Source organism: Qipengyuania citrea (assembly GCF_009828015.1).
GTDB classification, from domain to species: domain Bacteria; phylum Pseudomonadota; class Alphaproteobacteria; order Sphingomonadales; family Sphingomonadaceae; genus Qipengyuania; species Qipengyuania citrea.
In genome coordinates, this window is sequence record NZ_WTYG01000002.1 from 1 (window position 1) to 111707 (window position 111707).

Here is a 111707-nt window from a genome sequence, read left to right on the forward strand (position 1 = left end):
GGCGAAGGACCAGTCGGATTTGCTTTCCCAGTATGCTTGGGGGAACTGGTGCTGGATGTAGAACAGCCACACTCCCATGCTTGCTGCGAAGAGCAGGGTCGGCAGGAACACCGCCAGCGTCACTCCGAAGCCGACCAACCATACTGGCACAGCGAGGATTGCGAGAGTGGCAAGGTTCGTTCCCAGGGCGCTGATCCAGAACTTCCAGCCCTCCTTCATCAATCCCACGGGCAGGCGGTGGCGCAGGAGAAAGAGATAGGCGGGGCCAAAACCAAGTAACGTCAAAGGGTGGCGGTAAAGGCGATAGCCGAGCCGCTGGGTCCTCGATCTTTCGCAATACTCGCGCACCGTCAGCGTATCGACATCGCCAAAGCCGCGTTTGTCGAGGTTGCCAGTCATGGCGTGATGACGCGCGTGGCTGAGGCTCCAGCAATCATAGGGCGTGAGCGTGAAGACCCCCAGCATCCGCCCGAACCAGTCATTACTCGCGCGATTCCGCAGGAAGGATCCATGGCCGCAATCGTGCTGGATAATGAATAGCCTCAGCAGGAACAGTCCAGCGAGCGGAGTAAGCGCTAGGGCGAACAGGTAACCCGCGTCCGCTGCTACGATGATCGTTGCGAACAGCCCAAGAAAGGGGATCAGCGTAATACCAAGCTCCCACAGGCTGCGCCCGGGCTGGGGATCGCGGAACCCCTGAAGGTTGCGCATTAACTGACGAGGGTCGGGCATGGCGGGGCGCACGGCTGCCGAGGCCGCTTCAGAACAGGAAACACTCACTCGCGAACCGCTAATGTTGGTTCGCGCGATTGTCACGCGAGTTTGACTGCGATGAGAAGGGACGTTGATCCGTTGACTGGCGGCTTTCCATGTCTCGCAGCCGAAAGCGGACTGTCGACTAACGGCCCAGTTTCAGCAAGCTGCAAAGCGCCCAAATCTAGCTATTCAGCACCCCAGTTGCCGCTCTCGATAGCTGTCGATCTATCAGATCCGACGCCACCATTTTGATCAACCCAATTTAGCACAAACCCAATGTGCGGCCTATAACATATCTGGGTGGCATCAGCCCGCTTCGCGTTCGAAGCCAAGGTGCCATAGTTAAATAGGTGACCGGCAAAAAACCGTTACGAGCCCAAAACCGATTGGGGGTATCATAGGGGGTATTACCCGCTTAGTTATCCAGAATTATGCTATCATTCCAGTAATTTATAATCTGAAAGTGCCTCCCACCCTCTCCGCCACGGGATTTCTCGACAATCCAGATCTTGCGGCGCGCATCCGCTGGCGAATGCGTGCCTGATGTCCGTGTGTCAGCCGCGTCCGCGATAGGATGAAACGCCCTGGTCGGGCAGCCACAGGGCCGCCGGCGGTGCGCCGCTTTGCCAGAAGACGTCGATCGGGATGCCGCCGCGCGGATACCAGTATCCGCCGATGCGCAGCCATTGCGGCTGCATTTCGTCGAACAGCCGCTGGCCGATCCCCACGGTCACGTCCTCATGGAAACCGCAATGGTTGCGGAACGAGCCGAGGAACAGCTTGAGGCTCTTCGATTCGACGATGGTTTCCCCCGGCGCGTAATCGATCACCAGATGCGCGAAGTCGGGCTGGCCGGTCACCGGGCACAGCGAGGTGAATTCGGGCGCGGCGAAGCGGACCATATACAACTGGCCGGTGCGCGGATTGGGGACGTAGTCGAGTTCGGCCTCTTCGGGCGAGGCGGGCAGCGCGGTGTTCGCGCCAAGGAACTTGGGGGCAGGTGTGTCGCTCATGCCGCGCTCCTGCCGCGAAGCGCGGCGCAGCGCAAGGCGGGGCTTGGAAGCCCGCGCTTCAGTACCTATTCACCGCCGCCCCGCACACTCGCGGTCCCTTTCTCACGAAACGACCCGCAATGGCATTTGTCACCCGTATCCCGTTAATTGCACTCGCCGCAGCGCTGCCGGCCGTGGCGCAGGCGCAATCGGTCAATGATTTCACACTCGAACCCGCGCCGACGCCCAGCGCCACCCCGCAGGTGCAAGGGCCCGCGGATACGCGCAGCGGGGTCGAGATTCGCCCGCGCGTCCTCGCAACCCCGACTCAAGCGCCGACAGCGAGCCCCACCGCCGCGCCGAGCCCGGCTCCGATGCTGTCACCGGCACCCGGGCCATCCGGGGACAGAGCGCCGCGCGCCCCGGTCACCCAGCCATCCCCGCGCGCTACGCCGCTGCCTGCGGTGACGCCGCCTGCGCTGGATCCAGGTGAAGCGGCGGCCATGAGCTCCGCGCCCGAGGAGCCGCCATCGGTCCAGGACCCCGCGAGCGATACGCGCGCCGCTTCGTCCGTCGCAGAACCCGCAGTGCCCGCAGCGCCGCTTCCAGCGCCCGCTGCGAACGAGGAGGCCGGGTGGACCCCGTGGCTGTCGCTTGCGGGCGGTGCAGTGTTGCTGGCGCTGCTCGGCGCAGGCTTCGCCGCCTGGCGTCGCCGCCGGCGCCGGCACGTCCCTGAAATCCAGCGCCCGGTTGTCCGCAGCGCTCCGCCCGCCGGTCCGGCGGCGCTGGGGGACGCCCTCCGACTGCACGTCGAACCCGACAAGATCATCCGCAGCGCCGCTTTCGTAACACTCAAATACCGGCTGACCCTGACCAACCGCAGTGAAACCCCGCTCGGCGCGATCGGCGTCGGGCTCGATCTGGTGTCGGCTCATGCCCAGGCACCAATGGATCAGCAGGTCGCGACGGCCGAAACCGCGCTTGAAGAGCGCCATGCAGTCCCGCGGCTGGCGCCCGGACAGAGCATCACGCTCGACGGACAGGTGCAGCTTGCGCTCGCACAGGCGCAGGTGATCCGGCAGGGACGGCATCCGTTGCTGGTCCCCTTGCTGCGCATGCGTATCTCGGCGCGCGGCGGGGACGCGTTGTTGCGGACCTTCGTCGTCGGACAGACCGCGCCCGGCAGCAGCCGCGTGCAGCCCATCCGGCTCGACGAAGGGCCGCGCAGCTATAGCCCGGTCGCGCAGCGCGAGCTCGCCTAACTCGACTTCGCCGGGCCGCCGCGCTACCCGGTTGGCGATGGACAGTCTCGTTTCGACCCAATGGCTTGCCGACCAGCTCGGCGCTGCGGACCTCGTGGTTCTCGATGCGTCGATGCATCTGCCCGACAGTCCGCGCCAGGCGGCGCAGGATTTCGCGGCGGCGCATGTACCCGGCGCGCGGTTTCTCGACCTTGTCAGCTTCGTCGATCCCGGTTCGCCGGTACCCAAGGCCCTGCCAAGCCCCGAACAATTCGCGGCGCGGCTGGGGCAGCTCGGGGTGGCACCGTCGTGCCGGGTCGTGCTGTATGACGACAGCCAGATCCGCAGCGCGGCCCGCGCGTGGTACATCTTCCGGCTGTACGGCTTCGCGCAAGTGGCGATCCTCGATGGCGGGTTGGCCAAGTGGACCGCCGAGGGGCGCGCGCTCGAAAGCGGCGGGGTTTCCGGCAGCCCGGTCGATTTCCCGGTGCCCAAGCGTGCTGCCGGCGTGCGCAGCAAAGAGGATATCCTCGCCAACTGCGCCAGCGCGGCCGAACAGGTGGTCGATGCGCGCGACGCGGCGCGCTTTGCCGGCGAAGAAGGAAGCGGATCGCGGGGCCATATCCCGGGCGCCGCGAACGTGCATTTCACGCAGTTACTGACCGAAGCGGGCACCTATCGTACGCCAGCGGAAATCGCCGGTCTGTTCCAAAGCGCCGGCATCGATCTCGACCGTCCGGTCGTCACGAGCTGCAACAGCGGCATGACCGCGGCGGTGCTGTCCTTCGGGCTTCACCTCGCGGGCAAGGACGATACCGCGCTGTACGATGGCAGCTGGCTGGAATGGGGGGAGGATCCGCAAACGCCCAAGCAGGCGGGGAGCGGGCGATAGACATGGCAGGGAGAGATGACAGCACCCATCGCGCGGCGACACGGCTGGTGACCAGCGGGCGATCGGGCGATTTCGCCAGCGATGTGGTCAACCCGCCCGTGTGGCGCGCGAGCACGCATCTCTACCCCGACTGCGCCGCATTGCGCGCGCGCAAGAGCGACAACCGCGATGGGCAGTTCTTTTACGGCCGCCGCGGATCGCCCACGCAATGGGCGCTCTCCGAAGCGCTTACCGCGCTCGAGCCGGGGGCCGCCGGCACCGTCCTCTATCCCAGCGGTCTCGCCGCGCTGGTCGGCGCGTTGCTCACGGTCCTGCGCAGCGGCGATGTGCTGCTGGTGGCGGATAATGCCTATGATCCCACGCGCAGCGCGGCCACGGGCCTGCTGAAGGATCTCGGCATCGAGCACCGCTTCTTCGATCCGCTCGACCATGAAGCCTTTGCCGGGGCATTCTGCGACCGCACGCGCGCGGTCATGCTGGAAGTGCCGGGCAGCCTCACGATGGAGGTCTGCGATATTCCCGCGCTGGCGGCAATCGCGCGCGAAAGGGGAGCCGTCAGCCTGATCGACAACACCTGGGCCACCGCGCTCGGCTTTCCCGCTCTCGAGCATGGCTGCGATATCGCCATCACCGCGCTGACCAAGCATGTCGGCGGCCATTCGGACGTCATGATGGGTGCCGCCAGCGCGGGTGAACGCTGGTATCGTCGCCTGCGGCTTGGTGCGCAGCGGCTGGGCCATGTCGTGTCGCCTGACGATGCCGCGCTGGTGCTGCGCGGGCTGAGGACGATGGGCGTGCGTCTCGAGCGCCAGACCGCGACCGCGCTGGCGATCGCCGAATGGCTCGATGCGCGCAGCGAAGTGGCGCATGTGCTGTCCCCTCTGCTTCCCGGTGCGCCCGGCCATGACATCTGGCAACGCGATTTTACCGGCGGCTGCGGTCTGTTCAGTTTCGTGCTCAGGGGCGGGGACGATGCCGCGAGGTGCCGGCTGGTCGACCGACTGGAACTGTTCGGCATCGGTTACAGCTGGGGCGGGTTCGAAAGCCTCGCCCTGCCGTTCGACGTCGAACCGGTGCGTTCTGCGATGCCCTGGCCCAAGCCGGGCTGGAGCGAAGCGGACCGCCATGGCATACGGCTGTCGATCGGGCTGGAAGACCCCGCCGATCTGATCGCCGATCTCGACCGCGGTTTCGCGGCGCTTAACGAAGGATAGACGTGCAAGGCGAAACCCCTCCCACCGCCGAACCGACCGCTGCGACACCTGCGGTCGAACAGGCATGGAACCTGGCCGAGCCGGTGGTCGAGGAAAGCTCGGTCGCCGCGGCCGAAGGCGCCAAGGAAGCGCTGAGTTCGCAGAGCGAGACTGTCGGCTCGGTCATCGACACGGTCGATACCGTGGCGCTGTCGTTCGGCGATTTCCGCATCTCGCTGTTCGACGTGCTGGTCGTTGCCGCGGTGATCGTAGGCATCCTGTTCCTTGCATGGTTTGCCAGCCGGATGAGCCGGCGCCTGGTCCGCCGCATGACCCGGCTCGACGAGGCGCAGCAATTGCTGGTCGAGAAGGTGATCACGATCATCGTCTGGGCCGCCGCCTTCTTCCTCGGCATCGACCTGCTCGGGATCGATCTGACCGCACTGGCGGTGTTTTCGGGCGCCTTCGGTCTGGCGATCGGTTTCGGCCTGCAGAAGACCTTCGGCAATCTGATCGCAGGGATCATCCTGCTGATGGACCGGTCGATCAAGCCGGGCGATGTGATTGCGGTGGCCGATCTGGCGGGCAACGAGAGCTTCGGCCAGATCCGCAAGATCGGCATCCGCGCGGTCTCGGTGACCACGCGCGACCAGCGCGAATATCTGATCCCGAACGAAAACCTGATGATCAACCAGGTCGAGAACTGGTCCTATTCGTCCAAGAACGTGCGGATGCAGGTGCCGGTCGGGGTGAGTTACGAAGCCGACATGAAGCTGGCCGAGGAACTGATGCTCGAGGCGGCGAAGTCCTGCGACCGGGTGCTGAGTGCGCCGCCGCCAACGGTCTGGATGAGCGAATATGGCGACAGCTCGGTCAATTTCGTGATCCATTGCTGGATTACCGACCCCGAGGACGGGGTCGGCAACGTGCGCAGCGCGGTGCTCAAGAAGCTGTGGTGGCTGTTCAAGGACAACGGCATCGAGATCCCGTTCCCGCAACGCGACCTGCATATCCGCGGCAGCGACCAGCTCGAGCGGCTGGCCGAGCTCATGGTGCAGGGGCGCAAGCCTGCTGGCAGCGCGAAAGAATAGGTTGCCGCGCGCACAGCGCCGGTTTCAAATCTCGCCTTCCTAGCCGGACACGCATTCTGATTGGCGCAACGGCCGTGCCCCTCACATCTTGCAAACATGGCACAGACCGGAACCATCTATCTCGTCGGCGCGGGACCGGGCGATCCCGATCTCCTGACGCTGCGCGCTGCGCGGCTGATCGAGAGCGCGCGGGTGATCGTCCATGACGGACTGGTCGACCCTGCGATCCTCGCACTTGCGCGCGGCGATGCGCAGCTGATCAGCGTGGCCAAGCGCCGTTCGCATCACACCTTGCCGCAGGAAGAGATCAGCGAACTGCTGGTCCGCGTGGCCCGTTCGGGCCAGGACGTCGTGCGGCTCAAGGGCGGGGACCCGTTCGTGTTCGGCCGCGGCGGCGAGGAGGCCGAAGTCGCCCGCGCTGCCGGCGTTGCGGTGGAGGTGGTGCCCGGGATCAGCGCGGCCAACGGGGCCGCGGCGGCGGCACAGATCGCGCTGACGCATCGCGACGCGTCGAGCGTTGTCAGCTTCGTGGCCGGCCAGTGCAAGGGTCTGAAGGACCAGGACTGGGCGGGGCTTGCCGGCAAGGGCCGGACGCTGGTGATCTACATGGGCGTGAAGACCGCGCCGCAGATCGCCGAGAAACTGATGGAAGACGGGCTGTCGCCCGACATGCCGGTGGCGGTGATCGAGAACGGCACGCGTCCCGACATGCGCGTGCTGCGCGGCCTGCTCGCCGGGCTGCCCGATCTGGTGGAACATGAAAAGGTGGTCAGCCCTGCGCTGATCGTGATTGGTGAAGTGACCGCGCGCGACGATGTCGCCCTGGCGGTCGCCGCGCAGGAGGCGGCACGATGAGATTGCTTACCGGAAATGATTTGAAGACCGGCGCGGTGACCTGGTGGACCGGCAGCGACTGGTCGATCCACGTCGAGGATGCGGCCGATGTGGCAGGTAGCGAAGACGAGATCGCGCGCCGCGAAGAGGCCGCCCGGCGTGTCAATTCGCCTTATGCAGTGGACGCCGAACTGCAGGATGGCAGCCCCCGGCCGTCGCATATCAAGGAGCGCGTTCGTGCGCTTGGCCCGACCGTCCGTCCCGACCTGACCCTCAAGCCTGCCGATCCCGAAATCGGTAACTGGGTGATCTGATGTACAAATACGACCAATACGACCAAGCGATGGTCGATGCCCGCGTGGAGGAATTCCGCGACCAGGCGCGCCGCCGTCTCGAAGGCAAGCTGACCGAAGACCAGTTCAAGCCGCTCCGGCTGATGAACGGGCTCTATCTGCAGCTCCACGCCTACATGCTGCGGGTGGCGATCCCCTATGGCACTCTGAACAGCCAGCAGATGCACGCGCTGGCCGATATCGCGGACAAGTATGATCGCGGTTACGGCCATTTCACCACGCGGCAGAACATCCAGTACAACTGGATCAAGCTGGAGGATGCCGGCGATATCCTGGCCGATCTGGCCAAGGTCGAAATGCACGCCATCCAGACCAGCGGCAATTGCATCCGCAATATCAGCTCGGATCACTTTGCGGGCGCTACTGCGGACGAGGTGGTCGATCCGCGGCCCTATGCCGAGCTGCTGCGCCAGTGGTCGAGCTTCCATCCCGAATTCAGCTATCTGCCGCGCAAGTTCAAGATCGCGGTGATCGCCAGCGACACCGATCGCGCCGCGATGCGCTTGCACGATATCGGTATCCAGATCGTCGAGAACGATGCGGGTGAACTGGGCGCTGCCTTCTACGTCGGCGGCGGCATGGGACGCACGCCGATGATCGCGCCGTGCATCAACCCCTTCGTCCCGCTCGACCGGCTGGTCACCTATGCCGAGGCGTGCCTGCGGGTCTACAACCGCTATGGCCGCCGCGACAACAAGTACAAGGCGCGGATCAAGATCCTCGTCCACGAGATGGGCGCGGAAGAATACACGCGCCAAGTCGAGGCGGAATACGCCCACCTGCTGGAAGAAGGCGTCGAACCGCCCTTCGCCGAGCTCGAACGGATCCGGACCTATTTCGAGGACCCGCTGTTCGAAGCCGGCGCAGGCGACGAGATCGACCGCAGCGACCCCGATTTCGCCGTCTGGGTCGATCGCAACACGGTCGCGCACAAGGAAACGGGCTATGTCTCGGCGGTGATCAGCCTCAAGCCGGTGGGCGGCATCCCCGGCGATGCGACTGCCGAACAGATGCGCCTGATGGCCGATCTGGCGAAGGATTACAGCTTCGACGAACTGCGCGTGATGCACACGCAGAACATCGTGCTGCCGCATGTCCGCAAGGCCGATCTGCACGCGCTGTGGACAGCGCTCGACGAAGCGGGGCTGGGCAGCCCGAACCTCGATACGGTCGAGGACATCATCGCCTGCCCGGGGCTCGATTACTGCAGCCTCGCCAATGCCCGGTCGATCCCGATCGCGCAGCGCATTTCCGAACGCTTCGCCGCCAATGGCAAGACCGGGACGCTGGGCGAACTCAAGCTCAAGATTTCGGGCTGCATCAATGCCTGCGGGCATCACCATGCGGGCCACATCGGCATCCTCGGTGTCGACCGCAAGGGGGTGGAGAACTACCAGCTCCTGCTCGGCGGCAGCGAGGCGCAGGATGCCAGCCTGGCCAAGATCACCGGCCCCGGTTTCAGCGAAGACGGCATCGTCGACGCGGTCGAAACCGTGACCACCGTCTTCGAACGCGAACGCCAGGACGGCGAACGCTTTCTCGATACGTACCGCCGCATCGGCATGAACCCTTTCAAGGAGGCGCTCTATGGCTGAGACGCTACGCTATCGCGACGACCAACCGGTCGACCATCCCGCCGTGACGGTAGACGCTTTCGTCGACCAGTCGAATGCGCAGGCCGTCCGGATCGAACCGGGCGACGACACGCGTGAATTGCTGCCGCATCTTCAGCGGCTGGCGCTGGTCGAGGTCAACTTCCCCGCATTTGGCGACGGCCGCGGCTACTCCTCGGCGCGGATGCTGCGCGAGGCGGGCTACGAAGGCGAATTGCGCGCGGTGGGCGACGTGCTCGTCGACCAGTTGGCCTATATGCGCCGCTGCGGCTTCGATGCGTTCGAGCCCGATCAGCAATTCGACATGGACGATGTGAAGGCCGCTTTCGAGCGGTGGCCCGAAGTGTACCAAAACGCGGCGGACGACCGCACCCCGATCTGGACCAAGCGGCACCCATGAACCGTCTGCGCGCCATCGACCGGATCGACGTGGGTCCCCGTTTTACCGAGCAGGATGCGATTCGTCTCAACCGCATGTTCCGCGGGACCGAGACCGAGGAATGGTTGCGTGCGGTGATCGAGGGGAACCTGGTCGGCGATACCGCCGTGGTGTCGAGCTTCGGGGCCGAGAGCGCGGTGCTGCTCCATCTGATCGCGCAGGTCGATTCGACCGTGCCCGTGCTGTTCCTCGATACCGGCAAGCATTTCCCCGAAACGCTCGCCTACCGTGACGAGCTGACCGAGCGGCTCGGGCTCAACCGCGTCGATCTCTATCCCGAGATCGCGGATCTGCAGACGCGCGACGATACCGGGCTGCGCTGGTCGTACGATCCCGATGGCTGCTGCGAACTGCGCAAGGTCAAGCCGCTGGAAAAGGCGCTCGCCAATTTCGATGCCAGCTTCACCGGACGCAAGGCGTTCCAGTCGGCGACGCGCGCCAATCTGCCGCGCTTCGAAGTGGATTCGGCCGATGTGCAGGGCCGGCTCAAGATCAACCCGCTGATCGACTGGTCGGCAGAGGACATCGCGGCCTATTTCGAGACGCATGACCTGCCGCGCCATCCGCTGGTCGATCGCGGCTTTCCCAGCATCGGCTGCTCGCCGTGCACGCGCCAGGTCGGCGAGGGCGAAGACCCGCGCGCAGGTCGCTGGTCGGGCTGGGACAAGGTCGAATGCGGGATCCACAAGCCGGGCGAGGAACCCTTCCTCTGATCCGGTGGGCGGTGCTGGTGCCGGCTGGAGGATTCGAACCCCCGGCCTGATGATTACAAATCAACTGCTCTACCAACTGAGCTAAGCCGGCGCCCGCAAAGCGCGCCCTTTCGAGCAATCGCGCGCAAATGTCCAGAGCTTCAGAGCCAGCCGTTGTCGCGATACCACCGCGCTGTCGCGGCGAGGCCTTCTTCACCGCTTACGCTGGGTGACCAGACGGCTTCGGGCACTTTCATCGCCGACCGCGCGACCCAGTTGGGATGCGTCATATATCCCACCCTGTCTGCGGTAAGCCGGGCCTTGTCGCCGCGCACCATCCGGTCGACTTTCGCTGCCGCATCCAGCACGCTGCGGGGCAGGTGCGGCGCGAAGACCGGCCGCCCCACCGCCTTGCCGATCGCGCGCGCCAATTCCTTGTGCGACCAGCCGCCTTCGCGCGCATCGTCGGGTTCGAAAACGCGGCGGCGCACCAGCGCGGGCGGGGCATCGACCAGCGCCAGCAGCAACCGCGCCAGATCGGTGACATGGATGATCGAACTCGCGCCGCCGGGCGGCAGCGGGACAAAGCCGAACCGTGCGCTGCGGAACATCTCGAAATAATCGACGTCGCGCGGACCGTAGACGCCCGGCGGGCGCACGTTCGTCCAGTCAAGCCCGCTGGCCTCGACCAGCTTTTCCGCTCGCGCTTTCGAGGCGCCATAGGCCGACAGTCCGGGCTCGCGCGCCGAGAGCGAGGAAACGAAGACGAACCGCTTGGCGCGGCTGTGCCTGGCAGCGGCGATCAGTCTTGCGGTGCCGTCGACATTGGCCTCCTCGAACGCCGCGGGATCGGGCGCATTGGTCAGCCCCGCCACGTGGACGATCGCATCGCAAGGCTCGCACAATGCAGCCAGTGCGGCGGTATCGGACAAATCGCCAGCAACCCATTCGACATTGGCGCGCGGGGCCTGGGCGCGGCGGGTCAACGCGCGCACGGTCTCGTCAGACTGCGCCGCCTGGTCGAGCACGGCCTGGCCGACGAAGCCGGTGGCACCGGTCAGCGCGATCGTCACAGGCGCACCATGTGATCGCGGTGGACGACGGCGGCGCGCGGGGCATAGCCGAGCGTGCGTGCCTGCTGGTCTTCCCGCAGCCCCATGATCGCGCGGCATTCGGCAGCGGCATATTCGACCAGTCCCTGGCCAAGCCGTTCGCCTCCGGGGCCGTACACTGCGACGAGATCGCCGCGGACGAAATCTCCCTGCACCGCGGTAACGCCAGCGGCCAGGACGCTTGCTCCGTTATCGAGCGCGGCCATGCACCCCTGATCGACCGTCACGCTGCCTGCCGGGGCCAGCCGTCCGCCGAGCCAGGCCTTGCGCGCGGACGCGCCCGACTGCGGCACGAACACGGTGCCGCTGTCCTGCGCCAACGCGGCCGCGAAGGGTGCGGGCCGGGTGCCGTTGATGATCGCCAGCGCGATGCCCGCGCGTTCCGCGATGCGTGCGGCCTGCAATTTGGCGCGCATGCCACCCGAACCTAGGCCCGAGCCGGAATCGGCAGTGGCCATTGCCATGATCTCGGGCGAAACCCCGTCCACGCGCGCGATCCGCCGCGCGCCGGGCTCACGCGGATCACGGTCGAACAACCCGTCGACGTCGGACAGCAGCAGCACCGCGTCCGCGCCCGCCGCTTGCGCGATGCGCGCGGCCAGCCGGTCATTGTCGCCGAAGCGGATTTCCTCGGTCGCCACGCTGTCGTTCTCGTTCACCACCGGTACCGCGCCCGCGGCCAGCAGGCGTCCGAGCGTGGCGGAAACATTGAGATAGCGGCGCCGGTCCTCGAGATCGCCGAGCGTGACGAGCATTTGCGCGGCAGTGATATCCTGTGCGCCGAGCGCATCGGACCACAGGCGGGCGAGTTCCACCTGCCCGACCGATGCCGCGGCCTGCGCGTCGGCGAGGCTGCCGCGGCCGCCGTGAGGCAGGCCGAGCCGGGCGGCGCCCAGCGCGATCGCCCCCGATGAAACGAGCAGGACTTCGCAAGTCTGCCGCAACTCGGCGATTTCCGCCGCAAGCGAGGCAAGCCATGCGGTCCGCGCGCGTCCCTTGTCGACCAGCAGGGCAGAGCCGACCTTGATGACAAGGCGGCGCGCCTGGCGCAGGTCGGAAAGGGCGGCGATGTCCATCAGCAGGGGACTAGCGGCTGCGGGCGGCGCGCGGAAGCCGTCTTGCCTTGCCGCGCTGTTACCGTGCCTTCACGGTCAGATCGGCGACCATTCCGGATTGCTGTCGTCGGACGAATCCTCGACTTCGACAGTCTTCGTCTCGGTCGAGGTGTGATCGGGCAGATAGCCGAGCAGGGCATCGAGCAGTTCGCCGGTCCCGGCGCCGGTCGCACCCGAGATGGGAAAGACCTTGTCCGCCCCCGCGGCCAGCAGTTCCTCGGCGAAGGCTTCGCCCAGTTCCTGGTCGGCGAGATCGAGCTTGTTCAGCGCCACCACCTGCGGCTTGTCCGCCAGTTCGCTGCCGTAGGCTTCGAGTTCGGCATTGACCGTGCGATAGGCTTCGGCCGGATCATCGCCCGAAATGTCGATCAGGTGGATCAGCACGCGGCAGCGTTCGATATGGCCGAGGAAGCGGTCGCCGATCCCGGCGCCTTCGGCGGCGCCTTCGATTAGGCCCGGGATATCCGCAAGCACGAATTCGCGGCCCTTGTGCGTCACCACGCCCAGCTTGGGGACCAGCGTGGTAAAGGCGTAATGGCCGACCTTGGCCTTGGCATTGGATACCTGGTTGATGAAGGTGCTCTTGCCCGCATTGGGCAGACCGAGCAGGCCGACGTCGGCCAGCAGCTTGAGCCGCAGCCAGACCCACATTTCCTCGCCCGGTTCGCCGGGCTGGTGCTGGCGCGGTGCGCGATTGGTGCTGGATTTGTAGCTCGCGTTGCCGCGGCCGCCCATGCCGCCTTCGAGGAACACGAGCCGCTGGCCGACCTCGGTGAAATCGGCGAGCACCTCTTCCTTGTCCTCGCTGAGCACCTGGGTGCCGAGCGGAACCTTGACGACGAGGTCGGGTGCGCCGGCCCCGGTCCGGTCCTTGCCCTGGCCGTGATTGCCGCGCTTGGCCTTGAAATGCTGCGCGTAGCGGAAGTCGATGAGCGTGTTGAGGCCCTGGACGGCTTCGAACACGATGTCGCCGCCCTTGCCGCCATTGCCGCCGTCGGGGCCGCCATACTCGATATATTTTTCGCGGCGGAAGCTGACCGCGCCGGGGCCACCTGCGCCGGATTTCAGAAAGATCTTGGCTTGGTCGAGAAAGTGCATGGCGCGCCCTCTAGCCGCTTTCGCGGACATAGGCGAGGGCGCGCATGCTTATGGCGTATCAGTCGACGAAATCGTCCACCCGCTCGACGATGATCGCGGGGGCCATCCCGCCCGCAGCGCACATGGTGACAAGGCCGTAACGCTTGTTCTGGCGTTCGAGTTCGTCGACCATCGTACCGATGAGGATCGACCCGGTGGCACCGATCGGGTGGCCCAGCGCGATCGAGCCGCCGTTGACGTTGACCTTGTCCCAGTCGAGCCCGAGATCCTTGACGAATTTCGCGGCGACGACGGCGAAAGCCTCGTTGATTTCGAACAGGTCGATATCGTCGGTGGTAAGTCCGGCCTTGGCGAGCACCTTTTTCGCCGCGGGTACGGGGGCATTCAGCATCAGCGTCGGATCATCGCCCATATTGGCCGTCGCAACGATGCGCGCCCGGGGCTTGAGCCCGTGATTCTGCGCATAGTCCTTGCTGGCGACCAGCACCGCGGCGGCGCCATCGACCACGCCCGAGCTGTTGCCAGCGTGGTGGAAGTGCTTGATTTCGACATCGGGGTACTTTGCATTCACCAGCCCGGCGAAGGTGGTGCCGCTCTTGTCGAGCGGGACATTGGCAATCTTGGCAAAGGCGGGTTCGAGTTCGGCCAGGCCTTCGCGCGTGGTCTGCGGGCGCGGATATTCCTCCTTGTCGAGCACGACATTGCCCTCGTCGTCCTTCACCGGGACGACCGACTTGTCGAAACGGCCTTCCGCGATCGCCTTGGCGGCGCGCTGCTGGCTGCGATAGCCGACTTCGTCGAGCTCCTCGCGGGTGAAGCCTTCGATCGTGGCAATCGCGTCGCCGCAGACGCCCTGGTGGCTCTGCGGGTGCGAGCGCATCAGGCGCTCGTTATGGCTGCCCATCATCGGCGGCTTGAGCCCGGCGGCCATCTTGTCCTTGGTCATCTGAGCGGTGAGGCTCATCATTTCGGTGCCGCCGGCGACGACGCAGTCTTCCATCCCGCTCATCACCTGGGCCGCCGCCAGCGCCACGCTGGTGATGCCGCCGCCGCAGAACCGGTCGAGCGTGGTGCCGCTGGACGTCACGTCATAGCCTGCATCGAGCGCGGCCATGCGGCCCAGGTCGCCCGCCTGCATGCCGTCCTGCGTGCTGACCGACCAGATCACGTCGTCGACCGTCGAGGTATCGAGATCGTTGCGATCCTTGATCGCGGTGAGACAGGTTGCCGCGAGGTGCTGCGGGTGCATGTGCGCGAGCGCGCCCTTGCCCTGCTTGCCGATCCCGCGCGGGGTGCGGACAGCGTCGATGATATAGGCTTCGGCCATGGCTTCTGAACTCCTCTCGTTTTGTCTTTTTATGCGGCGAATGCCGGTTGACGTTTGCGTAAACGTCGCGCAGCAAGGGCGCAAGACAAGTTTCGATTTGAAATGGGAGAGAGCGGCTATGTCCGAGGAAGTTCTGACGAGCGAAGAAGACGGCATCCTCGTCGTCACCATCAACCGGCCCGATGCCAAAAACGCGATGACCAAGGCCGCGGCCGAGGGGATCGCCGCGGCGATGGACCGCCTCGACAGCGATGACAATCTGCGCGTCGGCATCCTGACCGGCGCGGGCGGGACCTTCTGTTCGGGCATGGATCTCAAGGGCTTCCTGCGCGGCGAATCGCCCAGCGTCGAAGGGCGCGGCTTCGGCGGCGTGGTGCAGCAGCCGCCCGAAAAACCGCTGATTGCCGCAGTCGAAGGCTATGCGCTGGCGGGCGGGCTCGAACTGATGATCGCCTGTGATCTGGTGGTCGCCAGCGCCGCGGCCAAGTTCGGCATCCCCGAAGTGAAGCGCGGTCTTGTCGCCGCAGCCGGCGGCGTGATGATGCTGCCCGACCAGATCCCCGAACGGATCGCGATGGAACTGGCGCTGACCGGCGATTTCATCGATGCGCCGCGCGCCTATGAGCTGGGCCTCATCAACCGCGTGACCGATGGCGATGCGCTGGCCGGGGCCAAGGAACTCGCCGCGCGGATCGTCGCCAATGGCCCGCTGGCGGTGAAGGTGTCGAAGCAGGTTATCAAGCAATCGCGCGGCTGGCCGATGGACGAACGCTACAAGCGCCAGACCCAGCTTATCGCTCCCGTCTTCGTGTCCGAAGACGCCCGTGAAGGCGCCGCCGCCTTCGCCGAGAAACGCGCGCCGAACTGGAAGGGCAAGTAAGACCCTTCGGCGCGTCACAAGAACATTCGAGAGGATCCGAGAGATGCCAGCAATCAACGTACCCCAGCCCGAGTTCATGGAAGACGAGGAGATCTCGATCTTCGCCGATGCCGTGGGCAAGTTCTACCAGCAGCACGCGCCCGAAAAGCGCGTGCTCAAATGGCGCGAGGACGGCCAGGTCGAACGCGAGTTCTGGAACGAGGCGGGCGAAGCCGGCCTGCTGGGCGTCTCCGTGCCCGAGGAATACGGCGGCCACGGCGGCGATTTCCGGCATGACATGGTGGTGATCGACCAGCAGGCGAAGCACGGCGTCGAGGGCTTCGCCGCCAGCCTGCACAACACGGTCATCCTGCCCTATCTGGTGCGTCACGGGACCGAGGAGCAGAAGAAGAAGTACCTGCCCAAGCTCGTCACGGGCGAACTGGTCAGCGCCATTGCCATGACCGAACCGGGGGTCGGATCGGACTTGCAGAGCATCACCACCACTGCGCTCAAGGACGGCAACGGTTACCGCATCAACGGGGCCAAGACCTATATCTCGAACGGCCAAACGGCGGACTTCATCATCGTCGTCGCCAAGACCGATCCGAACGAGCGCGCCAAGGGCATCTCGCTGATGCTGCTCGAGACCGAGGGCGCCGAAGGCTTCCAGCGCGGCAAGAAGCTCGACAAGGTCGGGATGGACGCGGCGGATACCTCCGAACTCTTCTTCGACGATGTCTTCGTGCCGGCAGAGAACGTGCTCGGCGGCGAGGAAGGCAAGGGCTTCTACCAGCTGATGGGGGAGCTACCGCAGGAACGGCTGATCATCGCCATGGGCGCGATGACCGGGATCGAGAAGGCGCTCGAAGTCACCATGGACTTCGTCAAGAACCGCAAGGCGTTCGGCCAGACGATCTGGGACTTCCAGAACACGCAGTTCGTGCTCGCCGACCTCAACGCGCGCGGCACTGCGGCGCGGGTGTTCGTCAACGATTGCATCGCCAAGCACCTCAAGGGCGAACTCGACGTGCCGACCGCGTGCATGGCCAAGTACATGGTCACCGAACTGCAGGGCGAAGTGGTCGACAAGTGCCTGCAGTTCCACGGCGGCGCGGGCTTCATCAACGATTACCCGATCGCGCGCATGTTCCGCGACAGCCGCATCACGCGGATCTTCGGCGGATCGAACGAAGTCATGAAGATGGTCATCGCCCGTTCGATGTGACCGCATCCTCCGGCGCGGCGGAGACCGGCTGCTTCAGTCGATCCCGCCGCGGCGGAGCATCGCGTCGATGCTGGCGACCTTGCGTTCATAGCGCGGATCGTCGGTCGCGCCGTAGCGCGCTGCGAATTCGGCATCGGTCAGCCCGTCGCTGAGCGCCAGCGCCGCTGCGGGCAGCAGGTCTTCGTCCTGCGCGCCCAGCAAGGCCGCGCGCGCGTCCGCCATCCGCTCCGGATCGGTCAGGCGCCGCGCGATCTTGATCCCCGATCGGTCGCTGGCGAGATCGACGAAGGAGAAGCCGCTCGGGTCCTTGGGAGCCAGCAGCGGATCGCTTTCCAGGCTGTCGGCCAGTTCCTTCCATTCACCGATCGCCGCGCTGATGCTGCTGCCGGTGGTGGTCTCGAGCGCTGCCGACAGCGCCCAGTGTTTCGCCCAGTCCGCGCGGCCCTGCAGCGTCAGCGTGACCGGCCGGGCCGCGCAGGTGCCGATCGTGCCGTCGACACCGCCGAACAGTTCGGCCGCCTCGGGCCCGAGCGAGAACAGCGCAAGCGCAACGAGCGCGGCGGAATGCCCTTCGGGGCTGGGCTGCGAAGCCGCGAGCGCGCGGCGCAGTTGCTGCGCCAGCAGCGGGGCAGGCTCGCCGCGCTGCCGTTCGGCGAGCGTGCAGTAGATGGTGCCCACCATGTCTTCATCGACTGCGGGAACGCCGGTTGTCCGGGCATGCGCGAGCAGGCTGCCCTGCGGCATGAGGACCCGCGCGGTGACGCTGTCGGGCCCGATCCGCATGCTGTGCACGATCGTGTCGATCGGCGGGAGGGTGCCGCCCTGCGCGGCCATCCGGCGCTGGATCAGCGCCAGTCCCCATTGCGAGAACCAGTCGGGCAGGGGCAGCGCGCCGATCTTCACGGTGAAGGTCGGCAGCCCCTCGCTGGCTCCCGACGCCTGCGCGCGGATGTTGATCCAGCGGAAGAGCATGGGCCGGCTGCCGGTCAGCGTAAGCACGCCATCCTCGACGCGGGCGTCGAAGCGGTTGGGCGCAAAGCCCTGCGTCACCATCGCCGAGGTCGCGGCCAGTTCGGCTTCGGCGAGCGTGAGTTCGACCGGCTCCCCCGTCGCCCGGCTTTGCCGCGCCTGATTGACGAGCGCGCGCGCAGCCGCGACCTGCTCTGCCGTGGCATGCCGGCTATCCGGTACGGCCGGTTCGGAACTGGTCAGGAGCAGCGCCAGCGCCAGCACGCCGCCCACGATCAGGGCGAGCGCGAGGCGCCAACGATGCCCGCGGGTCGGGGGGGCGGACATGATGCGGTTTTCGGTCAGCTGGGGCCCGTCAGGCCTCCACCACCGTCTGTTCGATCGCCCCGAAGATCGAGTGGCCGTCGGCGTCCTTCATCTCGACGCGGACGCTGTCGCCGGGGACCATGAAGCGCGTGCTCGCTTCGCCATTGGCGATGGTTTCGATCATGCGGATTTCGGCAATGCAGCTGTAACCGAGACCGCCTTCGGCCACCGGCTTGCCCGGATCGCCGTCGGGGCCCTGGTTGGAGACGGTGCCCGAGCCGATGATCGTACCCGCGCCCAGGTCGCGCGTCTTCGCGGCATGCGCGACCAGTTCGGCGAGGCTGAAGGTGGCATCGACGCCGGCATTGGCGCGGCCGAAGGGCTGGCCGTTGTAATCGACCATCAGCGGCAGGTGGATGACGCTGCCCTGCCAGGCATCGCCCAGTTCGTCGGGTGTCACCGCTACGGGGCTGAACGCGCTGGCGGGCTTGGACTGGAAGAAGCCGAAGCCCTTGGCCAGTTCGCCCGGGATCAGGCCGCGCAAGCTGACGTCGTTGACCAGCATCACCAGCTTGATGTGATCCGCTGCGTCATCCTTCGACACGCCCATCGGCACGTCGTCGGTGATCACCGCGATCTCGCCTTCCATGTCGCAGCCCCACTTGGTGTCGCCCAGCGGGATATCGTCGCGGGGCGCGAGGAAGTTGTCGCTGCCGCCCTGGTACATCAGCGGATCGTGGTAGAAGCTCTCGGGCACTTCGGCGCCGCGCGCCTTGCGGACCAGTTCGACGTGGTTGATATAGGCCGAGCCGTCGGCCCACTGATAGGCGCGCGGCAGCGGCGAATGCGCTTCGCGTTCGTGGAACCGCTCGCACGGCACCGCCTCATGTTCGACATCGGTGTACAGCGCTTCGAGCTTTGGCGCGACTTCGGCCCAATCGTCGAGCGCGGCCTGCAGCGTCGACGCGATGTTGTCCGCCGCGCAGTAACGGGTGAGGTCCTTGGAGACGACCACGAGCTTGCCGTCGCGCGTGCCGTCCTTGAGTGTTGCGAGCTTCATGTCGGTTGTATCCTCTCGGGATTGTCGGGTTGGTTGTCCGGATGCGCGCGCTGGAACGCGGGTAGCGCGAGACAGGCGGTTTCGATCCGGGTGATGTGGGGCTTGTCAGCAAAGTCGAAGCCGAAACGCTGGGCGTTGTACACCTGCGGCAACAGGCAGACCTCGAACAGGCCGGGCCGCTCGAACAGGAAGTCGCCGCTGCCGAGCTGCGCCAGCCGTGCTTCGAGCGGGTCGAGCGTGCGCGCGAGCCAATGGCGGTACCAGATGCCGATCTCGTCCTGCGACTTGCCGTATTCCTTGGCGAGATACTTGAGCACCGGCAGGTTGAGCGGGGCGTGCAGTTCGGTCGCGATGGCATAGGCCAGTTCGCGCGCGAGATAGCGGTCACCGGCATCGCCGGGCAGCAACGGCGCATCGGGATAGGCTTCGTCGAGCCATTCGAGCTGCGCCATCGACTGGACATAGTCCTTGCCGTCGACCTCGAGCAGCGGGACCGAACCGAAGGGGTTGCGACTGGTGAAGGCGGCGCCTTTCTGTTCGCTTTCGAGCAGGTTCACCGGCACGTATTCGTAGTCCAGCCCTTTCAGCTCCAGCGCGATGCGCAGGCGGTAGCTGGTCGAACTGCGATAGTAGCCGTGAAGGCGGATCATGATGCGGCTCCCGATGTCGCGCGGATGTTGGAACGGCCGAAGGCGCGTCCACGACATGGACCGCATGTTACACGGTCCAGGCGGAAAAAACCTGCCCCCTGGACACGCGGACGGAGCCGGGTGCAAACGGGGCGGGTCGGAGTGCGGGGCATGGGGCCCCTGTGGCACAGGGCCGGGCTGTAGGACAGGATCGCTCGCGCGCGAGGGGTCAAAACGCCGCGATCCCCGTGATTGCGCGGCCGAGGATCAGCGCATGGACATCATGCGTGCCTTCGTAGGTGTTGACCGTCTCGAGATTCACCATGTGGCGGATCACCTGGTATTCTTCCGAAATGCCGTTGCCGCCATGCATGTCGCGCGACTTGCGCGCGATATCGAGCGCCTTGCCGACATTGTTGCGCTTGACGATGCTGATCATCTCGGGCGCGAACTTGCCTTCGTCCATCAGCCGTCCGACGCGCAGGCTCGATTGCAGGCCGAGCGAGATCTCGGTGATCATGTCGGCGAGCTTGAGCTGGTAGAGCTGCTTGCTCGCCAGCGGCACGCCGAACTGGTGCCGGTCGAGCCCGTATTGGCGCGCGGCGTGGAGGCAGAACTCGGCCGCACCCATCGCGCCCCAGCTGATGCCGTAGCGCGCGCGGTTGAGACAGCCGAACGGACCCTTGAGGCCCTGCACTTCGGGCAGCAGCGCGTCTTCACCCACTTCGACTTCGTCCATCACGATCATGCCGGTGGTCGAGGCGCGCAGGCTCAGCTTGCCTTCGATCTTGGGGGCGGACAGCCCCTTCATGCCCTTTTCGAGCACGAAGCCGCGGATGCCGCCGCCATGCGCCTCACTCTTCGCCCAGACCACGAAGACATCGGCGAAGGGGGCGTTGGAAATCCAGGTCTTGGAGCCGGAAATGACATAGCCGCCATCGACCTTCTTGGCGGTGGTTTTCATCCCGCCGGGATCGCTGCCGGCATCGGGCTCGGTCAGGCCGAAACAGCCGATCAGCTTACCGCTGGCAAGGCCGGGCAGGTATTTCTTGCGCTGATCTTCCGAACCATAGGCGAGGATCGGATACATAACGAGACTCGACTGGACCGAGGCCATCGAACGATAGCCGCTGTCGACGCGCTCGATCTCGCGCGCGATCAGGCCATAGGCGACATAGCTGGCAGCCGCGCCGCCATATTCCTCGGGCACGGTGGCGCCCAGCAGGCCCGCCTCGCCCATCATCGGGAAAAGTTCGGGGTCGTCGACTTCCTCGCTGAAGTTCTCGATCACCCGCGGTTGCAATTCGCCCTGCGCGAAGGCGTGGGCAGCGTCGCGGATCATCCGCTCGTCCTCGGTCAACTGATCGTCGAGGTTGAAGGGATCGTCCCAGGCGAAAGGCACCATAGCGGCCATGTGGTCTCCTCTGTTCCACCCCAGCCACTGGCAGGGTTGCCCGCGCGGGGCAAGACCCGCGCGGGCAGCGAAGGTCACTTCACCAGCGGCAGCGCCTTGCGGCAATCTTCCGCGCATTCGCGGCACATCTTGGCACACAGCGAGCAGTGCGGATTGTCATGGCTTTCGCATTCGGCGGCGCAGGTTTCGCAGGCGGTGATGCAGGCTTCGAGCTGGGCCCGCAGCACGTCGATATTCTGCGCGGTGCGGCGGACGGCGAGCCGCGCGGTCGCGGCGCAGACATCGGCGCAGTCGAGGCAGTTGCGGATGCACTGCGCCATGTCCATGTCCTCGGCCACGCAGGCATCGGCGCAGCTGGTGCAGAATAGCGAACACAGCATGGCATGGCGTGCAGCAGTGACCAGTTCTTCGGTCTCGTCCTCGACCTGCGGGTGTGCGGCGATCATTGTGGGGAGCGACATCGGCATTTCCTTCCTTGAGAATATTGCGTTCGTTCAAGGAATGGTTCGTCGCCGCGCAATGTTCCGGCAATGGCGGGCGAAACCCGCGCGCTGCGGTCAGGCGTGCGCGGCGGCGCGCTGAATCGAGTCGATCACGGCAGCCGGCGGGCAGGGCTTGGCCAGCGCTTGCGCCCGCGGGAAGCGAAGCGCCACCTCGGCGGGGGACAGCTGACCCGAATGGAAGATGACCGGCACGTTTTCCGCCATCATCTGTTCGGCCAGCGGATAGACGATGCCATCGCCTAGCTGGACGTCGAGAATGGCGATATCGGGTTTCGACTTCTGGTAGGCCAGCATGGCCGACGACAGATCGTCATACGGCCCTTCGACCATGTAGCCCGCTTCTGCCACCGTATCGCACAGATCGTAACCGACGATCAGTTCGTCTTCGGCGACGAGTACTCGTAGTTGACGACTCATCTGACCTCTCCTCGACTGCGGACCCACGTAACCAAATACCGCAGCCGGAAATCGGTTCCCGGTCGCGTCAGCTGAGTTTCCCGAAGCGGTCGGCGAAACCGGCTTCGTCGCCAGCGGCGAGCATGGCCGCCTGGCCGACCCAGTCGTCGCGCCGGATGCGGCCCTGGAAGCGGCCCATCTGCGCATCCACGCGGTCGATTTCGGCGTCGTCCCAGGCGGCGATCTGCGCGAATGTGGTCACGCCCATGCCGTGCAGCGTGGCCGACAGCTTCGGACCCAGCCCCTTGATACGGGTCAGATCGTCGCCGCCAGCCGGAGCCGATGCGCTTGCGGGCGTTGCGGATGCGGATGCGGATGCGGGTGCCGGAGTCGGGGTCGGAGCTGGGGTTGCGGCGGGGGTAGTGGCGGCCGGCTCCGTCGTGGCACCGCCGGCCGGCACGCCGGCCGCGGGCTGCATCGGGGTCGCCGCCGGGGCGCTGTCGATCAGCGCCTTGTTGCGCTGCGCCGGGGCGGCGCCGTCATCGAGCACGTCACGGCTGGTGCTGGTGACGCGGGTCTTGCGCGAGCTGTTGAACAGGTACCATGCGATCACCAGGCCGAGCAGCAGCGCGGCGACGATCAGCGGCCAATAGGTCTGGAGCAGTTCGCTCATGGTCTAGTCCTCTTGTTGGTCGTGGCGGCCCCACAGCGCCCAGCCGATGCCGATCCCCGCACCGTAGGCGGCGACCATCAGCGCGGCCAGTTCGAACCATAGCGGCATGTCAGCGGGCTCCCGGCGTGTCGACGGGGGTGGGACGGAGCGGTTCGGTGCGGATCACCGAGAATTCGATGCGGCGGTTGGCCGGGTCGCTGGGGGCCAGACCCTCGACCGGCTGGCTGGAGCCGACCCCGCTGGCGCGCAGCCCGTCGCGCGGGATGCCGCGCTCGATCAGCGCCTGCCGCACCACGCGCGCGCGTTCCATGCTCAGCGCCAGATTGCCGGGCTCGGTGCCCGCCTTGTCGGTGTGGCCGGTGATCGCGATGATCGAGCCGAGGCACGGCCGGAGGGCGTCGGCAACTTCGTTGAGCAGCTTGCGGCTCGACGGCAGCAAGGCGCTGCTGCCTTCCTCGAACCGGATCGAACGGGTGCGCAGCAGCCCTTCGACGTCTTCCTGGCAATGCAGCGGCTGGTAGGTCGGCTCGTCGCTTTCGGCGCGCACCGTCCCGTCGCTCCAGGTTACGCCGCCGACGCCGGGAATGTCGTAGACCTCGCGCGCCACGCGCGTGCGGACGCTCTCGTCCAAATCCTCGCCGCCGCTCAGCAGCGGGTGGCGCGAAAGCGATCCGGTGGCGCTGGCGAAGCGTGCGGTGACCCCCGTGCCGCCCGCTTCGGCTATCGCTGCGGCGGACTGCGTTTCGAGCCGGTCGATGAAGTCGGCCGCCATCGGCTCGGCCAGTGCATAGCCGGCAAGGCCGGTCGCCATGGCACCGGCAAGCATGACAAGGGGAGCACGGATCGACATGGGCTGGCTCTTAGCCGCCAGCCGCCCCCCCTGCCAAGCGCCCTGCGCGCGGTTATTCCAAACCCTCGGCGGTCATCACCAGCTGGAGGAATTCCTGCCGCCAGAAATCGCGCTGCGGCCCGGCCAGCGCGGCGATCTGCGGATAGGCATAATCCGCCAGCAGCGGGTCGCCGCGCAGTTTCTGGCCGAAGGCGGCGACCGCGCTGGCGAAGGCGAAATCGCCTCGGGGCACCGCGCTCGTCGCCAGCGCGGATGCGGGCAGGGCGTAGGTCAGCAGCTGCGAGGTATCGCCATCGGGCCGCTTGTAGCGCAGCTTCACATAGGCCGCCTCGCTCGCCAGTTCGCGGGCGCGGTCATCGACCGTGTCCTCGTAACGCCGCGCGGGCACCCACCCTTCGCCGCCGGCGGGGATCACTTCATACAGCGCGGTGACCTGGTGGCCCGCGCCGATATCGCCCGCATCGACCGCATCATTGTCGAAGTCCTCTTCGCGCAGCACGCGGTTTTCATAGCCGACGAGGCGGTACTGGCTGACCACTGCCGGATTGAATTCGACCTGGATCTTTACGTCCTTGGCGATGGTGAACAGCGTCGCGCCCATTTCGTCGCCGAGCACCTTGCGGGCCTCCAGCGCGCTGTCGATGTAGGAATAATTGCCGTTCCCGTTGTTGGCGACCTGTTCCATCATCGCATCGTTGAGATTGCCGCGGCCGAAGCCGAGCACCGACAGCGTGACGCCGCTTTCGCGCTTCTTCTCGATCAATTCGACCAGCGCCTCGCGATCCGAAGTGCCGACGTTGAAATCGCCATCGGTCGCCAGGATCACGCGGTTGACGCCGCCCTCGATGCGGTTGGCCTCGGCCACGCGGTAGGCGAGTTCGATCCCCGCACCGCCCGCGGTCGACCCGCCGGCATTGAGCTGGTCCAGCGCGTCCTTGATCTTGCGTTCGTCATTGGTCGGTTCGAGCACGAGGCCCGCGGCCCCGGCATAGACGACGATCGAGACGCGGTCGCGTTCGGTCAGCTGTCCGGCAAGCTGGCGCATCGCGGTCTTGACCAGCGGCAGCTTGTCGGCGCTGCCCATCGAGCCCGAGACATCCAGCAGGAAGACGAGATTGGCGGCGGGGCGTTCCTGTTCGGGCATTTCATACCCGGTGAGACCGATGCGCACCAGCCGCGCGTCGGCATTCCACGGGCTCACCGCGACATCGGTGTTGACCGTGAACGGCTGCTCAAGGCTGTCCGGCCGGTCGTAGTCATAGCGGAAGTAATTGATGAATTCCTCGGTCCGCACCGCGCCCTTGGGCGGCAGCTGGCCATCGGAAATGAACCGGCGCGCATTGGTATAGGCGCCGGTGTCGACATCGACCGAGAAGGTCGAGACGGGTTCGCTGGCGACCAGCTTGACCGGCGACACGTCCTCGCCGTCATACTGCTCGCGGCTGGGTGGTGCGGGCACGAAGACCGGCGGGAAATAGCGATAGCCCGGTTCGATGACCGATGTTTCGGTGGATGGGGTCGCCGCGTCGGCACGAACTCGGGACCCCATGACGATAGGTGATGGGCTGGCCATATGCGCTGGCGGAGGCGGCGGCGGGGGAGGAGGTGGTGGCGGCGGCGGCGTGCGGCCCGCTTCGGTCCGATCGGCCTTGCCGCTGGCGATGATGATGGTATCGCCATCGGGCTGCGTGGCGCAGCCGGCGATCAGCGCAGCTGCTGCACAAGTGACGGTAAATCTTGCGAAACGCATGGGCAGTCCTCCCCTTCCTTGCGAGTGCTCAACGCTACCCGACCCCGGGGTGAATACCGACTGAACGTGTCTTATCCGCGACGAACGGTCAGATGCGCTCGGGCTCTTCCTTGTCGAGATTGCGGCGGAACAGCACCCGGTCCTCCGGGCCGAAACCGCGCTTCCAGATGATGATGCCATAAACGCCGAGGATCGCCGGTATGCCCACGATCAGCTCGGCCCATTCGGGCAGCTGCGTCGCGCCCCAGCCGACCAGCACGGCAGGCGCCACGGCCCACACCAGCGGCCAGCGGAAGGTGTTGATCGACTGGCCAAGAATGCGCGAGAGCAGCATCGCCTTGACCAGGCTGGCAGTGCCCAGCGCCAGCATCAGCGCGATTGCCGCGGCGGCGGCCTTGTACGGCTCGCCATAGCCGCCCGCGACCATCGCTTCGATCAGCACCACGGTAAGCACGGCCTGCAGCGCGATCGTGCCGATCGAGATCCACAAGTTCCGGACCCGCGCGACATAGACGAGCACCGCTTCGGACACGACCGCGGTCGCGGCGACCACTTCGGCCACCAGCAGGAAGGCAAGCGCCCCGGTGCCGCCGACGAATTCGGGCCCGACAAGGCCCATCACCGCTTCGCCGGGGACGCCCAGTGCCAGCGCGATGCCGGCCTGCATGGCGACGATCCAGAAGCCCACCTGGCAGATCTGGCTGGCAATCGCCTGGTAGTTCTTGGTCTTGAGGTTCTTGGTGATGACGGGGCCGAGGATCGGCTCGAAGCTGGTCTTGAGCTTCTGCGGCAAGCTCGCGACCTGCTGCGCGATGTAATAGACGCCCACCGCGGCGGGCGCGGCAAACAGGCCGAGGATGAAGATGTCGACGCGCCTCGTACCCCATTCGATCGCGTCGGCCGTCGCCAGCGGCAGCGCGCGCATCGTCAGCCGGCCCATATAGACCGGATGCGGCCGCCAGCCGCGCGGGCGGCCATAGCTGCGGAAGAAGGCCCACAGCCCGGTGGCGAGACCAGCGTAGATCGACGCGAGATAGGCCAGCGCGAGCCCCGAGTCGCTGACCACCGGGAGGAAATAGAACACCCCGGCCATGATCGAGATCGTCCACGGTTCGATCACCGCCCGCGCGCGCACGGTGGTGGCGATATCGTATTTGTACGCCTGCGCGGCGAGGACGATTTCGGTCAGCGCATAGGCGGGGATCGCCAGCACGATGAACCGGTCGAGCTCGGTGTATTCACCGCTGGGAAACAGCGGGGCGGGGACGAACCAGAAGAACGCTGCCGCGAGGCCCGAGAACAGCAGCGCCAGCAGCATGCCGTCATAGACCAGATTGGCGGGATGGCTGTCGTCGCCGTCGGCGAGCCGCTGCGCCAGTCCTCGCTTTTCGCCCATCGCGCACAGCAGCGCGACCAGTTCGACCACCACCAGCGCCGAGGCGAAGCGGCCCAGCGCATCGGGGCCGTAAAGGCGCCCGGCGATGAACAGGAAGGGCAGCCGCGCGACCAGCCGCAGGATGAAGCCAAAGAAGTTCTGCCTTCCGCCCTTGGCCAGCGCGGAAAGATCTTCGTCCGGTTTTGCGTCGGTCACCCGGGGTGGCCCTGTTCGGCGCGCAAGGGCCGGGCGAGCAGGTCGGATACGACGGCGCGCGGATCGTCGCCTTTCAGCAGACCGTAGACGGCGGTGACGATCGGCATGGCGATGCCGTGCCGCGCGGCCAGTTCGACCAGCACGGGCGCTGTATGCGCGCCTTCGGCCACGGTCCGGCGATCGGCCATCAGCTCGCTCGCTTTGCCGCCCTCGCCCAGCGCGACGCCGAGCGAGAAATTGCGGCTCGAGGTCGACGAACAGGTCAGCACCAGATCGCCCAACCCGCACAGCCCGGCCAGGGTTTCGGCGCGTGCCCCCAGCGTTTCGCCGAAGCGCAGCATCTCGGCATAGCCGCGCGCAATCAGCGCCGCGCGCGCATTCTGCCCCAGGCCCAGCCCGTCGACCACGCCGCAGGCGATTGCGAGCACATTCTTGACCGAACCGCCGATTTCGGCGCCGATCACGTCGTCCGAATAATAGGGCCGGAATGCCGGCCGCGCGATGACCGGGGCAATGCGGTCCCACTGCGCTTCGCCCCCGGCGCAGGCCAGCGTAACCGCAGTGGGCAGCCCGGCAGCCACTTCATGCGCGAAGGTCGGGCCCGACAGCACTGCGATCGCGCTGCCGGGCGCGGCATCCTGTGCGACGTGGTTCATCAACTGGCCGCTGCCGGCCTCTATCCCCTTCGAACACAGCACCAGATCGCGCGGATGCGCGGGCATCGAAGCCAGCACGCTGCCCGTATGCTGCGCGGGGGTCACCACCAGCAAGGTATCGAGCGCGCCGAGTTCGGCCAGATCGCCGGTGGCACGGATCGTTTCGGCCAGCGTGGCAGTGGGAAGGTAGATCGAATTGGTACGCGCGGAATTGATCTCGGCGACCAGTTCGGGTTCGCGCGCCCAGATCAGCACCTCGCGCCCGTCGCTCGCCAGCATCTGCGCCAGCGCGGTGCCCCATGCGCCAGCGCCGAGGACGCCGACGCCGCTCATGCCTTCACCCCCGCGCCGCGCACCGGTTCGGCCGCAGGGTCGAGCGGCCAGCGCGGCCGCGCGGAAATGTCGAGCGGGTCGTCCTGCCCCAGCCGTTCGATGCCCGCCCAGGCGATCATCGCGGCATTGTCGGTGCACAGCTTGGGCGGCGGCGCGGCAAAGCGCATACCATGCGCGGCGGCAAGCTGTTCGAGCGCAGCGCGCACCGTGGCATTGGCCGCCACCCCGCCGGCCACGACCAGCGTATCGACATCGTCCATGCCCGCCAGCGCGATACGCAACCGGTCGGTTACGCAATCCACCGCTGCCTGCTGGAAGCTGGCGGCAATATCGGCGATCTCGTACTTGCCGCTTTCGTAGGCGCGCAGGACTGCGCTCTTGAGGCCGGCGAACGAGAAATGCGGTTCGCCGCTGCCGACCATCGGCCGGGGCAGCGGGACAGCGGCGGCATCGCCGTCCTTCGCGGTGCGCTCCACCGCGGGACCGCCGGGAAAGCCGAGGCCGAGGATCTTGGCGGTCTTGTCGAAGGCTTCGCCCAGCGCATCGTCGATCGTGGTCGCTAGCCGGCGATATTGCCCCACGCCGTCGACGCGCAGGATCTGGCAATGCCCGCCCGAAACCAGCAGCAGTGCATAGGGAAAGGCGATGCTCGCGTCTGCGAGGCGGGGGCTCAGTGCATGGCCTTCGAGATGGTTGATCGCGATCAGCGGCGTGTCGCTCGCCATTGCCAGCGCCTTGGCACTCACCAGGCCGACCATCACCCCGCCGATCAGCCCGGGGCCGGCAGTCGCGGCGATCGCGTCGCACTCGTCCAAGCCGATGCCCGCATCCTGCAACACGCCCTCGATCATCGGGGCGAGCCGTTCGGCATGCGCGCGCGCCGCGATCTCGGGCACCACGCCGCCGAAGGGGGCGTGCTCGGCATCCTGCGAGGCGATCCGCTGCGCCACGATCCGGCGATCGCTGTCGACCAGCGCGACCGCGGTTTCGTCGCAGGAGCTTTCTATGCCGAGAACCAGTGCCATCCTGCTTTCCCTTAGCGCCATGGCTCGCTAGGGCAAGCCGACCCTATGCCAGCCCAACCTCTCATCCGTCTCGGAACCCGCCGTTCTCCGCTTGCCATGGCACAGGCGCACGAGGCGCGCGCGCGCCTGTGCGCCGCGCACGGCTGGGACGAGTCGGCGGTCGAACTGGTCCCGGTGGTCGCCAGCGGCGACCGCATCCAAGACCGCCCGCTCGCCGAAATCGGCGGCAAGGCGCTGTGGACGCGCGAACTCGACCAGTGGCTGGTCGAGGGACGAATCGACGGCGCGGTCCATTCGATGAAGGATGTCGAGACGCTGCGGCCCGAAGCGATCGCCATCGCCGCGATCCTGCCGCGCGCCGACAAGGCCGACCGCCTGCTCGGCGCGCAGGCGATTTCCGACATCCCTGCCGGCGCGCGGATCGGCACCAGCGCCCCGCGCCGTGCCGCGCAATTGCTGCATCTGCGGCCCGACCTTGCCGTGGTGGGCATTCGCGGCAATGTCGCCACGCGGATGGCCAAGCTCGAGGCGGGCGAAGCCGATGCGACCTTCCTCGCCGCCGCCGGGCTCGACCGACTGGGCGAAGACAGTGTCGGCGTGCGGCTGGACCCGGCAGAATGGCTTCCCGCCCCCGCGCAGGCCGCGATCGGGATCGAGTGCCGCAGCGGCGATGCGCAGACGCGCGCGATGCTGGCGGCGATCGACGACGCGCCCAGCCATGCCGAAGTGGCTGCCGAACGGCGGTTGCTCGAAGGGCTGGGCGGGTCGTGCAGCAGCCCGATTGCGGCGCTGTCGCGCAGCGGCGATGGCCTGATCGCGCTGACGGCGGCGATCTTCAGCCCCGATGGCACCGTCCGCATCGACGGCGAGGCCGAATTCGCCGCGGGCGATGACGCTGCGCCGCTGGCGTTGGCGCGCGGCCTGCTGGCGCGCGCACCTGCGGCCGTGACCGAACATTTCGGACCGATATCGTGAAGCCGCTGTTCCTGATCCGCCCCGAACCCGGCTGGTCGGTCAGCGCCGAAACCGCGCGCGCGATGGGGCTCGACGTGCATGGCGCGCCGCTGTTCACGATCGAGCCTGTGGCCTGGGATGCGCCCGACTCCGCCGATTTCGACGGTCTGCTGGTCGGCAGCGCCAACACCTTTCGCCACGGCGGCAAGCAGCTCGCGAAACTCACCAAGCTGCCGGTCCACGCGGTGGGCGAGGCGACCGCCGATGCGGCGCGGGCGGCGGGGTTCCTGATCGGCCGCACCGGGCGCGGCGGACTGCAGAACCTGCTCGACGAACTGAGCAAGCGCGAATTGCGACTGCTGCGCCTTGCCGGCGCGGACCGCGTGACGCTGCGCCTGCCCGACGGAATCAGGGTCGAGACGCGCACCGTCTACCGCGCGGTACCCGAGGGGCTGGCCGAGGAAGACCGCGAATTGCTGCGCGGCGGCGGCGTGGTGGCACTGCATTCGGGTGCCGCGGCCGAGCGGCTCGGCGTCGAATTCGACCGCCACAAGCTCGACCGCGCCCGCGTCGACCTCGCGGTAATCGGTCCGCGCGTCGCGGAACTGGCCGGCGAGGGCTGGCGCTCGGTCTCGGTAGCCGATGCCCCGGGCGACAGCGAGCTACTGGCCTTGGCGGAAGCTTTGTGTCAGACCGATGCATAACGATAATACGGCGCCCCGGCAGGGCGACCGGGTTCGCGGAACGGAACAGATGGACACTTACACCAGCTCCCGGCGCAAGGGGCCTTCGGCAAGGCCGGTGATGATCGCCGTGATCGCCAGCTTCGTGCTGGGCGGGGCAGTGGCGGGCTATGCGGTCTATTCGCTGAGCGACCGCGCGGAACCACAAGCGGGCGCCGCTGCGGATGACCAGCCCCAGGTGCTGGCCAGCCCGGCGGTAGATCCTTCGCCCACGCCCAGTGCCACCGCCAGCCAGGCCGCGCAGGAAGCGGTCGAGCGCGTGGCCGAACAGCAGGGCGGGCTCGACACCCGGCTGGCGGCGGCCGAGCAGCGGTTGGCGCGGCTGGACCTGCAGGCCGAGGCCGCAGCCGGCAACACCGCCCGCGCCGAAGGGCTGCTGATCGCTTTCGCCACCCGCCGCGCGCTCGAGAAAGGCGCCGAGCTCGGCTATCTGGCCGACCAGCTGCGGCTGCGCTTCGGCGATGCCATGCCCAATGCAGTCGACACCATCATCCGCACCAGCCGCGATCCGATCACGCTCGACCAGCTGATCGCGCGGCTGGAAGGCCTCTCGCCGCAGCTCGCCGCACCGAGCGAACGGGACGGGTTCGCGCGCTTCAGCGAAGAATTGTCGCAACTGTTCGTGATTCGACGCGAAAGCGCGCCATCGCCGCAGCCCCAGCGCCGGCTCGACCGCGCGCGGCTGTTCCTCGAAAGCGGGCGGACCGATTCCGCGATCGCCGAAGTGCGCAACCTGCCAGGGGCTGAAAGCGCCGAGGGCTGGCTGCGCGATGCCGAACGCTATGCCGCAGCGCAGCGGGCGCTCGACCTGATCGAAACCGCTGCCGTGCTCGAACCGCGCCGGTTGCGCGACGGGGCGGGCAACCGCGTCGAACAGCCGAGCCCCGCCGAAGAGGGCTAAGGCCTCAGGCCTTGAGCAGTTCGGGCAGCTCGCCCGAGACGCCGCGCGCCTCGTTCATGAAGAAGCCCTTGAGCCAGCTGGTGCGCTGGATTCCGGCCATGCCGAAGCGGCGCAGCGCGCTGGCGGTTTTCCCGCGAATGCCGAAAATGCGCGTGAGGCTGTCGGTCGCGCCCATCACCATCAGCGAATCGAGTGCGCGCCATTCCTCGTATTTCTTGAGCACCTGCGCATCGCCCAGATCGAGGCCGAGCCGCAGCGCTTCATCGAGAACTTCGACCAGCGCGCCGACATCGCGCAGACCAAGGTTGAGACCCTGGCCCGCGATCGGATGCATGCCGTGCGCGCTGTCGCCGACCAGCGCGAGCCGGTGGTCGACGATTTTGGCGGTATGCTGGAAGCTGAGCGGCCAGGACGAGCGCGCGCTGTTGAGCGTCAGCTCGCCCAGCAGGTCCCCCATCCGCTTGTGCACTTCGGCGAGAAAGGCGCGATCGGACAGCTTGAGCACGCCCGCCGCGTCCTTCTCGTCGACCGTCCATACCAGCGCGCTGCGATGCTGGCCATCGGGCCCGTCGAGCATCGGCAGCAGCGCGAAGGGGCCTTCGGGATAGAAGATTTCCCACGCCACATTGTCATGCGGCTTACTGTGGTCGATCCCGGCGATCAGCGCGCGGTGGCTGTAATCCCAGCTGGCCATCTTGAACCCGGCTTCCTCGCGGCTGGGCGAGCCGCGGCCTTCGGCGCCGACCATCAGCGCGGCTTCGAGCACGCGTCCGTCGCCCAGCGTGGCGGACACGCCGAACTCGCCGCGATCGCGCGCGGTGACTTCGACCGGCGCGTGCCATTCGATCAGCGGTTCGCTGGCCGCGGCTTCGTGGACTGCGAGCCGCAGCTGGCGATTGGCGAACATTCGCCCCAGCGTGCCTTCATGCGGTTCGGGGCGGAAATCGAGCCGGCCGGGCTTCATCTGGTCGAGCACCGCGATGGCGGCGATGTCGCAGCCATGCGGTTCGAGCGCCTGTTCGAGCCCGATATGGCGGAACAACCGCCAGCTGGCAGTCGATATGGCCGAGGCCCTTCCGTCGAACCCTTCGGCTGTCAGGCTGGCCGGATCGGCGCGGTCGACGAGGTGGCTCGAGAGTCCCTTTTTCGCCGCGGCCAGCGCCAGGGTCATGCCCACCAGGCCGCCGCCCAGGATCAGCAGGTCTCGCTTGTCTGTCATGGGGCCAATCCCTAGAGCCTGCGGCGTGACCGAGGCAAGGATAATGGAACGGGTCGGCCTGTGGCTGGCGCTGCTGGCGCTGGCCTTTGCAGGCCCGGTCCTTGTGACCCCCGCGTCTGCCCAGGGGCCCGGCAGCGACCGCATGCCGGTCGAACTGGTCGCCGAAGGCATCCCGCAGCCGGGCGAGCGCTGGATGGTCGCGCTGCATTTCACGCCCTCGACACCCGAATGGCACGGCTATTGGTCGAACCCGGGCGATGCCGGCCTCGGCATGCAGCTCGACTGGGAACTCCCCTCCGGCTGGAACGCGGGCGAGCCGCTCTATCCGCTGCCGCAGCGGCTGGTGATCGGCGGGTTGATGAACCATGTCTATGAAGGCGATTACGCGGTGCTCGTGCCCATCACGGTGCCCGAAGGTGCAGCGCTTGCCGGCGCCGGGACGATCGGGCTGACCGTCAGCTATCTGGCCTGTACGGATACGATCTGCGTTCCGCAGCAGGCGCGCATGACGCTGGATCCCGCGCGCGCCGGCGCCGATCCGCGGTTCGGTGAATGGCGCGTCGCCATCGTCCCTCCGCTCGACAGCGCGGCGCGCTTTGAATTCGCGCGCGACCGCTTGCGGATCGGCATTCCGATCCCCGCCGCGACGCAGCTCGGCGCGCCGCACCTGTTCCTCGCCACCGCCGAACTGGGCGGGGACGACCGGCCAGTCTATACCGGTGCGCAGACCTTCCGCCGCCAAGGCGACCTGCTGGTGGTCGAAATCCCGCTCGAGCAGCGCCCGCTCCCGCCGGGCGTCGATGCTGCCGGCGCGGCGCGACCGGAAACTATCGCGGGCATTCTCGATCTGGGCGATGGCCGCGGCGTGCGCTTTGCCGCGCAGCCGGGCGATGTTCCGCTCGAGGGTGTGGCGCCGCTGGAAGGCAGCAGCGACGCATCGCTGTGGCAATTGCTGCTGGCAGCGCTGGCGGGCGGCCTGCTGCTCAACATCATGCCCTGCGTCTTTCCCATCCTCAGCCTCAAGGCGCTGGCGCTTGCCAAGGCCGGGGGCGATGCGCGTGCTGCGCGCAGGGACGCGCTGGCCTATACCGCCGGGGTGGTGCTCGCCTGTGCGGCGCTGGGCGGCGCCATCCTGCTGTTGCGCGCAGCGGGCGAGCAGATCGGCTGGGCGTTCCAGTTGCAGGAACCGCTGGTGGTCGCCGCCCTGTTCCTGCTGGCGCTGGCGATTACCGCCAATTTCCTCAGCCTGTTCACGATCCCCGGTTTCGCGATTTCGGGCGGCGCGCCGTCGCGGGGCGGTTCCTTCTCGACCGGGCTGCTGGCCGCCTTTGTCGCCACCCCGTGCACCGGGCCGTTCATGGCGCTGGCGCTTGGCGCGGCGCTGGTGATCGAACCGTTCCACGGCCTGCTGGTGTTCGTCGCGCTGGGTGCCGGGCTGGCGCTGCCCTTCCTGCTGGTCGGCTTCGTCCCGGCGATCCGCCGCCGCCTGCCGCGGCCCGGCGCCTGGATGGAGCAATTCCGGCGCTGGATGGCGCTGCCCATGGGGCTGACGGCAGCCGCGCTCGGCTGGCTGGCATGGCGGATCGGCGGCGGCGAATGGCTGGCGCTGGTGCTGGTACTCGGCGCAGCGGCAATCGGCGGGCTGGCGCTGATCGGCCTGTTCCAGCGGCGCGCCCGGGGGGGGACGCTGTCGCTGTTCGCAGCTTTGCTGGCTGCGCTGTCGCTGGGGCTCGCCCTGCTGCCCGAACCCGAGACACCGGCCGGCGAGGCGGGCGCGAGCCTGCTCGACCCGGTCGCCTTCAGCGACGCCGCACTGGCAGAGGCGCGCGGGTCGGGGCGGCCGGTGTTCGTCTGGTTCACGGCCGACTGGTGCGTCACCTGCAAGGTCAACGAACGTGTCGCGATCGAGCGCGAGACGACACGCGCCGCGTTCGAGCAGGCGGGCGTTATCGCGATGCGCGCCGACTGGACGCGCCGCGACGAGGAAATCTCGCGCATGCTCACGCGGCAGGGGGCCGCGGGCGTCCCGCTCTACCTGTGGTACGCACCCGGCGAGGAGGCCGAGCAATTGCCGCAGGTGCTTACGCCGGAACTTCTGGTGCAGCGGGCGCAGGCGACGGATCGCTCTCCGCCGCCTCGGCCGTGACCGCCTGGTCCGGGGCGCGGCATGTCTCGACCAGTTCGCCGGGCAGCGGGCTCGAATTGAGGATCACGCTTCCCGCGCCGGGCACGGTGGCTTCGACCTGGCGCGTGCCGGTCAGCACGTCCATGCGGGCATCGTCCGCCGCCACCGCGCCTTCCCAGCGCCAGACGTCGCCGATCCGCACGGCGTCGATATGCAGCCGTGCGACATGGCCGTTGCCGATCAGCGCGAGCACCGCCTTGGCGCCCGGATCGGCGCGGGCAAAGCGGGTGTAGGCCAGCGTCGCCTCGGCGCGGTCGCCTTCGAGGCATTCGACTGCGAACAGCGGGCGTTCGCCTGGCGTGCCGTACAGCAGCCGCTGGCCGCTGGCTGCCGGGGCCCAGATCGCATTCTCGGTATCAGGGGAATCGATCGGTTCGGAGGGACCGGCGGCCGGCTCGCCGATCCGTGTCCGTTCGACGTAATCGTCCGACGCGGGCGGCTTGCAGGCCGCCAGTACGGTCAGCGGGAGGAGGGCGAGAAAGCGGCGCATGCGCGCGCTATGACACAGGCGTGACAGCGTTCAAGCGCGCGTGATGCGCTATCCTCAGCGGTTGCGGATGAAGGCGCGAATATCGCGCGACAGCTTCGCCCGGTCTTCGTCGCGGACATACATCATGTGCCCGGCATCGTAATAATGCAGCTCCACTCGGTCCTGCGGAATGCCCGTCCGGTTGAGCGAATATTCGGCGCCGAAGAAGGGCGTGGCGAAATCGTAATAGCCCTGCGCATTGAACACGCGCAGCTGCGAATTTTGGCGCATCGCCTGACCGATATAGGGCGCGACATTGAGATAGGCGCCGCGGCCCTGGCCGGTCGTCCATTGCCAGTGCCGGCCCGGTTCGCGCCCGATCGACTGGTATTCGCGGGTCGTCTCGAACCCCAGCGTGTCGCGCGCCCAGCTGTTGATCGCCGCGGTGTAGCCCGCATCGATGCCGTAGAAGCTGGGGTCGTTATCGGGCGTCTCGCCGGCATTGTCGAAATCGCGCCCGGTGTAGCGCGCGTCGAGCCGTCCGATCGTCAGGCCGCGGTCGCGCAGCAATTCCTTGTAGAAGCGCTGCGCAGTGACGCGCAGGTCGGCCTGGTCGAGATAGCGTTCGGACAGGCCGGTCAGCCGCGCAAGCTCGGCGCGCACCGCGGCGCGTTCGGCATCGGGCAGGTCCTGCCCCTTGAGCAGCGCGGTGATGAAGGGGCCGATGGCGAACTGGCGTGCTTCCTCGACGATCGCCTCGACCGAGGGCGCCTGTACCTTGCCGTGATAATAGGCCGCCGCCGCCATGTTGGGCAGCGTGACGACATAGGCCATTTCATTGCCCGGCGTGGGTTCGCGCCCGGCGAAATCGAGAATGGTCGAGATCAGGATCAGCCCGTTGAGGCCCACGTCATTGAAGGTGCCGCCTTCCAGCTCGCGCGCGACCATCGCGGTGCGCGTGGTGCCATAGCTTTCGCCGCCGAGATATTTGGGGCTGTTCCAGCGGCCATTGTCGTTGAGCCACAGGCGGATGACCTTGGCCACCGCTTCCGCGTCCTGTTCGAGCCCGTAATACTTCTTCGGGTCGGTCCCTTCGGTAAGATAGCTGAAGCCGGTGCCCGGCGGGTCGATGAAGACGAGATCGGCGACGTCGAGCAGGCTGTCGGGATTGTCGAGCAGCGGGTAGGGCGGCGCGCCGTCGTCGCGGGCGTCGGAGGGGATCGCCACGCGCTTGGGCCCGAACGCGCCCATCTGCAGCCACACCGAACCCGATCCGGGCCCGCCGTTGAACAGGAAGAACACGGGCCGCGAGGTATCGCGCGGCTGCTTGACGTAGCTGGTGGTGACGATCACCGCTTCGGGCTTGCCGTCGTCCGCTTCCAGCACGGTCTCCGCAATCGTGGCGCGGTACGACACGCGCTGCCCGCCGAACGTCCCGACCATGTCGCGCGTCCTGACCTGCGGTTCGATCGCGGCCGGTGCGGCGGCCTCTACGCTGTCGTCCTGCGCGAGTGCGGCGTGCGGCGCCAATGCGACGGCGCTCGCGGCGCAGATGGCGGCGAGAATACGGCTCGATTTCATGCGGTTCAGTCCCCCTTTGCGGCCATCCTATGACCCCACCGCACGACCCGCGTCAAATACGCCCGTCGATCACGGTTTACCGCCCATCCGCTTGTAGCGTGTCTTGCCATAGCGCGTCTTGCGCGTTCCCGGGCGGCCCGCATCGCTGCGGCCGACGCGCGGGGCCTTCTTCTCGCTATCACCGAGGCCGAGTTCGTCGTTCTCCAGCTGGCGGATTTCGTCGCGCAGGCGGCCTGCTTCCTCGAATTCGAGATCGGCCGCGGCAGTGCGCATGCGCTTCTCGAGGTCCTCGATATAGGCGCGCAGATTGTGCCCCACGAGATTGTTGCGCTCGTCGTCGCCCGTATCGACCGTGACCCCGTCCTGCGACGCGGTATGCGCGACGATATCGGCGATCTGGCGGCGGATCGTCTGCGGCGTGATGCCGTGTTCCTCGTTATAGGCCTTCTGCTTTTCGCGGCGGCGGTCGGTTTCCGCCATCGCGCGTTCCATGCTGCCGGTGATGCGGTCGGCATAGAGGATCACGTGCCCGTCGACATTACGCGCGGCGCGGCCGATGGTCTGGATCAGGCTGGTTTCGCTGCGCAGGAAGCCTTCCTTGTCGGCATCGAGGATGCACACCAGCCCGCATTCGGGAATGTCGAGCCCTTCGCGCAGCAGGTTGATCCCCACCAGCACGTCATAGACGCCCAGCCGCAGGTCGCGGATCAGTTCGATGCGTTCGAGCGTCTCTACGTCGGAGTGCATGTAGCGGACCTTGACGCCCGCCTCGTGCATGAATTCGGTCAGATCCTCCGCCATCCGCTTGGTCAGCGTGGTGACCAGCGTGCGATAGCCCTTGGCGGCGGTCTTCTTGCATTCCTCGATGCAGTCCTGGACCTGGTCCTCGACCGGGCGGATACCGACCGGCGGGTCGATCAGCCCGGTGGGACGGATGACCTGTTCGGCGAAGACGCCGCCGGTCTGTTCCATCTCCCACGTGCCCGGCGTGGCCGAGACCGCGAAGGTCTGCGGGCGCATCGCGTCCCATTCGTTGAACCGCAGCGGGCGGTTGTCGATACAGGACGGCAGGCGAAAACCATGTTCGGCCAGCGTGATCTTGCGGCGGTGGTCGCCCTTCGACATCGCCCCGATCTGCGGCACCGTCTGGTGGCTTTCATCGACGAACAGCAGCGCGTTTTCGGGCAGATACTCGAACAATGTCGGCGGCGGTTCACCGGGCAGGCGCCCGGTGAGGAAGCGGCTGTAGTTCTCGATCCCCGCGCAGCTGCCGGTGGCGGCGATCATCTCGAGGTCGAAATTGGTCCGCTGCTCGAGCCGCTGCGCTTCGAGCAGGCGGCCTTCCTCGTGCAGTTCCTTGAGCCGCTCGGCGAGCTCGAACTTGATCGCCTCGGCGGCCTGTTTCATCGTCGGCCCGGGCGTCACATAGTGCGAATTCGCATAAACGCGTACCTTGTCGAGGCTGGCGCCCTTCTTGCCGGTAAGCGGATCGAATTCGCTGATTTCCTCGATATCGTCGCCGAAAAAGCTGATCCGCCACGCCATGTCTTCATAGTGGCTGGGGAAGATTTCCAGGCTGTCGCCGCGGACGCGGAAATTGCCGCGCGCGAAGGCGGCGTCATTGCGCTTGTACTGGAGCGCGACGAGCTTGCGGATCAGTTCGCGCTGGTCGACCGCTTCGCCCTTCTTGATGTCGAAGATCATCGCCGAATAGGTTTCGACCGAACCGATACCGTAGAGGCACGACACCGAGGCGACGATGATCACGTCGTCGCGTTCGAGCAGCGCGCGGGTGGCCGAGTGGCGCATCCGGTCGATCGCCTCGTTTACGCTGCTTTCCTTCTCGATGTAGGTGTCGCTGCGCGGGACGTAGGCTTCGGGCTGGTAATAGTCGTAATAGCTGACGAAATATTCGACTGCGTTCTCGGGGAAGAAGCTCTTGAACTCGCCGTAAAGCTGCGCGGCGAGGATCTTGTTCGGCGCGAGGATCAGCGCCGGCCGCTGCAATTCCTCGATCACCTTGGCCATGGTGAAGGTCTTGCCCGACCCGGTCACGCCCAGCAGCACCTGCGTCTGGTCGTCCTCGCGTGCACCGGCGGTGAGTTCGGCGATGGCAGTCGGCTGGTCGCCTGATGGCGTATATTCGCTGACCAGCTTGAACTTCTTGCCCGGCATCGATTTTTCAGGGCGGGCGGGCTTGTGCGGGACGAAATCGCCAGTGGTGTCGGGTTCTTCGAGGCCGCGGCGGATGACGAGTTCGCTCATGCGCGCACATATGGGGAACGCGGGCGGCAGGCGCAACGGTGCTTGCCTCGCGCAGCCCGGCTGCTAGCCTCCTGCCTCGACCAGAAGGAGGGATTTTCCATGCGCCGTATCGTGACTGCCGCTGTCGCCAGCTTTACTCTCGCCGCTTGCGGAGGGGGCACCGCCGATGCCGACGGCGATGGCGAGATCAGCATGGAAGAGGCCGCTGCGCAGACCGCAGACATGGTCCGCCCGCTTCCCGGGCAGTATCGCGCCACGGTCGAATTCGTCGATGTCGAACTGCCCGGGGCGCCGCAGCAGGTGCAGGACATGATGCGCGGGATGCTCGACCAGGGGCCGCAGACTCACGAATACTGCCTCACCGCCGAAGAGGCCGAGAAGGGCTTCGAGGAAATGGCGCGGCAAGCGCAGGAAGACGGCGACGATTGCAGCTTCGAGAAGTTCGACGCATCGGGCGGCCAGATCGATGCGGTCATGAATTGCGAAGTCGAAGGGCAAGGCGCCGCACGGATGACCATGAAGGGCAGGGGCGGCGAAACCTCGTCGGAAATGACCATGACGATGGATGCCGAGGCGCCCGGCGGGCAGACGATGACCATGACCATGAACAGTTCACAGGAGCGCATCGGCGACTGTGACGCTTAGAAGACCGGGAAGCTTTAAGGGGAGCTAAACCGTCCACGGTGCATTATTACACCGTGATGGCAGCGTTACCGTTCAAAGACACCGCACTCATCGACCGCGAGGAACTGGCCCGGCGCTGGGCGCTGGCGGCCGAACCTTGTCCCGATGATGCCCGTGGCCCGCGCTGGCAATTGCTGCTGCGCGAATTGCTGTGGCCGCTCGAACCGGTCCGCCGCGCGCTGGGCAAACCGCTGGAGGTTGCCGCTGCCGCACATCCCAGGATCGTGATGCTGCTGCCCGGCTTCGGTGCGCATCCGATCCGCATGCGGTGGATGGCCCGCCATCTCGAACGCGCCGGCCATACGGCCAAGAAATGGGGCCTCGGCTACAATCTCGGCGCGACCGAGTCCCGCTTTCGCCAGGTCGAGGAACGGCTGGTCGATCTGTACCGCCGCACGGGCGAACCGATCCATCTGGTCGGCTGGAGCCTGGGCGGGGTTATGGCGCGCGAAATCGCCAAGCAGCATCCCGACAAGGTCGCCAAGGTCATCACCATGGGATCGCCCTTCTCGGGCAGCCCGCGGGCCAACAATGGCTGGCGCGCCTATCAGGCGATTGCCGGGCACCGCGTCGACGAGCCGGAAATCGATACCGTGCTGCATGAAAAGCCGCCGGTGGAAACCGTCGCGTTCTGGAGTCCGAAGGACGGCGTGGTCCATCCGCGGGCGGCCTGCGGGCGTGCCGGCGAACGCGATCGCGCGGTGGCGCTGCGCTGTTCGCACATGGGGTTCGTGCTGACGCATGAAGCGGTGGAAGCGGTGCTGGACGAACTCGACCGCGACTGACGGGCGGCTGGCGGCTTCTGCCTCCGTGTCCGGTCAGCGGCAGTAGTTGCCCTTGCCGTATTCCAGATGGAAATGATCGTGATGCGCGCGGTTGTAATCGGGGCCGAGCACGGTCCCGAAGCGCTTGCACGCGCTCTTGTGGACGACCCGCAGGAATTCCCGCTCCTCGCGCGAGGCGTTCCACCCCGACAGCACCGACACGCGCCGCCCATCGGCCAGCACGAAGGCCGAAACGTCGATCGCCTCGGCGCGTGAATGCGCGCTGCGGCGCGCCGTGCCCGCGACATTGCGGCACGAATAGCTGCCCATGGTCTCGATCCGCTGCAGCGGACTGCCGAGGATCTGGCGCGCTGCCCGATCGACGCCGAAGCGCGCCCATCCGGCAAAATTGTTCGCCAGCGGACAGGCCACTGCGCCGAGATTGGTCACGGTGAAATGATCGCGATCGCCGCCGACGCCTTCCAGCCTCACGCTGTTGGCGGTCGAACAGCCCTGGCCGTAGAACTTGTCGGGCAGCGGGATGAAGCGCGATCCGGTCATGCCCAGTTCGGCGTGGCATTGCCGCGCCTCGGGGCGGGCGGTGCTGATCGCCGGCGAACCGGCCTGCCGCACGCCGCGATCGGCGGTCTTGCTGTCGGGTACGACGCCGCATCCCGCCAGGATCAGGAGGAGGAGAGCAATGGCGGGATGCGGTCGCATGCCGCGATTATTCCCTCGACATCGTTAACATAGCGCTAACGATGTTCGCGCTGACTAAGCGGGGGCCTGCACCTGCTGCCACAGTTCGATCTTCACCCCGTCGGGATCGAGGATCCAGGCGAACTTGCCATAACCTTCGTCGACATGGCCGAGCACCTTGACGCCCTTGGCTTCGAGCTGGGCCACCATGCCGTCGCAATCGTCGACGCGCAGGTTGATCATGAACCCGCCGCGCCCCGGCTTGACGTATTGGTCGTCGGGAAAATGGCTGATCAGCGAATAGGGCTTGTCGCCGGTTTCTTCGGACCAGTCCAGCTGCGGCCCGTATTCGCCGTCGATTCCCAGCACGTCGCGATACCATGCGCGCGTGGCGGCGGGGTCTTCCACCACGTAGAAGATCCCGCCCAGTCCGGTTACCTTGGCCATGTCGCTCTCCTTGTCAGGCGACCCTCAATAGCCCGATGCCTGCCCGTCCTTGCGCATTTCGGTGGCCCCCGTCAGCACGCGCGTTGCGGGATCGCGCGCGATTGCCTGGTAGCCGCCGAACATGATGCCGTTGTCGACCACTTCGACCGTATGGCCCATGGCGCGCAGCTGCGCGATCGATTCCGCCGGAATGCCGGGTTCGACATACAGCGTGCCCAGCGGATCGGCCGAGGGCCCGGCCAGTGCCTCGGTCGGCTGGCGGCCGCCGTCATGGTTGAAGCGCGCGGCATCGCCGGCTTCCTGCAGGTTCATGCCGTAATCGACGATGTTGACCAGCACCTGCACGTGACCCTGCGGCTGCATGCCGCCGCCCATCAGGCCCAGCGTCATATAAGGCTGGCCGTCCTTCTTCACGAAGGCGGGAATGATCGTGTGAAAGGGGCGCTTGCCCGGTTCGTAGGCATTGGGATGCGCCGGATCGAGGCTGAACAGTTCGCCCCGGTCCTGGAACATGAAGCCCGTGCCGGGCGCCACCAGCCCGCCGCCCATGCCGCGATAATTCGACTGGATCAGGCTGACCATCATCCCTTCGCCATCGACGACGGTGAGATAGGTGGTGTCGCCTTCACCCTCCAGCTTGGGCGCGACCTCGATCTCGCCCGGCGTGAATTCGGGCGTGGCCTTGGCGGGGTCGATCAGCTTGAAGCGTTGGGCGCCGTAGTCCTCGCCGAGCAGTTGGGCGGGGATGGCGGCGAAGTCGGGATCGGCATAGAAGCGCGCGACATCGGCATAGGCGAGCCGTTTCGCCTCGACCATGTAATGCAACGCTTCCGCGCTGCCGCGTTCCCATTGCGACAGGTCGATATTCTTCAGGATGTTGACCATCTGCAGCGCGGCGAAACCCTGGCTGTTGGGCGGCAATTCGCACAATTCGTAGCCGTCCTTGTAACCCACGCAGGCAGGTTCGACCCATTCGCTGCTGTGCCCGGCGAAATCGGCGCGGGTGAAGGCGCTGCCCTGCGCCTGCAGGTAATCGATCATGCCATCGGTCAGCGCGTTGTCGTAGAAGGCATCGCGCCCGTCGCGGGCGATCGCCTCGAGCGTGTCGGCCAGGTCCGGATTGCGGAAGATCTCGCCAGCCTCGGGCGCATTGCCATCGGCGAACCAGACCTGGCGCGCATTGCTGAAATCGAACTGGTCCTCGCGCGCCGAATAGGCCTTGAGCGAGCGGGCGAGATACATGCCGATGACCGGCGCGATCGGGTGGCCTTCGCGGGCATAGCTGATGGTCGGCGCCAGGTTGGCTGCCATGCTGCGCCGGCCGAAGCGTTCGTGCATCGCGAACCATGCGTCGACTGTCCCGGGCACGGTGATCGGCAGCGCGCCATAGGGCGGGAGCGCCTCCGCCTCGCCCAGCTTTTCGCGCAATTGCGCGAGCGTCTGGTTCTGCGGGCTGCGGCCCGAGCCGTTGATGCCGTGCAATTCGCCGGTCGCCGGGTCGTAGATAATGGCGAAAAGATCGCCGCCGATCCCGTTGCCGGTGGGTTCCATCAGGCCCAGCGCGGCATTGGCGGCGATCGCCGCGTCGACCGCGCTGCCGCCGTCCTTGAGCACATCGAGCGCGATCTGCGTCGCCAGCGGATGCGCGGTCGCCGCCATGCCGTGCTGCGCGATCACCGGGCTGCGCGCCCAGTTGGCGCCGACCGGACGGCCGCCGCCGCCGATCTGTTCCTCGACCGCGGGCCGCTCGGCGGTGTCCTGCGCAGTGGCCGGGATGGCGGTGAGGGCAAGGGCTGCAACGCCCGCCAGTAATGCTCGCATGTCCGTCTCCTGAATTTTGGAGACGGTGTGACGAATGCGCGTCAGGCTGGCAAGGGGCGGTCGCTGCTTCCGGCGGTTGCCTTGCTGACCAGGAAGATGGCCAGCCAGGCGGCGATGAAGCCGGGGACGATTTCGTACAATCCCTGATCCATGCCCGGCAGCGCCGCATTCCAGCCCAGTGCGATCCACGCGATGACCACTGCCGCACCGGTGACGAGGCCTGCCACGGCGCCGGCACCCGTCATCCGGTCCCATGTCAGCGAGAGGATGATCAGCGGGCCGAAGGCGGCGCCGAAGCCTGCCCAGGCGTTGGAGACGAGGCCGAGCACCTGGCTGTCGGGATCGCTGGCGATGATGATCGCCGCGATCGCGACCAGCGCCACGCAAATGCGGCCGACATTGACGCTTTCGCGCTCCGAGGCATGGCGGCGGAAGAACAGCTTGTAGAAATCCTCGGTCAGCGAACTCGAGGCGACCAGCAACTGCGAGCTGATCGTCGACATGATCGCGGCGAGCAGCGCGGCGAGCAGGAAGCCGGTGATCAGCGGGTGGAACAGCAGGTTGGCGAGCACGATGAAGATCGTCTCGGGATCCTCGACGACGATGCCGTTGCGTTCGGCATAGGCGCGGCCGGCGATGCCGATGCCGATCGAACCGAGCAGCGCCACGCCCATCCAGGTCATGCCGATATTGCGCGCCGGGCGCACCTTGGCGACCGTGTCGATCGCCATGAAGCGCACGATGATGTGCGGCTGGCCGAAATAGCCCAGGCCCCAGGTCACCGCGCTGATGAAGCCGATCAGCGTCAGGCCGTTGGTCAGGCTCAGGAAGCCGTCGACCGGCACGTCGGTCAGCGACCCGCCCGCGCTGCCGCCTTCGCCGAACATCACCACCAGCGGCATCACCGCCAGCGCGACGACCATGATCAGGCCCTGCACGAAATCGGTCAGGCTTACCGCGAGGAAGCCGCCGACCATCGTATATGCCAGCACCACCAGCGCGGTGATCCAGATGCCGAGCATGTAATCGCTCATGCCGATATCGCCGAACAGGCTGGCAAAGCTGGTTTCGAACAATTTGCCGCCGCCGACCAGGCCCGCGGCGGTATAGACCGCGAAGAACACCACCACGATCAGCGCCGAGATCACGCGCAGCGCCACGGCCTTGTCAGGGAAGCGGTTGGCGAGGAATTCGGGGATGGTCAGCGCATTGCCGTAGCTTTCGGTCTGCGCCCGAAGCCGCGGCGCGACCACGAACCAGTTGGCCAGCGCACCGACGAACAGGCCGATCCCGATCCACGCCTCGACCAGGCCGCTGGCATAGAGCGCGCCGGGCAGACCGAGCAGCAGCCAGCCACTCATGTCCGACGCGCCCGCGCTCAGCGCGGCGACCGCGGGTGGAAGGTTGCGGCCAGCGAGCAGATACCCCTCGCTGGTGTCGGTCGAACGCTTCCATGCCCACAGGCCGATGGCGATCATCAGAACGAAATATAAGGCGAGTGAAATATATGTTCCCGTCTGCATGGGCGGGGCACCTAACAGATGCTTGTTGCACTTGCCACTGCCGCGATTGCGCCGCTGCGCAGGCCCTCCGCCGGGGAGGGGGCCGAGCGGGCTGTTGCACATATGAGACACTTTGCCCCCAGCGCCGAACGGCGGTGGAACGGCTTGGCGACCCACGCGTCTAGCGGACAACAGGGTCCATATAACTCAAAGGTTTTCCAATGAAAAACTCGACAATTCTGGCCACCGCGATTCTCGCGGGTGTCGTTGCTCAGCCTGCTTACGCGCAGGATGCCGATCCCGATTTCTTCAATGGCGTCTATGTCGGCGGCAGCTTCGGGCTCGACGGGCTCGACGACGAAGCGGGCGAAGGCATCGTCTTCGACACCGATGGCGACGGCGAGTATGGCGACACGGTCCGCACCACGACCGGCGCCAATGCGTTCGGCCCCGGCTTCTGCAACGGCATTGCCAACGGCCCGCGTGCCGCCGACGGCTGCAGCGACGACAAGTCGCGCTTCGGCTACGGCGTCCGCATCGGTTTCGACCAGCGCATCGGCGATGGCCCGATCGTAGCCGGCCTGCTGGTCGAGGGCGCGATGTCGGATTCGGAAGAATATTCGAACGGCTTCAGCACCACTCCGGCGAGCTACACCTTCAAGCGCGAGCTCGACAAGTCGGTCGCACTGCGTGGCCGTCTGGGCGTTTCGCCCGGCAGCGGCCGCGGTCTGATCTACGTCACCGGCGGTCTCGCCTATGCCGATATCGACCATGATTTCATCACCACCAACGGCGCCAATTCCTTCACCATGACGGATGATGACGATTGGCAGCTGGGCGGCCAGATCGGCGCCGGCGGCGAACTCTACCTGTTCGACAATGTCTCGCTCGGTCTCGAATATCTGTATTCGCGCTATGACGACAACGACGCCTATGTCGTGGTCGGCGCGGGCAGCGCACCGGCGACCAACCCGTTCCTGCTCGATTCGGGCCAGACGGGCCTGCGCCCCTCGGATCCGAACTTCGACATCCATTCGATCCGCACGACGCTGAACTTCCGCTTCTGAGCGAAGTCCCAGCCGAAACGAAAAGGGCCACCTTCGCGGTGGCCCTTTTTTTTGTCTGCTGTCGGCGCGGCGGTTACTGCGCGGCGCGTTTCGCGCGCTTGCGCTCGTGCGGGTCGAGGATCGCCTTGCGCAGGCGGATGTTCTCGGGTGTCACTTCGACCATTTCGTCATCGTCGATATAGGCGATCGCCTGTTCCAGCGTCATCACCCGCGGCGGGGTCAGCCGGATGGCGTCGTCCTTGCCGGTCGAACGGAAGTTGGTCAGCTGCTTCGACTTCATCGGGTTGACTTCGAGATCGTCGGGCTTGGCGTTTTCGCCGATGATCATGCCTTCGTAGATCTTCGCCTGCGGACGGATGAACAGTTCGCCGCGGTCTTCGAGCGCGTTGAGCGCATAGCCGACCGCTTCGCCCGGGACCATCGAGATCAGCACGCCGTTCTGGCGGCCCTCGATCACGCCGCGATAGGTGTCGTACTTCTCGAACAGGCGGTTCATGATGCCCGTGCCGCGCGTGTCGGACAGGAATTCGCCGTGATAGCCAATCAGCCCGCGCGACGGCGCGGAGAAGGTGATGCGGGTCTTGCCCTGGCCCGAGGGGCGCATTTCGGTAAGCTCGGCCTTGCGGCGCTGCATCTTCTCGACGACCGTACCCGAATGCTCGTCATCGACGTCGATGACGACCGTTTCGAACGGCTCCATGCGCTGGCCGTTCTCTTCACGGAACAGCACGCGCGGACGCGAAATGCCGAGTTCGAAGCCTTCGCGGCGCATCGTTTCGATGAGCACGCCAAGCTGCAGTTCGCCGCGGCCGGCCACTTCGAAGCTGTCCTTGTCGGCGCTTTCGGTGATGCGGATCGCGACATTGGTTTCCGCTTCGCGATACAGGCGATCGCGGATCATGCGGCTGGTGACCTTGCTGCCTTCGCGGCCGGCAAGCGGGCTGTCGTTGACCGAGAACTGCATCGCCAGCGTGGGCGGATCGATCGGCTGCGCGGCGATCGGCGTTTTCACGACCGGATCGGCGATGGTGTTGGACACGGTTGCCTTTTCAAGGCCGGCAAGCGCGATGATGTCGCCCGCCTCGGCATGTTCGACGGGGACCCGCTCGAGCCCGTCGAACGCCAGCAGCTTGGTCGCGCGGCCGACTTCGACGACATTGCCGTCGGGGTCGAGCGCATGGATCGGGTCGTTGACGTCGATCTTGCCCGACTGGACGCGGCCGGTCAGCACGCGGCCCATGAAGTTGTCGCGGTCGAGCAGCGTCGCGAGGAAGCTGAACGGCGCTTCGGTGTCGAGCCCGGGGGCGGGCACGTGGTCGACGATCAGCTTGAACAGCGGCTCGAGATTGCCTTCGCGCGCATGCTCGTCCTCGCTTGCATAGCCGTCGCGGCCCGAGGCCCACAGGCTGGGGAAGTCGAGCTGGTCGTCATTTGCATCGAGATTGGCGAAGAGATCGAACACTTCGTCGAGCACTTCCTGCGGGCGCGCATCGCCGCGGTCGATCTTGTTGACCACGACGATCGGGCGCAGGCCCAGCGCAAGCGCCTTGCCGGTGACGAACTTGGTCTGCGGCATGGGGCCTTCGGCGCTGTCGACCAGCAGGATGACGCCATCGACCATCGACAGGATGCGTTCGACCTCGGCGCCGAAGTCGGCGTGGCCCGGCGTGTCGACGATGTTGATGCGGGTGCCGTTCCATTCGACGCTGGTGCACTTGGCGAGAATGGTGATCCCGCGTTCTTTTTCCAGATCGTTCGAATCCATCGCGCGTTCTTCGACGCGCTGGTTGTCGCGGAAGGTGCCCGATTGGCGGAAGAGCTGGTCGACAAGAGTGGTCTTGCCGTGGTCGACGTGGGCGATGATCGCCACGTTGCGCAGGTCGCGGGACATGGATTGTGCTTTCTATTGGCGTGCCGTAGCGTCAACGCATGGTGGGCACGAGACGTTTCGGGCGCGCCCCTAGCCGAGTTGCTGCATTGCGACAAGATGTTGTGGTGTAACGTCAAAGTCACAGTCGCCGGATGAGCTATCATCGCCGCCGCTAAATGCTTGAGAGGCTGGGCAAGTCTGGTAATCGGCCGCAGCTTGCGTGATTTTGGGGACTGCGCAGCAGACCAAAAATACGTCTTGAGAGAAGAGGACCATTCATGAAATTCAATGCTTTCGGCCGTTCCGCGTCCGTTCGTACCGCCCTGATGGCAGGTGCTGCCGCCATGGTGCTGCCCGCTGCAGCGCAGGCGCAGGATGCCGAAGACGAAGCCGATGACAGCGCCGTTGCCGGACCGGCCAACAGCAATGTCATCATCGTTACCGCCACCAAGCGCGAACAGACGCTGCAGGAAACGCCCGTCGCCGTCAGCGTGACCAGCTCGGAAGCGATCGAGCAGGCCCAGATCCGCGACGTCGCCGACCTTGCCACGCTGGTTCCCTCGCTGCGCGTCAGCCAGAACCAGAGCTCGTTTGCCACCAGCTATTCGGTCCGCGGGTTCGGCACCGACGGCAACAACATCGGTCTCGAACCGTCGGTCGCGATGTTCGTCGACGGCGTCTATCGCAGCCGCGCGGTATCGCAGATCTCCGACCTGCCCGACATCCAGCGTGTCGAGGTCCTGCGCGGCCCGCAGTCGACCCTGTTCGGCAAGAACGCCAGCGCCGGCGTGATCTCGATCGTCACCAAGGAACCGCAGTTCGACTTCGGCGGCATGGTCGAAGCCAGCTACGGCAATTACGACGCAATGGTCGTCAAGGGCTTCGTCACCGGTCCGATCAGCGATTCCTTCGCGTTCAGCGTGGGCGGCGGCATCAACAAGCGTGACGGCTTCCTGACCAACGGCGCCAATGGCGACGACATCAACGACCGCGATCGCTGGTTCACCCGCGGCCAGCTGCTGTTCGACAACGGCGGCCCGCTGCGTGTCCGCGTGATCGGCGATTACGACAAGATCGAAGAGCGCTGCTGCGGCGTGCTCAACGTGGCGCCCTCGGCCGAAATCGGTGCGATCCAGCTGCTCGGCGGCCGGGTCAACGATTTCCGCAACAACCCCGATGGCGATGTCGTGTTCACCGATGTCGATCCGATCAACAACGTCGAGAACTACGGCATCTCGGGCCAGGTCGATTACGACTTCGGTGCGCTGGGGCTGACCTCGATCACCGCCTATCGCAAGACCCAGCTGGGGGCCGACCAGGACGTCGACTTCACCAGCCTGCCTGCCGTGAGCGGTGCGAACATCGGCGATGCCGACATCGAAACCTTCACCCAGGAACTGCGGATCGCCTCGGATTTCGACGGCCCGTTCAACTTCCTGATCGGCGGTTACTATTTCGACGAGCGCGTCGATACCTCGGACCAGATCGTCTACGGCAGCGCCTTCCGTCCCTACGCCAACCTGCTCTTGCAGGGTGCGACCGGTGGAACGCAGACCGTCGATTCGCTTGAAGCCACGCTGTCGGCGCTCAACGGCACCGATTACACCGGCCAGTTCTTCGCCGAGGGCCAGGGCTTCTTCAACAACATCGTCCAGGACAACGAAGCGTTCTCGATCTTCGGTAATGTCGATTTCGAGATCACCGACCGGCTGGTGCTGACGCTTGGCGCCAACTACACCAAGGACAAGAAGCAGATCGTCACCAATTCGACGAGCACCGATGTGTTCTCGAACATCGATCTGGTGTCCTCGGGCAACCGGGCGATCTTCGCTCAGGGCCTGGCCACGCAGGTCGGCACGCTGCTCGGCCTCGGCCGTCCGGCCAGCCAGACCGAAATCGGTGCCTTCGCTGCGGCCAACCCGGCTGCCTTCGGCCAGGTTTCGGCAGGCGTGCAGGCCTTTGCCGACGCCAACCAGGCGGACCCGTCGGTCAACCCGTTCCTGGCGCTCAATCCGTTCCAGTTCCTGCCGCCGATGCAGAACTGCCCGAACGCGGTCGAGGATTGCTCGACCAATGATGACGACTGGAGCTGGAACGTCCGTCTGGCTTACGAAGTCTCGCCGACGCTCAACGTCTATGCCAGCTGGGCGACCGGCTACAAGGCGCCGAGCTTCAACCTCTCGCGTGACAGCCGTCCGCTGCCGGCCGATTTCGCCGCGCTGCAGGCCCAGGGCCTTGCGGTCACCAACCTGCGTCCGGGCACCCGCTTCGCCAACGCCGAGAATTCGGAAGTCTACGAAGTCGGCATCAAGGGCAATTGGGATCGTGCCGCAGCGAACCTGACCTTCTTCCAGCAGGCGATCGAGGATTTCCAGGCGAACACCTTCACCGGTACGTCGTTCATCCTGTCGAATGCGGGCAAGCAGGAAACCTTCGGGATCGAATTCGACGGCCAGGTCTACGCCAGCGACGCGCTGACGCTGAGCGTGGCGATGACCTATCTCGATGCACAGTACGACAGCTTCGTCGCTTCGCCGGTGGGCGATTTGACGGGCGAACCGGTTGCCGGCGTACCCGAACTGTCGGCCGTGTTCGGCGCGCAGTACAATCAGGAAATCAACTCGCGCGGTGACCGGGTCATCCTGCGGGGCGACTTCTCCTATGCATCGCCGGTGCAGGTCGTGGATGGCCTGACCAACTACATCGTGATCGATCCGGTCACCGGTGAACGCGACTTCGGTCCGGCGCGTGCCGCGGCCGCTGCGTACAAGCGCGAGGTCAACAGCCTCAACGCATCGTTCACCTATGCCTTCGACATGGGGCTGGAACTGACCGTGTGGGGCCGAAACCTGCTCGACGACCGTTACCTGACCACGGTCTTCCCGGCTGTGGCACAGGGCAGAGCGATCTCGGGTTACCCGAACCAGCCGCGCACCTACGGTGTGGCAGCCCGCTTCCGCTTCTAAACGAAGCGAACAATCGAACAGGGGAAGGGGGCCTGCGGGCCCCCTTTTCTTTTGCCCGAGGCGGATTACGCAGCGCTGGTCCGTAAGTGCCGATTGCCATTCGCCGGGATAGAAGCAACGCAGGGTGCCCACTCGGCCTTGCGGCCGATCTCCAGCCCCAGGCTACTGTCGCGGAATGGGGCAAGAGAGGCCGGCCGTTTTGATGCCGGGCAGTCGGCCTGCCCCGCCGCGCTACCCGCTGCGACGCCCCGAGTCAGAGCGTCCGCAGCGCCTGCGCGGGCTTGGCGCGCAGCAGGGGCAGCGAGGCGCCCAGCGCGAAGGCCAGTACAGTGACGATGCCGAGGCCCAGAACGGCCAGCACCACCCCCCAGTCGGGCAGCCAGTCGAATTCGAACAGCTGCGTGATGACCAGCCATGCGGCGAGGCTGCCGATACCCAGCGCGACCAGCGCCAGCGCCCCGGCCAGCGCGACATATTCGATCAGCTGCATCGCGAGGATCTGGCGGCGGTCCGCGCCGAGCACGCGCAACACCACCGTGTCGTAGGTCCGCGCGGCGCGCGCCGCGGCTATTGCGCCGAGCAGCACGGCAAGCCCGGCCAGTACCGCGACGCTGGCCGCCGCCAATGTGGCGAGGCCCACCTGTTCGAGGATCGTGCGGGCCTGTTCGAGCACGCCGCCCACCTCGATCACCGAAGTGGAAGGCAATGCGGCCACCAGCGACTGGAGCAGCGGACCGGTCGGCGTTCCCGCGCTCAGCTGGATGGTGGCGGCCAGATTGTGCGGGGCATCGCGCAGCGCGTTGGGGCTCAGCACGAAGACGTAATTGAAGCCGAGGCTTTCCCAGTCGATCCGGCGCAGATTGGCGACGCGCACGGTGCGTTCCACGCCCAGCACGCCGAAGGTCATCAGATCGCCGATTTCCAGACCTGCGGCCTGCGCGAAATCCTCGTCGAGGGACACCAGCGGTTCGCCCTCGTACATCGGTCCCCACCAGCTGCCGGCGGTCAGTTCGTTTCCGTCGGGCAGAGCGTCGGCATAGGTCAGCCCGCGTTCGCCGCGCAGCGCCCAGGCGCCATAGGGGATCTCCTCGAGCTCGGCCGTGCGGGTCATCGCCGTGTCATCGCCGAAGGCCAGCACCGAGCCGCGCAGCGCGGGCACGGTGCGCCAGCTGGCATCGGGATCGGCTTCGCGCACCAGCGTCTCGAACTCGGTCACCTGGTCGCGCGGAATGTCGAGCACGAAGTAATCGGGCGCGCGGTCGGGCACACGCTTGGCGATATTGCCGTCGATCGCGGTCTGCACCGCTGCGAGCAGGACGAAGGCGGCCAGCCCGAAACCCAGCGCGGTCACCAAAGCGCCGGTCGAACTGCCCGGTCGGTGGAGGTTGGCCAGCGCATTGCGCGCAATCGGGCTGCGCGGGCGCGGGATGGCTCCCGCCAGCTTGCGGATGCCGAGGCCGATCAGCGCAAGAAGTCCCAGTACTGCGGCTGCACCGGCGAGGAAGCCGGCAGACAGCAGGGGATTGCTGGATGTCAGCAGGGCCAGCGCGATGATCGCGGCCAGCCCGCCGCCGACCAGCACCAGCGCCTTGGGATCGCGCGCCAGCGGGGCCACGCGCGAACGCATCAGCGCCATGGCCGGAAACTGCCGCGCGCGCAGCAGGGGCGGGGCAGCGAACACCAGTGCCACCAGCATGCCGTAAGCCAGCGCAAGCAGGATTGCCCCGGGATCGATCACCACGCTGCTCGACACGGGCAGCAGGCCCTGCAGCGCGGTCGCGAGGAGCGGGACGAGCGCGACCCCGACCACGATCCCCGCGAGGCTTCCGGCCAGCGAGGCGGCGACGATCTGCAAGGCATAGATGCGGGCGATGTCGCTGCTCGACGCGCCGAGGATCTTGAGCGTGGCGATGCCCTGCCGCCGGGCGTCGAGATATGAGGTCACGCCGCCGCCGATGCCGATCCCGGCAATGACCAGCGCGGCGAGCCCGACCAGCGTGAGGAATTCGCTCATCCGGTCGACGAAACGGTCAGTGCCCGGCGCGGCGCGGTCGGCGGTGTCGATGTCGAAACCGGCTTCGGGGAAGCGGTTTTCGAGCTGTTCCTCGACGGCTTCGAGATCGCGGCCTTGGTCGAACCGGACGCGGGTCTTCGACTGGTACATCGAACCGGGCGCAATCAGCCCCGCACGCATCGGCAGGTCTTCGGCCACGATGACCGTCGGGCCGAGCTGGAAACCTTCGCCAAGGCGATCGGGTTCGGTCTCGATAATGCCGCCCACGCGCAGCGTCTCGGTGCCGATCGCGATCGCCGCGCCGGGGGCGACGCCCAGCCGGTCGGCGGCGCCCTGCGACAGCCATGCCTGATCCGCGGGAGGCGCGCCGACCGAGCGGCCGTCGGTTAGCGTCAGTTCGCCATAGAGCGGATAGGCACTGTCGATGGCCTTGAGTTCGATCGGGGCGGCCTTGTCGTCGAACCGCGCCATTGCCTGCAGGCGCGTGCCGGCAGAAACATCGCCCAGTTCCTCCAGCGCGCTGCGTTCATCGGGGGACAGCCCCCGCTGCCACAGTTCGATCTGCAGATCGCCGCCGAGATATTCGCGGCCGTTGGCCTCGATCTCGCCTTCGATTGCCGCGGTCAGCGAACCAATGGCAGCAAGCGCGCCCGTGCCAAGGAACAGGCACACCAGCAGCAGCCGCAGCCCCTTGAACCGGGCATTCAGGTCGCGCCGCGCAATGCGCCATGCAGTCGCCCAGCTCATGCGGCAGTGTCGCTCGCAATGCGTCCATCGGCAAGCGTGAGCACGCGTTCGCAATGCTGTGCCAGTTCGGGGTCATGCGTGATGACCAGCAGCGTGGCGCCGGTTTCGGCGCGGCGCGCGAACAGCAGTTCGACGATTTCGTGCCCGGTCGCGGCATCGAGATTGCCGGTGGGTTCGTCGGCGAAAATCAGGTCGGGGCGGGCAGCGATAGCACGCGCGATGGCGACCCGCTGCTGTTCGCCGCCCGAAAGCTGCTGCGGATAATGGTCGAGCCGGTGGCCGAGGCCGACCGCTTCCAGTTCGCTGCGCGCGCGGACCTGCGCGTCGTCTGCGCCGGCGAGTTCCATCGGCGTGGCGACATTTTCGAGTGCGGTCATCGTCGGCAGCAGGTGGAAGGCCTGCAGCACGATCCCGATCCGCCCGCGCCGGGCATGCGCCAGCGCATCTTCGTCCATCGTCGCGAAATCGGCACCGGCCACCTGCAGGCTGCCACCGCTGGCGCGCTCGAGACCCGACAGTACGGCCATCAGCGAGCTTTTGCCCGAGCCCGAGGGGCCGAGCAGCGCCACGGTCGATCCGCGCGCGATGTCCAGATCGATACCGCGCAGGATATCGACCGGCGCTTCGCGCGTGCCGAGTGAAAGGGTGAGGTTGCGGGCGGAAATCGCGGGTTGAGAGTTGGTCACAGTGCTGCGATGGCAGGCAGCCCAAGGTTGCACAAGGAAACTCGCCGATGCGGATACGGCATTTATCGATAACGGTAATCGGTCTTTCGCTGGCTGCATGCGGGGGCGGTGCCGAAGATGCGGTGGTGCCGGCGGAAGCGCAGGAGCAGGCGGTTGCCGCAGCTGAGCAGGAAGTCGCCGGGCCCGAGCGCCGTATCCTCGCCTTCGGGGACAGCCTCTTTGCCGGTTACGGGCTGGACGAGCAGCAGGGATACCCCGAACAGCTCGAGGACACGCTGCGCGCACGCGGCACAAATGCGCGCGTGATCGATGCCGGCGTATCGGGCGATACCAGCGCCGCGGGTCGCCAACGGCTGGCGTTCACGCTCGACGCGCAGGATACGCCGCCCGATCTGGTCATTCTCGAACTGGGCGGCAACGACATGCTGCGCGGTATCCAGCCCGACCAGACGCGCGCGAATTTCGCAGCCATGCTCGAGGAATTGCGCGCGCGGCAGATACCGGTGCTGCTGATGGGCATGCGCGCGCCGCCCAATTACGGAACCGAATACCAGCGGCAGTTCGATGCCCTCTATGCCGACCTCGCGCAGGAATACGGCACCGCGCTGGTGCCGTTCTGGCTCGAGAGCATCTATCAGGATCCCGCCCTGTTCCTCGACGATCGCATCCATCCGACCGCCGCGGGCATCGCCGCGCTGGTCGAAGATACGGTGGACGATGTGGAACGGGTCCTGCCGCAGGAGTAGCGCGGCCCGCCCGCAGGCGCAGGTCAGAGGCGTTCGACGCCGCCTGCGTCCACCCGCCATACCGCCGCATCCGCCGCAATGCTGCTGAAGGGGGCCATCTCGGTTCCGGTCATCCAGACCTGTGCGCCGCTGGTGCGCAACTGGTCGAACAGCGCGGCACGGCGCACCGGATCGAGATGCGCCGCGACCTCGTCGAGCAGCAACAGGCTGGCGCGACCTTCCGCGGCCAGCGCGGCATGCGCCAGCGTCATCGCGACCAGCATCGCCTTTTGTTCGCCGGTCGAGCTTTGCGCGGCAGGCACGCGCTTGGCCGCATGGATGACATCGAGCTCGTCGCGATGCGGCCCCGCCAGCGTGCGCTGCGCCGCACGGTCGCGCCTGCGATTGTCGAACAGCGCCTGAGACAGGCCATCGGCATGCCCCGGAGCGCCCGGGGCGTATGTCAGGGCCGGCCGGGCGAAGGGCTCGGCAGGCATGGTGGCGAGCCGCACGGCCAGCGTGTCGACCAATGTGGCGCGGCCCTGCATCAGCGCGGCGCCATGCTGGACCATCTGCGCTTCGACCGCATCGAGCCAGGCACTTTCGGGTTCGCGCAGGTCGGACAGCAGGCGATTGCGTTCGCGCAGCGCGGCGTCGTAGCGCGCGGCATGGCTGGCATGCGCAGGGTCGAGCGCAAGTGCGAGCCGGTCCATGTACCGGCGCCGGTCGCCAGCCGGGCCAGTGAAGATCCCGTCCATCGCCGGCGTGAGCCACGTTACTGCCATCCATTCGCCAAGGCCGGTGGCACTGCTGTCGGCGCCGTTGATCCGCACCCGGCGCCGCGCGGGCAGGGGGCTGTCGGTGTAGGTCGCCAGCCGGACGGCCTCATCCTGCTGCTGGCGCAGGCTGGCCCCGATCCCGAAACCGGTCTCGCCGCCGCTGCGCACCAGATCGGCCAGCGCCGCGCGGCGCAGCCCGCGCCCTGGCGCAAGCAGCGACAGCGCTTCGAGAATATTGGTCTTTCCTGCGCCGTTTTCACCAACCAGCAGGTTGAACTGCGTGGTCGCTTCCAGCTCGGTCGCGGCATGATTGCGGAAGTCGGTAAGGGAGATGCGATCGAGCGCCATGGGTCGCCAGCGCGATAGCGCGCCCTTCGTTCCGCCGCCACTCGAAACGGTAGATTCCAACAGTTGGTAAAAATCACCAACCTTTCGGATTGATGAACGGCGTTCAACGCGAGCGTTCAGGCAAAAACGCCGGATTCCTGCGCTTCTTGAAGTTTGGCACACCCGTTGCAAAGCATGGGGCAACCCGGATGACCGGGGAGAAACAAACCAAGGTTCAAGGAGATTACCCAATGTCCATTCTCGAAAACGCCAGCAGCCGCGCTCTCGCCGCCGTCTTCGCTTTCGGCGTGTCCGCCATGTTCATGGCCGCCGCCATCGTCCCCGCCAGCCCCGCCGGCCTGATCGCCTGATCACCCCGCGCATAACTCGAACGGAAAGGAACCAGACATGTTCAACTCGGACAACAGCAGCAAGCTCTTCGCAGCGGCGTTCTCGCTCGCGATTTCGGCAGCCTTCTTCGCCACCGCCATCATCCCCGCCTCGCCCAATGGTCTGATCGCATGAGCAAGCTCGAATTCCGCGAAGACGACCACGCCGTCCGCCCCGCCAAGAGCTTCGCGCTCGATCGCCGCAACGGCAAGCTGATGGGCGTTTGCTCCGGCATCGCCCGCTACTTCGGTATCGATGCCACCTGGGTCCGGATCGGCTTCGTCGCAGGAACGCTGCTGGGCTTCGGCAGCTTCATCCTGATCTACCTCGCGATCGGACTGATCGCAGACTGACCACGGCCTTCGCGCTGACCGTCCCGGTTTTCGTGCCGGTCGTGGCTCACATCGAGAGAAACCGGGAGGGGCCAAGCGGCCCCTCTTGTGCATCCGGCTTCGGCAGACATCACATTGCCGATATACCGCCGTCGAGCTTGATCTCCGCCCCGGTCATGAACCGGCTTTCATCGCTGGCCAGATAGACCACCGCATTGGCGATATCGTTGGGCTCGCCGACGAACTTCAGCGGGATCTGCCGCGCCAGCTTGTCCATCAGAACGCCCTTGTCGATATTGTGGTTCTTCGCCGTCCCGTCGAGGATGGGCGTGTCGACGAAGGTCGGGTGGACCGAATTGCAACGGATTTGCATGTTGTTCTTCGCGCAATGCAGCGCGATCGACTTGCTCAGCATCCAGACCGAGGCCTTGCTGGCGTTGTAGGCCGGCATGGTGTCGCTGGCGATCAGCCCGGCGATGCTGGAGATGTTGACAATCGAGCCCGGCGCATGTTCGCGCATCAGCGGCAGCGCCTTCTGGCAGCCGTGGAAGATCGAATCGACATTGATCGAGAAACAGCGCTTCCAGTCGTCGAAATCGCAGGTCTCGATATTGCCCGCCACGCCGATGCCCGCGTTGTTGACAAGTACATTCAGCCCACCGAGATTGTCGCGCGCGGCATCGACAGCGGCTTCCCAGGCGGCCGGATCGGTCACGTCATGGGCGATCGAGAAGGCCGTGCCGGCGCCGATCGCGTCGTTGATCAGCTGCGCGGTTTCAGCTGCGCCTTCGCCGTTGATGTCGGTGCACAGCACCCGGGCGCCTTCCTCGGCCAGCCGCGTCGCATGCGCGCGTCCCAGTCCCTGCGCCGCGCCCGTAACGAGGGCCAGCTTGCCCGCACACCGTCCTGCCATGTCTCACTCTCCTGCCAGTATGTTCTGTCCCAGCAGCAAGAGCATGCGCACGTCGATCCCGCAACCATCGGCACGCTTGGCGTCGATAAAGCTGCGGATGACGGCCAGCGGCACGCGGTGGACGGTAATGTTCTCCTCGCCCACGCCGCCGCCTGCTCCCACCTTGGCGAGATCGCGCGCGCGGACCAGCGTGAAGCTTTCGCTGACCATGCCGGGCGACGACCAGAAGCAGCCGAGGTCTTCGAGCACCGCGGCGCGGTAGCCGGTCTCTTCCTCGAGCTCGCGCCCGGCGGCGGCGAGCGGATCCTCATCGCCGAGCCCGTCCTCGTCGCCGATCAGCCCCGCGGGGAGCTCGAGACAATACTGGCCCAGCGGCACCCGGTACTGCTCGACCAGCAGCACATGGTCATCGTCGTCGACGGCGAGGATCACTGCAGCGCGGATATTGCGCGGGCGCCCGACATATTCCCAGCGGCCGCGCGTCTTGGCGGTGATGTAATCGCCCTGCCAGACGATCCGCTCGTCGGCATCGTGGTCGGGGACGGGCACGATCAGACCTCGATCAGGCGATCGGGCAGTTCGTTCTCGTCATCCTCGGCGCGGGGGAAATGCTCGGACAGGACCTTGCCCACGTCGCGGACGCCCGCGGCGAGGCCCAGGGCGATATGACCCTGCTTGATCTCCGCCAGCATGTCCGCCATCGCCTCGCCCCAGACCTCGGGGGGGACGATTTCGGCGATCGGCTGGTCGGCGACGATTTCCGCGCGGTGCTCACGCATCGACAGATACAGCAGCACGCCGGTGCGGCCATGCGTGCGGCGTTCCGCGCCGACCTTGAAATGCTTGATCGCGCGGGCATGCGCACGTGCGGTCTTCACCGGGCCCGGCGTCAGCGCAAAGCGCAGCGGATCCCAGCTCAGCAACAGCCAGCCGGCCACGAAAGCCACGAGACCGAGCGCAATGGTCATGCTGGCGAGTTCGCCGGTGGTCCACACATGCGACCAGCCGCCCACCAGCGAGTCCCACAGGTCCATGAAGGGCTGCGGCAGGACCGCGAACAGGCTCATGGCGGAGAATGCCAGCGCCGCGGCCCAGACCAGCACGACATCGTCATACGCATCGCTCCGGTCGGCCAGCACGGTAACGATCTCGCCGCTGGTGGTGAGTTCGGCCTCCGCGACCGCATTCGAAACGATCTCGTGATCGGATTGTGAGAGATATCCCATTACCACCCCCCGGAGGCGCCGCCGCCCCCGAAACTGCCACCGCCGCCAGAGAAGCCGCCGAAGCCGCCGCCGCCGCCACCGAAGCCGCCACCGCCGCCCCAGTCATCGCCGCCGACACCGCGCGCGATCGCCTTGCCGGCTTCCCACAGGATGATGTCGCCAACGACCCCGCCGACACCGCCGCGGCGATAGCGCCGCCGCCGGCCGCCGCTGAACATCGGCAGGATGAAGAAGAAGAATATGAAGCCCAGCCAGATCAGCGCGCCGATGGGAAAGCCGCCCTCGTTCTCCCGCGCGGCAGTGCGTTCCTGCGCGACGCGGGCCGCCTCTTCGGGGGGAAGTTCGAGCTGGGTGACGATCTCGTCGGCCGCCCAGGCGATCCCGCCCGAATAGTCGCCCTGCCGGAAATAGGGCTTCATGCCTTCGACATATTCGAAGGCGAGCCCGTCGGGAATGACGCCTTCGAGGCCATAGCCGACCTCGATGCGCATCTTGCGTTCGTTCGGCGCGACGATGAGCAGTATGCCATCGTTGCGCTCCGCATCGCCCAGCGCCCATTCGCGGCCCAGCCGATAGCCATAGTCCGAGATATCGTAGCCCTGCAGGTCGGGGATGGTGGCGATCACGAACTGGCGCTGATTGTTTTCCTCGAACTGGTCGAGCTTCTGCGTCAGCGCCGCTTCGGTCGCGTCGTCGATGATGTTGGCGGCATCGACCACCGGCGCGGTGCCCCGCTCGGGGAAGTCCTGCGCGGCGGCGGGCAGGGCCAGGCCCAGCGCCGCCACCAGCGTCAGCATCGATTTCATCAGCAGGCGCATGTCAGCGCCCCTCAATTGGCCGCATCGTCATCCCCGCGCATGTTCAGCGTCGGCGCAACCTCGGCGCCTTCGGTCACTGCCGCATACGGCACCATCGGTTCGGCGCCGTGGATGATGTTGGCACCGATCGTATCGGGGAAGGTGCGGATGGTCGTGTTATACTGCCGCACCGCCTCGTTGTAGTCGCGGATCGCCACGCGGATGCGGTTTTCCTGCCCTTCGATCTGCGTCATGAAGCGGCCGAAGTTTTCCTGGCTGCGCAGTTCGGGATAGGCTTCGACATTGGCCATCAGCCGCGACAGTGCGCCGCCGAAGGTGTTCTGTGCTTCCTGGTACTGTGCCATCTTGTCCGCATCGCCGAGATCATCACCGTCGAGCTGGATTTCCGGACGCGTCGCCGAGGCGCGCGCCTGGATCACCGATTCCAGCGTTTCGCGTTCCTGTTCGGCCGAGCTCATCACGATCTGTTCGAGATTGGGCACCAAATTGGCGCGTTCCTGAAACGCGGCTTCGACATCGGCCCACTTGGCCTTGGCCGTCTCTTCGGCCGCTGGCACCGAGTTAATTCCGCACGCCGACAGGACGAGGGCGGCGGCAGCAACGATGGAGGTGCGAAAGGCAACCAGGCGGTTCATGGAACATCCCTTTTGTGGTAAGTGTGTCTTGTCCAGATAGCACACCTTGGCCGCCATACAAGATTAACGCGGACTTTTCGGCGATCCTGTTTAAAGCGCAGACAGCGGCGTGTTTCAGCATGAAGGCGCCTGCGACCAGACAACCCTTTGGCGGAAAAATCAGGGGAAATGCATGTTCAAGGAATTCAAGGCCTTCATCGCGAAGGGCAATGTCATCGACCTTGCGGTGGCAGTAATCATCGCGGGCGCATTCGGCGCCATCGTCAGTTCGCTGACCGATGATATCATCATGCCGGTGATCGGCGCGATTTTCGGCGGGGCCGATTTCTCGAGCTATTTCATCTTGCTGAGCACGCCCGAAGGCTATGATGGGTCGCTAACCGACTATGCCGCGCTGAAGGAAGCGGGAGCCGCCATGATCGGCTATGGCGCATTCGTCACCGCGATCATCAATTTCGTGATCCTCGCCTTCATCATCTTCCTCCTGGTCCGCTATGCCAAGAAGGTCATGGCCGAATTCGAGGAAAAGAAGGCGGCTGCCGCGCCCGCGGGGCCGACCGAAATCGAGTTGCTGACCGAAATTCGCGACGCGCTGAAGAAATAGGCCGGTCGGCCAGGCGCCCGTATACACTTCACATTAAGCGGGCAGGGCCTATATGGGTCCTGCCCGTTTCGGCGGGCTATGGCGATAAATGGCGCTGTGCAATAGGTACAACGGACCCGGGGGCAGTACCCGGCGGCTCCACCACAAACCGCTTCATTGGCGGGTTATGACGGGGCCGAACTAGGATCGACGTGTGCTGAAAGACAGTGTTTTTGCTCGGGCTGAGTATCCCGTAAAAATGTTCACAACACACAAGTGCCAACGATAACGAAGCACTCGCTCTCGCAGCGTAATTTGACGGCCTAACGGCCTGAATTTACAAAGCTAAAGCGCGGTTGGACCCACCGGGCAACAGAAGCGGATTCCGGGGCTCCGGGGGTAGCTAGCAACAGAAACCCCCACCTTAGCCTTATCGAATTGTGCGATTGCCCGCTTGGTGCGGCTCAAGGCTGCAGGCCGGCTTTCTCTGCCGTGTCCGCGCCGGCTTCGCGTGCCTCGCGTTCGTAACGCAGCGCGTCGAGGATCTTGGCGCCGCCGAGAAAGACCGCACCAGCGGTTGCTGCAAACAGCAGGTAACCGCCGACACCGGGGTATTGAACCGTGTAGTGCGCGCCGCGAGTCATGGCGCCGAGGGCAAGCGCAAAGATGATCAGATACGCTTCGAAGCGCGTCTTGATCACGAACAGCCGTTTTACCCTCGTCAGCGAAATCGTCCGGTCTCCACGGTTAATCCCTAGGAACTGCAATTCCCGTGCCAGCGTCGCGTTCCCGCGACTCGCAATGGTTAATGCGTCATTGAGTGTAAGACCCGCCGACGCGGCGGTCCAGAGGCGGACGACCAAACCGGGTCAGGCGAGCTCATCTAGCGAGAGCACCGCGAACAGCGCCTCGCGCGCTTCGATCACGGTCTTGGCCAGCTTTTCCGATCCGATTTCTTCCGGTTCGATCCGTTCGGGCCAGGCCTGGGCGATGACCGATTCGATGCGCTGCGCCTTGGCTTCGTCGAGCAGGAACCGCGCGTCGACCGTGGCGGGATCGGCCACCACCCGCAGCCGCAGGCATGCGGGCCCGCCGCCATTGGCCATCGACTGGCGGACATCGACGGGGATTACCTGCCGGATCGGTCCGTTCGAGGCGAGCATCCGTTCGCACCATGCCCAGACGCTGGCGCTCTCCTGGCATTCGCTTGGGACGACTAAGGCCATCTCTCCGCTTGGCAGGCTGACCAGCTGCGCGTTGAACAGATAGGTCCGGATCGCTTCCTCGAGCGATACCGCGCTGGCCGGCACTTCGACGACGTGCAGCGCCGGAAAGGCGGCGTGCATCGCTTCATAGGCATCCTTGCGATCGGCAAAGGCCTGTTCATGCGTGAACAACACGGTTTGGTTCGCAACCGCGACGACATCGTTGTGGAACGCGCCCGCCTCGATCGCGGCGGGGTTCTGTTCGATGAAGACGCAGCGCGCAGGATCGAGCCCGTGCTTGCGGGCCACGGCGCGGCTGGCCTGTTCGTGCTGGCGCGCGGGGAAGCGCCCGCCGGGCCGGCCATAGACGAATACCTCCACTCCGGGCTGCCCGTGGCTTTCGCACAGCCGCATGTGGTTGGCCGCGCCCTCGTCGCCGAAACTCGGCGGGACCGCATCGTGCACTGCGAAATGGCGGGTATCGCCGAAGGCGAGCTTCAGCTGCGCCTGCGTATCGCGCCATTCCTGGCCGCGATGCAGCATGGTGACGAGATTGGCAGGGGTCAGGTGACAGCGCCCGTCCGCAGTATCGGGCGCGGGGCTGACCGTTGCGGCATTGGCGGTCCACATCGAACTGGCCGACCAGGCTGCGGCCAGCAGCGCTCGGTCGCTTGTGCCATCCACCGCGAGATCGTCCAGCAGTGCAAAATTGGGCCGCGGCAGCGGGAGCAGGACGCCCTGCGCGAGCCCGCGTTCCATATTCGCGCGCATCTTCGCCACGCCTTGCAGCGCCGCGGCACGCGGATAGGAAGCGCTGCCCTTGTGGCTCGCGCTGGCGATGTTGCCGAGACTGAGGCCGGCGTAATTGTGGCTCGGCCCGACGATGCCGTCGAAATTGATTTCCCTGAGCATATGCTATCCGTTCGGTTCGAGCGAAGTCGAAGGCCAGCCGCGCCGCCGCGTCCCGACTCCCTTGGACGCGCGCGGCCATGTTCCCGTCAGCGGGTGACGCTCCAGACTTCGTCGCCTTCGCCCACTTCGAGCGTTTGCGCAGCCATCGCGTCGATCGCGATCGATCCGTTCTCCGCGATTTCGCGCATGCCGTAGACACTGCGGAAACTCGCCAGCGTGCCGGTGGCAATCAGCGCTCGTTCGCCGATGTCGAGATCGGTGTCCGAAACCTTGCCCGGCTGCGCCTTGCGCACGCTGCGCACCTGGCTGGTGCGCGCGGTCATCGTCGGCCCGCCGTCGAAAATGTCGACATAGCCTTCGGCGGCGAAGCCCTCGTTCTCCAGCATCCGCATGGCCGCCCGGCCGGAGGGGTGGGGCACGCCGATCACCTTCTTCGCCTCCTCGTCGAGCATCGCGATATAGACCGGGTGCTTGGGCATGAGGTCGGCGATGAACTGGTTGCCGTTGATCGCGTTGAAATAATCGGCTTCCTGGAAGGTCATGCCGAAGAACCTGCCGGCAACGCCGTCCCAGAAGGGCGAGCCGCCGCGGTCGTCGATCACGCCGCGCAATTCGGCAATGACGCGATCGGCAAAGCGCGCCCGGTGCATGGCGATGAACAGATACCGGCTGCGCGCCAGCAGCAGGCCGAACCCGCCGGCACGTTCGGCGGGATGAAGGAACAGCCCGCCGACTTCCGAACAGCCCTCGAGGTCGGTGACGAGGCTGAGCAGTTCGGCGCGCACGGTCCGGTCGAGTTCCTGGCTGTGCTGCGTCAGCGTGGTCATGCGGTAACTGTAGAAGGGCCATTGCTGCCCCACCTGGCTGAACATCTGGCAAGTGCCCCGCACCTGGCCGGTCTCGGTGTTTTCCAGCACCAGCGTGAACTGGTCGTCGCCCAGATCGTCATAGGTACGCGCAAAGGCTTCCTCGGCGCGTTCCAGCTTGCGCGTCAGCGCGGTACGGTCGGCGGGGAGGTTGGTGAAACCGCCGCCGGTCAGCTTGGCCATTTCGTAGAGTTGTTCGAGATCGGCGATTTGCGCGGCGCGCAGGCGAAAGGTCACAAAGGGTCTCCGGTCGAAAGCCTGGCCAGGACCAGCGCGGACAGGGCGGCGCGCTCGCGCAGGCTGGGCACGATCATGAATTCATCGGGCGAATGGATGGCGCCGCCGCGCACGCCCATCGTATCGACCACGGGCACGCCGGTGGCAGCGATATTGTTACCATCGCACACGCCGCCTGTGCTTTTCCAGCCGATCTGCTGGCCCAGTTCGGCGCCGCATGTCTTGACGAGATCGAACAGTTTCTGCGCCCTGGCATCGACGGGTTTGGGCGGGCGTGTCACGCCGCCATGGCGATGGATGGCAACCTCGCGTTCGCTGCGGATCCCATCGAGGATCGCATCGAGCTGACCGTCGAAGCGGTTCATCGCATCGGTCGATTGGGGGCGGATGTTGAAGCGCAGGATCGCCAGGTCGGGCACCACGTTGTTCGCACTGCCGCCTTCGATCTTGGCCGGGTTGACCGTGATGTCCCCGGCCTCGAGCGCCTTGATCCGCAGCACGAGGTCGCTGGCGGCGACGATGGCATTGCGGCCGTCATGCGGATTGCGCCCTGCATGCGCCGACTTGCCGGTGATTGTGATCGAATAATTGCCCGTCCCGCCGCGCGCATGCGCCAGCGTGCCGTCGGGCAGCGCGCTGGGTTCGTAGGTCAGCGCGGCATATTTGCCGCGCGCCAGTTCCTCGATCAGCGTACGGCTGGCAAGACTGCCGGTTTCCTCGTCCGAATTGATCATCACGTCGTATCCGACGCGCGACGCGCCTGCCATCGTTTCGAAGGTCTTCAACGCGTGGAGGATGACATTCAGCCCGCCTTTCATATCGGCGGTGCCGGGTCCGTTGATCGTCTCGTCGTCGAGCCAGCTGACCTGCTGGAAAGGATGATCCTCGGGGAAGACGGTATCCATGTGCCCCGTCAGCACGAAGCGCCGCTCCGCTTCCGGCCGCACGCGCAGCACCATGTGCCTGCCATGCGGCTTCTCGAACTCGCGGCCCTCGGGCGAGATCGCGGTGACCGTGGCGGGTTCGACCAGATCGACGTCGCCGGGCAGGGTGCTGAAGGCATCGGCGAGGATCCCCGCCATCCGGTCCAGCCCGGCGATATTGCCGGTGCCCGTGTTGATTGACGCCCAGTCCTGCACCTCGCGCAGCATCGTGTCGCCATCGATTGTGGCGAGCAGCGCTTGGGGGGCGGTATCCGGTTTCATGTGCAACGTCCTTAATCCTGCCTTGGCCCGAGTCCAGCCCGTGCCTTGCATTGATCAACGGCTGGCGGCATAGACCGTGCCACTCCTCCCCGGGTACGACATCGCCGTTCTACTACTGCTCGAGGAGTTCCATGACCGAATTTGTCACGCGCGCCGGAATCGAAGCCGATCCGCAGCTTGCCGCCTTTATCGAAACCGACGTGCTCGGGCCCCTCGGCCGCGACGTCGATGCCTTCTGGAAAGGTTTTGCCGACCTCCTGGGCAGGTTCGGTCCGCGCAACGCGGACCTGCTGGCCAGGCGCGAGGATCTGCAGGCGAAGATCGATGCCTGGCACACCGAACGGGCTGGGCAGCCGCATGAAGCGGGCGCCTATCGCACCTTTCTGGAAGACATCGGCTATCTCGTCCCCGAACCGGGCGAGTTCACCATCGGGACCGAGAATGTCGATCCCGAGATCGCGACCATGGCCGGCCCCCAGCTGGTGGTGCCCATCCTCAACGCACGCTTCCTGCTCAACGCCGCCAATGCCCGCTGGGGCAGCCTCTACGACGCGCTTTACGGCACCGATGCGCTCGACGCGCCCGCCGCACGGCCGGGCGGGTATGACGAGGAGCGCGGCGCCGCGGTCATCGCCGAGGCGCGCAAGCTGCTCGACGAGATCCTCCCGCTCGCATCGGGAAGCTGGAAGGATCTCGACAGCCTCGACACCCTCGAACTGGCCGATCCTTCGCAGCAGGTCGGGCAGACCGACAAGGGCCCGCTGTTCCGCCACAACGGCCTGCATATCGAGATCGTCGTCGATCCGGACAGCCAGGTCGGCAAGACCGACCGGCTGGGTATCGCCGATGTCAATTTCGAGGCCGCGCTGACCACCATCGCCGATTGCGAGGATTCGGTCGCGGCGGTCGATGCCGAGGACAAGCTCACCGCCTATCGCAACTGGCTCGGCGTGATCCGCGGCGATCTGGAGGAAAGCTTCGAGAAGGGCGGCAAGACGCTCACTCGCAAGCTGGTGGGTGACAAGACTTACACCGACAGCGACGGCGGCGAACACAGCCTGCCCGGCCGCAGCCTGATGTTCGTGCGCAATGTCGGCCATCTGATGACCAACCCGGCGATGCGCTGGGACGGCAAGGAAATCCCCGAGGGGATCCTCGATGCGGTGGTCACCTCGGCAATCGGCGCGCAGGATGTCGCCGGACTGGGGAAGTACGGCAATTCGCGCTGCGGCAGCATCTATATCGTGAAGCCCAAGATGCACGGGCCCGAGGAATGCGCCTTCACTGACGACCTGTTCGACGCGGTGGAAGATCTGCTCGGCCTGCCGCGCCACACGATCAAGGTCGGGGTGATGGACGAGGAACGCCGCACATCAGCCAATCTTGCCGCCTGCATCCACGCGGTGAAGGACCGCATCGTCTTCATCAACACCGGCTTCCTCGACCGTACGGGTGACGAGATTCACACCTCGATGCGTGCCGGTCCGATGATGCGCAAGGGCGAGATGAAGAACTCAGCCTGGCTCAAGGCCTACGAGGCGCGCAATGTCGGCATCGGGCTGGCGCATGGCCTGTCGGGCCGTGCGCAGATCGGCAAGGGCATGTGGGCGGCGCCCGACCTGATGGGGCAGATGATGATCGACAAGATCGGCCATCTTCGCGCCGGGGCGAACACCGCCTGGGTGCCGAGCCCGACCGCCGCGACGCTGCACGCGATCCATTATCACCGCGAGGACGTGTTCGAGATCCAGAAGGGCCTGCCCGATGCGGCGAAGCTCGACGAACTGCTTGCCATTCCGCTGGCTGACGGCACCAACTGGTCGGAGGACGAGATCCGCGAGGAGCTCGACAACAATTGCCAGGGCCTGCTCGGCTATGTCGTGCGCTGGATCGATGCCGGTGTCGGTTGCTCCAAGGTCCCCGACATCAACGATGTCGGCCTGATGGAAGACCGCGCAACGCTGCGCATTTCCAGCCAGCATATCGCCAACTGGTTGCTCCACGGCGTCATCAGCGAAGAACAGGTGATGGACAGCCTGCGCCGCATGGCCGCCAAGGTCGACGAGCAGAACGCGGGCGATCCCTTCTACCAGCCGCTGCTGGAGAACGAGGACGGCGCGGCATTCAGCGCGGCGAAGGACCTCATTTTCAAGGGTGTCGAACAGCCCAGCGGCTACACCGAACCGCTGCTGCACGCCTGGCGGCGCAAGAAGAAGGCGCAGGGCTGACCACAGCCAGTCGCGATCGAAGGAAAAGCCCCGCCGACCAGCGGGGCTTTTTCGTTGAGCCTCACCCTTCTGCGGTGAGTGCGCGCGCGAGGGTCACGAATTCGCCGACCGTCACCGTCTCGGCGCGGCGCTGCGGGTCGATGCCGATCGCCTCCAGCGCGGCAACCGCACCGGGCATGCCCTTGAGGCTTTGGCGCAGCATCTTGCGGCGCTGGCCGAAGGCGGCTTCGGTCAGCCGTTCGAGCAGCCGGGCGTCGACCCCTTCGGGCATCTCCGCGGGTTCGACATGAACAATTGCGCTCATCACCTTGGGGGGCGGGGTAAAGGCGCTGCGGTGGACCTTCATCGCCAGCTTCGCGCGGCTGCGCCACTGCGTCAGCACTGCAAGCCGGCCATAGGCCGAGCCGCCGGGCTGCGCGACGATGCGCTGGGCGACTTCCTGCTGGAACATCAGCGTCAGGCTGGTCCACAGCGGCGGCCATGCATTCTCGCTGCCCTTCGCCCCGGCCAGCCAGCGCACGAACAGCGCGGTGCCGACATTATAGGGCAGGTTGGACAACACGGCGAAGGGTTCTCCGCCCATCAGCTCGGCATGATCGAGCTTGAGCGCATCGCCCTCGATTACGCGCAACTGGCCCGGGAAGGCGTCTTCCAGCTCGGCCAGCGCGGGCAGGCAGCGGCGGTCCATCTCGATTGCGGTCACGCGGGCGCCGGCGCGCAGCAGGGCGCGCGTCAGCCCGCCGGGACCCGGACCCACCTCGAGCACCTGCTTCCCGGCAAGATCGCCGGGCACCGCGGCGATCCGGTCGAGCAATTGCTCGTCGAACAGGAAGTTCTGCCCCAGTGCCTTGGAAGCGCTGAGGCCGTGGCGGGCGATGACTTTGCGCAGGGGCGGCAGCTCAGCCATGCGCGGACCGGTTGGCAGCTATCTGTCCCGCCATGCGAATGGCGGCGATCATCGCGCCGGGATCGGCGAGCCCCTTGCCCGCGATATCGAAGGCGGTGCCATGGTCGGGGCTGGTGCGCACGATCGGCAGGCCAAGCGTGACATTGACCCCCTCGTCGAAATCGAGCGCCTTGAGCGGGACCAGAGCCTGGTCGTGATACATTGCCAGCGCGGCGTCGTAGGTCTGCCGCGCGCGCGGTGTGAACAGCGCGTCGGCGGGATGGGGCCCGGTAATGTCGAACCCTTCGCCCCGGAGGGTCTCGATCGCCGGCGCGATGATTCGCGCTTCCTCGGTGCCGAACCGGCCGCCTTCGCCCGCATGCGGGTTCAGCCCACATACCGCGAGCCGCGGCGCGGCGCGGCCGAAATCGGTCGCCAGCGCGCGTGCCACGATCCGCGCGCGTCGTTCGATCAGCTGCTGCGACAGCCGGCCGGGCACTTCGGACAGCGCGCAATGGACGGTCAGCGGCACGGCGCGCAGACTGGGCCCGGCGAGCATCATCACCGCCTGGTCGGCTTCCATTCCGCAGACTTCGGCGAAGAATTCGGTCTGGCCCGGATGCTCGAAGCCGACGGCCGCCAGCTGCGCCTTGGCAATCGGCGCGGTGACGATCGCTGACGCGGTACCCAGCAGCACGCAGCGCGTCGCCTCGGCCAGCGATTGCAGCGCCAGCGCGGCGCCCAATTCATCGGGCTGTCCGGGATACGCAGCGACATCTTCGCGGCCGAGCACCGGCAGCGCACGGCCGAACAGTCCCGGCACTTCGGCCGGATCGTCGATCAGGGCGATGTCGAGCGCGAGCCGGCGGCTGCGCGCCGCGGCTTCGAGCACGCTCTTGCCGCCGACCACGAAAAAGGGCGCGAGGCCCGCATCGGAGCGCCGCGCCCAGCTTTCGACGATGATTTCCGGCCCGATCCCCGCCGGATCGCCAATCGATACGGCGAGGGGTGCCATGACGGGCGTCAGTTGTACTCGATGAAGGCGTCGTTGCGCAGGTCGCGCAAGTAGCGCTGGGCGCGTTTCTCGATGCGCTCGTCCTCGAGTTCGCCCATGATCTGGTTGAAGTCGGGGCCGGCGGCCACTTCGGGATCGTCGCGTCCGCACAGCATCAGCACGCGCACGCCTTCCTCGAACGAGCCGAACGGGGGCGTCGCCTGGCCGACCTGCAGTTGCAGCAGGATGTTCTGCAGCGCCTCGGGCAGCGACCGGACACGGATCTGGTCGTTGGTGACGACATTGGCGCCCAGACGGGCAGCCGCGCTCTCGGCATCACCGCAACCGCGGATGTCGCGCACGCCTTCGGTGAAAGCCGCCACACGCTGCTGGGCCAGCGCTTCGCTGGTACCAGGTGCGAAGCTGATCTGGATCTGCTTGAGGCTAAGCATCGCATCGCGCGGATCGGCCATCAGCACCTGCCGCTTGTCGATCAGGTAGAGGATCGAAAAGCCGCCCGGGATCCGGATCGGGCCGACCAGCTGACCGGGGCTCATTTCCGCGGCCACCGTTTCCAGCTGCGGGTTCTTGAGCTGCGCCAGCTGGATCCAGCCCAGATCGCCGCCAACGGCTGCGGTGGAGGCTTCGGAGAACTGCCGCGCATAGGCCACGAAACTGCCGCCCTGGCGGAGCTGTTCGACGATCTTGCTCGCATTGGCCTCGACCGCGGCTTCGGTTTCGGGCGTCGCCGAAAGATAGATTTCGCCGAGCCGGAATTCCTCGGTCCCGCGCGAGGCCTCGAGCCGTTCGATCAGTTCGGTCACTTCGTCCGACGAGACGTTGACGAAGGGGGCGATGTTGCGGCGCAGCAGGCGGTTCCACGCCAGTTCGCCGGTGATCTGCCGCTTGAGCGAGGCGGGCGAGGAGCCGATGGACCGCAGATATTCGTCCATCTGCTCGGCGGCCTGACCGAAATTGCGGGTCGCGACGCTGGTATAGGTCTGCTCGACTTCTGCTGCAGGGACTTCGAGCTCCTGCGCTTCCGCAGCCTGAATCTGCAGCGTTTCGTCGATCAGATTGCGCAGCACCTGCATGCGCAGGCGGACCAGCTCTTCTTCGCTGACCGGCGTCTGGTTGGCCGCCAGCAGCAACGCCGCCCGCTGGTCGACATCGGTTTCGGTCACGACATAGCCATTGACGACGGCGGTGGCGACGCGGTGGTTGGGATCGCTGTCCTGCAACATGCTGAGGTCGCTGGGCAGGCCGAGCAAATTGCCCTGGCCCATGGTCTGCTGGGCCTGGCCCGCAATCGGTGCGGCGACGAGGCCGGCCGCTGCGGCAAAGGAGAGCAATCGGGAAATCATGTGTGCAGTCACCTGTCGAACCTGTCTTGCGGCATCGCCGGGATGCCCGAATATGCCGGGCGTCTTGCAGCGGCGCGGCTTAACCAAAGCTGATGATTGCGCGCCGGATAGCGCGTTTGGGCCGGGGTGCCAATAAGCGCAGCCTAGCGGAAACCCAGATTTCTCAGGCTGAAGTAGAACTGGAAGGTATCGCCGCGTTCGGCATCGCCCGCGGTAATGTAATCGCGCCGCCAGGTAACGCCCAGTTCGAGGCAGTCGTCCTGATAGGCGATGCCCAGCCGGGTACGGATCGGATCGAACCCGTCCGATGCCAGCGTGGGGTCCTCCTCGCGGTCGGTAAGGTTGAACACGCCCGAGCCGAACAGCGACCAGTAATTGGCAAAAGCCACCCGCACCGCGCCGCGCAATTCCTCGCGGTCCTGCAGATCCTCTACCTGCGTGATATCGCGGTCGAGCCGGACGTAACCGATCTCGGCATAGGTCCGGCTCGACCCGACGGTGGCGTCGATCTCGTTCCGGCGGATCGCCAGATTGTCCTTGTCCAGCCGGAAGCGGTGGGTGAACTTCAGGAAGTTCTTGTACCGCACCTCGGTCCGGCCGACGAAATCGGAGAACCGTTCGGACAGGCCGGTCCCCACCGGCAGGATGTCGCGGTCGCTGTCGAGACGGTAGGATTGCCCAACATTGGTCTTCAGTTCCCAGTCCGGAATGCGCAGTGACCAGTCGAATCCGTAGGTGACCCGCGCGCCGTCCTCGACCCGGTCGTAGCCGGGGAAGCGGTTGAGCGCGAAGAGGTTGGAATCCTCGAGGTCGATCGCACGGGCATCCTCGTTGGGGATGGCCAGATTCTTGATTGGCGGGGTGGCGACGAATTGCACGCGAGGGGTGAACACCTGCGTGCCGCCGAAGGCTTCGCCGACGAAGGGCCATTGCACGTCGAGCGCGCCCAGCGCCACGCCGCGGTATTCCCAGCCGGGATTCCCGCGATAGCTCGGCGTGGTGGTGAGGTAATTCTCGTCCGAATGGTAGACGTCGCCGCGCAGCATGCCGGTGAGCGTGACGACCTGGCCAAGCGCGGTCACGCGGCGCAGGTCCCATTGCGCGCGGGCGAAGGCGCGCTGCGTGTCCTGCCCGATATCGCGCATGATCGCGAGCGTGTTGCCCTGCAGTTCGAGCTGTCCGCCGAGGATCTTGGCATCGGGCCGCCAGCGCACGTCGAGCACGGGCAGCGCTATCGGCACTTCGCCTTGCGGCTGGTCAAGCCGCAGGGTCTGTGTGGCCCAGCCTGCCAGCGAGAAATAGGTGTTGCCGGCAATCCGCTCCAGCTCGAGCGTGGAGCGCAGCCGGTCGTCGCGGCTGATGTCGTAGCGGCGTAGGAAGGTGCGGTCGGTGGTGCGGCGGACCGATCCGGTCAGGCTCCAGTCGGGCGTCAGTTGGAACCTGCCATTGGCGAACAGGTAGCCGCGGAATTCCTCCGCGCTGTCGGCCACGCCGGTGAAAGTGGAAATTCGCTGCGAATGGGTGGCGTAACCGGTGATCTGGTAGGCGCCAGCTTCGGTCAGGTGGCGCCACTGCCCCGCGACCATCGGTGCCGCCCCGGTATAGACATGGGTGGTCAGCGTAAGGTCTTTGTTGTCGCCGAAGCGCAGGTAATAGCTGCCCGATACCTCGACCCCGTTGCTTTCGGAAAAGCGCAGGTCGGGCACGAGGAAACCCGAAACCGCACCGCCATCGGTGCGGATCGTCAGCCCCGGCAGCGGCAGCAAACGCGCGCCGAACAATTCCAGATAGGCGCCCGAAAAATTGATCCGGCTGGTCTCGGGGTCGTAAACGACGCGCTCGGCGGTGATTCGCCAGCTCGGATCGCGCGGGCAGCCCTGCGGATCGACCACGGCGCAGCCGCTATAGGCCGCTTCCTCCAGCGCGACGGTGCCGTCGCTTTCGCGAATGCCGCGATTGGCGGCGAGCCGCCCGCCCTGCCGCAGCGCGAGCAGCAGATCGTCCATCGCGCCGGCTTCGAATTCGTCGGTCAGCTCGACCCGTTCGGAAAACAGCTGGTTGCCGTTTTCATCGACGAACCGGACGCGCCCCGTGGCGAGGATTTCGCCGGTCTGCTCGTTCCAGCTGACCGAATCGGCGCGCAGCGACCGGTCGCCGCTGCGCAGCACGACGTTGCCGCTGGCGGTCACGACATCGCTGTCGGCACTGTATTCGAGGATATCGGCTTCGAAGTCGATCGCGCGGTTGCCGGCCGCATCCAGCCCGTCATCGCCGGTGGGGGCGGGCGGCGGGTCCAGCCCGGCGCCGGGATCGGGTACGGTGAGCAGATCGTCGACGCCGGCGCCCTCGTCCAGCGTGGGCCGGTCGGGCTGCGGGTCGCCGGGCTCGCCCTGCGGGTCGATGACGTTGCCGACATTGTCGGCCGCGCGCTGCGCAGCGGCCGGGCTGGCCGCACACAGCGCCAGCGCAATGGCAGTCAGAGTCGCGGGACGGATGGCCTCCCGGATGGCGTGCGGGGCTGTCTCGGCAGGCGGGAGCATCCCTTGCCTATCGCACCGGCCACGCCTAATCGCAATCGCCATCCTCGATGGGCGTGCGCGCAGCGTATCGGCCCTGACCAAAGACAATTCCGGAGATCCCATGCACATTCAGTTCAGCCAGTCCCGCCCGCAGGTTGCGCGCCTTGTTGCGCAAGTTACCGACAAGGACAAGGTTCCCGCTGGGCTGGAAAAGCCGTTCGCCGAAGGCATGGAAGCCGCCCGGTTCAAGGGCAAGGCAGGACAGGTGTTCGACGGCTTCGTCGAACGCGATGGCCAAGTCCTCCGGCTGGCGCTGGCCGGCCTCGGCGACAAGAGCGATGAAGTCCGGCTCGCCAATTGCGAGAAAGCGGGCGCGGCGCTGGCTGCCAAGTACCAGTCAAGCGGCGACGAGGAACTCGTCCTCGACCTCGCGGACAGCGGCCTGACCGCCGAACAGGCAGCCAGCGTCCTGCTCGGCCTGCGGCTGCGCAACTGGCGCTACGATGTCTATCGCACCAAGATGAAGGACGAGCAGAAGATCACGCTCGCCACTGTCACCGTGATCGGCGCTCCCGAGGGGAGCGAGGCCGCGTGGGACGACATGGCGCATGTCGCCGAGGGCGTCGAGTTCACCCGCGTGCTGATCACCGAACCGGCGAATATCCTGTACCCGGAAAGCTTCGTCGAGCGCTGCCGCGAACGCTTCGAAGGCACCGGCGCCGAGCTGATCGTGCTGGACGAGGCGCAGATGGAAGAACTCGGCATGGGGTCGCTGCTGGGCGTCGGTCTCGGGTCGGAGCGCGAATCGCGCATCCTCGCGATCCGCTGGGACGGCGGCGAACCGGGGGCGGCCCCGACCGCCTTCGTCGGCAAGGGCGTGACCTTCGACACCGGCGGCATCTCGATCAAGCCGGGCCCGGGCATGGAAGACATGAAGTGGGACATGGGCGGCGCAGGCGCCGTGGCGGGCGCGATGCTGGCGCTGGTCGGGCGCAAGGCCAAGGCCAATCTCGTAGGCGTGGTCGGGCTGGTCGAGAACATGCCCGATGGCAAGGCGCAGCGCCCCGGCGACGTGGTCACGAGCATGAGCGGACAGACCATCGAGGTGCTCAACACCGATGCCGAAGGGCGACTGGTGCTGGCCGATGCGCTTCACTGGACGCAGGAAGAATTCAAGCCCGCGCGCATCCTTGATTTCGCAACGCTGACCGGCGCCATGATCATCGCGCTCGGCCACGAGTTCGCGGGCGTCTTCTCGAACGATGACGCGCTTGCCAGCCAGCTGCACGATGCGGGCGAGGTGACCGGCGATCGCAACTGGCGCCTGCCGATCGGCCCGGCCTACGACAAGCTGATCAATTCGCCGATCGCCGACATGAAGAACATCGGCGGGCGCGCCGCTGGATCGATCACCGCCGCGCAGTTCCTGCAGCGCTTCATCGCCGACGGGACGCCGTGGGCGCATGTCGACGTGGCCGGCATGGTCTGGTCGGACAAGCCGGGCCGGACCTGGGGCAAGGGCGCGACCGGTTATGGCGTGCGCCTGCTCGACCGGTTCGTTCGCGACACGCTGGAAGGCTGACGGATATCATGGCCAAGGGTACCGGCAAGATGCGGCGGATGGGCGACTTGCCCAGCAAGACGTGCCTGACCTGCGGCTTTCCGTTCACGTGGCGCAAGAAATGGGCGCGGGACTGGGAAGGGGTCAAATATTGCTCGGACAAATGCCGCCGCAACAAGCCATCCTCGTCGGGTGAGGCGGCGGGCCCCGAATGACCACGACCCGCGTCGATTTCTACCAGCTCAGCCGCGATCCGGTGGACGTGACCGTGGCCAAGCTGGCCCGCAAGGTGTTGCAGGCGGGCGAGCGGCTGGTGGTCGTCAGCGGTGACGACGCGCAGCGCACGCATCTGTCGCAACTGCTCTGGCAGCAGGGCGGGGCGGCCTTCCTCGCCAACGGCATGGCCGGCGGGGCGCATGAAGCGCGCCAGCCGATCCTGCTGTCGGGTACCTGCGGTTCGTCCAATGGCGCGCGCATGGCCCTGATCGCCGATGGAAGGTGGCGCGAAGAGGCGCTGGAATTCGACCGCGTCCTGCTGCTGTTCGATGCCGCCCAGCGCGACGCGGCCGCGGCTTTGTGGCGCCGCTTCGCGCAGGACGAGACGATCGACAACCGCATCAACAAACAGGATGAACACGGCAGCTGGCGCGAGGGTCGCTGACGGAACCGTTGCGCGCTTCAAGCATCGATAGGGCATGACACGCAGCCCGCCCGCCGCCCGCCTCGCCGCTTTCACTGCCGCCGCGCTGGCAGTTGGGGCCTGCGGGGGCGAAGCCGAGAACGCGGGCGAGAATGGCGGTGACGGCGCCGAACCGCGCGGCTCCTACGATATCGATGCGGAAACGGGCGAAACCCGCGCGCGGCATACGGGCGACGACGGCACGGTCACGACCATGCGTTCGGGCGAGCGCGTCCCGGTCGAACTGCCCGCGGGGTTTGCCCTCTATCCCGGCGCACGGGTGACCAACAACACGCGGGTGGAACAGGCCGCTGGCGTGCTGGTCCTGCTGACGCTGGAGAGCGCCGCGCAACCGGCGGATATGGTGGCGTATTATCGTGAACAGGCAGCCAGTGCCGGGATCGACGTGGCGACGTCGCTCGACAGTGGGCCGATGACGATGATCGGCGGTGAAAACGCCGATGGCACCAGCTTCTCCTTCACCGCGACGCGCGAAGGCGAGGTCACCCGGGCGCAGCTGTCGATCGGACGTGGTCTCGAATGAAACTTGCCCGGGCGGGCCCGCGGCGCTAGGGGCGCGCGCGAGAATTTTCTCCCCCGCATACTCCACGCAAGGAAATCACCATGGCGGTTACCCGCACCTTTTCGATCATCAAGCCCGATGCCACGCGCCGCAACCTCACCGGTGCGGTCACCAAGATGCTGGAAGAAGCCGGCCTGCGCGTCGTCGCCTCGAAGCGCATCCAGATGACCCGCAAGCAGGCCGAAGGCTTCTACGCGGTGCACAAGGAACGTCCCTTCTTCGGTGAACTGGTCGACTTCATGATCTCGGGCCCAGTCGTCGTACAGGTTCTCGAAGGCGAAGATGCGGTCAAGCGCAACCGCGACGTGATGGGCGCGACCAACCCGGCGGATGCCGATGAAGGCACCATCCGCAAGACCTATGCCGAATCGATCGAAGCCAATTCGGTTCACGGTTCGGACAGCGACGAAAACGCCAAGATCGAAATCGACTTCTTCTTCAACGAAGACGAAATCGTCGGCTAAAAGCCTCTGCGGCCATGTCTTTTGGCCGCACATCATTTGTTTATAGGCTCAGGGGGCGATCCGTTCTAGGATCGCCCCCACTATGGTCTTCGGCTTCTTGAACAAGCGCCTTTCGCGCAAGTCCCGCGCGAAGATGGTCGGCCAATTGGTCGATGCACTGAACAGGTTCGATTACGAAGCGGTCGAAAGGCTGATCTCGCCCGACATGAAGGTCGTCGATGCGGGTGGGTACAGGCTGGAAGGCGCCGCCGCGGTTATCGACGCCGACCGCACCTTCCGCGAGCAGGCCGACCGCCCGCAGATCATCGTCGATACGCTCGACCACTGGGGCAAGGGAATGCTCCTGCGGGGCCATCTGGAAAGTCCGATGGCGGAAATTGACGGGCCGCTGATGTGGCGGATCGAATTCACCGGCAATCGTATCGGCCTGATCGAAACCACTCGCCCGCTTGACCGGATGACAGCACCGATGTTCGCCTCCCGGCGCAGCGCCCAGGCGGCCCGCTAGGCGGCCTCGCCCGCGGCGAAATTCTCGATCTGCACCTTGTGCGCCGTATGGCTGCCGGCCGCGGCCTTGCGCTGTTCGCGCCGCATCGCGGCCAGTGCAGCGCCCGATAGCGGCATGTCCAATGCAGCATAGACGTGGCCGATCTCGGCTTCCCAGTCCGCATTCAGCCGATCGAAATCGACATGCGCAACCTGTCCGGCAAAGCCCGCCAGTGCGCGTTCGATCCGCTGCTGGCGCAGTGCCAGCTTGCGCTGCCATTCGGCGGTGATGGCGGACAGGTCGCGGCGTGTGCTCTGGGGCGCCATCTGGCTCGCCACTAGCGATACCGAACTCTCGACGATCGCGGCCGCATCGCGGTGCGTCACCACCAGCCGCGTACCGGGGAAGTGCTGCAGCAGCGCGGGCAGGTCTTCGGCGAATTGCGGGCATTTCAGCACCCGCGGGCGGTCGGCATTACCCATCGTCGCCGCGTCCGTCCGCAGGATGCGTGCGAATTCGGCATAGACCGGACCGGGATCGCGCGCCTCGCTCCACGCCACGAAGGACGGGATGTGCCACTGTGCCTCGAAGGTCGCGGGCGATAGCGCTGCGGCAAGCCAGCCGATTTCCTCGTCGATACGGGTCGAACCGAACGGATGCAGGGCATCGAGCCAGGGATTGATCCGCCGCGCGATCGCCAGCGCCGCGGCGGCCTTGAGGGGGCGCCAGTCGGGCGTAACCGGAACCGGGTTGTGGCTGTCGCAGAACCGCGTACCGGCATGGTCCGGGTCCGCGGCCAGCAGCCGGTGCATTCGCGTGGTGCCCGCGCGCATCTGCCCGACGACGACGATCGGGGATGCGATCGCAGCCTGCGGCAAGCTCGGGTCGGTCCGCCATGCGCGGCCCAGTGCATGCCGCTTGCGGATGGCCGAGGTCAGCTGGCCGTAGGCCATCGTGTGGCCCAGCGCATTGAGTTCGGCTTCGCCGCGCAGGCTGGCGCACAGGCGTTCGAGGCGCAGGCGGAAGTCGGCAACTTCTGCCTCGCTGCGGCCCGCATGTTCGTCCTGCGCGGCAAAACCGCGGCTGCCCACCTGCCAGAGATATTCGGGGTCGAGTGGCGGCTTGGCGGTGATGCCCTTGCGCCACAGCGCGCCCACCGCGCGGTCGGCCCGATCGGCGGCGCGGGCGGTGGCCAGCGGATGGGGGCGCGGCGGCATGGCCATCGTGCTCAGGAAGCGTCCGCGGTGTCGAGCAGGCCGGCGATGCTCTTCGGGGCTACCTGCTGCCAGCTGCGCCGCAGCCAGTGGGCGGCATCGTCCCAGTCGAGGTCCGCCCGGTTGAGGATGACGCCGATCCATCCACTGGCGCCGTAATAGGCCGGCTTGTGATAGGCATGCGGCTGTGCCTCGACCAGGGTTTCCAGCTCGTCCAGCCCCGCGCATTTCACCAGCAGCGAGACGTGGGGGGCGCCGTGATGCCGGTCGGAGAAATGGGCGAAGAACTTGCCCGATTTCTCGGTCCCGACCCGAAAGCCCGGCGCACCGTGACTTTCGCGCTCATGTGTTTGCGGCAACGCCAGCGCCAGCGTACGCACGCGGGCCAGCAGGTGTTGCGGGTCGTTCCAGCGCGAAACGTAATCGGCCAGAACGCGGGGATAGAGCTGGTGCTCGGCCAGCCGGACGCGGGCGGCCAGCGCAGCGGGTGTGTCGCCGGGCTGGATCGCAATCGCGATCTGGCCGAGGATTTCGCCCGCATCGAGCTCTTCGGTCACCAGGTGGACGCTGGTCCCGCCGTAGCTATCGCCCGCCGCAATCGCGCGCGCATGCGTATCGAGCCCGGGATAGGCGGGCAGCAGCGAGGGGTGGATATTGAGCATGCGTCCCTCCCAGCGCCCGACGAAGCCGGGCGTCAGGATGCGCATGTACCCCGCCAGCACGATATATTGCGCACCGGCATCGCGCGCCGCCCGTTCCATGGCCGCATCGTGGTCTTCGCGGGCCATGCCCGCGTGTGCCAGCGCGAAGGTGGGGACCCCTTCGGCCCGGGCCAGCGCAAGCGCGGGGGCGGCGGGATCGTTGGCTGCGACAAGTGCGATTTCATAGGGCGAACCGGGCAGGCGGCTGGCATAAAGCAGCGCCGCCATATTGGTGCCCGTGCCCGACACGAACACGGCGACCTTGGCGGTGGCCGTCGCGTGGTCAGGCAAGATGCGCCGCCGACCAGTCCTCGCGCGCGGCCCAGGTGCCGGCCGTGCCGTGCACGCTGCATCCCTTGTCGCCCGCCTCGATGCGGCCCACAGCCAGCACGGTTTCGCCCGCGTCCTCGAGACGGGTGCGAACGATTTCGGCATTGGCGGGCTCGACCGCGAGCACCATCCCTACCCCGCAATTGAAGGTCCGCGCCATTTCGGCGGGTTCGATATTCCCCTGGGCCTGGAGGAACGCCATCAGGCCCGGTTGCTCCCAGCCATCGGCTTCGACATGGGCATGCGCACCCTCGGGCAGGACGCGGGGGATGTTTTCCAGCAGGCCGCCGCCGGTGATATGCGCCATGGCGTCGACCAGCCCGTCGCGCACAAGCGGCAGCAGGCTGCGCACGTAGATCCGCGTCGGTTCGATCAGTGCGTCGATCAGCAGGCGGTCGCGATCGAACAGGGCCGGGCGGTCGAGTTTCCAGCCCTTGTCCTGCGCCAGCCGCCTCACCAGCGAATAACCGTTCGAGTGCACGCCCGAACTGGCGAGGCCAAGCAGCAGGTGGCCGGGCGCGACGCGTTCGCCGGTCAGCTGTTCGCCGCGCTCGACCGCGCCGACGCAGAACCCGGCGAGGTCGTAATCGCCCGCGGCGTACATGCCGGGCATTTCGGCGGTCTCGCCCCCGATTAGCGCGCAGCCGGCCTGTTTGCAGCCCTCGGCGATGCCCGCGATGACGCGCTCGGCCACGCCGTTTTCCAGCTTGCCGGTGGCGAAGTAATCGAGGAAGAACAGCGGTTCCGCCCCCTGGACGATCAGGTCGTTGACGCACATGGCGACGAGGTCGATGCCCACCGTGTCGTGGCGGTCGCTGTCGATGGCCAGCTTGAGCTTGGTGCCCACACCGTCATTGCCTGCGACCAGTAGCGGATCCTTGTACCCGGCTGCCCTGGGGTCGAAAAAGCCACCGAAACCGCCGATCTCGCCATCCGCACCGGGACGCATCGTGGCCTTCACCAGCGGCCCGATCGCCTTGACCAGCGCATTGCCCGCCTCGATCGAAACACCCGCCTGTTCGTAGGTGTAGGAAGGGCTGCTGCTGCGCGGTTGGTCACTCATCTGACCCGCCTTACGCTTTCGCGCTTGGATTTCCAGAAGCCTTTCGGCAAAAGGCGCCCTGTTTTCCCCATGATCCGATCGATATCCTCCCCCTTTGCGTTCCGCCGCTTCGCCATCCTCGCCGTGGTCCTGGCCACGCTGTGCGCGCTCAGCGTGGTCGTATGGGCGCAAGTCGGCGGGGAACGCGGGATCGCCCCGGTGGCCTCGAGCAGCGATATCGAAGTGTCGGGAATCGAAGTCGATGTCCGTGCCGAAAGCGGCATCGCCGCGCGCGAACAGGCCTGGGAAGAGGCGCAGCGCAAGGCCTGGGACCGCCTCGAAGGCCCCAGCCTCAGCGATTCGCAGATCGCCGGCCTGGTTTCCGCCGTGGTCATCGAGCGCGAACGGCTGGGACCGAGGCGATACATCGCCACACTCGGTGTCGTGTTCGACCGGCAGCGCGCGTCGCGCTATCTCGGTTCAGAAGGCGAAGCGACGCGCTCGGCGCCGATGCTGCTGCTGCCGGTGACCGTGTCGGCAGGCACGCAGATGGTCTACGAGCGGCGCAATCCGTGGCAGCGTGCCTGGGCCGGCTATCAGGCGGGACAGAGCCGGATCGATTATGTCCGCCCGGCGGGTGCCGGGGGGGATTCGCTGCTGCTGACCTATGGCCAGACCGGACGCCGCAGCCGCACCTGGTGGCGCAATGCGCTCGACCAGTTCGGCGCTGCCGATGTGCTCGTCGCCATTGCGAGCCTGCGGTACACCTATCCCGGCGGGCCGATCGAGGGCACGTTCACGGCGCGTTTTGGCCCCGACAACGCCTATCTCGACGGGTTCGACATGACCGCTGCATCGCCGGCCGAGCTTCCGACCATGCTCGAACGCGCCGTGGTGCGCTTCGACCGGATCTTCGAACTCGCGCTGGCCGAAGGCAAGCTGCGGCCCGACCCAACGCTCGACATCGGCACGCCCGAACTCGATCCCGCGCTCCAGCGGCTGCTCGATCTCGGCCGCACGCTGCGGGCGCAGGACCAGGCTGCAGCAGCCGCGGCATCGCAGCCCACTGCCGAAAGCGGCGATGCGATTACCGCAGCGCCCATCCAGACGCCGCCACCCGAAGGATCGGTCGCGCTCTACACCGTGCAGGTCGCCACGCCCGATGCCGCCAGTTTCGACGGCGCGGTCTCCAGCGTGCGCGGGACGCCTGGCGTGCGGGCAACGGGCATCCGCAGCACTGCGATCGGCGGAACCTCGGTGATGACGGTCAGCTATTCCGGTTCGATCGGCGAACTGGCCGACGCCCTGCGGGCGCGCGGCTTCACCGTCCGCCAGGGCAGCAACGCGCTCGCCATCAGCCGCTGATTCGCGGGCGATGACCTCGCAGATCGCTCTTCCGCTGATTCCGGCCGGCGCCGGCGAGCCGTCCTCGATCGTGATCGGATCGGGGAACCGCGCAGTGGCCGAAGCGCTGGCGGCGCCGGCCAGCTGGCCGTTCCGCACCGCCATCCTCCATGGGCCGCCGCGCGCGGGCAAGTCGCTGTTCGCGCGCTGGTTCGCCGCGCAGCAGGCGGGGGAGGCCATCGACGATGCCGAAACGCTTGACGAGACCGCGATCTTCCACCGCTGGAACCGCGCGCAGGAAAGCGGCATCCCGCTGCTGCTGGTGGTGGGCGGCGGGGGCTGGGACATCGCCTTGCCCGACCTGCGCAGCCGGATGGGGGCTGCATTGCAGCTCGAAATCGGGCCACCCGACGATGCGCTGGCGACCGACCTCATGCTGTCGCATGCCGCCCAGCGCGGTCTGGTCCTGGGCGAGGGTGCACCCGCCTATCTCGTGCCGCGAATGGAACGCAGCTATGCCGCGATCGAGAAAATCGTTGGCGAAATCGACCGGCTGAGCCTTGAACGGCAGGTTCCCGCCACCCTATCTGTATGGCGTGATGCACTGGAAGCGGTGCAGGGCCCGGACCAGGGACGCTTGCTTTAACTGCTTCCCGATGGGAGAATAGTGCCCATGTTCGAACGGCTTGTCGCCTATCTCGACAGCGTGAAGGCACGCGATCCGGCTCCCCGCAGCCGCTGGGAAGTGCTGACCTATCCCGGTGTCTGGGCGGTGTTCTACCACCGCATCGCGCATTGGCTGTTCGAAGCGGAGCTGTTTTTTCTGGCCCGGCTAGTCAACCACTGGAGCCGGATGGTCACTGCGATCGATATCCACCCGGGCGCGAAGATCGGCAAGAACCTGTTTATCGATCACGGCTTCTCGGTGATCGGCGAAACCGCCGAGATCGGCGACAACGTGACGATCTACCAATGCGTGACGCTGGGCGGCACCAATCCGGCCAATGGCAAGGGGGGCAAACGCCACCCGACCATCTCGGACGAGGTGATCATCGGCTCGGGCGCGCAGGTAATCGGCCCGATCACGGTCGGCCGCCGCGCGCGCATCGGTGCCAATGCGGTCGTAACCGACGAAGTGCCCGAAGGCGCCACAATGATCGGCCTCAAGGCGCGCAGCACGCTGGTGCCGGCCGAACAGTGGCTCAAGGAATTCATTCCCTACGGCACGCCGTGCGACGATCCGTGCGAACCCAGCCGGGATTGCATCGAGAAGCTCGACAGCGAGCTGAAGGCACTGCGCGCCGAAGTCGCCGCGCTGCGCGCAGAACGCGAACCGGCCCAGCGCAGCGGGACTGCCGATTGATGGGTTCTTTCGGCGATACGGTCGTCGCCTTCCCGGGTCGCAAGCCGCTGCAGATCGGTTTCAGCCGCGAGGAACTGACGCGGATCCTCGATCTCTACGGGCGGATGGTCGCAGCCGGGCAGTGGCGCGATTACGCGATGGATTTCACTAAGGATTGCGCCGTGTTCGCCGCATTCCGGCGCGCGGCGGAACGGCCGCAGGCGCGGATCGAGAAACGCCCCGCCTTGCGCAACAAACAGGGCATGTGGACGCTGTTCGGCGAACATGGCCAGGTGCTCAAGCGCGGTCACGAATTGCCCGGCGTGATCGCGCCAATGGAACGGCGCCTGCTCAAGACGGTCGACAGCTAGGCAGCGGCCGATGCGAAAAGGGCCCGCGCCGCAGCACGAGCCCCTTCCTCAACATAGTGCAAAGCGGATCAGCCGCGGGCGCTGCCGGGGCCGGTTCCGGTGACCTTCTGCATCGCGGTCAGGATCGCGCCCGACTGCTCGCTGCCCGACTGTGGGGCCTTGAGGTTGGAGAAGTCGCTGATCTTGTCCCAATTGGCAGCAAAGCCTTCGACGGTGCGCTCTTCATCGGTGAGCCAGACCGCGTCGTTCATGACGGTCCAGGCCGAGTGGAAGCCGCCCGCACCCGCGCCCACGATCGCGTTGGTGGGCGCGTCTTCGCTGACGAGGAACAGCGCGGCCGGGACCACATTCACCGGGTCGAACAGCTTGAAGGCTTCTTCGGGGAAGAGGTCTTCGGTCATGCGGGTGCCCGCCACCGGCGAGATCGTGTTGACCTTGATGTTGTACTTGGCGCCTTCGAGCTGCAGCGTCTTCGTCAGGCCGGCGAGGCCGAGCTTGGCGGCACCGTAGTTGGCCTGGCCGAAATTGCCGAACAGGCCGGTCGACGAAGCGGTCATCAGCACGCGGCCATAGGCCTGCTCGCGCATGGTTTCCCATACCGCCTTGGTGACGTTTGCCGAACCGTTGAGGTGGACGTCGACGACGAACTCGAAATCATCCATCGTCATCTTGGCGAAGGTCTTGTCGCGCAGCACGCCGGCATTGTTGATGACGACGTGGACGCCGCCCCACTTCTGCTTGGCGTCGGCAACCATCTTTTCCATCTGTTCGTATTCGGTGACCGAGCCGCCGTTCGAAACGGCTTCGCCGCCGGCCTTCTCGATTTCCTCGACCACCTGCAGTGCCATGTCGGAATGGCCGGTGCCGTCGCGCGAACCGCCGAGATCGTTGACCACGACCTTGGCACCGCGGCGGGCGAGTTCGAGCGCGTATTCGCGGCCCAGACCGCCGCCTGCGCCGGTTACGATGGCTACCTTGTCCTTGAAATCGATGCTCATGGGGCTGCTCCTGCTTTATCGTTTACGTAAAGGTCAATTGCGCGGCTGGGTGGCATGTTCGCTTCGCACTTGCAACACCGGGTATGGCGGGCCGCCGTTCCGTAGCGGCGGCCCGCTCAGCCCAGCCTGGCCAGCGCCGGAACCAGTTCCGCCAGCGAATCGATCTCCGCATCGGCGCCCAGCTCACCGCGCGGCTTGTCGCAATAGCCGTAGCGCGCGCCGATCACGGGGACGCGGGCGGCGCGCGCTGCGGCAACGTCATACGAGCTATCGCCGACAAAGGCGAGGCTGCCGCCGCCGCCGCGCCGCTGCGCTTCGAAGATCGGGTCCGGCGCGGGCTTGGCCTTGCCCTTGCCCATGGTATCGCCGCCGATGATCGCGACGAAATGATCGGCGAGGTCGAGCGCAGCGAGGATCTGCCGCGCGAAGCTTTCGAACTTGTTGGTCACCACCACCATCGCGATATCGCGTTCGCGCAGCAGGGCGAGCGTTTCGCGGGCATGCGGGTAGGGCTGCGTGTGGACCGCGTTGTTGTCCGCGTAATAGGCCAGCATCGCCTTGTAGAGCTTGCGGAATTCGTCGTCGGGCAGGCCGCCCTGCTCGTCCACCGCGCGCTGCAGCATGATCTTTGCGCCGCCGCCGATGAGGTCGCTGGCGTGGTCCGCCGGGACCGGCGCGAAGCCGCCGAGGTCAAGCGCGTGATTGACTGCCGCGCCAAGGTCGCGGTGGGTTTCTAGCAGCGTTCCGTCGAGATCGAAACCGATGATGGAAAAGGGCAGGTCGCTCATGGCAGCGGCGGTGGCGGAAGGTTCTTCAAACTGCAAGCGAATGGTGGCAAGGCACCGCGCATGAACATGACACGCGATTTCGCCGCCATCGTCCTTGCCGCGGGCAAGGGCACCCGTATGAAAAGCGATCTGCACAAGGTCCTGCACCCGATTGCCGGTCGCCCGATGCTCGACCACCTGCTGGCGACCGTCGATGCGCTGCAACCAGCCAAGAAGGTCGTGGTGGTGGGCGCGGGGCGCGACCAGCTCGAAAATGCGCTGGCCGGCAGCGCCGAAACCTGCCTGCAGGAACCGCAGCTGGGTACGGGACACGCGGTCCAGCAGGCCGAGGAGAGCCTGGCGGATCACAGCGGCGATGTGCTGGTGCTGTATGGCGATGTGCCCTTCGTGAAGGGCGAGACGATGCAGGCCATGCTCGACCGTCTGCATGCCGAGGATCGGCCGAAAGTCGTGGTATTGGGCTTCGAACCCGACGATCCGGGACATTACGGGCGAGTCATCGCCGATGCCGACGGGCGGATCGACAAGATGGTCGAATTCAAGGATGCGAGCGAGGAGGAGCGCGCCTGCCGCCTGTGCAATTCGGGCGTCATGGCAGCGCGCAGCGCCGACATGTTCGAGCTGCTCCGCCGCGTGGGCAACGACAATGCGCAGGGCGAATATTACCTCGTCGACATCGTCAACATCGCCAATGCGGACGGCGATAGCTGCGCGGTCGTATCCGCCGACACGCCCGCCGAGGTCACCGGCATCAACAGCCGCGCCGAACTCGCCCGCGCTGAAGCGCAATGGCAGGAGCTCAAGCGCGAGGAAGCGATGACCGAAGGCGTCACGCTGACCGCGCCCGACACGGTGTTCTTCAGCTGGGATACCGACCTTGCCGCCGATGTGACGGTCGAACCGCACGTGGTCTTTGGCCCCGGTGTCAGCGTCGCCCGCGGCGCGCGAATCCGCGCGTTCAGCCATCTCGAGGGGGCGCGCGTTGGGGAAGGGTGCTCGGTCGGTCCCTATGCCCGCCTGCGGCCCGGCGCGGTAATGGAAAAGGACAGCTTCGTCGGCAATTTCGTCGAGATGAAGCAGGCCACGCTGGGCGAGGGGGCCAAGGCCAGCCACCTGACTTATCTCGGTGATGCCGAGGTCGGCGCGGGCGCGAATATCGGCGCGGGCACGATTACCTGCAATTACGATGGCTATTTCAAGCACAAGACCGTGATCGGCGAACGCGCGTTCATCGGTTCGAACAGCGCACTGATCGCGCCGGTGCGGATCGGGACCGATGCAATCGTCGCTGCAGGCAGCGCGGTCAGCCGCGATGTCGGCGATGGCGATCTGCGCATGGTGCGCGGCGAACAGGTGGTTAAACCCGGCTGGGCCGACCGTTTCCACGATGCGATGAAAAAGAAGAAGGCGGCGGACAGGAAGTGAGGGCGCTGCTCGGCTGCACCCTGTTGCTCGCGTCCTGTGGCAGTGCCGGCGCGGGAAATGATGGTGAACCAGTGGAGCAGCGCGCCGAACAGGCGCCGCCGCCTGCTGGGCCCCTCTCGCCGGTACCGGTAACAGCTGCGTCAGGTTCGCCCGGCCGGACGGTCGAATGCGCTTCGGGCGAAGCCGAGGTGTTTTCGTGCAAGGTTGCAGGCGGCAAGCGGATTGCCATTTGCGGCACGGGCACGGGGAGGGGCGATGCCGAATACCGCTTCGGTGACGGCGAGCCCGAGCTGGTCCTCAGCGGCGGGCGCTGGGCCAGCGTGCCCTATTCCGGCGGCGGCGAAGCGCAGGTTGCCTTTGCCAGCGGCGATACGAGCTATGTCGTCTTCAGCCGCATCGTGCGGACCAATTTCGCTGCCGGCGAACCGAACGACCCGGCCATCAGCGACGGCGTGATCGTGCTCGAAGATAAAGAGGTGATCGGCATCCAGCTATGCGACGATCCCGATGTCGCGGCAATCGACTACGATCTTGCCGAAGCCCATTTCCCCCGCGCCGACGATCTTTTCAGCTGGGAGACCGACCTCGCCGAACGCCGAACCCGATAACTGCTGGCTGTGCGGGCGCGCGCTCGGGCGCAAAGTCCAGCAGCATCATCTCGTGCCCAAGGCGAAAAAGGGGCGCATGACCGTGCCGGTGCACCCGATCTGCCACCGCGCGATCCACGCCAATTTCACCAATGCGCAGCTGGCGCGGATCGGCACCGACCGCGACGCGCTGCTTACCGACGAGGCCCTCGCGCGGTTCGTGGAATGGGTGGCCGACAAGCCGCCCGATTTCCACGCCCCGACGCGCAGGCCGCGCTGATCAGTCCGCCAGTCGCTGCAGCAGATAGACCATCTGCAGCGCCTGGATCTTGGCGCGCTGTTCGTTGTCGACGCCGCCCGAATGGCCGCCGGTCATGTCCTCGAAGTAGTAATACTCCTGCCCCAGTTCCTTGACCCGCGCGGCGCCCTTGCGCGCATGCGCCGGGTGCGTGCGGTCGTCGGCGGTCGAGGCCCAGAAGAAGGGCGCGGGGTAGTCCTTGCCCTCGAGCAGCTTCTGATAGGGTGAATAGGGCTCGATCCAGGCGCGCTGCTCGTCGATGCGCGGATCGCCATATTCGCCCGTCCACGACGCGCCGCGCCCGATCACGTGATACCGCAGCATGTCGAACAGCGGGATTTGCACGATCGCCGCGTTGAACAGGTCGGGACGCTGGGTGAAGGCGGTGCCCACCAGCAATCCGCCCTGCGAACCGCCCTGGATGCCGAGATGGTCGGGACTGGTGATCCCGCGCGCGACCGCGTCTTCGGCAATCGCGAGGAAATCGTCCCAGGTGCGCTGCTTGTTCTCGCGGATCGCGCTCTGGTGCCAGCCAGGGCCGAATTCGCCACCGCCGCGCATGTTGCCGAGGATGTAGGCGCCGCCGCGTTCGAGCCAGATCTTGCCGATCGAACCGAGGTAGGAGGGCAGGCGCGGCACTTGGAAGCCGCCGTAACCGGTCAGCAATGTCGGATTGCTCGCGTCCATCACCATGCCCTTGGGCTTGACGAGGAAGTAGGGGATCTCGGTCCCGTCCGCGCTGGTCGCCTCGTATTGTTCGACTTCCATGCCTTCGGCGTCGAAATAGCTCGGCGAGGTCTTGATCACTTCGGGCGCGCCGCTGCCGTCCGAATAATATAGCCGCGACGGGGTGAGGAAGTCGGTGACCGAATACATGATTTCGTCCGACCCTTCCGATGCGGCAGCCACATCGAGGGTCGAATTGTCGGGCAGCTCGATCTCGCTCGAGACCCATTCGCCATTGACGTGGTCGAACTTGAGCACCCGGCCGCGAACGTTGTCGAGCAGGCTGACGTAAAGGCTCTCGGCGGTGTTCGCCGCGCCCTGCTTGGTCTGCTTGTCCTGCGGGGCCCAGACCAGTGTCTTGGGCGCGCCATTAGGATCGGTCTTGAACTGTTCGAGATCGACCGACACCAGCGCATCGGCCGGGAAGGTCTGGCCGCCGACTTCCCAGTCGACATCGGTCGAGAACAGGAGCTGGCCATCGATCAGGCCGTAGGGCGAGGCCTTGAGCGGCAGCTCCAGCCGGAGCCATTCGCCGTCATGCTGCCAGAAATATTCGGTTTCGTGGAAGCTGACCGCGCGGAAGGCATAGGTGCCGTGAACCTCGCCCGTGTGATCGCGCAGCAACGCCGCGCCCGACCAGACATCGGCTTCCTCGCCGCGCCAGATCTCTTCCGCCTGTTCGATCGGCGTGCCGCGTTTCCAGATGCGCGCTGTGCGCGGATACTGGCTCTCGGTCAGCGTGCCTTCGCCGAAATCGCGGCCCACCAGCAGCGTATCGGCATCGATCCACTCGATCCCGCCCTGGCTCTTCTCGTCGAGCACGAAGCCGCCCTCGACGAAGCTTTTGGTGGCCATGTCGAATTCGCGCAGCACGGTGGCATCCTCGCCCCCGTCGCTCAGCGCGATCATGCACAGGCGATCTTCGGGCGGCAGGCAGGTCGAGCCCTTGTACACCCATTCGCGCCCTTCGGCCTCGGCCAGCGCATCGACGTCAAGCACGGTTTCCCATTGCGGGTTGTCGGAGCGGTAGCTTTCCAGCGTGGTCCGGCGCACCAGCCCGCGCGGATTCTGCTTGTCCTGCCAGAAATTGTACAGGCCGTCCGGGCGGATCGTGACATAGGGGATGCGATCTTCGCTATCGTAAATCGCCAGCGCCTCGGCCTTGACCGCGTCGTAGCGCGGGTCGCCCGCGAGCAGCTCCATCGTCCGCTCGTTCTCGGCGCGGACCCAGTCGAGTGCCTTGTCGCTACGGGCTTCTTCGAGCCAGATGTAACTGTCCTGCTCGGGGCCGGGAATGCCGTCCTGCGCGGCGACGGGGGTGGTGCTTGCAATGGTCATGGCAGTGGCAATGGCCAGCGCGGATGCGAGTTTCAAGGGCAGCTCTCCAGATTTGCTGGAGCAGGTTCTGCCCCGGCGTCAGGCCGGCGACAAGCCCTTCCCGGTCACCGGCTGGTGGAAAGAAGATCACGCCGAAGCCATACTGCGAGTCCGCGGTCATGGATGCGTTCTTCGGCGATCACGATGTACCCTTGCGGCAGCGTGGTCTCAACGTAGTCGAGCGTTTCCAGGTTCTGCTGGGTGAATGGCCGGTCGGCGGTCACGACCACCGGCGGACCGGTATCGAGAATACGGCGGACCTCGTCGATCTGGCGCACCTCGAGAGAATTGCGCTCGAGCGCGTTGTTGAGATGGTCGGGGTAGATCAGCCGGGTGGGAAGGCAACTGCCGGTAGCGCTATAGAGCGCTGTAGGACCGTCGAAGACCCACAGACAGGCTTCCTGTTCATCGACATGCGGCTGGATCGCGGCGACCAGTCCATCCATCGCTTCGCGGTGGTTCTGGGAGGCTTCGTAGCGTTCGGGCAGATAGAGCAACCCGATGCAGGCCACGGTCGCCGCGGCCAGTGGGGCCAGCCCCGCCGGTCCTTGGCGGTGAAGGAAGGGCAGGGCGACCAGCAGCACCCCGGGGACCAGCGCGGCGAAGTAATAGGCATAGACGGTCGACGGCAGAAATACGGTTGCGACCGAAGCACCGAGCATGGCGCAAAAGAACCGATAGCTCCGCCGATCGGCGGGAGGAGACATGCGCAGGCTTGCGTAGAACCCGGCGAGAGCAAGCACGACGAGCGGCATCAGGAAGAGCGTATGCCGTTCTGCAAACCGCCCCATGGGGGCAGGTTCGCGCAGGAAGAAACTGACGAAATTGGCGAACCAGAATTGGTCCCATCCGCCGACGGCGAAATAGAACAGCCCGACGAGAAGCGTGGGCGCCAGACCCAGTGCAGCGAACGCGATGCCGACCGCCGACAGCTGCGCCAGCGATCGCCCCGAGCGGTACTGCCCCCACAGCGCCCAAAGCCCGAAGAAAACGCATTGTGGCACGACGGTGTACTTCACCTGCAGCGCCAGACCGCCGATCACCATTGCAAGGAGCGCACGCTGCAAGGCCTGAGGGTGGCCCGTATCGCGGACCAGCAATGCCATCCCTAGCATGGCCGGGACATGGTAGATCTCGCTTTGTGCCGAATGCGAGCCATAGATCGTCATCAGCACGATATAGAGAACCGCGGCCGCGCTTGCGGTGACGCTGTCCGTCAAATGGATGGCCAGATTGCGCAGCAGCACGGCGCCCAGCACTATGAAGCCCGTCGCGAGCAACTGGTACGACCACGGGGCGGGCAGCCCGGTGGCATCGGCAAGGCCGAACAATGCGAAGAGACCGAAGGGCTTGCGGTCCCACAGGTCCACGAAGGGCAACTGGCCCTGCCACATCTGGCTGCCGATCAGCGCATAGAGTTGTTCGTCGATGTCGGCATTGTGATCGCCAAGGAATGGAAACCGCACGGCCAGCGCGAACAGTGCGAGAAACAGGACCAGCCACAGACCACGCGCTGCATGGCGCCGCGTCGGCGGCGCTTGTGCCATATCGAAGCTGATTGCCGTCATCGGACCGAATGTCTTCCCGCATGCATGCGGAAACGGTCCTCGCAGCTTGTGGTTAATTATCGGTTGCCACAGCGCAGGCTGCTGCAAACGAAAAGGGCGACCCGTGGGCCGCCCTTTGTAAGGTGCTGTATGGTTAAAGGGTCAGCCTTCGACGTGTTCGGCGAGGACCGTCAGCCCGTTTTCGCCGACCTCGGCAAAGCCGCCGCGGACTTCGATCGTTTCGGGTTCGGCGCCTTCGGTCTTGTAGACCTGCACCGCGCCGTCGCGGATCGTCGACATCAGCGGCGCATGGCCTTCGAGCACACCGAATTCGCCTTCCGAGCCTGGGACGACCACCATGTGGACATCCTCGGAACGGACCAGCTTCGCCGGTGTGACGAGTTCGAAGCGGAGAGCCATGTGCTTACGATTCCTCGGCCAGCTTCTTGGCCTTTTCGACCGCCTGGTCGATGCCGCCGACCATGTAGAAGGCCGCTTCGGGCAGGTGATCGTATTCGCCGTCGACCACCGCCTTGAACGAGGCGACCGTGTCTTCGAGCTGGACGAACTGGCCGGGAATGTTGGTGAACACCTCGGCGACGTGGAACGGCTGCGACAGGAACTTCTGGATCTTGCGCGCACGGGCCACGGTCAGCTTATCTTCTTCCGACAGCTCGTCCATGCCCAGGATGGCGATGATGTCCTGGAGGCTCTTGTACTTCTGCAGCGTTTCCTGGACGCGGCGGGCGGTGTTGTAATGCTCCTCGCCGACAACGCGCGGTTCGAGCACGCGGCTGGTCGAGTCGAGCGGGTCGACGGCCGGGTAGATACCCAGTTCCGAGATCGCACGGTTGAGCGTGGTGGTCGCGTCGAGGTGGGCGAACGAGGTGGCCGGGGCCGGGTCGGTAAGGTCGTCGGCGGGAACGTAGATGGCCTGGACCGAGGTGATCGAACCCTTGTTGGTCGAGGTGATGCGTTCCTGCAGGTTACCCATGTCGGTCGACAGCGTCGGCTGGTAACCCACGGCCGAAGGAATGCGGCCGAGCAATGCGGACACTTCCGAACCCGCCTGCGTGAAGCGGAAGATGTTGTCGACGAAGAACAGCACGTCCTGGCCTTCGACGTCGCGGAAGTATTCCGCCATGGTCAGGCCCGACAGAGCAACGCGGGCACGTGCGCCCGGAGGTTCGTTCATCTGGCCGAACACCAGCGCAACCTTCGAACCTTCCGAGATGGCGTTGCCGTCGGCGTCCTTGGCGATAACGCCGGCGTCGAGGAATTCGTGGTAGAGGTCGTTACCCTCGCGGGTCCGTTCACCGACACCGGCGAAGACGGACACGCCGCCATGGCCCTTGGCGATGTTGTTGATCAGTTCCTGGATCAGCACGGTCTTGCCGACGCCGGCACCGCCGAACAGGCCGATCTTGCCGCCGCGTGCATAGGGCGCGAGCAGGTCGATGACCTTGATCCCGGTGACGAGGATGGCCGCGTCGGTCGACTGGTCGACGAACAGCGGGGCCTCGGCGTGGATCGGCATCGTCTGGTCGGCGCCGACCGGGCCGCGTTCGTCGATCGGCTCGCCGATGACGTTCATGATGCGGCCAAGCGTCTTCGGACCGACCGGGACCGAGATCTGCGCGCCGGTGTTGACGACTTCCTGGCCGCGGACGAGGCCGTCGGTGCCGTCCATGGCGATCGTGCGAACGGTGTTTTCACCGAGGTGCTGCGCCACTTCGAGGACCAGCGTGTTGTCGCCGTTCTTCGTTTCGAGCGCGGTCAGGATGGCGGGCAGTTCGCCTTCGAACTGCACGTCGACGACGGCGCCGATAACCTGGCTGATGGTGCCGTTGGGCGATTTGTTGAGTACGGGTGCGGTGGCCATGATCTATGTCCTGACTTGGGGTTTATCGCGTCTTAACCGACGCAGACATTTTCCGGATCGGCGAAGGTCCATTCGCCTTCGCCAGCAGTGAGTGTCGCCTTGTTGCGCAGATATTCGTCGTCGCCGAGGCCGAACTCGCACACGACGTCGGGCGAACCCATGCCGGCGCGCTTGCACATCGCGGTGTTGATCGGTTCCTCGTCCGGGCAGGCTTCGGCGTATTTTTCCGTCAGCAACGCCTGGTCGGGCGCGGGCAGGGTTTCGATCGGTTCGGGCGTCACGACCTGTTCGGGCGCAGTCTGGGCGGCGGGTTCTTCGCCGCAGGCTGCGAGCAGGGCGAGGGGCAGGAGGAGGGCAAGCTTGTTCACGTAGGGTCCTTAGAGAGCTTCCGCACCGGCGATGATTTCGATCAGCTCGGTGGTAATGGCGGCCTGGCGGCTGCGGTTGTACTGGATGGTCAGCTTGTTGATCAGATCGCCGGCGTTGCGCGTGGCATTGTCCATGGCGGTCATCGAGGCTCCCTGTTCGGACGCCTCGCGTTCGAGCAGCGAACCGAACAGCTGCGTCTTGACGTAGCGCGGCAGCAGTTCCTCGAGGATTTCCTCCTCACCGGGTTCGTAATCGACCACCGCGTCGCCGCCGGTCCCGGCATCGCTTTCGGGCGAGGGGACGGGGATCAGCTGGTCGACGGTCGGGTCCTGCGCCAGTGCCGAGCGGAAGACCGGGTAGATCAGGTGGGCAATGTCGAATTCGCCCTGCTCGAAGCGGCCGATCAGATCGTCGGCAATCGCTTCGGCTTCCTCGAACCCGGGGGTGCGGACCTCGGAGGTGTCGAAATGCTTTTCGATACGTTCGGCGAAATCGCGCTTGATGGGCGCGCGGCCCTTCTTGCCGACGAGATAGAAGCGCACTTCCTTGCCTTCGGCGATCAGCGCCCGGGCCTTGGCCTTGGCGGCCTTGACGATGTTGGCGTTGAGACCGCCGCACAGGCCCTTGTCGGTGTTGACCACCACCAGCAGGTGACGCTGGTCGGCGCCATTGCCGGCCAGCAGCTGAGGCGCGCTGTCGCCGCTGACCTTGCCGGCCAGCGATGCCATCACACCCGAAAGCCGTTCGGCATAGGGGCGTGCGGCTTCGGCCGCAGCCTGCGCACGGCGCAGCTTGGCCGCTGCCACCATCTGCTTGGCCTTGGTGATCTTCTGGGTCGACTTGACCGAGTTGATACGGCCCTTGAGTTCCTTGAGGCTAGCCATTTCGGCTCCCTATCTTCGTGTCTCTGGGCTCAGGCGAACTGCTTGGCGAAGGTCTTGAGCGCGTCGACGACCTTGTTCTTGGTGTCGTCTTCGAACTTGCCGGTGGTGCGGATCTCTTCCAGCACGCCAGCGTGTTCCGTGCGCATGTAGCTGAGCATCTGTTCTTCGTACTCGGTCACACGGTCGACGGGGACGCTGTCGATATAGCCATTGGTGCCGGCGAAGATCGAGACGGTCTGCTCTTCGAACGGCATCGGCGAGAACTGCGGCTGCTTGAGCAGCTCCGTCAGGCGTGCACCGCGGTTGAGCAGACGCTGCGTCGCAGCATCGAGGTCCGAACCGAACTGCGCGAAGGCCGCCATTTCACGGTACTGCGCGAGGTCGAGCTTCATCGAACCCGAAACCTTCTTCATGGCCTTGGTCTGCGCGGCGCCGCCGACGCGGCTGACCGACAGGCCGACGTTGATGGCCGGGCGGACGCCCTGGTAGAAGAGGTCGGTTTCGAGGAAGATCTGGCCGTCGGTGATCGAGATTACGTTGGTCGGGATGTAGGCCGAAACGTCGCCCGCCTGCGTTTCGATGATCGGCAGCGCGGTCAGCGAACCGCCGCCCTCGGCCTTGCTCATCTTCGCCGCGCGCTCGAGCAGGCGGCTGTGCAGGTAGAACACGTCACCCGGGTAGGCTTCGCGGCCCGGAGGACGACGCAGCAGCAGCGACATCTGGCGATAGGCCACGGCCTGCTTGGAAAGGTCGTCGTAGCAGATCACGGCGTGCATGCCGTTATCGCGGAAATATTCGCCCATCGCGCAGCCGGTGTAGGGCGCGAGATACTGCAGCGGGGCAGGCTCCGAAGCGGTTGCAGCGATGACGATCGAATATTCCATCGCGCCGTTTTCTTCGAGCTGCTTGACGATCTGCGCCACGGTCGAACGCTTCTGGCCGACCGCGACATAGACGCAGTAGAGCTTCTTGTTCTCGTCGTCGCCGGCGTTCGCTTCCTTCTGGTTGATGAAGGTGTCGATCGCGACGGCGGACTTGCCGGTCTGACGGTCGCCGATGATCAGCTCGCGCTGACCGCGGCCGACGGGGACGAGTGCGTCGACGGCCTTGAGGCCCGACTGGACGGGTTCGGAAACCGATTCACGCGGGATGATGCCCGGTGCCTTCACTTCGACGCGGCGGCGTTCGGTCGATTCGATCGGGCCCTTGCCGTCGATCGGGTTGCCGAGCGCATCGACCACGCGGCCGAGCAGGCCCTTGCCGACGGGGACGTCGACGATGGTGTTGGTCCGCTTGACGCTGTCGCCTTCGCCGATTTCCTGGTCCGAGCCGAAGATCACCGCACCGACATTGTCGGCTTCGAGGTTCAGCGCCATGCCCTGAACGCCATTGGCGAATTCGATCATCTCGCCGGCCTGCACGTTGTCGAGGCCGTGGATGCGGGCGATACCGTCACCCACCGACAGCACGGTGCCGACTTCGCTGACTTCGGCTTCGGTCCCGAAATTGGCGATCTGGTCCTTGATGACCTTGGAGATTTCTGCGGCGCGGATATCCATGATGTGTGTCCTTTAAGCCTTCATGGCTTGCGAAAGCGAATTGAGACGGGTGCGGATCGAGGCGTCGATGCGCTTCGAGCCGATGGTGACGACGAGGCCGCCGAGCAGATCGGGCTCGACCTTCGTGGAAAGTTTGACCGTACGCCCCTCGCGGGCGGTCAGCCTGGCCTTGAGATCGGCCAGCTGGGTATCGGTAAGTGCATGGGCGCTGGTGACTTCGGCCGTCACTTCGCCGCGCTGCGCGGCAGCGATCGAGCGGAAGGCGCGGATCACCTTGGGCAGTTCGGCAAGGCGGCGGTTCTGCGCCAGCACGCCGAGGAAATTCTGCGTCAGCTCGGTCACGCCGAGGATCGCGGAAACACCCCACAGGGCCTTCCGCGCATCGCTGCGGCCAACCTTGGGATTGGTGGTGACGGCGGCGAGCTCGCTCGATTCGGCGAGAGCGGTCTCGAGCTGGCCGAGATCCGATTCGACCGCAGTCACGGTTCCGTTTTCGCTGGCGAGATCGAACAGGGCCGAAGCGTAACGCCCTGCCAGGCTAGCCTGAATACCGGCGGAATTATCCACGCGCTTAAGATCCTCTCGGGTCCGGAAGAAAAGTCTGTGTGACCAAGCCGGTCATGGGCCGACGGGAGTCGCCCCGGAAGGTCGGCGCGCGCCTAGCAAAGCCCCCCGGCGATGGCAAGCCGCCTGCGGGTGGGGAATCTGGACTCCGGGCGGCGTTGGCGTAGAGTGGGTGGCATAAAACAACCGTTCACTGGGGAGAGAAACGTTGGAAATGGTGCCCTTGGCGCCCCGCTGCGGGGTGGAGATCAAAGATGTGAAGCTGGCCGAGGCGCAGGGGCCGGTGCTCGATGCGATCCGTCAGGCGATCTACGAACACGGCGTCGCCCTGTTTCGCGGGCAGGACGATTTCACCCCCGAAGCGCATATCGCCTTTGCCCGGCGCTGGGGCGGGATCGACATCAACAATTATTTTCCGCTCACCGCCGACCATCCCGAAATCGCGGTGGTTCGCAAGCGCGCCGACCAGGTCACCAATATCGGCGGCGGCTGGCACACCGACCATTCCTACGACCAGGTGCCCGCGATGGGATCGATCCTCGTGGCGCGCACCCTGCCGCCGAGCGGCGGTGATACGCTGTGGGCGCATATGGGCGCCGCCTATGATGCGTTGCCGGACACGCTCAAGCAGGAGATCGAGGGGCTCGAAGCCTATCACACCGCCGACCATATCTATGAGGAAGGCGGGCTCTACGCGCAGACCGACATGGGCCGTGACCTGCGCGGCCAGTCGATCACCACCGGGGCCACGCATCCGGTGGTGATCCGCCACCCGCAGACCGGGCGCAAGCTGCTCTACGTCAACAGCGCCTTCACCATCAATATCGTCGGGCGAAGCCGTGAAGACAGCCTGCCGCTGCTCCAGCGGCTCTATGATGCGGCGACGGCGGCGGACAACACCTGCCGGGTGGCATGGGAACCGGGCTCGGTGGCGATCTGGGACAATCGCACGACCTGGCACCTGGCGATGAACGACTATCAGGGCCATGCCCGCGAAATGCATCGCATCACGCTGACCGGCGAACCGCTCGCGGCCTAGTTCCTGGCGTTACACTCGTACACCAGCCGCTCGTTGGCCTGCTGCGGCAACTGGCCAAGCACTTCGCCCTGCAACTCGCCCAGCCGCGCGGCGGCATTGTCGCTGCCGCATTCGGGCGCGGTGTATTTGCCGCGTGCTTCGCGGGCTTCGGTCATCGCGCTGCGCGGCAGCAGATAGCGTTCGGAGCGGAAGATGCGGCGGTCGGGGTCGAAGCTGTTAACCGATACCGCGTCTTCCGAATTGGGCACGAACACCCGGCTCCAGCTGCCGCCGGCAAAACCGTATTGCGTGCGGGTGTTCACGCATCCGTCGGGCGTCCAGTCGAATTCGATATCCTCGACCTTGGCGCTGGTGATCCGGCTGCGTTCGGGGATCAGCCGGCACAGGAGCGCATAATCTTCGCCGCCAGCGGCGGGGCCGGGTTCGGCGGCGCCTTGCCCGTCCTGCATCGCGGCGGCGACGCGCCGGTCGATCTCGTCGAGCCCGGGACGGGTCAGATAGGCCGCCAGCGCAGCAAGCACGACCACGGCGGTCGCGCCCGCCGCGATCCGCAGACGGGTCTCGTCGCGCGGCTCTGCACGCCACAGCGTCATCGCCCACTGGCCCAGCCCGAAGGCCACCAGCAGCAGGACGAACGACAGGAAGACGCGGTCCTCTCGCTCGACGATCACGCCCTGTTCGGCTTCGAGCAGCGCGCGCTCGCGCCGGGTGCGGCGCTCTTCGGCGCGTTCGGCCAGATCGGCGCGCGCAGCCATCTGTTCGCGCTCGAGCCGCTCGCGTTCGGCCTCGTCGAGATCGGCCATCGACCGGCAGGTACTAGTGTTGATCCGCGGCTCGACATCGTTGGCGCGCAGGAAGGGCACCAGCTCGCGGTTCGATACGGCGAAGAAGAACTCGGCGTCGCCGCCGTCATTGTCCGCCCCGAAGCTGTTCACACCGACCACCCGGCCGCACGGATCGAGCAGCGGGCCGCCCGAATTTCCGCGCGCGATGGGGGCGGTGTGCAGGATGGTGTCGAATTGGCGGCTGGGCCGCGCACCCGATATGAACCCGCGGCTCTTGACCGGGGGCTGGCTGCGGAAGATGTCGCTGATATCGAGCCCCTGCGCACGATCGACATTCATCGGATAGCCGACGCTGGTAACTTCGCCGCTGTCGGGCGGCATCCCGCCGGCCAGCGCCAGCGGGGGCAGGCGCAGGTCCCCGGTAATGCGGATGAGTGCCAGATCGTTGCGCGCCAGCACCGCGATGATCCGGCCATAGACCGCTTCGCCGCCGCCGGTCGGGACGATGCCGATCTGCATTCCCTCGTCACGCAGTGCATCGCGCACCACATGCGCATTGGTGACCACCGTATCGCCAGTGACCGCGAAGCCGGTGCCATGGCTGATCGGGAACAGTTCGCCGTCGCGCTCGCCCACGATCACCACCCGCACCACGCCGCGCGCGGCCGCGTCGATATCCGCGGGTTCGGCGTGGGCGGGCACGGACGCCAGCAGCGGCGCGAGCAGCGCAAGCAGCGCGGCGATACGGGTGAAAAAGCGGGCCATTGCGGCGCCTTGTGACGATCATTCGCTTTGACCGCAAGGCGCGGGATGCCAGCGCAATTCGGTGCGGGCACAAGCGTTGCCCTTGCGCTATGATGGGCACTGCGATGATCGACGACGATACAGCCTGGGCCGCCGTGGAGCGGCGCGACCGCACCTTCGACGGACGCTTCGTCACCGGCGTGCTGACCACCGGCATCTATTGCCGTCCGTCCTGTGCCGCGCGGCACCCGCGCCGCAGCAATGTGCGTTTCTTCGCCGATGGTACAGCGGCGCGCGCGGCGGGATTGCGCGCCTGCAAAAGGTGCCTGCCCGATGATGTCGGCCGCGACGAGGCGGCAGTGCTCGCGGCGATCGACGAGATCCGCCAGGCCGAAGATGCGCCCTCGCTCGCCGCGCTGGCGCAGCTGACCGGCTATTCGCCCGCACATTTCCAGCGGGTGTTCAAACGCGCGATCGGCCTTTCGCCTGCCGCCTATGCCCGCGCCTTGCGCGAGGAACGCGCGCGTGATGCGCTGTCGGTTGGCGACAGCGTGACCGGCGCGATCTACGAGGCGGGCTATGGCTCGGCCTCGCGCTTTTACGAGAATACGAAAGGACGGTTGGGCATGGCGGCAAGCGCATGGGCGAATGGCGGGGCGGGAGTGACGATCCGCTGGGCGGTGGTCGACACCACGATGGGGCGGATGCTGGTGGCGGCGACCGACAAGGGTGTGTGCCGCCTGTCCTTTGCCGAAGACGACAGCGAATTGCGCCGCCGCTTCCCCAGGGCCGATCTGGTCGAAGGCGGCGCGGCGTTCGGCGAATTGCTCGCCGACGTCGTCGCCAGCGTCGAGGCACCGGGCGATTTCGCGCATATCCCGCTCGACGTGAAGGGCACCGCTTTTCAGGAAGCGTGCTGGGAAGCCTTGCGCGCGATCCCGCCGGGCGAAACGCGCACCTATGCCGAAATCGCCGCGGCCGCGGGCAATGCCAAGGCGGTGCGCGCCGCGGGCAGCGCCAATGCGCGCAACAATGTCGCGGTGCTGATCCCCTGCCACCGCGTGGTGCGCAAGGGCGGCGATCTTGGCGGCTATGCCTATGGCCAGGACATCAAGCGCGAATTGCTCGAACGGGAGCGGAAATGATCCGCAGGATCGACGCATTCACCGCGCTACCAGCCGTCCTTGTATTGCGATCCATTCGCATTAACTAGTGGCCATGAGCACCAGACCTCCTCCGCGGACGCTTACCGTCCTCTCGCGCCAGTCCCTTTCGCCCTCGATGATCCGGGTCTCGCTCGGCGGTCCGGGCCTGGCGGGGTTTCCGCCCGATTTCGCAGGCGGCTATGTCAAGCTCATGCTGGCCCCCGCCACCGCGGGCAGCAAGCCGGTGGTCCGGACCTACACCATCCGCCATCAGGCCGAGGATGCGATCGCGATCGATTTCGCCCTGCACGGCGGCGAGGCTGCGGGCCCGGCGACCCGCTGGGCGCTGTCGGCCACGCCCGGCGACACGATCAAGGTGGGCGGTCCGGGCCTGCCCAAACCGCTGCCGCAGGGGCGCGATTTCTATCTCGTGGCGGGCGACATGACCGCGCTGCCGGCGATTGGGGCCAATCTCGAAGCATTGCCGGCCGATGCGCGCGGGTTCGCTGCGATCGAGATCCAGGACGAACGCGACCGGCAGGACATCGCTGCGCCCGAGGGTGTCGAGATCGCCTGGCTGGTCAATCCCGAGCCGGGGCAGCGGCCCGCGCTGCTGGTCGATGCGCTGCGCAGTGCCGCGCGGCCCGAAGGCTCGCTCGCGGCATGGGCAGCGTGCGAATTTTCCGCGATGAAGCGGCTGCGCGAATATCTGCGCGGCGAACTCGCGCTCGCGCCCGCCGATCTCTACCTTTCCAGCTATTGGAAACACGGCATGATCGAGGACGAACACAAGCTCGCCAAACAGCAGGACGCCGCCGCGCAGCCTAGCTGAATCAAACCGGGGCGGACCCAAGGCCCGCCCCGCATGATCCGAATTCGCAGCCCGATCAGAGGCCCGAGTTCATTCCGTCGACGCTCTTGCTGACGAGGATGTTGACCGCCACGCGGCGGTTCTGCGCCTTGCCCTGTTCGGTGGTGTTGTCCGCCGCCGGATCGGCCTCGGCCATCCCGGTGGGGGTCAGCATCCGGTACGGTGCCCAGTCGCATTCCTGCTGGAGGAAGTTGACCACGCGCGATGCGCGCTTTTCGCTCAGCTCCTGGTTGTATTCATAGTCGCCGGTCGAATCGGTGTAGCCGACCACCAGCAGCAGCGCGTTGTCGGTGTTCTTTGCCTGCGCCGCGGCCTGGCACAGCTCGTAGCGCGCCTGCTGCGACAGATTGTACTTGGCCGTGTCGAAATAGACGTTGGTCGTGCCCTTGATATTGTACTGGTCGATATTGGCGACGCGGCCACGCAACGCCTCGGTCGCGGCTTCATTGGCGGTGAAGCGCTGGTCGGTCCCGGTGTGGATCATCCGCGCGGTTTCGAGATGCTTGCTCTTGAGCGCGACCTTGGTGGCGATCAGCCCGCGATTGGCCCATTCGACCGTCTCGACTTCGACCGGCAGCCCATTGAGCAGGTCGGCGGCCGAAAGCTGGTCCTTGTCGAGACCCAGGAAACCACCGCTGCTGCGGATTTCGGTTGCGGGGCTGAGCGCGATTACGGTGCGCGTGCCATCGGCGCTGGTCACCTGCACCTTGTCGCCGTCGCGCGCCGAGATGACGCCCTCGAATTCGGGGCCTTCGGGCATGCCCGACAGGTCGCTGGGCGTCGTGCCGACAACGGTCATCGGTTCGCCGCCGCTATTCGCGCCGCCCTGGGGCTCAAGCTCCTGCGCCTGCGCACCGGCAGTGACGGGCAGGACGAGCGCGGCGAGCGCTGCGACTGTCTTCGAACTCTTGGACAAGGCAATCATATTCATACTCCTTCAATTCGAACCGACACGGGCCGTCGAGCGGGTGTGGAATGCCGCTTTCTCCCCAATTGCGCCTGTGCGGTCAATCAGCCCCCTTCATTCGGAAACGGCTTGGTCGAGCGGCGCGGGGCCGCAGGCGGGGGCTGGTGTTGCCCGCAGCCTGTCTCGCAAATGAACCGGGATGCGCAAACCTTTTGCCAAGCCGGTGGGCGGGGCAGGAAGTGCGATGAACCGACGCCTACCCGTTCCGCGCCCAGCCGGCGCGCGCCGGTTCGAGCCGGTCGAGGAAGGCCTCGGCGCTGTCGAGATAGTCGCGCTGGCGCTCCTCGCCCATGCGGTCCCAGGTGGCATAGATGCGCCCGATCCGGTGGTTCTGCTCCAGCCGCTCGCGGTGCCGGTCCATGAAATGCCAGTACAGCGGATTGAACGGGCAGGCGCCTTCGCCCGTCTTCTTGCTGGGCGAATAGGTGCAGCCCGCGCAGTAATTGCTCATCTTGTTGATATAATTGCCGCTCGCCGCATAGGGCTTGGACGCCAGCTTCCCGCCATCGGCATAAAGGATCATTGCCGCCACATTGGGCAATTCGACCCATTCATAGGCATCGGCATAGACCACGAGATACCAGTCCTGCACCTCGCGCGGGTTCACTCCAGCGAGCAATGCGAAATTGCCGAGTACCATCAGCCGCTGGATATGGTGCGCATGCGCATTGTCGCGGGTCGAGCGGATGCAGTCGGCGAGGCAGGCCATCTCGGTCTCGCCGGTCCAGTAGAACTCGGGCAGGCCGCGCTGCGCGTTGAGCGCATTGGCTTCCTGCAGATGCGGCATCTGGTGCCAGTAGAAGCCGCGCACATATTCGCGCCAGCCGATGATCTGGCGGACGAAGCCTTCCACGCTGTTGAGTGGCGCGCGCCCCGCGCGATAGGCTTCCTCCGCGCGGCGGCACAGCTCGAGCGGGTCGAGCAGGCCGAGATTGATGCTGGTCGAAAGCATCGAATGGAACAGATCGTCCTCGCCCGCGACCATGGCGTCCTGATAGGGGCCGAAGCACTCGATGCGCTCGGCGAAGAAAGCATCGGCGGCCTCTTCGGCCTCGTCGCGCGTCACCGGCCAGCCGAATGTGTCGAGCGAGCCGAAATGGTCGCCGAACCGCGCCTCGACCAGCTCGATGACCTCCTGTGTCACGGTGTCGGGTTCGAACTTGGGGCGTTCCGGGGCGGCGAGCCCCTCCTTGGGCGGCTTGCGGTTCTCGCTATCGTAATTCCACGCGCCGCCTTCGGGCTTGCCGTCCTCGGCCATGAGCAGCCCGGTCTTGCGCCGCATCTCGCGGTAGAAGAACTCCATCCGCAATTCCTTGCGGTCTTGCGCCCAGTCGTCGAACTCGGCCTGGGTGCAGATGAAGCGGTCGTCGCGCAGGATTTCTATTTCGCATGCGAACTTGTCCGCCCATTGCTCCATGTCCTGCCGCACGCGCCATTCGCCCGCCTCGACCACGCTGACCAGCCGCGGGCCGTGCCGTTCGATCGCGCGTGCGACCTCGCCGGTGAAGCTCCCTGCATTGTCCGGATTGCCAAGTTCGGTGTAGTCGACGCTCCAGCCCGCATCGCGCAATTCCTCGGCGAAATGGCGCATGGCGGAAAAGATCAGCGCGATCTTCTGCTTGTGGTGGCGGACATAGGTCGCCTCGTCCCACACCTCCATCATCAGGATGACGGTATCGTCCTTGGTGCGCCCGCGCAGGCTGGCAAGGTCGCGGGTCAGCTGGTCGCCGAGGATGGGCACGAGGACGGGGCCGGGCATGGTTATTCCAATGCCCGGCTCCCGCGATGGTGCCTTACAGCTTGGCGATTTCCTGCTTCGCCGCATTCATGCCCTGTTCGATGGCCTCGGGACCGAAGCCAGCCTTCTCGACGCGGACGAAATGCAGATCGTCCACCCCGATGAAGCCGAAAAAGGTGGTCAGCAGGCTTTCCTGGTTCTCGGCCAGCTGGTCGGTCGAATATTCGCCGCCGCGCGCCGAGGCGACCACGACCTTGCGTCCGCCGGCGAGCCCTTCGGGGCCGTTTGCGCCATATTTGAACGTCACGCCGGGCACGCCGAGCCGGTCGAGCCATGCCTTGAGCTGGCTGGGGATGGTGAAATTGTACATCGGCGCGCCGACGATCACCACGTCGCTGGCGAGGAATTCGTCGAGCACCGCGCGCTGTTCGGGATAGGCTGCGGCAACCGCTTCCTCATGCGTTTCGGGCGGGGTGCGGATCGCGCTGGTGGTGATCGGGTCGATATGCGGCAACGGTTCGGCCACGAGATCGCGCGTGACCACCTTGGCCTCGGGATGCTTGGCAGTGAAATGGGCGAGCAGTTCGTCGGTCAGCTTGCGGCTGATGGACTGGTCGCCGGTGGTCGAGCTGTCGATACGAAGGATTTGCATTGGGGGAACTCCATAGTTACTGTTGATAACCTGGAGGCCATATGGAAACTGTACCCCACCCCGCGCAAGAAGGCACTTCGTTGTCCGATAGGGACACGGGTGTTCCCCTTGAGGTTCATAATGCGCCGCAATGCACCGCGGTGAACGACATCCTCGCGCGTGTCGGCGACAAATGGTCGGTTCGCGTCGTGATGGGGCTGGCCGACGGGTCGCGGCGGTTCAACGAATTGCGGCGCGATATTCCGGGTATTTCGCAGCGCATGCTGACGCGCACGCTGCGCGGGCTGGAGCGCGACGGGCTGGTCAGTCGCACGGTCACCCCCAGCGTGCCGCCGCGCGTCGACTATGCGCTCACCGCGCTGGGGCGCTCGCTGTGCGATCCGGTGGCGCAGCTGGGCAATTGGGCGATTGCCAATATCGGCAAGGTCGAGGCCGCGCGTGCGGTCTATGACGGCGGTCAGGACTAGGCCGAAAGATCGAGCTTTTCGCGCAGCATGTCGAGCGCGGCGCGCAGCGCGGCGATCCGCACGCCGTCGCGGCCGATCGGCCCGAAGTGTTCTTCGCGGTGAGTCAGCGCGCCGGTGGTATCGGCGAGCGCAAAATGGACGAGGCCTTCCTCGTCATCTTCGCCCCCGGGGCCAGCGAAACCGGTGATCGAAACCGCCAGCTGCGCGTCCGATCGTTCAAGCGCGCCTGCGGCCATCGCTTCGGCGACCGCGCGGCTGACTGCGCCGCAATTCTCGACCATGTCACTTGCGAGACCCAGCAGATCGCATTTGGCCCCATCCGAATAGGACACCACGCCGCGGTCGAACACGTGGCTGTAACCCGGGACGTCGGTGAACAGCGCAGCGAGCAAGCCGCCGGTGCAGCTTTCGGCGGTGGCCAGCTGCCAGCCGCGGTCCTTGGCGGCGGCAAGGATTCGCTCGGCCAGCCGGCAGACGTCGTCGGGAAGGGCAGCTTCGAGTTCTTCAGCCATACGGCGGGCAAACGTCCCGCCGAAACCCCGGGTTCCCGAACTTGCGTGGCCCAAGCCTAGACGAAGCTGTAGGGGTCGATATCGACTGCCACGCGCACGCCGGGCGGGTGGTCGATCGCGGCCAGCCAGCGGCGGATGACCTGCTGCAATTGCACGCTGCGCCGCGCGTTGATGAGGAAGCGGTAGCGATAGCGGCCGCGCAGCAGCGCCATCGGGGCGGGCGCGGGGCCGAGGATCATGCATTCGGCGACATCGGGACGGAAGGCGCCGATGCGGTTGGCTGCCTCGCGCGCCTCGGCATCGTCCTCGCTGGAAATGATGATCGAGGCCCAGCGGCCGAAGGGCGGGGCGCCCGCCTCGCGGCGCATCTCGGTTTCGGCGGAATAGAAGGCATCGCGGTCGCCCGCGGCCAGCGCGGCAATCACCGGCGCGTCGGGGTGGCGGGTCTGCAGCAGCACTTCGCCCGGTTTCGAACCGCGCCCGGCGCGCCCTGCGACCTGCGCGACCTGCTGGTAGGTCCGCTCGCCCGCGCGCAGATCGCCGCCCTCGAGCCCGAGATCGGCATCTACCACGCCGACCAGCGTCAGCTCGGGGAAATGGAACCCCTTGGTTACCAATTGCGTGCCGACGATCACGTCCACCTCGCGCGCCTCGACCGCGGCGATGAATTCGGCGGCTCTGCCGGGCGAATTGAGCGTGTCCGAAGTGGCGACGAAGACACGCGCCTGCGGCAGGCGCTCGGCCACTTCGTCGGCGATCCGTTCGACCCCGGGGCCGCAGGCGACGAGACAGTCGGGCTCGCCGCATTCGGTGCAGGACTTGGGCGCAGGGGCCTCGTGCCCGCAATGGTGGCAGGCAAGCCGGTTGGTGAAACGGTGTTCGACCAGCCACGCGCTGCAATTGGGGCATTGGTAGCGAAAACCGCAATTGCGGCACAGCGTCAGCGGGGCATAGCCGCGCCGGTTGAGGAACAGCAGCGATTGTTCGCCGCGTTCGAGCCGTGCCTCGATCCCGTCGACCAGCCGCTGAGCCAGCCACATGCCCTGCGGCGGCTTTTCCTCGGTCAGGTCGATCGCCTCGATCGTGGGCATCTGCGCCCCGCCGTAGCGGCTCGGCAGGTCGATCTTCGCATAGATCCCGCTTTCGGCCATCTGCAGGCTTTCGAGTGCGGGGGTGGCGCTGGCGAGCACCACGGGCACCTGCTCGAAATGCCCGCGCATCACCGCGACGTCGCGCGCATTGTAGCGCACGCCCTCTTCCTGCTTGAAGCTGGTCTCGTGCGCTTCGTCGACCACGATCAGGCCAAGCTGGCGAAACGGAAGAAAGAGCGCCGAGCGCGCACCGACCACCACCTGCGCGCTGCCTTCGGATACGGCGCGGTAGGCGCGTCGGCGCTCGGTCGATTTGAGCGAGGAGTGCCACAGCACCGGCGGCGCGCCGAACCGCTCCTCGAAGCGGTGAAGGAAGTTCTCGGTCAGCGCGATTTCGGGCAGCAGGACCAGCACCTGCCGCCCCATCCGCAGCGCCTGCGCAACGGGTTCGAAATAGGTCTCGGTCTTGCCCGACCCGGTCACCCCGTCGAGCAGGAAGGGGGCAAACTCCGCCTTGCGCACCGCGTTGGAAAAGATGTCCGCCGCCTCGCGCTGCTGCGCGCTCAGCGCGATCTCGACGAAATCGGGCCGCGCGGGCGGATAGGGGCGGTCGCAATCGACCTCTACCGGCTCGAGTGCGCCGTGGTTGACCAGCCCGCGCAGCACGCCTTCGGAAACCCCGGCGATCCCCGCCAGTTCGCGGATCGTCGCCTGCTCGCCTTCCAGCGCGCCCAATGCCGCCTCGCGCTGCGGCGTCATGCGCTCGGGCAGGCCTCCGGTCAGGCGGTATTCGGTCATTGTCGCGGGACCCTTGAGCGCGCCGCCCGATGACAGCGCCATCCGCGCCACGCTGGCGAGCGAGGCGACGTAATAGTCCGCGGTCCATTCAATCAACCGTCTGAGCGCGGCAGAGAGTGGCGGCACGGGCAGCACGCCGCGCAGCGGGCGCAGTTTTTCGGCCGGAACCTCGGTTCCGGCAAGCCGTTCAGCTTCCCAGACAATTCCGATCACTGTGCGCGGACCCAGCGGGCATTCGACCACGGAACCCGGTCCGACATCCATACCCTCGGGCACCTTGTAGTCGAGCGGGCCGAGAGCGGCATTGAGGACGAGGCAGCGCACGCGGTTCATGGCCCGGCCATATGGGCGGCCACAGGTGTGCGAAACAAGGGCAGGATACAATGAGGACCAGCGATATGACCGATATTCTCGTCAAACCCACCGGACGGCGCGGCTTCCTCGGCGGGGCCATGGCCGGGGGCGGCCTTCTTCTGCTGCCCGCCTGTTCGACGATACCCGGTTTCGGCATGGTCGATGCGGTCCAGCGCATCCTGTTCCTGTCGAGCGAACGCGCTTTCGCGCGGATGCTCGAAGGCGGCGGCTTCTGGGACGAACAGGTCGCGCAGGTCGGCTTCGGCGAGCTGCTGGGCGCGCGCGGCGACGTGGTGTCGCGTATCCTCACCTCCGCCTTGTTCAAGAGCCGGCTCGAAAACGCGTTCGGCGACATTGCTTATGAAGGCGCGCAGCGCGCGGCACCGCTGGTGACCGATGCGGTGCGCACCATCGGCATCCAGAACGCGATCGACCTCGTGCGCGGCGGCCCCACTGCGGCGACCAGCTTCCTGCGCGATTCGATGGGCCGCAGCCTGGTCGAGGCGATGGTGCCCGAACTGGGCGATGCGCTGCGCGTCGCGCAGGACCCGCTGGTGGCAGAGCTGGTGCCGGGTCTCGCCGGGGTCGATCTCGCGGGCGCGGTTACGCGCTTCGCAGGCTCTATCGACACCACCATCTGGCGCGAGATCGGGACCGAGGAAGCGGCGATCCGCCGCAACCCGCAGGCCACGCGCGACCCGCTGATCATCGGCGTGTTCGGCGCGGGGGCGCAGTACTAGCCGCAGGCCATATCGGACGCTAAGGCTCTGCGGGAATCGCAATTCCCCCGGAGCCTTCGCGCATGAAATTCTTCGTCGACACCGCCGATATCGCCGACATCAGGGAAATGGCCGACACCGGCCTGCTTGACGGCGTCACCACCAATCCGTCGCTGATCGCCAAATCGGGCCGCGATTTCATGGATGTGACGAAGGAAATCTGCGATATCGTGGACGGCCCGGTCAGCGCCGAAGTCGTCGCGCTCGATCACGACACGATGATGAAAGAGGCCGAAACGCTGCGCAAGATCGCGGACAATGTCTGTATCAAGGTGCCGCTGACGATCGACGGGCTCAAGACCTGCAAGAAGCTGACCGGCGATGGCACGATGGTCAATGTGACGCTGTGCTTCTCCGCCAACCAGGCGCTGCTGGCGGCCAAGGCGGGCGCGACCTTCGTTTCGCCCTTCGTCGGGCGGCATGACGACAACGGCTTCGACGGCATGGCGCTGATCCGCGATATCCGCCTGATCTACGACAACTATCCCAATTTCTCGACCGAGATCCTCGTCGCCTCGATCCGCAATCCGGTGCATGTGCTCGAAAGCGCGCGCATCGGTGCCGATGTCGCGACCATGCCCGCGGCGGTGATCAAGGGCCTGTTCAAGCATGTCCTGACCGAAAAGGGCATCGAAGGCTTCCTCAAGGACTGGGACAAGACGGGCCAGTCGATCCCCACCGCATAAGTGAGCGAACAGACTCCTCTCGACCGCTTCAAGCAGGCGCTGACCGGCGCCAGCCGCGCGCTTGCGCATGAAGCGGAAGTCGAAGTCGCGTGGAGCGCGGATGCGCCGACCCAGTCGGGCAAGAACTTCCGCGTGCCGCTGCCCGGGCGCAATCTCCCGCGCGAGCAGGCGATCGAAGCGCGCGGCTTTGCCGACAGTTTCGCGCTGCGGCTCCGGCATCACAGCGAAGCGCTGCATGGCAAGGGCGCGCCGCCCGAACCGATCGCGCGCGCCTGTTACGACGCGATCGAACAGGTTCGCTACGAAGCAATCGGCTCCACGCGCTATGCCGGCATTCGCGGCAATCTCGACGCGGCGGTCGAGATGCGTACCGCGTCCGATCCGATCGTGCGCGCCGAAGCGGCGGGCGATGTCCCGCTGCCCACCGCGCTGTCGCTGATGCTGCGCGAGGCGCTGACCGGCGAAGCGGTGCCCGAACGCGCCCGCGCGGCGGTTGATCTGGTGCGTGAGGATATCCTTGCCAAGATCGGCACCGACATGGACGGGCTGGCCGATGTGCTCGACGACCAGCGCGCCTTCCAGAACCTGACGCTCGACATCCTGCGCGATCTCGACCTGACGCTGCCCGAAACCCCCGAACCGACCGATGCCGAGGATGGCGAGGACGAGGAGGGCGAGAACCCCGAGGACCAGGACGAAACCGACGAGGAAGACGAGGGCGGGGCCGAACCCGATGCCGCCGATGCCCGTTCGGAAGTCACCGATGGCGAGGCCGAGGGCGACGCCGACCAGGACGTCGAGGGCGAACAGGAAATGTCCGATGGCGATCCGTCGGACGATGGCGAGGAAGGCATGCAGCCCGTCCGCCCCAATCGCCCGTGGACCGACTTTCCCGAAGGCTTCGACTACAAGGCCTATACCCAGAAATTCGACGAGGAGATCGAAGCCGCCGAGCTGTGCGACAATGAAGAGCTCGACCGGCTGCGCACCTATCTCGACAGCCAGCTGGCGGGCCTGCAGGGCGTGGTCACGCGGCTGGCCAACCGGCTGCAGCGCCGCCTCATGGCGCAACAGAGCCGCAGCTGGGATTTCGACCAGGAAGAAGGCATGCTCGATGCCGCGCGGCTGACCCGCGTGGTGGTCAGCCCCGGCCATGCGCTCAGCTACAAGATCGAACGCGATACCGAGTTCAAGGACACGGTCGTTACGCTGCTGATCGACAATTCGGGCAGCATGCGCGGGCGGCCGATCTCGATCGCCGCGATCAGCGCCGATATCCTCGCGCGCACGCTCGAACGCTGCGGCGTGAAGACCGAGATCCTCGGTTTCACCACCCGCGCGTGGAAGGGCGGGCAGAGCCGCGAGATGTGGCTCTCCGACGGGCGCCCCGCGAACCCCGGACGCCTCAACGATCTGCGTCACATCCTGTACAAGAAGGCCGACGAGCCGTGGCGCCGCGCGCGCCGCAATCTCGGCCTAATGATGCGCGAAGGCCTGCTCAAGGAAAACATCGACGGCGAGGCGCTGATGTGGGCGCACGACCGCCTGCTGCGCCGCCCCGAGGACCGCCGCATCCTGATGGTCATCTCCGACGGCGCGCCGGTCGACGACAGCTCGCTGTCGGTCAACCCGGCGGGCTTCCTCGAAAGCCATCTGCGCAAGGTGATCGACTGGATCGAGAACCAGTCGCCCGTGCAACTCGCCGCGATCGGCATCGGCCACGACGTCACGCGCTATTACAAGCGTTCGGTGACGATCATGGATGTCGAGCAATTGGGCGGGACGATTATCGAGCAATTGGCCGATCTGTTCGAGATCGAGAAATAGGACACGCCTGTTCAAGCATCGGCATCCCCGCGCAGGCGGGGATCCCGCTGCTGTGAAGCTGGCGAGGAAGTGAGCGGGACCCCCGCCTGCGCGGGGGCAACGGGCCGAGGGGGCAAGTTAGATCCGCAAATCGGGGCGCCTGCTTGCAGGCGAGGAGGAGAGACAAACTACCATGAACGTTACCGAAGCCGTCCAGACGCGCCGTTCCGTCCGCGCCTTCACCGACCAGAAGGTCGAGCGCGAAACGCTTACCCGCATCCTCGAGAAGGCGCAGCGCAGCCCCTCGGGCGGCAACACGCAGCCATGGCACGGCATCGTCCTCACAGGCGAGCCGATGCAGGCGCTGTTCGACCGCATCGCGCAGGATTTGCCCAAGGGGCGCGCGGCGTTTGCACCCGAATACAATGTCTAT

The 111707-nt window shown here is 66.2% G+C and carries 108 protein-coding genes, 1 tRNA gene and 1 other RNA gene (1 of these 110 running past the window's edge); 47 read left to right on the forward strand and 63 right to left on the reverse strand.

The window, feature by feature from the left end:
- Nucleotides 1–732, reverse strand: a 732-nt coding sequence (locus tag GRI55_RS05435) for a fatty acid desaturase (protein ID WP_160766496.1), incomplete at its 3' end; no start/stop codon positions are given.
- Nucleotides 733–1310: 578 nt separating this feature from the next.
- On the reverse strand, nucleotides 1311–1769 hold the full coding sequence (gene queF / locus GRI55_RS05440; protein ID WP_160766497.1) for a preQ(1) synthase: 459 nt from the start codon (nucleotides 1767–1769) through the stop codon (nucleotides 1311–1313).
- Nucleotides 1770–1888: 119 nt separating this feature from the next.
- Between queF and GRI55_RS05445 the strand changes: the two genes are divergently transcribed.
- The 9 genes from GRI55_RS05445 (at nucleotide 1889) to GRI55_RS05485 (ending at nucleotide 10117) form a co-directional block, all read left to right on the forward strand.
- Nucleotides 1889–3010 (forward strand): hypothetical protein, encoded by a 1122-nt coding sequence (locus GRI55_RS05445; RefSeq protein WP_160766498.1) that lies wholly within the window; start codon nucleotides 1889–1891, stop codon nucleotides 3008–3010.
- Nucleotides 3011–3047: 37 nt separating this feature from the next.
- Nucleotides 3048–3881 carry a sulfurtransferase gene (locus GRI55_RS05450; RefSeq protein WP_160766499.1) on the forward strand — a complete coding sequence of 278 codons (834 nt, stop codon included), beginning with the start codon at nucleotides 3048–3050 and terminating at the stop codon, nucleotides 3879–3881.
- Between the two features lie 2 nt (nucleotides 3882–3883).
- Nucleotides 3884–5095, forward strand: coding sequence for a cystathionine beta-lyase (gene metC / locus GRI55_RS05455; protein WP_160766500.1), 1212 nt, complete (start codon nucleotides 3884–3886; stop codon nucleotides 5093–5095).
- Nucleotides 5096–5097: 2 nt separating this feature from the next.
- Nucleotides 5098–6165 carry a mechanosensitive ion channel family protein gene (locus GRI55_RS05460; RefSeq protein ID WP_370873254.1) on the forward strand — a complete coding sequence of 356 codons (1068 nt, stop codon included), beginning with the start codon at nucleotides 5098–5100 and terminating at the stop codon, nucleotides 6163–6165.
- Between the two features lie 96 nt (nucleotides 6166–6261).
- The gene (gene cobA / locus GRI55_RS05465; protein WP_160766501.1) at nucleotides 6262–7020 is read left to right on the forward strand and encodes a uroporphyrinogen-III C-methyltransferase; all 759 of its coding nucleotides are present in this window, start codon (nucleotides 6262–6264) and stop codon (nucleotides 7018–7020) included.
- Nucleotides 7017–7313 carry a DUF2849 domain-containing protein gene (locus GRI55_RS05470; protein ID WP_063505894.1) on the forward strand — a complete coding sequence of 99 codons (297 nt, stop codon included), beginning with the start codon at nucleotides 7017–7019 and terminating at the stop codon, nucleotides 7311–7313. Before cobA ends, GRI55_RS05470 begins: the two co-directional genes overlap by 4 nt.
- Nucleotides 7313–8947, forward strand: coding sequence for a nitrite/sulfite reductase (locus GRI55_RS05475; protein ID WP_160766502.1), 1635 nt, complete (start codon nucleotides 7313–7315; stop codon nucleotides 8945–8947). The genes GRI55_RS05470 and GRI55_RS05475 overlap by 1 nt, the downstream gene beginning before the upstream one ends.
- Nucleotides 8940–9365 carry a DUF934 domain-containing protein gene (locus tag GRI55_RS05480; protein WP_050600203.1) on the forward strand — a complete coding sequence of 142 codons (426 nt, stop codon included), beginning with the start codon at nucleotides 8940–8942 and terminating at the stop codon, nucleotides 9363–9365. The genes GRI55_RS05475 and GRI55_RS05480 overlap by 8 nt, the downstream gene beginning before the upstream one ends.
- Nucleotides 9362–10117 carry a phosphoadenylyl-sulfate reductase gene (locus tag GRI55_RS05485; protein WP_050600204.1) on the forward strand — a complete coding sequence of 252 codons (756 nt, stop codon included), beginning with the start codon at nucleotides 9362–9364 and terminating at the stop codon, nucleotides 10115–10117. The genes GRI55_RS05480 and GRI55_RS05485 overlap by 4 nt, the downstream gene beginning before the upstream one ends.
- A 15-nt stretch (nucleotides 10118–10132) precedes the next feature.
- On the opposite strand, the gene GRI55_RS05490 is transcribed toward GRI55_RS05485, so the two are convergent.
- From GRI55_RS05490 to GRI55_RS05510, 5 genes are all read right to left on the reverse strand, one after another.
- Nucleotides 10133–10208 (reverse strand) — tRNA-Thr (locus tag GRI55_RS05490).
- A gap of 49 nt (nucleotides 10209–10257) precedes the next feature.
- Nucleotides 10258–11169, reverse strand: a complete 912-nt coding sequence (locus tag GRI55_RS05495; protein ID WP_307019564.1) for an NAD-dependent epimerase/dehydratase family protein — start codon at nucleotides 11167–11169, stop codon at nucleotides 10258–10260.
- A complete protein-coding gene (gene proB / locus GRI55_RS05500; protein ID WP_160766504.1) occupies nucleotides 11166–12284 on the reverse strand; it encodes a glutamate 5-kinase in 1119 nt (372 codons plus the stop codon). Before proB ends, GRI55_RS05495 begins: the two co-directional genes overlap by 4 nt.
- 75 nt (nucleotides 12285–12359) lie before the next feature.
- Nucleotides 12360–13421 (reverse strand): GTPase ObgE, encoded by a 1062-nt coding sequence (obgE, locus tag GRI55_RS05505; RefSeq protein ID WP_050600207.1) that lies wholly within the window; start codon nucleotides 13419–13421, stop codon nucleotides 12360–12362.
- Nucleotides 13422–13479: 58 nt separating this feature from the next.
- On the reverse strand, nucleotides 13480–14748 hold the full coding sequence (locus GRI55_RS05510) for an acetyl-CoA C-acetyltransferase (protein ID WP_160766505.1): 1269 nt from the start codon (nucleotides 14746–14748) through the stop codon (nucleotides 13480–13482).
- Between the two features lie 118 nt (nucleotides 14749–14866).
- Here GRI55_RS05510 and GRI55_RS05515 point away from each other — a divergent pair, with 118 nt between their 5' ends.
- On the forward strand, nucleotides 14867–15628 hold the full coding sequence (locus GRI55_RS05515; RefSeq protein WP_050600209.1) for a crotonase/enoyl-CoA hydratase family protein: 762 nt from the start codon (nucleotides 14867–14869) through the stop codon (nucleotides 15626–15628).
- 43 nt (nucleotides 15629–15671) lie between these two features.
- On the forward strand, nucleotides 15672–16835 hold the full coding sequence (locus tag GRI55_RS05520) for an acyl-CoA dehydrogenase family protein (RefSeq protein WP_050600210.1): 1164 nt from the start codon (nucleotides 15672–15674) through the stop codon (nucleotides 16833–16835).
- Between the two features lie 33 nt (nucleotides 16836–16868).
- Here GRI55_RS05520 and GRI55_RS05525 read toward each other — a convergent pair whose 3' ends face one another.
- From GRI55_RS05525 to tsaD, 12 genes are all read right to left on the reverse strand, one after another.
- Nucleotides 16869–18131 carry a hypothetical protein gene (locus GRI55_RS05525; protein WP_160766506.1) on the reverse strand — a complete coding sequence of 421 codons (1263 nt, stop codon included), beginning with the start codon at nucleotides 18129–18131 and terminating at the stop codon, nucleotides 16869–16871.
- Between the two features lie 28 nt (nucleotides 18132–18159).
- Nucleotides 18160–19170 (reverse strand): fumarylacetoacetate hydrolase family protein, encoded by a 1011-nt coding sequence (locus GRI55_RS05530; protein ID WP_160766507.1) that lies wholly within the window; start codon nucleotides 19168–19170, stop codon nucleotides 18160–18162.
- Nucleotides 19167–19817 (reverse strand): maleylacetoacetate isomerase, encoded by a 651-nt coding sequence (maiA, locus tag GRI55_RS05535; protein ID WP_050600346.1) that lies wholly within the window; start codon nucleotides 19815–19817, stop codon nucleotides 19167–19169. Before maiA ends, GRI55_RS05530 begins: the two co-directional genes overlap by 4 nt.
- A 211-nt stretch (nucleotides 19818–20028) precedes the next feature.
- Nucleotides 20029–21213, reverse strand: coding sequence for an acyl-CoA dehydrogenase (locus GRI55_RS05540; protein WP_202392388.1), 1185 nt, complete (start codon nucleotides 21211–21213; stop codon nucleotides 20029–20031).
- 74 nt (nucleotides 21214–21287) lie between these two features.
- Complete coding sequence (locus GRI55_RS05545; protein WP_050600347.1) at nucleotides 21288–21674, reverse strand: four-helix bundle copper-binding protein; 387 nt, start codon at nucleotides 21672–21674, stop codon at nucleotides 21288–21290.
- A 96-nt stretch (nucleotides 21675–21770) separates the two neighbouring features.
- Complete coding sequence (locus GRI55_RS05550) at nucleotides 21771–22133, reverse strand: response regulator (protein WP_063507116.1); 363 nt, start codon at nucleotides 22131–22133, stop codon at nucleotides 21771–21773.
- Nucleotides 22134–22200: 67 nt separating this feature from the next.
- Nucleotides 22201–22785, reverse strand: a complete 585-nt coding sequence (locus GRI55_RS14870; protein ID WP_202392389.1) for a hypothetical protein — start codon at nucleotides 22783–22785, stop codon at nucleotides 22201–22203.
- A 109-nt stretch (nucleotides 22786–22894) separates the two neighbouring features.
- Complete coding sequence (locus tag GRI55_RS05560; RefSeq protein WP_050600216.1) at nucleotides 22895–23635, reverse strand: OmpA family protein; 741 nt, start codon at nucleotides 23633–23635, stop codon at nucleotides 22895–22897.
- A gap of 52 nt (nucleotides 23636–23687) precedes the next feature.
- A complete protein-coding gene (locus GRI55_RS05565; protein ID WP_160766508.1) occupies nucleotides 23688–25385 on the reverse strand; it encodes a vWA domain-containing protein in 1698 nt (565 codons plus the stop codon).
- Nucleotides 25386–25473: 88 nt separating this feature from the next.
- Nucleotides 25474–26976, reverse strand: coding sequence for a lipopolysaccharide biosynthesis protein (locus tag GRI55_RS05570; protein WP_050600218.1), 1503 nt, complete (start codon nucleotides 26974–26976; stop codon nucleotides 25474–25476).
- The gene (locus GRI55_RS05575) at nucleotides 26973–27965 is read right to left on the reverse strand and encodes an NAD(P)H-dependent glycerol-3-phosphate dehydrogenase (protein ID WP_160766509.1); all 993 of its coding nucleotides are present in this window, start codon (nucleotides 27963–27965) and stop codon (nucleotides 26973–26975) included. Before GRI55_RS05575 ends, GRI55_RS05570 begins: the two co-directional genes overlap by 4 nt.
- Entirely contained in the window at nucleotides 27962–28990 is a 1029-nt protein-coding gene (gene tsaD / locus GRI55_RS05580; RefSeq protein ID WP_160766510.1) for a tRNA (adenosine(37)-N6)-threonylcarbamoyltransferase complex transferase subunit TsaD, read from the reverse strand. Before tsaD ends, GRI55_RS05575 begins: the two co-directional genes overlap by 4 nt.
- A gap of 45 nt (nucleotides 28991–29035) precedes the next feature.
- Between tsaD and hemC the strand changes: the two genes are divergently transcribed.
- The 3 genes from hemC to GRI55_RS05595 are packed head-to-tail and all read left to right on the forward strand — an operon-like array spanning nucleotide 29036 to nucleotide 31588.
- Nucleotides 29036–29965, forward strand: coding sequence for a hydroxymethylbilane synthase (gene hemC, locus GRI55_RS05585; protein ID WP_160766511.1), 930 nt, complete (start codon nucleotides 29036–29038; stop codon nucleotides 29963–29965).
- Complete coding sequence (locus GRI55_RS05590) at nucleotides 29962–30648, forward strand: uroporphyrinogen-III synthase (RefSeq protein WP_160766512.1); 687 nt, start codon at nucleotides 29962–29964, stop codon at nucleotides 30646–30648. Before hemC ends, GRI55_RS05590 begins: the two co-directional genes overlap by 4 nt.
- 49 nt (nucleotides 30649–30697) lie before the next feature.
- Complete coding sequence (locus GRI55_RS05595) at nucleotides 30698–31588, forward strand: MICOS complex subunit MIC60 (RefSeq protein WP_050600348.1); 891 nt, start codon at nucleotides 30698–30700, stop codon at nucleotides 31586–31588.
- 4 nt (nucleotides 31589–31592) lie between these two features.
- On the opposite strand, the gene GRI55_RS05600 is transcribed toward GRI55_RS05595, so the two are convergent.
- On the reverse strand, nucleotides 31593–32807 hold the full coding sequence (locus GRI55_RS05600) for an FAD-dependent monooxygenase (protein WP_160766513.1): 1215 nt from the start codon (nucleotides 32805–32807) through the stop codon (nucleotides 31593–31595).
- Between the two features lie 43 nt (nucleotides 32808–32850).
- Between GRI55_RS05600 and GRI55_RS05605 the strand changes: the two genes are divergently transcribed.
- A complete protein-coding gene (locus tag GRI55_RS05605) occupies nucleotides 32851–34953 on the forward strand; it encodes a protein-disulfide reductase DsbD family protein (protein WP_237452435.1) in 2103 nt (700 codons plus the stop codon).
- Here the strand turns inward: GRI55_RS05605 and GRI55_RS05610 are convergent.
- The 3 genes from GRI55_RS05610 to uvrB all read right to left on the reverse strand — a co-directional run bounded on the left by GRI55_RS05610 (nucleotide 34889) and on the right by uvrB (nucleotide 39307).
- Nucleotides 34889–35482 (reverse strand): hypothetical protein, encoded by a 594-nt coding sequence (locus GRI55_RS05610; protein ID WP_160766515.1) that lies wholly within the window; start codon nucleotides 35480–35482, stop codon nucleotides 34889–34891. The genes GRI55_RS05605 and GRI55_RS05610 overlap by 65 nt on opposite strands.
- A 54-nt stretch (nucleotides 35483–35536) precedes the next feature.
- Nucleotides 35537–37042: a S10 family peptidase gene (locus GRI55_RS05615; RefSeq protein ID WP_160766516.1), complete on the reverse strand. Its 1506-nt coding sequence runs from the start codon at nucleotides 37040–37042 to the stop codon at nucleotides 35537–35539.
- A gap of 69 nt (nucleotides 37043–37111) precedes the next feature.
- Nucleotides 37112–39307 carry an excinuclease ABC subunit UvrB gene (gene uvrB / locus GRI55_RS05620; RefSeq protein ID WP_160766517.1) on the reverse strand — a complete coding sequence of 732 codons (2196 nt, stop codon included), beginning with the start codon at nucleotides 39305–39307 and terminating at the stop codon, nucleotides 37112–37114.
- A 99-nt stretch (nucleotides 39308–39406) separates the two neighbouring features.
- On the opposite strand from uvrB, the gene GRI55_RS05625 reads away from it, so the two are divergent.
- Together GRI55_RS05625 and GRI55_RS05630 are read left to right on the forward strand one after the other, a co-directional pair.
- A complete protein-coding gene (locus GRI55_RS05625) occupies nucleotides 39407–39952 on the forward strand; it encodes a DUF3617 domain-containing protein (RefSeq protein ID WP_160766518.1) in 546 nt (181 codons plus the stop codon).
- Nucleotides 39953–39990: 38 nt separating this feature from the next.
- Complete coding sequence (locus GRI55_RS05630; protein ID WP_370873253.1) at nucleotides 39991–40776, forward strand: esterase/lipase family protein; 786 nt, start codon at nucleotides 39991–39993, stop codon at nucleotides 40774–40776.
- 33 nt (nucleotides 40777–40809) lie between these two features.
- On the opposite strand, the gene GRI55_RS05635 is transcribed toward GRI55_RS05630, so the two are convergent.
- From GRI55_RS05635 to putP, 4 genes are read right to left on the reverse strand one after another with little or no spacing between them, the layout of a single operon-like run.
- Nucleotides 40810–41475 (reverse strand): extensin family protein, encoded by a 666-nt coding sequence (locus tag GRI55_RS05635; RefSeq protein WP_063513105.1) that lies wholly within the window; start codon nucleotides 41473–41475, stop codon nucleotides 40810–40812.
- A gap of 54 nt (nucleotides 41476–41529) precedes the next feature.
- Entirely contained in the window at nucleotides 41530–41901 is a 372-nt protein-coding gene (locus GRI55_RS05640) for a VOC family protein (RefSeq protein WP_160766519.1), read from the reverse strand.
- 24 nt (nucleotides 41902–41925) lie between these two features.
- Nucleotides 41926–43722 (reverse strand): gamma-glutamyltransferase, encoded by a 1797-nt coding sequence (ggt, locus tag GRI55_RS05645; protein ID WP_160766520.1) that lies wholly within the window; start codon nucleotides 43720–43722, stop codon nucleotides 41926–41928.
- Between the two features lie 41 nt (nucleotides 43723–43763).
- On the reverse strand, nucleotides 43764–45245 hold the full coding sequence (gene putP, locus GRI55_RS05650; protein ID WP_063511558.1) for a sodium/proline symporter PutP: 1482 nt from the start codon (nucleotides 45243–45245) through the stop codon (nucleotides 43764–43766).
- 200 nt (nucleotides 45246–45445) lie between these two features.
- On the opposite strand from putP, the gene GRI55_RS05655 reads away from it, so the two are divergent.
- The gene (locus GRI55_RS05655) at nucleotides 45446–46291 is read left to right on the forward strand and encodes an outer membrane protein (protein WP_050600232.1); all 846 of its coding nucleotides are present in this window, start codon (nucleotides 45446–45448) and stop codon (nucleotides 46289–46291) included.
- A gap of 73 nt (nucleotides 46292–46364) precedes the next feature.
- Here GRI55_RS05655 and typA read toward each other — a convergent pair whose 3' ends face one another.
- Nucleotides 46365–48182, reverse strand: a complete 1818-nt coding sequence (typA, locus tag GRI55_RS05660; protein ID WP_050600233.1) for a translational GTPase TypA — start codon at nucleotides 48180–48182, stop codon at nucleotides 46365–46367.
- Between the two features lie 257 nt (nucleotides 48183–48439).
- Between typA and GRI55_RS05665 the strand changes: the two genes are divergently transcribed.
- Nucleotides 48440–51127: a TonB-dependent receptor gene (locus tag GRI55_RS05665; RefSeq protein WP_160766521.1), complete on the forward strand. Its 2688-nt coding sequence runs from the start codon at nucleotides 48440–48442 to the stop codon at nucleotides 51125–51127.
- Between the two features lie 253 nt (nucleotides 51128–51380).
- On the opposite strand, the gene GRI55_RS05670 is transcribed toward GRI55_RS05665, so the two are convergent.
- Both GRI55_RS05670 and GRI55_RS05675 read right to left on the reverse strand, forming a co-directional pair.
- Nucleotides 51381–53888 carry an ABC transporter permease gene (locus GRI55_RS05670; RefSeq protein ID WP_160766522.1) on the reverse strand — a complete coding sequence of 836 codons (2508 nt, stop codon included), beginning with the start codon at nucleotides 53886–53888 and terminating at the stop codon, nucleotides 51381–51383.
- Nucleotides 53885–54574 carry an ABC transporter ATP-binding protein gene (locus tag GRI55_RS05675; RefSeq protein WP_050600236.1) on the reverse strand — a complete coding sequence of 230 codons (690 nt, stop codon included), beginning with the start codon at nucleotides 54572–54574 and terminating at the stop codon, nucleotides 53885–53887. Before GRI55_RS05675 ends, GRI55_RS05670 begins: the two co-directional genes overlap by 4 nt.
- Nucleotides 54575–54621: 47 nt before the next feature.
- On the opposite strand from GRI55_RS05675, the gene GRI55_RS05680 reads away from it, so the two are divergent.
- Nucleotides 54622–55320, forward strand: coding sequence for an arylesterase (locus GRI55_RS05680; RefSeq protein ID WP_050600237.1), 699 nt, complete (start codon nucleotides 54622–54624; stop codon nucleotides 55318–55320).
- Nucleotides 55321–55343: 23 nt separating this feature from the next.
- On the opposite strand, the gene recF is transcribed toward GRI55_RS05680, so the two are convergent.
- A complete protein-coding gene (gene recF / locus GRI55_RS05685; protein ID WP_160766524.1) occupies nucleotides 55344–56426 on the reverse strand; it encodes a DNA replication/repair protein RecF in 1083 nt (360 codons plus the stop codon).
- A 230-nt stretch (nucleotides 56427–56656) separates the two neighbouring features.
- Here recF and GRI55_RS05690 point away from each other — a divergent pair, with 230 nt between their 5' ends.
- From GRI55_RS05690 to GRI55_RS05695, 3 genes are read left to right on the forward strand one after another with little or no spacing between them, the layout of a single operon-like run.
- Nucleotides 56657–56776, forward strand: coding sequence for a recombination protein F (locus GRI55_RS05690; RefSeq protein ID WP_082847459.1), 120 nt, complete (start codon nucleotides 56657–56659; stop codon nucleotides 56774–56776).
- Nucleotides 56777–56813: 37 nt separating this feature from the next.
- Complete coding sequence (locus GRI55_RS14875) at nucleotides 56814–56930, forward strand: recombination protein F (protein ID WP_197458069.1); 117 nt, start codon at nucleotides 56814–56816, stop codon at nucleotides 56928–56930.
- Complete coding sequence (locus tag GRI55_RS05695) at nucleotides 56927–57148, forward strand: PspC domain-containing protein (protein ID WP_050600239.1); 222 nt, start codon at nucleotides 56927–56929, stop codon at nucleotides 57146–57148. Before GRI55_RS14875 ends, GRI55_RS05695 begins: the two co-directional genes overlap by 4 nt.
- Before the next feature lie 109 nt (nucleotides 57149–57257).
- Here GRI55_RS05695 and GRI55_RS05700 read toward each other — a convergent pair whose 3' ends face one another.
- From GRI55_RS05700 to GRI55_RS05720, 5 genes are read right to left on the reverse strand one after another with little or no spacing between them, the layout of a single operon-like run.
- A complete protein-coding gene (locus tag GRI55_RS05700) occupies nucleotides 57258–58040 on the reverse strand; it encodes an SDR family oxidoreductase (RefSeq protein WP_063505594.1) in 783 nt (260 codons plus the stop codon).
- Nucleotides 58041–58043: 3 nt separating this feature from the next.
- Nucleotides 58044–58589, reverse strand: a complete 546-nt coding sequence (locus GRI55_RS05705) for an NUDIX hydrolase (RefSeq protein WP_160766525.1) — start codon at nucleotides 58587–58589, stop codon at nucleotides 58044–58046.
- 2 nt (nucleotides 58590–58591) lie between these two features.
- Nucleotides 58592–59266: a TPM domain-containing protein gene (locus tag GRI55_RS05710; RefSeq protein ID WP_160766526.1), complete on the reverse strand. Its 675-nt coding sequence runs from the start codon at nucleotides 59264–59266 to the stop codon at nucleotides 58592–58594.
- Nucleotides 59266–60084, reverse strand: a complete 819-nt coding sequence (locus GRI55_RS05715) for a TPM domain-containing protein (RefSeq protein WP_050600243.1) — start codon at nucleotides 60082–60084, stop codon at nucleotides 59266–59268. Before GRI55_RS05715 ends, GRI55_RS05710 begins: the two co-directional genes overlap by 1 nt.
- Before the next feature lie 11 nt (nucleotides 60085–60095).
- Nucleotides 60096–60719 (reverse strand): LemA family protein, encoded by a 624-nt coding sequence (locus GRI55_RS05720; protein WP_160766527.1) that lies wholly within the window; start codon nucleotides 60717–60719, stop codon nucleotides 60096–60098.
- 172 nt (nucleotides 60720–60891) lie between these two features.
- Between GRI55_RS05720 and mscL the strand changes: the two genes are divergently transcribed.
- Nucleotides 60892–61323, forward strand: a complete 432-nt coding sequence (mscL, locus tag GRI55_RS05725; protein WP_050600245.1) for a large conductance mechanosensitive channel protein MscL — start codon at nucleotides 60892–60894, stop codon at nucleotides 61321–61323.
- 23 nt (nucleotides 61324–61346) lie between these two features.
- Nucleotides 61347–61689, forward strand: a transfer-messenger RNA (tmRNA) gene (gene ssrA / locus GRI55_RS05730).
- A gap of 77 nt (nucleotides 61690–61766) precedes the next feature.
- Here the strand turns inward: ssrA and GRI55_RS05735 are convergent.
- The 4 genes from GRI55_RS05735 to GRI55_RS05750 form a co-directional block, all read right to left on the reverse strand.
- Entirely contained in the window at nucleotides 61767–62003 is a 237-nt protein-coding gene (locus GRI55_RS05735) for a hypothetical protein (protein WP_307019550.1), read from the reverse strand.
- A 168-nt stretch (nucleotides 62004–62171) separates the two neighbouring features.
- Nucleotides 62172–63419, reverse strand: a complete 1248-nt coding sequence (locus tag GRI55_RS05740; RefSeq protein WP_160766528.1) for an N-succinylarginine dihydrolase — start codon at nucleotides 63417–63419, stop codon at nucleotides 62172–62174.
- An 86-nt stretch (nucleotides 63420–63505) separates the two neighbouring features.
- Nucleotides 63506–64522 (reverse strand): arginine N-succinyltransferase, encoded by a 1017-nt coding sequence (locus GRI55_RS05745; protein WP_160766529.1) that lies wholly within the window; start codon nucleotides 64520–64522, stop codon nucleotides 63506–63508.
- Nucleotides 64519–65727, reverse strand: coding sequence for a hydrolase (locus GRI55_RS05750; RefSeq protein ID WP_160766530.1), 1209 nt, complete (start codon nucleotides 65725–65727; stop codon nucleotides 64519–64521). The genes GRI55_RS05745 and GRI55_RS05750 overlap by 4 nt, the downstream gene beginning before the upstream one ends.
- Before the next feature lie 131 nt (nucleotides 65728–65858).
- Here GRI55_RS05750 and GRI55_RS05755 point away from each other — a divergent pair, with 131 nt between their 5' ends.
- Complete coding sequence (locus GRI55_RS05755) at nucleotides 65859–67955, forward strand: malate synthase G (protein WP_160766531.1); 2097 nt, start codon at nucleotides 65859–65861, stop codon at nucleotides 67953–67955.
- A gap of 61 nt (nucleotides 67956–68016) precedes the next feature.
- Here the strand turns inward: GRI55_RS05755 and rsmA are convergent, their stop codons facing one another.
- The 4 genes from rsmA to GRI55_RS05775 all read right to left on the reverse strand — a co-directional run bounded on the left by rsmA (nucleotide 68017) and on the right by GRI55_RS05775 (nucleotide 73739).
- Nucleotides 68017–68862: a 16S rRNA (adenine(1518)-N(6)/adenine(1519)-N(6))-dimethyltransferase RsmA gene (rsmA, locus tag GRI55_RS05760; protein WP_160766532.1), complete on the reverse strand. Its 846-nt coding sequence runs from the start codon at nucleotides 68860–68862 to the stop codon at nucleotides 68017–68019.
- Complete coding sequence (pdxA, locus tag GRI55_RS05765) at nucleotides 68855–69856, reverse strand: 4-hydroxythreonine-4-phosphate dehydrogenase PdxA (protein ID WP_160766533.1); 1002 nt, start codon at nucleotides 69854–69856, stop codon at nucleotides 68855–68857. The genes rsmA and pdxA overlap by 8 nt, the downstream gene beginning before the upstream one ends.
- 8 nt (nucleotides 69857–69864) lie before the next feature.
- On the reverse strand, nucleotides 69865–71211 hold the full coding sequence (locus tag GRI55_RS05770; RefSeq protein WP_228135246.1) for a peptidylprolyl isomerase: 1347 nt from the start codon (nucleotides 71209–71211) through the stop codon (nucleotides 69865–69867).
- Nucleotides 71212–71342: 131 nt separating this feature from the next.
- Nucleotides 71343–73739, reverse strand: coding sequence for an LPS-assembly protein LptD (locus tag GRI55_RS05775; RefSeq protein ID WP_083437324.1), 2397 nt, complete (start codon nucleotides 73737–73739; stop codon nucleotides 71343–71345).
- A gap of 100 nt (nucleotides 73740–73839) precedes the next feature.
- Between GRI55_RS05775 and GRI55_RS05780 the strand changes: the two genes are divergently transcribed.
- The 6 genes from GRI55_RS05780 (at nucleotide 73840) to GRI55_RS05805 (ending at nucleotide 77513) form a co-directional block, all read left to right on the forward strand.
- Nucleotides 73840–75300: a leucyl aminopeptidase gene (locus GRI55_RS05780; RefSeq protein WP_160766534.1), complete on the forward strand. Its 1461-nt coding sequence runs from the start codon at nucleotides 73840–73842 to the stop codon at nucleotides 75298–75300.
- An 8-nt stretch (nucleotides 75301–75308) separates the two neighbouring features.
- Nucleotides 75309–75494, forward strand: coding sequence for a DUF2256 domain-containing protein (locus GRI55_RS05785; protein ID WP_063506312.1), 186 nt, complete (start codon nucleotides 75309–75311; stop codon nucleotides 75492–75494).
- On the forward strand, nucleotides 75491–75940 hold the full coding sequence (locus tag GRI55_RS05790; RefSeq protein ID WP_160766535.1) for a DNA polymerase III subunit chi: 450 nt from the start codon (nucleotides 75491–75493) through the stop codon (nucleotides 75938–75940). The genes GRI55_RS05785 and GRI55_RS05790 overlap by 4 nt, the downstream gene beginning before the upstream one ends.
- A 34-nt stretch (nucleotides 75941–75974) precedes the next feature.
- Nucleotides 75975–76502 (forward strand): hypothetical protein, encoded by a 528-nt coding sequence (locus GRI55_RS05795; protein ID WP_050600254.1) that lies wholly within the window; start codon nucleotides 75975–75977, stop codon nucleotides 76500–76502.
- 80 nt (nucleotides 76503–76582) lie between these two features.
- Nucleotides 76583–77005, forward strand: coding sequence for a nucleoside-diphosphate kinase (gene ndk / locus GRI55_RS05800; protein ID WP_160766536.1), 423 nt, complete (start codon nucleotides 76583–76585; stop codon nucleotides 77003–77005).
- Nucleotides 77006–77102: 97 nt separating this feature from the next.
- The gene (locus tag GRI55_RS05805; RefSeq protein WP_160766537.1) at nucleotides 77103–77513 is read left to right on the forward strand and encodes a nuclear transport factor 2 family protein; all 411 of its coding nucleotides are present in this window, start codon (nucleotides 77103–77105) and stop codon (nucleotides 77511–77513) included.
- On the opposite strand, the gene GRI55_RS05810 is transcribed toward GRI55_RS05805, so the two are convergent.
- From GRI55_RS05810 to purM, 3 genes are read right to left on the reverse strand one after another with little or no spacing between them, the layout of a single operon-like run.
- Nucleotides 77510–78709 carry a sulfotransferase family protein gene (locus GRI55_RS05810; protein ID WP_160766538.1) on the reverse strand — a complete coding sequence of 400 codons (1200 nt, stop codon included), beginning with the start codon at nucleotides 78707–78709 and terminating at the stop codon, nucleotides 77510–77512. The two genes, GRI55_RS05805 and GRI55_RS05810, sit on opposite strands and share 4 nt — an antisense overlap.
- 11 nt (nucleotides 78710–78720) lie before the next feature.
- Nucleotides 78721–79698 (reverse strand): phosphoribosylglycinamide formyltransferase, encoded by a 978-nt coding sequence (gene purN / locus GRI55_RS05815; RefSeq protein WP_269149431.1) that lies wholly within the window; start codon nucleotides 79696–79698, stop codon nucleotides 78721–78723.
- Complete coding sequence (gene purM / locus GRI55_RS05820; RefSeq protein ID WP_160766539.1) at nucleotides 79691–80800, reverse strand: phosphoribosylformylglycinamidine cyclo-ligase; 1110 nt, start codon at nucleotides 80798–80800, stop codon at nucleotides 79691–79693. The genes purN and purM overlap by 8 nt, the downstream gene beginning before the upstream one ends.
- A 69-nt stretch (nucleotides 80801–80869) precedes the next feature.
- On the opposite strand from purM, the gene GRI55_RS05825 reads away from it, so the two are divergent.
- From GRI55_RS05825 to GRI55_RS05840, 4 genes are read left to right on the forward strand one after another with little or no spacing between them, the layout of a single operon-like run.
- Nucleotides 80870–82144: a heavy-metal-associated domain-containing protein gene (locus tag GRI55_RS05825; protein WP_160766540.1), complete on the forward strand. Its 1275-nt coding sequence runs from the start codon at nucleotides 80870–80872 to the stop codon at nucleotides 82142–82144.
- Between the two features lie 10 nt (nucleotides 82145–82154).
- A complete protein-coding gene (locus tag GRI55_RS05830; RefSeq protein ID WP_160766541.1) occupies nucleotides 82155–82769 on the forward strand; it encodes a P-loop NTPase family protein in 615 nt (204 codons plus the stop codon).
- Between the two features lie 27 nt (nucleotides 82770–82796).
- Nucleotides 82797–83486 carry a serine O-acetyltransferase EpsC gene (gene epsC / locus GRI55_RS05835; protein WP_160766542.1) on the forward strand — a complete coding sequence of 230 codons (690 nt, stop codon included), beginning with the start codon at nucleotides 82797–82799 and terminating at the stop codon, nucleotides 83484–83486.
- A complete protein-coding gene (locus GRI55_RS05840; RefSeq protein ID WP_063505254.1) occupies nucleotides 83486–83836 on the forward strand; it encodes a DUF2794 domain-containing protein in 351 nt (116 codons plus the stop codon). The genes epsC and GRI55_RS05840 overlap by 1 nt, the downstream gene beginning before the upstream one ends.
- A 68-nt stretch (nucleotides 83837–83904) precedes the next feature.
- Here GRI55_RS05840 and GRI55_RS05845 read toward each other — a convergent pair whose 3' ends face one another.
- Complete coding sequence (locus GRI55_RS05845; RefSeq protein WP_160766543.1) at nucleotides 83905–84834, reverse strand: SDR family NAD(P)-dependent oxidoreductase; 930 nt, start codon at nucleotides 84832–84834, stop codon at nucleotides 83905–83907.
- A gap of 116 nt (nucleotides 84835–84950) precedes the next feature.
- Nucleotides 84951–85622: an HAD-IA family hydrolase gene (locus tag GRI55_RS05850; RefSeq protein ID WP_063505252.1), complete on the reverse strand. Its 672-nt coding sequence runs from the start codon at nucleotides 85620–85622 to the stop codon at nucleotides 84951–84953.
- A 60-nt stretch (nucleotides 85623–85682) separates the two neighbouring features.
- Here GRI55_RS05850 and glmU point away from each other — a divergent pair, with 60 nt between their 5' ends.
- From glmU to GRI55_RS15305, 3 genes are all read left to right on the forward strand, one after another.
- The gene (gene glmU, locus GRI55_RS05855; protein WP_230833457.1) at nucleotides 85683–87047 is read left to right on the forward strand and encodes a bifunctional UDP-N-acetylglucosamine diphosphorylase/glucosamine-1-phosphate N-acetyltransferase GlmU; all 1365 of its coding nucleotides are present in this window, start codon (nucleotides 85683–85685) and stop codon (nucleotides 87045–87047) included.
- Nucleotides 87048–87118: 71 nt separating this feature from the next.
- A complete protein-coding gene (locus tag GRI55_RS05860; RefSeq protein ID WP_160766544.1) occupies nucleotides 87119–87655 on the forward strand; it encodes a hypothetical protein in 537 nt (178 codons plus the stop codon).
- A 76-nt stretch (nucleotides 87656–87731) separates the two neighbouring features.
- Nucleotides 87732–87914 carry a hypothetical protein gene (locus GRI55_RS15305; RefSeq protein WP_370873251.1) on the forward strand — a complete coding sequence of 61 codons (183 nt, stop codon included), beginning with the start codon at nucleotides 87732–87734 and terminating at the stop codon, nucleotides 87912–87914.
- Here the strand turns inward: GRI55_RS15305 and GRI55_RS05870 are convergent, their stop codons facing one another.
- The 8 genes from GRI55_RS05870 to GRI55_RS05905 all read right to left on the reverse strand — a co-directional run bounded on the left by GRI55_RS05870 (nucleotide 87915) and on the right by GRI55_RS05905 (nucleotide 96843).
- A complete protein-coding gene (locus tag GRI55_RS05870; RefSeq protein ID WP_307019540.1) occupies nucleotides 87915–90032 on the reverse strand; it encodes a prolyl oligopeptidase family serine peptidase in 2118 nt (705 codons plus the stop codon). It abuts the gene before it with no gap.
- 68 nt (nucleotides 90033–90100) lie between these two features.
- Nucleotides 90101–91603, reverse strand: coding sequence for an ArnT family glycosyltransferase (locus tag GRI55_RS05875; protein WP_160766545.1), 1503 nt, complete (start codon nucleotides 91601–91603; stop codon nucleotides 90101–90103).
- A 141-nt stretch (nucleotides 91604–91744) separates the two neighbouring features.
- Entirely contained in the window at nucleotides 91745–92002 is a 258-nt protein-coding gene (locus GRI55_RS05880; RefSeq protein ID WP_050600268.1) for an ATP synthase F1 subunit epsilon, read from the reverse strand.
- A 4-nt stretch (nucleotides 92003–92006) separates the two neighbouring features.
- Nucleotides 92007–93464, reverse strand: a complete 1458-nt coding sequence (gene atpD, locus GRI55_RS05885) for a F0F1 ATP synthase subunit beta (RefSeq protein ID WP_050600269.1) — start codon at nucleotides 93462–93464, stop codon at nucleotides 92007–92009.
- 32 nt (nucleotides 93465–93496) lie between these two features.
- Complete coding sequence (locus tag GRI55_RS05890; protein ID WP_050600270.1) at nucleotides 93497–93832, reverse strand: hypothetical protein; 336 nt, start codon at nucleotides 93830–93832, stop codon at nucleotides 93497–93499.
- Nucleotides 93833–93841: 9 nt separating this feature from the next.
- The gene (locus tag GRI55_RS05895; protein ID WP_063510811.1) at nucleotides 93842–94717 is read right to left on the reverse strand and encodes a F0F1 ATP synthase subunit gamma; all 876 of its coding nucleotides are present in this window, start codon (nucleotides 94715–94717) and stop codon (nucleotides 93842–93844) included.
- 29 nt (nucleotides 94718–94746) lie between these two features.
- On the reverse strand, nucleotides 94747–96276 hold the full coding sequence (gene atpA / locus GRI55_RS05900; protein WP_050600272.1) for a F0F1 ATP synthase subunit alpha: 1530 nt from the start codon (nucleotides 96274–96276) through the stop codon (nucleotides 94747–94749).
- Between the two features lie 12 nt (nucleotides 96277–96288).
- Nucleotides 96289–96843 carry a F0F1 ATP synthase subunit delta gene (locus GRI55_RS05905; protein WP_160766546.1) on the reverse strand — a complete coding sequence of 185 codons (555 nt, stop codon included), beginning with the start codon at nucleotides 96841–96843 and terminating at the stop codon, nucleotides 96289–96291.
- Nucleotides 96844–97054: 211 nt separating this feature from the next.
- Between GRI55_RS05905 and GRI55_RS05910 the strand changes: the two genes are divergently transcribed.
- Nucleotides 97055–97879 carry a TauD/TfdA dioxygenase family protein gene (locus GRI55_RS05910; protein WP_160767027.1) on the forward strand — a complete coding sequence of 275 codons (825 nt, stop codon included), beginning with the start codon at nucleotides 97055–97057 and terminating at the stop codon, nucleotides 97877–97879.
- Here the strand turns inward: GRI55_RS05910 and GRI55_RS05915 are convergent.
- Nucleotides 97876–99429 carry a S1 family peptidase gene (locus GRI55_RS05915; protein WP_160766547.1) on the reverse strand — a complete coding sequence of 518 codons (1554 nt, stop codon included), beginning with the start codon at nucleotides 99427–99429 and terminating at the stop codon, nucleotides 97876–97878. The genes GRI55_RS05910 and GRI55_RS05915 overlap by 4 nt on opposite strands.
- Nucleotides 99430–99533: 104 nt before the next feature.
- Between GRI55_RS05915 and GRI55_RS05920 the strand changes: the two genes are divergently transcribed.
- Entirely contained in the window at nucleotides 99534–100553 is a 1020-nt protein-coding gene (locus GRI55_RS05920) for a bifunctional transcriptional activator/DNA repair enzyme AdaA (protein ID WP_237452436.1), read from the forward strand.
- Nucleotides 100554–100626: 73 nt separating this feature from the next.
- Nucleotides 100627–101385, forward strand: a complete 759-nt coding sequence (locus GRI55_RS05925; RefSeq protein WP_160766549.1) for a siderophore-interacting protein — start codon at nucleotides 100627–100629, stop codon at nucleotides 101383–101385.
- A gap of 55 nt (nucleotides 101386–101440) precedes the next feature.
- Here GRI55_RS05925 and GRI55_RS05930 read toward each other — a convergent pair whose 3' ends face one another.
- The 3 genes from GRI55_RS05930 to GRI55_RS05940 all read right to left on the reverse strand — a co-directional run bounded on the left by GRI55_RS05930 (nucleotide 101441) and on the right by GRI55_RS05940 (nucleotide 104781).
- Nucleotides 101441–102349 (reverse strand): OmpA family protein, encoded by a 909-nt coding sequence (locus GRI55_RS05930; RefSeq protein ID WP_063535132.1) that lies wholly within the window; start codon nucleotides 102347–102349, stop codon nucleotides 101441–101443.
- Nucleotides 102350–102587: 238 nt separating this feature from the next.
- Nucleotides 102588–104150 (reverse strand): cryptochrome/photolyase family protein, encoded by a 1563-nt coding sequence (locus tag GRI55_RS05935; RefSeq protein ID WP_202392390.1) that lies wholly within the window; start codon nucleotides 104148–104150, stop codon nucleotides 102588–102590.
- 34 nt (nucleotides 104151–104184) lie between these two features.
- The gene (locus tag GRI55_RS05940; RefSeq protein WP_050600280.1) at nucleotides 104185–104781 is read right to left on the reverse strand and encodes an FMN-dependent NADH-azoreductase; all 597 of its coding nucleotides are present in this window, start codon (nucleotides 104779–104781) and stop codon (nucleotides 104185–104187) included.
- 140 nt (nucleotides 104782–104921) lie between these two features.
- On the opposite strand from GRI55_RS05940, the gene GRI55_RS05945 reads away from it, so the two are divergent.
- Nucleotides 104922–105248: a winged helix-turn-helix transcriptional regulator gene (locus tag GRI55_RS05945; protein WP_230833467.1), complete on the forward strand. Its 327-nt coding sequence runs from the start codon at nucleotides 104922–104924 to the stop codon at nucleotides 105246–105248.
- On the opposite strand, the gene GRI55_RS05950 is transcribed toward GRI55_RS05945, so the two are convergent.
- Nucleotides 105245–105760 carry a CinA family protein gene (locus GRI55_RS05950; RefSeq protein WP_063506687.1) on the reverse strand — a complete coding sequence of 172 codons (516 nt, stop codon included), beginning with the start codon at nucleotides 105758–105760 and terminating at the stop codon, nucleotides 105245–105247. The genes GRI55_RS05945 and GRI55_RS05950 overlap by 4 nt on opposite strands.
- A gap of 56 nt (nucleotides 105761–105816) precedes the next feature.
- On the reverse strand, nucleotides 105817–107982 hold the full coding sequence (locus tag GRI55_RS05955) for a primosomal protein N' (protein WP_160766550.1): 2166 nt from the start codon (nucleotides 107980–107982) through the stop codon (nucleotides 105817–105819).
- Between the two features lie 65 nt (nucleotides 107983–108047).
- Here GRI55_RS05955 and GRI55_RS05960 point away from each other — a divergent pair, with 65 nt between their 5' ends.
- The 4 genes from GRI55_RS05960 to GRI55_RS05975 form a co-directional block, all read left to right on the forward strand.
- Nucleotides 108048–108743, forward strand: a complete 696-nt coding sequence (locus tag GRI55_RS05960; RefSeq protein WP_160766551.1) for a DUF4197 domain-containing protein — start codon at nucleotides 108048–108050, stop codon at nucleotides 108741–108743.
- 62 nt (nucleotides 108744–108805) lie between these two features.
- The gene (fsa, locus tag GRI55_RS05965) at nucleotides 108806–109468 is read left to right on the forward strand and encodes a fructose-6-phosphate aldolase (protein ID WP_050600282.1); all 663 of its coding nucleotides are present in this window, start codon (nucleotides 108806–108808) and stop codon (nucleotides 109466–109468) included.
- The gene (cobT, locus tag GRI55_RS05970) at nucleotides 109469–111295 is read left to right on the forward strand and encodes a cobaltochelatase subunit CobT (protein WP_160766552.1); all 1827 of its coding nucleotides are present in this window, start codon (nucleotides 109469–109471) and stop codon (nucleotides 111293–111295) included.
- Between the two features lie 172 nt (nucleotides 111296–111467).
- A protein-coding gene (locus GRI55_RS05975) for a nitroreductase (protein ID WP_160766553.1) crosses the window boundary here: on the forward strand, nucleotides 111468–111707 show its beginning. It continues 432 nt past the right edge of the window; the window shows 240 of its 672 coding nt (coding positions 1–240); its start codon is at nucleotides 111468–111470; its stop codon lies beyond the right edge, outside the window.

What these genes read in the sequence shown, in the direction of transcription:
- GRI55_RS05665 (WP_160766521.1), top strand. Translation starts at nt 48,440, where the DNA reads ATGAAATTCAATGCTTTCGGCCGTTCCGCGTCCGTTCGTACCGCCCTG.
- GRI55_RS05930 (WP_063535132.1), bottom strand. Translation starts at nt 102,349, where the DNA reads ATGATTGCCTTGTCCAAGAGTTCGAAGACAGTCGCAGCGCTCGCCGCG.
- GRI55_RS05560 (WP_050600216.1), bottom strand. Translation starts at nt 23,635, where the DNA reads ATGTCGATCCGTGCTCCCCTTGTCATGCTTGCCGGTGCCATGGCGACC.
- ndk (WP_160766536.1), top strand. Translation starts at nt 76,583, where the DNA reads ATGGCGGTTACCCGCACCTTTTCGATCATCAAGCCCGATGCCACGCGC.
- typA (WP_050600233.1), bottom strand. Translation starts at nt 48,182, where the DNA reads ATGTCCCGCGACCTGCGCAACGTGGCGATCATCGCCCACGTCGACCAC.
- GRI55_RS05780 (WP_160766534.1), top strand. Translation starts at nt 73,840, where the DNA reads ATGCACATTCAGTTCAGCCAGTCCCGCCCGCAGGTTGCGCGCCTTGTT.
- fsa (WP_050600282.1), top strand. Translation starts at nt 108,806, where the DNA reads ATGAAATTCTTCGTCGACACCGCCGATATCGCCGACATCAGGGAAATG.
- GRI55_RS05670 (WP_160766522.1), bottom strand. Translation starts at nt 53,888, where the DNA reads ATGAGCTGGGCGACTGCATGGCGCATTGCGCGGCGCGACCTGAATGCC.
- GRI55_RS05710 (WP_160766526.1), bottom strand. Translation starts at nt 59,266, where the DNA reads ATGGGATATCTCTCACAATCCGATCACGAGATCGTTTCGAATGCGGTC.
- GRI55_RS05910 (WP_160767027.1), top strand. Translation starts at nt 97,055, where the DNA reads ATGGTGCCCTTGGCGCCCCGCTGCGGGGTGGAGATCAAAGATGTGAAG.
- GRI55_RS05600 (WP_160766513.1), bottom strand. Translation starts at nt 32,807, where the DNA reads ATGACAGACAAGCGAGACCTGCTGATCCTGGGCGGCGGCCTGGTGGGC.
- GRI55_RS05525 (WP_160766506.1), bottom strand. Translation starts at nt 18,131, where the DNA reads ATGTCCGCCCCCCCGACCCGCGGGCATCGTTGGCGCCTCGCGCTCGCC.
- GRI55_RS05635 (WP_063513105.1), bottom strand. Translation starts at nt 41,475, where the DNA reads ATGCGACCGCATCCCGCCATTGCTCTCCTCCTCCTGATCCTGGCGGGA.
- atpD (WP_050600269.1), bottom strand. Translation starts at nt 93,464, where the DNA reads ATGGCCACCGCACCCGTACTCAACAAATCGCCCAACGGCACCATCAGC.
- GRI55_RS05695 (WP_050600239.1), top strand. Translation starts at nt 56,927, where the DNA reads ATGAGCAAGCTCGAATTCCGCGAAGACGACCACGCCGTCCGCCCCGCC.
- GRI55_RS05895 (WP_063510811.1), bottom strand. Translation starts at nt 94,717, where the DNA reads ATGGCTAGCCTCAAGGAACTCAAGGGCCGTATCAACTCGGTCAAGTCG.
- GRI55_RS05880 (WP_050600268.1), bottom strand. Translation starts at nt 92,002, where the DNA reads ATGGCTCTCCGCTTCGAACTCGTCACACCGGCGAAGCTGGTCCGTTCC.
- hemC (WP_160766511.1), top strand. Translation starts at nt 29,036, where the DNA reads ATGCCAGCCCAACCTCTCATCCGTCTCGGAACCCGCCGTTCTCCGCTT.
- recF (WP_160766524.1), bottom strand. Translation starts at nt 56,426, where the DNA reads ATGGCGCTCGATCGCATCTCCCTTACCGACTTCCGCAATCATGCCGCG.
- GRI55_RS05720 (WP_160766527.1), bottom strand. Translation starts at nt 60,719, where the DNA reads ATGAACCGCCTGGTTGCCTTTCGCACCTCCATCGTTGCTGCCGCCGCC.
- rsmA (WP_160766532.1), bottom strand. Translation starts at nt 68,862, where the DNA reads ATGGCTGAGCTGCCGCCCCTGCGCAAAGTCATCGCCCGCCACGGCCTC.
- metC (WP_160766500.1), top strand. Translation starts at nt 3,884, where the DNA reads ATGGCAGGGAGAGATGACAGCACCCATCGCGCGGCGACACGGCTGGTG.
- GRI55_RS14875 (WP_197458069.1), top strand. Translation starts at nt 56,814, where the DNA reads ATGTTCAACTCGGACAACAGCAGCAAGCTCTTCGCAGCGGCGTTCTCG.
- GRI55_RS05655 (WP_050600232.1), top strand. Translation starts at nt 45,446, where the DNA reads ATGAAAAACTCGACAATTCTGGCCACCGCGATTCTCGCGGGTGTCGTT.
- GRI55_RS05775 (WP_083437324.1), bottom strand. Translation starts at nt 73,739, where the DNA reads ATGCTCCCGCCTGCCGAGACAGCCCCGCACGCCATCCGGGAGGCCATC.
- tsaD (WP_160766510.1), bottom strand. Translation starts at nt 28,990, where the DNA reads ATGGCACTGGTTCTCGGCATAGAAAGCTCCTGCGACGAAACCGCGGTC.
- GRI55_RS05445 (WP_160766498.1), top strand. Translation starts at nt 1,889, where the DNA reads ATGGCATTTGTCACCCGTATCCCGTTAATTGCACTCGCCGCAGCGCTG.
- GRI55_RS05850 (WP_063505252.1), bottom strand. Translation starts at nt 85,622, where the DNA reads ATGAGCGACCTGCCCTTTTCCATCATCGGTTTCGATCTCGACGGAACG.
- ggt (WP_160766520.1), bottom strand. Translation starts at nt 43,722, where the DNA reads ATGCGAGCATTACTGGCGGGCGTTGCAGCCCTTGCCCTCACCGCCATC.
- GRI55_RS05605 (WP_237452435.1), top strand. Translation starts at nt 32,851, where the DNA reads ATGGAACGGGTCGGCCTGTGGCTGGCGCTGCTGGCGCTGGCCTTTGCA.
- GRI55_RS05790 (WP_160766535.1), top strand. Translation starts at nt 75,491, where the DNA reads ATGACCACGACCCGCGTCGATTTCTACCAGCTCAGCCGCGATCCGGTG.
- GRI55_RS14870 (WP_202392389.1), bottom strand. Translation starts at nt 22,785, where the DNA reads ATGAGCGAACTGCTCCAGACCTATTGGCCGCTGATCGTCGCCGCGCTG.
- GRI55_RS05810 (WP_160766538.1), bottom strand. Translation starts at nt 78,709, where the DNA reads ATGCCGCCGCGCCCCCATCCGCTGGCCACCGCCCGCGCCGCCGATCGG.
- GRI55_RS05510 (WP_160766505.1), bottom strand. Translation starts at nt 14,748, where the DNA reads ATGGCCGAAGCCTATATCATCGACGCTGTCCGCACCCCGCGCGGGATC.
- cobA (WP_160766501.1), top strand. Translation starts at nt 6,262, where the DNA reads ATGGCACAGACCGGAACCATCTATCTCGTCGGCGCGGGACCGGGCGAT.
- GRI55_RS05540 (WP_202392388.1), bottom strand. Translation starts at nt 21,213, where the DNA reads ATGGCCGCTATGGTGCCTTTCGCCTGGGACGATCCCTTCAACCTCGAC.
- proB (WP_160766504.1), bottom strand. Translation starts at nt 12,284, where the DNA reads ATGGACATCGCCGCCCTTTCCGACCTGCGCCAGGCGCGCCGCCTTGTC.
- GRI55_RS05915 (WP_160766547.1), bottom strand. Translation starts at nt 99,429, where the DNA reads ATGGCCCGCTTTTTCACCCGTATCGCCGCGCTGCTTGCGCTGCTCGCG.
- GRI55_RS05690 (WP_082847459.1), top strand. Translation starts at nt 56,657, where the DNA reads ATGTCCATTCTCGAAAACGCCAGCAGCCGCGCTCTCGCCGCCGTCTTC.
- GRI55_RS05740 (WP_160766528.1), bottom strand. Translation starts at nt 63,419, where the DNA reads ATGCTCAGGGAAATCAATTTCGACGGCATCGTCGGGCCGAGCCACAAT.
- GRI55_RS05530 (WP_160766507.1), bottom strand. Translation starts at nt 19,170, where the DNA reads ATGAAGCTCGCAACACTCAAGGACGGCACGCGCGACGGCAAGCTCGTG.
- GRI55_RS05825 (WP_160766540.1), top strand. Translation starts at nt 80,870, where the DNA reads ATGATCCGATCGATATCCTCCCCCTTTGCGTTCCGCCGCTTCGCCATC.
- GRI55_RS05595 (WP_050600348.1), top strand. Translation starts at nt 30,698, where the DNA reads ATGGACACTTACACCAGCTCCCGGCGCAAGGGGCCTTCGGCAAGGCCG.
- GRI55_RS05545 (WP_050600347.1), bottom strand. Translation starts at nt 21,674, where the DNA reads ATGTCGCTCCCCACAATGATCGCCGCACACCCGCAGGTCGAGGACGAG.
- GRI55_RS05480 (WP_050600203.1), top strand. Translation starts at nt 8,940, where the DNA reads ATGGCTGAGACGCTACGCTATCGCGACGACCAACCGGTCGACCATCCC.
- GRI55_RS05640 (WP_160766519.1), bottom strand. Translation starts at nt 41,901, where the DNA reads ATGGCCAAGGTAACCGGACTGGGCGGGATCTTCTACGTGGTGGAAGAC.
- GRI55_RS05715 (WP_050600243.1), bottom strand. Translation starts at nt 60,084, where the DNA reads ATGCGCCTGCTGATGAAATCGATGCTGACGCTGGTGGCGGCGCTGGGC.
- uvrB (WP_160766517.1), bottom strand. Translation starts at nt 39,307, where the DNA reads ATGAGCGAACTCGTCATCCGCCGCGGCCTCGAAGAACCCGACACCACT.
- GRI55_RS05845 (WP_160766543.1), bottom strand. Translation starts at nt 84,834, where the DNA reads ATGAGCATCGATTTCAAGGACAAGGTAGCCATCGTAACCGGCGCAGGC.
- GRI55_RS05565 (WP_160766508.1), bottom strand. Translation starts at nt 25,385, where the DNA reads ATGCGTTTCGCAAGATTTACCGTCACTTGTGCAGCAGCTGCGCTGATC.
- GRI55_RS05575 (WP_160766509.1), bottom strand. Translation starts at nt 27,965, where the DNA reads ATGAGCGGCGTCGGCGTCCTCGGCGCTGGCGCATGGGGCACCGCGCTG.
- mscL (WP_050600245.1), top strand. Translation starts at nt 60,892, where the DNA reads ATGTTCAAGGAATTCAAGGCCTTCATCGCGAAGGGCAATGTCATCGAC.
- GRI55_RS05610 (WP_160766515.1), bottom strand. Translation starts at nt 35,482, where the DNA reads ATGCGCCGCTTTCTCGCCCTCCTCCCGCTGACCGTACTGGCGGCCTGC.
- GRI55_RS05700 (WP_063505594.1), bottom strand. Translation starts at nt 58,040, where the DNA reads ATGGCAGGACGGTGTGCGGGCAAGCTGGCCCTCGTTACGGGCGCGGCG.
- GRI55_RS05935 (WP_202392390.1), bottom strand. Translation starts at nt 104,150, where the DNA reads ATGCCCGGCCCCGTCCTCGTGCCCATCCTCGGCGACCAGCTGACCCGC.
- GRI55_RS05875 (WP_160766545.1), bottom strand. Translation starts at nt 91,603, where the DNA reads ATGACGGCAATCAGCTTCGATATGGCACAAGCGCCGCCGACGCGGCGC.
- atpA (WP_050600272.1), bottom strand. Translation starts at nt 96,276, where the DNA reads ATGGATATCCGCGCCGCAGAAATCTCCAAGGTCATCAAGGACCAGATC.
- GRI55_RS05940 (WP_050600280.1), bottom strand. Translation starts at nt 104,781, where the DNA reads ATGCAAATCCTTCGTATCGACAGCTCGACCACCGGCGACCAGTCCATC.
- GRI55_RS05550 (WP_063507116.1), bottom strand. Translation starts at nt 22,133, where the DNA reads ATGAGTCGTCAACTACGAGTACTCGTCGCCGAAGACGAACTGATCGTC.
- GRI55_RS05625 (WP_160766518.1), top strand. Translation starts at nt 39,407, where the DNA reads ATGCGCCGTATCGTGACTGCCGCTGTCGCCAGCTTTACTCTCGCCGCT.
- GRI55_RS05960 (WP_160766551.1), top strand. Translation starts at nt 108,048, where the DNA reads ATGACCGATATTCTCGTCAAACCCACCGGACGGCGCGGCTTCCTCGGC.
- GRI55_RS05785 (WP_063506312.1), top strand. Translation starts at nt 75,309, where the DNA reads ATGGCCAAGGGTACCGGCAAGATGCGGCGGATGGGCGACTTGCCCAGC.
- glmU (WP_230833457.1), top strand. Translation starts at nt 85,683, where the DNA reads ATGAACATGACACGCGATTTCGCCGCCATCGTCCTTGCCGCGGGCAAG.
- GRI55_RS05680 (WP_050600237.1), top strand. Translation starts at nt 54,622, where the DNA reads ATGCGGATACGGCATTTATCGATAACGGTAATCGGTCTTTCGCTGGCT.
- GRI55_RS05750 (WP_160766530.1), bottom strand. Translation starts at nt 65,727, where the DNA reads ATGAAACCGGATACCGCCCCCCAAGCGCTGCTCGCCACAATCGATGGC.
- GRI55_RS05515 (WP_050600209.1), top strand. Translation starts at nt 14,867, where the DNA reads ATGTCCGAGGAAGTTCTGACGAGCGAAGAAGACGGCATCCTCGTCGTC.
- queF (WP_160766497.1), bottom strand. Translation starts at nt 1,769, where the DNA reads ATGAGCGACACACCTGCCCCCAAGTTCCTTGGCGCGAACACCGCGCTG.
- GRI55_RS05615 (WP_160766516.1), bottom strand. Translation starts at nt 37,042, where the DNA reads ATGAAATCGAGCCGTATTCTCGCCGCCATCTGCGCCGCGAGCGCCGTC.
- GRI55_RS05920 (WP_237452436.1), top strand. Translation starts at nt 99,534, where the DNA reads ATGATCGACGACGATACAGCCTGGGCCGCCGTGGAGCGGCGCGACCGC.
- GRI55_RS05450 (WP_160766499.1), top strand. Translation starts at nt 3,048, where the DNA reads ATGGACAGTCTCGTTTCGACCCAATGGCTTGCCGACCAGCTCGGCGCT.
- purM (WP_160766539.1), bottom strand. Translation starts at nt 80,800, where the DNA reads ATGAGTGACCAACCGCGCAGCAGCAGCCCTTCCTACACCTACGAACAG.
- GRI55_RS05485 (WP_050600204.1), top strand. Translation starts at nt 9,362, where the DNA reads ATGAACCGTCTGCGCGCCATCGACCGGATCGACGTGGGTCCCCGTTTT.
- obgE (WP_050600207.1), bottom strand. Translation starts at nt 13,421, where the DNA reads ATGCACTTTCTCGACCAAGCCAAGATCTTTCTGAAATCCGGCGCAGGT.
- GRI55_RS05520 (WP_050600210.1), top strand. Translation starts at nt 15,672, where the DNA reads ATGCCAGCAATCAACGTACCCCAGCCCGAGTTCATGGAAGACGAGGAG.
- GRI55_RS05925 (WP_160766549.1), top strand. Translation starts at nt 100,627, where the DNA reads ATGAGCACCAGACCTCCTCCGCGGACGCTTACCGTCCTCTCGCGCCAG.
- GRI55_RS15305 (WP_370873251.1), top strand. Translation starts at nt 87,732, where the DNA reads ATGACCGTGCCGGTGCACCCGATCTGCCACCGCGCGATCCACGCCAAT.
- GRI55_RS05955 (WP_160766550.1), bottom strand. Translation starts at nt 107,982, where the DNA reads ATGAACCGCGTGCGCTGCCTCGTCCTCAATGCCGCTCTCGGCCCGCTC.
- GRI55_RS05830 (WP_160766541.1), top strand. Translation starts at nt 82,155, where the DNA reads ATGACCTCGCAGATCGCTCTTCCGCTGATTCCGGCCGGCGCCGGCGAG.
- GRI55_RS05475 (WP_160766502.1), top strand. Translation starts at nt 7,313, where the DNA reads ATGTACAAATACGACCAATACGACCAAGCGATGGTCGATGCCCGCGTG.
- GRI55_RS05795 (WP_050600254.1), top strand. Translation starts at nt 75,975, where the DNA reads ATGACACGCAGCCCGCCCGCCGCCCGCCTCGCCGCTTTCACTGCCGCC.
- pdxA (WP_160766533.1), bottom strand. Translation starts at nt 69,856, where the DNA reads ATGGCACCCCTCGCCGTATCGATTGGCGATCCGGCGGGGATCGGGCCG.
- GRI55_RS05950 (WP_063506687.1), bottom strand. Translation starts at nt 105,760, where the DNA reads ATGGCTGAAGAACTCGAAGCTGCCCTTCCCGACGACGTCTGCCGGCTG.
- putP (WP_063511558.1), bottom strand. Translation starts at nt 45,245, where the DNA reads ATGCAGACGGGAACATATATTTCACTCGCCTTATATTTCGTTCTGATG.
- GRI55_RS05470 (WP_063505894.1), top strand. Translation starts at nt 7,017, where the DNA reads ATGAGATTGCTTACCGGAAATGATTTGAAGACCGGCGCGGTGACCTGG.
- epsC (WP_160766542.1), top strand. Translation starts at nt 82,797, where the DNA reads ATGTTCGAACGGCTTGTCGCCTATCTCGACAGCGTGAAGGCACGCGAT.
- GRI55_RS05755 (WP_160766531.1), top strand. Translation starts at nt 65,859, where the DNA reads ATGACCGAATTTGTCACGCGCGCCGGAATCGAAGCCGATCCGCAGCTT.
- GRI55_RS05840 (WP_063505254.1), top strand. Translation starts at nt 83,486, where the DNA reads ATGGGTTCTTTCGGCGATACGGTCGTCGCCTTCCCGGGTCGCAAGCCG.